Annotated in this window: 112 protein-coding genes and 1 pseudogene (2 of these 113 only partly in view); 64 read left to right on the plus strand and 49 right to left on the minus strand. The window is 31.0% G+C overall.

The window, feature by feature from the left end; all coding sequences use genetic code 11:
• The 4 genes from N456_RS18465 to N456_RS18480 form a co-directional block, all read left to right on the plus strand.
• A protein-coding gene (locus N456_RS18465; RefSeq protein ID WP_062060358.1) for a peptidase domain-containing ABC transporter crosses the window boundary here: on the plus strand, positions 1-998 show its final stretch. Its footprint begins 1,207 nt before the window's first position; 998 of the gene's 2,205 nt are visible here — the last part of the coding sequence; its start codon lies beyond the left edge, outside the window; the stop codon is at positions 996-998.
• Between the two features lie 12 nt (positions 999-1,010).
• On the plus strand, positions 1,011-2,303 hold the full coding sequence (locus tag N456_RS18470) for an HlyD family secretion protein (RefSeq protein ID WP_062060360.1): 1,293 nt from the start codon (positions 1,011-1,013) through the stop codon (positions 2,301-2,303).
• A gap of 173 nt (positions 2,304-2,476) precedes the next feature.
• The gene (locus tag N456_RS18475; RefSeq protein ID WP_062060362.1) at positions 2,477-3,619 is read left to right on the plus strand and encodes a glycoside hydrolase family protein; all 1,143 of its coding nucleotides are present in this window, start codon (positions 2,477-2,479) and stop codon (positions 3,617-3,619) included.
• A 37-nt stretch (positions 3,620-3,656) separates the two neighbouring features.
• The gene (locus N456_RS18480; protein WP_062060364.1) at positions 3,657-4,832 is read left to right on the plus strand and encodes a DUF5009 domain-containing protein; all 1,176 of its coding nucleotides are present in this window, start codon (positions 3,657-3,659) and stop codon (positions 4,830-4,832) included.
• A 927-nt stretch (positions 4,833-5,759) separates the two neighbouring features.
• Here the strand turns inward: N456_RS18480 and N456_RS18485 are convergent.
• From N456_RS18485 to tilS, 5 genes are all read right to left on the minus strand, one after another.
• Positions 5,760-6,506, minus strand: a complete 747-nt coding sequence (locus N456_RS18485; RefSeq protein ID WP_062060366.1) for a carbohydrate-binding family 9-like protein — start codon at positions 6,504-6,506, stop codon at positions 5,760-5,762.
• A 163-nt stretch (positions 6,507-6,669) separates the two neighbouring features.
• On the minus strand, positions 6,670-8,541 hold the full coding sequence (locus N456_RS18490) for a DUF885 domain-containing protein (RefSeq protein ID WP_062060368.1): 1,872 nt from the start codon (positions 8,539-8,541) through the stop codon (positions 6,670-6,672).
• Between the two features lie 31 nt (positions 8,542-8,572).
• Positions 8,573-10,423, minus strand: coding sequence for a CocE/NonD family hydrolase (locus N456_RS18495; RefSeq protein ID WP_062060370.1), 1,851 nt, complete (start codon positions 10,421-10,423; stop codon positions 8,573-8,575).
• 216 nt (positions 10,424-10,639) lie between these two features.
• Positions 10,640-12,619: a protein-disulfide reductase DsbD family protein gene (locus tag N456_RS18500; protein ID WP_062060372.1), complete on the minus strand. Its 1,980-nt coding sequence runs from the start codon at positions 12,617-12,619 to the stop codon at positions 10,640-10,642.
• Complete coding sequence (gene tilS, locus N456_RS18505; RefSeq protein ID WP_062060374.1) at positions 12,619-13,935, minus strand: tRNA lysidine(34) synthetase TilS; 1,317 nt, start codon at positions 13,933-13,935, stop codon at positions 12,619-12,621. The genes N456_RS18500 and tilS overlap by 1 nt, the downstream gene beginning before the upstream one ends.
• A gap of 170 nt (positions 13,936-14,105) precedes the next feature.
• On the opposite strand from tilS, the gene N456_RS18510 reads away from it, so the two are divergent.
• Positions 14,106-14,798, plus strand: a complete 693-nt coding sequence (locus tag N456_RS18510; RefSeq protein ID WP_062060376.1) for a hypothetical protein — start codon at positions 14,106-14,108, stop codon at positions 14,796-14,798.
• 162 nt (positions 14,799-14,960) lie between these two features.
• Here N456_RS18510 and pabB read toward each other — a convergent pair whose 3' ends face one another.
• The 9 genes from pabB to N456_RS18555 form a co-directional block, all read right to left on the minus strand.
• Positions 14,961-16,283, minus strand: coding sequence for an aminodeoxychorismate synthase component I (pabB, locus tag N456_RS18515; RefSeq protein ID WP_062060377.1), 1,323 nt, complete (start codon positions 16,281-16,283; stop codon positions 14,961-14,963).
• A 7-nt stretch (positions 16,284-16,290) separates the two neighbouring features.
• Positions 16,291-16,827 (minus strand): NADPH-dependent FMN reductase, encoded by a 537-nt coding sequence (locus N456_RS18520; RefSeq protein WP_062060379.1) that lies wholly within the window; start codon positions 16,825-16,827, stop codon positions 16,291-16,293.
• Between the two features lie 91 nt (positions 16,828-16,918).
• Positions 16,919-17,503 carry a hypothetical protein gene (locus N456_RS18525; RefSeq protein WP_148639377.1) on the minus strand — a complete coding sequence of 195 codons (585 nt, stop codon included), beginning with the start codon at positions 17,501-17,503 and terminating at the stop codon, positions 16,919-16,921.
• A 165-nt stretch (positions 17,504-17,668) separates the two neighbouring features.
• Entirely contained in the window at positions 17,669-17,884 is a 216-nt protein-coding gene (locus tag N456_RS18530; protein WP_062060383.1) for a hypothetical protein, read from the minus strand.
• Between the two features lie 89 nt (positions 17,885-17,973).
• On the minus strand, positions 17,974-18,663 hold the full coding sequence (locus N456_RS18535) for a hypothetical protein (RefSeq protein ID WP_062060385.1): 690 nt from the start codon (positions 18,661-18,663) through the stop codon (positions 17,974-17,976).
• A gap of 16 nt (positions 18,664-18,679) precedes the next feature.
• Positions 18,680-19,465, minus strand: a complete 786-nt coding sequence (locus N456_RS18540) for a polymorphic toxin-type HINT domain-containing protein (protein WP_082422590.1) — start codon at positions 19,463-19,465, stop codon at positions 18,680-18,682.
• A 94-nt stretch (positions 19,466-19,559) separates the two neighbouring features.
• Positions 19,560-19,922 (minus strand): hypothetical protein, encoded by a 363-nt coding sequence (locus N456_RS18545; RefSeq protein WP_062060388.1) that lies wholly within the window; start codon positions 19,920-19,922, stop codon positions 19,560-19,562.
• Positions 19,923-19,924: 2 nt separating this feature from the next.
• Positions 19,925-21,493, minus strand: coding sequence for a polymorphic toxin-type HINT domain-containing protein (locus tag N456_RS18550; RefSeq protein WP_062060390.1), 1,569 nt, complete (start codon positions 21,491-21,493; stop codon positions 19,925-19,927).
• Between the two features lie 29 nt (positions 21,494-21,522).
• Positions 21,523-23,355 (minus strand): phage baseplate assembly protein V, encoded by a 1,833-nt coding sequence (locus N456_RS18555; protein WP_062060392.1) that lies wholly within the window; start codon positions 23,353-23,355, stop codon positions 21,523-21,525.
• Positions 23,356-23,993: 638 nt separating this feature from the next.
• On the opposite strand from N456_RS18555, the gene N456_RS18560 reads away from it, so the two are divergent.
• From N456_RS18560 to N456_RS18590, 8 genes are all read left to right on the plus strand, one after another.
• Positions 23,994-25,352 carry a DEAD/DEAH box helicase gene (locus N456_RS18560; protein ID WP_062060394.1) on the plus strand — a complete coding sequence of 453 codons (1,359 nt, stop codon included), beginning with the start codon at positions 23,994-23,996 and terminating at the stop codon, positions 25,350-25,352.
• Positions 25,353-25,383: 31 nt separating this feature from the next.
• Complete coding sequence (locus N456_RS18565) at positions 25,384-26,133, plus strand: NYN domain-containing protein (RefSeq protein ID WP_062060396.1); 750 nt, start codon at positions 25,384-25,386, stop codon at positions 26,131-26,133.
• A 157-nt stretch (positions 26,134-26,290) separates the two neighbouring features.
• Positions 26,291-26,452 carry an IS3 family transposase gene (locus N456_RS24620; RefSeq protein ID WP_158447933.1) on the plus strand — a complete coding sequence of 54 codons (162 nt, stop codon included), beginning with the start codon at positions 26,291-26,293 and terminating at the stop codon, positions 26,450-26,452.
• A 95-nt stretch (positions 26,453-26,547) separates the two neighbouring features.
• Positions 26,548-27,297: a subclass B1 metallo-beta-lactamase gene (gene bla / locus N456_RS18570; protein ID WP_338021436.1), complete on the plus strand. Its 750-nt coding sequence runs from the start codon at positions 26,548-26,550 to the stop codon at positions 27,295-27,297.
• Between the two features lie 2 nt (positions 27,298-27,299).
• A complete protein-coding gene (locus tag N456_RS18575) occupies positions 27,300-29,075 on the plus strand; it encodes an ABC transporter ATP-binding protein (RefSeq protein ID WP_062060399.1) in 1,776 nt (591 codons plus the stop codon).
• A gap of 498 nt (positions 29,076-29,573) precedes the next feature.
• A complete protein-coding gene (locus N456_RS18580; protein WP_082422591.1) occupies positions 29,574-30,350 on the plus strand; it encodes a DUF1573 domain-containing protein in 777 nt (258 codons plus the stop codon).
• Positions 30,351-30,486: 136 nt separating this feature from the next.
• Complete coding sequence (locus N456_RS18585) at positions 30,487-31,089, plus strand: hypothetical protein (protein WP_062060404.1); 603 nt, start codon at positions 30,487-30,489, stop codon at positions 31,087-31,089.
• Between the two features lie 135 nt (positions 31,090-31,224).
• Complete coding sequence (locus N456_RS18590) at positions 31,225-31,827, plus strand: hypothetical protein (protein ID WP_062060406.1); 603 nt, start codon at positions 31,225-31,227, stop codon at positions 31,825-31,827.
• Between the two features lie 470 nt (positions 31,828-32,297).
• Here the strand turns inward: N456_RS18590 and lpdA are convergent, their stop codons facing one another.
• Complete coding sequence (gene lpdA / locus N456_RS18595) at positions 32,298-33,704, minus strand: dihydrolipoyl dehydrogenase (RefSeq protein WP_062060408.1); 1,407 nt, start codon at positions 33,702-33,704, stop codon at positions 32,298-32,300.
• A gap of 248 nt (positions 33,705-33,952) precedes the next feature.
• On the opposite strand from lpdA, the gene N456_RS18600 reads away from it, so the two are divergent.
• Both N456_RS18600 and N456_RS18605 read left to right on the plus strand, forming a co-directional pair.
• A complete protein-coding gene (locus N456_RS18600; RefSeq protein WP_062060410.1) occupies positions 33,953-35,509 on the plus strand; it encodes a cupin domain-containing protein in 1,557 nt (518 codons plus the stop codon).
• A gap of 22 nt (positions 35,510-35,531) precedes the next feature.
• Positions 35,532-36,065 (plus strand): GNAT family N-acetyltransferase, encoded by a 534-nt coding sequence (locus N456_RS18605; RefSeq protein WP_062060412.1) that lies wholly within the window; start codon positions 35,532-35,534, stop codon positions 36,063-36,065.
• A 24-nt stretch (positions 36,066-36,089) separates the two neighbouring features.
• Here the strand turns inward: N456_RS18605 and N456_RS18610 are convergent, their stop codons facing one another.
• On the minus strand, positions 36,090-36,632 hold the full coding sequence (locus N456_RS18610; RefSeq protein WP_062060414.1) for a pyridoxamine 5'-phosphate oxidase family protein: 543 nt from the start codon (positions 36,630-36,632) through the stop codon (positions 36,090-36,092).
• 371 nt (positions 36,633-37,003) lie between these two features.
• Between N456_RS18610 and lspA the strand changes: the two genes are divergently transcribed.
• Both lspA and N456_RS18620 read left to right on the plus strand, forming a co-directional pair.
• A complete protein-coding gene (lspA, locus tag N456_RS18615) occupies positions 37,004-37,516 on the plus strand; it encodes a signal peptidase II (protein ID WP_240315554.1) in 513 nt (170 codons plus the stop codon).
• Positions 37,513-38,118, plus strand: coding sequence for a carboxymuconolactone decarboxylase family protein (locus N456_RS18620; protein WP_062060416.1), 606 nt, complete (start codon positions 37,513-37,515; stop codon positions 38,116-38,118). Before lspA ends, N456_RS18620 begins: the two co-directional genes overlap by 4 nt.
• A 185-nt stretch (positions 38,119-38,303) precedes the next feature.
• Here the strand turns inward: N456_RS18620 and glyA are convergent, their stop codons facing one another.
• Positions 38,304-39,578, minus strand: coding sequence for a serine hydroxymethyltransferase (gene glyA / locus N456_RS18625; RefSeq protein ID WP_062060418.1), 1,275 nt, complete (start codon positions 39,576-39,578; stop codon positions 38,304-38,306).
• A 300-nt stretch (positions 39,579-39,878) separates the two neighbouring features.
• On the opposite strand from glyA, the gene fahA reads away from it, so the two are divergent.
• The 4 genes from fahA (at position 39,879) to N456_RS18645 (ending at position 42,929) form a co-directional block, all read left to right on the plus strand.
• A complete protein-coding gene (gene fahA, locus N456_RS18630) occupies positions 39,879-41,159 on the plus strand; it encodes a fumarylacetoacetase (protein ID WP_062060419.1) in 1,281 nt (426 codons plus the stop codon).
• A gap of 276 nt (positions 41,160-41,435) precedes the next feature.
• Complete coding sequence (locus tag N456_RS18635; protein WP_062060421.1) at positions 41,436-42,035, plus strand: Crp/Fnr family transcriptional regulator; 600 nt, start codon at positions 41,436-41,438, stop codon at positions 42,033-42,035.
• A 149-nt stretch (positions 42,036-42,184) separates the two neighbouring features.
• Positions 42,185-42,466: a hypothetical protein gene (locus tag N456_RS18640; RefSeq protein WP_062060423.1), complete on the plus strand. Its 282-nt coding sequence runs from the start codon at positions 42,185-42,187 to the stop codon at positions 42,464-42,466.
• Positions 42,467-42,557: 91 nt separating this feature from the next.
• Positions 42,558-42,929, plus strand: a complete 372-nt coding sequence (locus N456_RS18645; protein WP_338021434.1) for a group III truncated hemoglobin — start codon at positions 42,558-42,560, stop codon at positions 42,927-42,929.
• Here the strand turns inward: N456_RS18645 and ytxJ are convergent.
• Positions 42,926-43,321 carry a bacillithiol system redox-active protein YtxJ gene (gene ytxJ, locus N456_RS18650; RefSeq protein WP_062060427.1) on the minus strand — a complete coding sequence of 132 codons (396 nt, stop codon included), beginning with the start codon at positions 43,319-43,321 and terminating at the stop codon, positions 42,926-42,928. The two genes, N456_RS18645 and ytxJ, sit on opposite strands and share 4 nt — an antisense overlap.
• A 205-nt stretch (positions 43,322-43,526) precedes the next feature.
• On the opposite strand from ytxJ, the gene clpB reads away from it, so the two are divergent.
• From clpB to N456_RS18675, 6 genes are all read left to right on the plus strand, one after another.
• Positions 43,527-46,127: an ATP-dependent chaperone ClpB gene (gene clpB / locus N456_RS18655; RefSeq protein WP_062060429.1), complete on the plus strand. Its 2,601-nt coding sequence runs from the start codon at positions 43,527-43,529 to the stop codon at positions 46,125-46,127.
• Positions 46,128-46,364: 237 nt separating this feature from the next.
• Positions 46,365-46,994, plus strand: a complete 630-nt coding sequence (locus N456_RS18660) for a hypothetical protein (protein WP_062060431.1) — start codon at positions 46,365-46,367, stop codon at positions 46,992-46,994.
• Between the two features lie 188 nt (positions 46,995-47,182).
• Positions 47,183-47,779: a TetR/AcrR family transcriptional regulator gene (locus N456_RS18665; protein ID WP_062060433.1), complete on the plus strand. Its 597-nt coding sequence runs from the start codon at positions 47,183-47,185 to the stop codon at positions 47,777-47,779.
• 56 nt (positions 47,780-47,835) lie between these two features.
• A complete protein-coding gene (locus N456_RS18670) occupies positions 47,836-48,318 on the plus strand; it encodes an acyl-CoA thioesterase (protein ID WP_062060435.1) in 483 nt (160 codons plus the stop codon).
• Between the two features lie 56 nt (positions 48,319-48,374).
• The gene (locus N456_RS25195; protein WP_262482857.1) at positions 48,375-48,500 is read left to right on the plus strand and encodes a hypothetical protein; all 126 of its coding nucleotides are present in this window, start codon (positions 48,375-48,377) and stop codon (positions 48,498-48,500) included.
• 59 nt (positions 48,501-48,559) lie between these two features.
• The gene (locus N456_RS18675; protein ID WP_062060437.1) at positions 48,560-49,069 is read left to right on the plus strand and encodes a SixA phosphatase family protein; all 510 of its coding nucleotides are present in this window, start codon (positions 48,560-48,562) and stop codon (positions 49,067-49,069) included.
• On the opposite strand, the gene N456_RS18680 is transcribed toward N456_RS18675, so the two are convergent.
• The gene (locus N456_RS18680) at positions 49,066-49,818 is read right to left on the minus strand and encodes a DUF6503 family protein (RefSeq protein ID WP_062060439.1); all 753 of its coding nucleotides are present in this window, start codon (positions 49,816-49,818) and stop codon (positions 49,066-49,068) included. The genes N456_RS18675 and N456_RS18680 overlap by 4 nt on opposite strands.
• A 260-nt stretch (positions 49,819-50,078) precedes the next feature.
• Between N456_RS18680 and N456_RS18685 the strand changes: the two genes are divergently transcribed.
• Both N456_RS18685 and smpB read left to right on the plus strand, forming a co-directional pair.
• On the plus strand, positions 50,079-50,429 hold the full coding sequence (locus tag N456_RS18685) for a DUF3887 domain-containing protein (RefSeq protein WP_062060441.1): 351 nt from the start codon (positions 50,079-50,081) through the stop codon (positions 50,427-50,429).
• Between the two features lie 102 nt (positions 50,430-50,531).
• Entirely contained in the window at positions 50,532-50,990 is a 459-nt protein-coding gene (gene smpB, locus N456_RS18690) for an SsrA-binding protein SmpB (protein ID WP_062060443.1), read from the plus strand.
• A gap of 15 nt (positions 50,991-51,005) precedes the next feature.
• Here the strand turns inward: smpB and N456_RS18695 are convergent, their stop codons facing one another.
• Entirely contained in the window at positions 51,006-51,647 is a 642-nt protein-coding gene (locus N456_RS18695; protein ID WP_062060445.1) for a protein-L-isoaspartate(D-aspartate) O-methyltransferase, read from the minus strand.
• 367 nt (positions 51,648-52,014) lie between these two features.
• Between N456_RS18695 and N456_RS25060 the strand changes: the two are divergent.
• The 19 genes and pseudogenes from N456_RS25060 to miaA all read left to right on the plus strand — a co-directional run.
• A pseudogene (locus N456_RS25060) lies at positions 52,015-52,107 on the plus strand (endonuclease/exonuclease/phosphatase family protein); the annotation flags it as partial.
• A 344-nt stretch (positions 52,108-52,451) separates the two neighbouring features.
• Entirely contained in the window at positions 52,452-52,925 is a 474-nt protein-coding gene (locus N456_RS18700; RefSeq protein WP_062060447.1) for a hypothetical protein, read from the plus strand.
• A gap of 351 nt (positions 52,926-53,276) precedes the next feature.
• Positions 53,277-55,112, plus strand: coding sequence for a type VI secretion system tube protein TssD (gene tssD / locus N456_RS18705; RefSeq protein ID WP_062060449.1), 1,836 nt, complete (start codon positions 53,277-53,279; stop codon positions 55,110-55,112).
• Positions 55,105-55,674 carry a hypothetical protein gene (locus N456_RS18710; protein ID WP_062060452.1) on the plus strand — a complete coding sequence of 190 codons (570 nt, stop codon included), beginning with the start codon at positions 55,105-55,107 and terminating at the stop codon, positions 55,672-55,674. The genes tssD and N456_RS18710 overlap by 8 nt, the downstream gene beginning before the upstream one ends.
• A 106-nt stretch (positions 55,675-55,780) precedes the next feature.
• Positions 55,781-56,077, plus strand: coding sequence for a hypothetical protein (locus N456_RS18715; RefSeq protein ID WP_062060453.1), 297 nt, complete (start codon positions 55,781-55,783; stop codon positions 56,075-56,077).
• A complete protein-coding gene (locus tag N456_RS18720; RefSeq protein ID WP_062060455.1) occupies positions 56,070-56,657 on the plus strand; it encodes a hypothetical protein in 588 nt (195 codons plus the stop codon). Before N456_RS18715 ends, N456_RS18720 begins: the two co-directional genes overlap by 8 nt.
• Positions 56,658-57,037: 380 nt before the next feature.
• Positions 57,038-57,619: a hypothetical protein gene (locus N456_RS18730; RefSeq protein WP_062060459.1), complete on the plus strand. Its 582-nt coding sequence runs from the start codon at positions 57,038-57,040 to the stop codon at positions 57,617-57,619.
• Between the two features lie 69 nt (positions 57,620-57,688).
• Positions 57,689-57,988, plus strand: coding sequence for a hypothetical protein (locus N456_RS18735; RefSeq protein WP_062060461.1), 300 nt, complete (start codon positions 57,689-57,691; stop codon positions 57,986-57,988).
• Positions 57,981-58,553: a hypothetical protein gene (locus tag N456_RS18740; protein ID WP_148639378.1), complete on the plus strand. Its 573-nt coding sequence runs from the start codon at positions 57,981-57,983 to the stop codon at positions 58,551-58,553. Before N456_RS18735 ends, N456_RS18740 begins: the two co-directional genes overlap by 8 nt.
• Before the next feature lie 305 nt (positions 58,554-58,858).
• Positions 58,859-58,993 carry a hypothetical protein gene (locus tag N456_RS25200; RefSeq protein WP_262482858.1) on the plus strand — a complete coding sequence of 45 codons (135 nt, stop codon included), beginning with the start codon at positions 58,859-58,861 and terminating at the stop codon, positions 58,991-58,993.
• A 354-nt stretch (positions 58,994-59,347) separates the two neighbouring features.
• Positions 59,348-60,313, plus strand: coding sequence for a Gfo/Idh/MocA family protein (locus N456_RS18745; RefSeq protein ID WP_062060465.1), 966 nt, complete (start codon positions 59,348-59,350; stop codon positions 60,311-60,313).
• Between the two features lie 50 nt (positions 60,314-60,363).
• On the plus strand, positions 60,364-61,251 hold the full coding sequence (locus tag N456_RS18750) for a 3-hydroxybutyryl-CoA dehydrogenase (protein ID WP_062060467.1): 888 nt from the start codon (positions 60,364-60,366) through the stop codon (positions 61,249-61,251).
• A gap of 32 nt (positions 61,252-61,283) precedes the next feature.
• Positions 61,284-61,910, plus strand: coding sequence for a M23 family metallopeptidase (locus tag N456_RS18755; RefSeq protein WP_062060469.1), 627 nt, complete (start codon positions 61,284-61,286; stop codon positions 61,908-61,910).
• Positions 61,910-63,148: a DUF1015 domain-containing protein gene (locus N456_RS18760; RefSeq protein WP_062060471.1), complete on the plus strand. Its 1,239-nt coding sequence runs from the start codon at positions 61,910-61,912 to the stop codon at positions 63,146-63,148. Before N456_RS18755 ends, N456_RS18760 begins: the two co-directional genes overlap by 1 nt.
• Before the next feature lie 64 nt (positions 63,149-63,212).
• The gene (locus N456_RS18765) at positions 63,213-63,875 is read left to right on the plus strand and encodes a YggS family pyridoxal phosphate-dependent enzyme (RefSeq protein WP_062060472.1); all 663 of its coding nucleotides are present in this window, start codon (positions 63,213-63,215) and stop codon (positions 63,873-63,875) included.
• 160 nt (positions 63,876-64,035) lie between these two features.
• Positions 64,036-65,409 (plus strand): exonuclease domain-containing protein, encoded by a 1,374-nt coding sequence (locus N456_RS18770; RefSeq protein ID WP_062060474.1) that lies wholly within the window; start codon positions 64,036-64,038, stop codon positions 65,407-65,409.
• On the plus strand, positions 65,402-67,366 hold the full coding sequence (locus N456_RS18775) for a DUF3857 domain-containing protein (RefSeq protein ID WP_062060476.1): 1,965 nt from the start codon (positions 65,402-65,404) through the stop codon (positions 67,364-67,366). The genes N456_RS18770 and N456_RS18775 overlap by 8 nt, the downstream gene beginning before the upstream one ends.
• A gap of 37 nt (positions 67,367-67,403) precedes the next feature.
• Positions 67,404-68,237 carry an ion transporter gene (locus N456_RS18780; RefSeq protein ID WP_062060478.1) on the plus strand — a complete coding sequence of 278 codons (834 nt, stop codon included), beginning with the start codon at positions 67,404-67,406 and terminating at the stop codon, positions 68,235-68,237.
• Entirely contained in the window at positions 68,230-69,135 is a 906-nt protein-coding gene (gene miaA, locus N456_RS18785) for a tRNA (adenosine(37)-N6)-dimethylallyltransferase MiaA (RefSeq protein WP_062060480.1), read from the plus strand. Before N456_RS18780 ends, miaA begins: the two co-directional genes overlap by 8 nt.
• A gap of 75 nt (positions 69,136-69,210) precedes the next feature.
• Here miaA and N456_RS18790 read toward each other — a convergent pair whose 3' ends face one another.
• The 7 genes from N456_RS18790 to N456_RS18820 all read right to left on the minus strand — a co-directional run bounded on the left by N456_RS18790 (position 69,211) and on the right by N456_RS18820 (position 77,236).
• On the minus strand, positions 69,211-69,921 hold the full coding sequence (locus tag N456_RS18790; protein ID WP_062060483.1) for a response regulator transcription factor: 711 nt from the start codon (positions 69,919-69,921) through the stop codon (positions 69,211-69,213).
• Between the two features lie 4 nt (positions 69,922-69,925).
• A complete protein-coding gene (locus tag N456_RS18795) occupies positions 69,926-71,494 on the minus strand; it encodes a sensor histidine kinase (protein WP_062060485.1) in 1,569 nt (522 codons plus the stop codon).
• Positions 71,495-71,578: 84 nt separating this feature from the next.
• Positions 71,579-72,157, minus strand: a complete 579-nt coding sequence (gene coaE, locus N456_RS18800) for a dephospho-CoA kinase (RefSeq protein WP_062060487.1) — start codon at positions 72,155-72,157, stop codon at positions 71,579-71,581.
• 7 nt (positions 72,158-72,164) lie between these two features.
• Positions 72,165-73,124 (minus strand): CdaR family protein, encoded by a 960-nt coding sequence (locus tag N456_RS18805; protein WP_062060489.1) that lies wholly within the window; start codon positions 73,122-73,124, stop codon positions 72,165-72,167.
• Between the two features lie 9 nt (positions 73,125-73,133).
• Positions 73,134-74,138: a glycosyltransferase family 2 protein gene (locus tag N456_RS18810; protein ID WP_062060491.1), complete on the minus strand. Its 1,005-nt coding sequence runs from the start codon at positions 74,136-74,138 to the stop codon at positions 73,134-73,136.
• Positions 74,139-74,295: 157 nt separating this feature from the next.
• The gene (locus N456_RS18815; RefSeq protein ID WP_062060493.1) at positions 74,296-76,221 is read right to left on the minus strand and encodes a M61 family metallopeptidase; all 1,926 of its coding nucleotides are present in this window, start codon (positions 76,219-76,221) and stop codon (positions 74,296-74,298) included.
• A gap of 199 nt (positions 76,222-76,420) precedes the next feature.
• Positions 76,421-77,236, minus strand: coding sequence for an enoyl-ACP reductase FabI (locus tag N456_RS18820; protein WP_062060495.1), 816 nt, complete (start codon positions 77,234-77,236; stop codon positions 76,421-76,423).
• Positions 77,237-77,875: 639 nt separating this feature from the next.
• Here N456_RS18820 and N456_RS18825 point away from each other — a divergent pair.
• The 3 genes from N456_RS18825 to N456_RS18835 are packed head-to-tail and all read left to right on the plus strand — an operon-like array spanning position 77,876 to position 83,681.
• The gene (locus N456_RS18825; RefSeq protein ID WP_082422592.1) at positions 77,876-80,767 is read left to right on the plus strand and encodes an Ig-like domain-containing protein; all 2,892 of its coding nucleotides are present in this window, start codon (positions 77,876-77,878) and stop codon (positions 80,765-80,767) included.
• Positions 80,768-80,778: 11 nt separating this feature from the next.
• Positions 80,779-81,720, plus strand: a complete 942-nt coding sequence (locus N456_RS18830) for a PorP/SprF family type IX secretion system membrane protein (protein WP_062060500.1) — start codon at positions 80,779-80,781, stop codon at positions 81,718-81,720.
• 14 nt (positions 81,721-81,734) lie between these two features.
• Positions 81,735-83,681 carry an OmpA family protein gene (locus N456_RS18835; RefSeq protein ID WP_062060502.1) on the plus strand — a complete coding sequence of 649 codons (1,947 nt, stop codon included), beginning with the start codon at positions 81,735-81,737 and terminating at the stop codon, positions 83,679-83,681.
• Between the two features lie 77 nt (positions 83,682-83,758).
• Here N456_RS18835 and N456_RS18840 read toward each other — a convergent pair whose 3' ends face one another.
• The 16 genes from N456_RS18840 to N456_RS18915 all read right to left on the minus strand — a co-directional run bounded on the left by N456_RS18840 (position 83,759) and on the right by N456_RS18915 (position 99,035).
• The gene (locus tag N456_RS18840) at positions 83,759-84,253 is read right to left on the minus strand and encodes a CAP domain-containing protein (protein ID WP_062060504.1); all 495 of its coding nucleotides are present in this window, start codon (positions 84,251-84,253) and stop codon (positions 83,759-83,761) included.
• A gap of 195 nt (positions 84,254-84,448) precedes the next feature.
• A complete protein-coding gene (locus tag N456_RS18845; protein WP_062060616.1) occupies positions 84,449-84,991 on the minus strand; it encodes an HD domain-containing protein in 543 nt (180 codons plus the stop codon).
• A 103-nt stretch (positions 84,992-85,094) separates the two neighbouring features.
• Complete coding sequence (locus N456_RS18850) at positions 85,095-85,883, minus strand: hypothetical protein (RefSeq protein ID WP_062060506.1); 789 nt, start codon at positions 85,881-85,883, stop codon at positions 85,095-85,097.
• Positions 85,884-86,042: 159 nt separating this feature from the next.
• A complete protein-coding gene (gene recN, locus N456_RS18855) occupies positions 86,043-87,707 on the minus strand; it encodes a DNA repair protein RecN (RefSeq protein WP_062060508.1) in 1,665 nt (554 codons plus the stop codon).
• A gap of 90 nt (positions 87,708-87,797) precedes the next feature.
• The gene (gene porD / locus N456_RS18860) at positions 87,798-88,682 is read right to left on the minus strand and encodes a type IX secretion system protein PorD (protein WP_062060510.1); all 885 of its coding nucleotides are present in this window, start codon (positions 88,680-88,682) and stop codon (positions 87,798-87,800) included.
• Positions 88,675-89,886, minus strand: coding sequence for a bifunctional phosphopantothenoylcysteine decarboxylase/phosphopantothenate--cysteine ligase CoaBC (gene coaBC / locus N456_RS18865; protein WP_062060512.1), 1,212 nt, complete (start codon positions 89,884-89,886; stop codon positions 88,675-88,677). Before coaBC ends, porD begins: the two co-directional genes overlap by 8 nt.
• 4 nt (positions 89,887-89,890) lie before the next feature.
• On the minus strand, positions 89,891-90,223 hold the full coding sequence (locus tag N456_RS18870) for a DNA-directed RNA polymerase subunit omega (protein ID WP_062060514.1): 333 nt from the start codon (positions 90,221-90,223) through the stop codon (positions 89,891-89,893).
• 15 nt (positions 90,224-90,238) lie between these two features.
• Positions 90,239-91,033, minus strand: a complete 795-nt coding sequence (locus N456_RS18875) for an outer membrane protein assembly factor BamD (RefSeq protein ID WP_240315555.1) — start codon at positions 91,031-91,033, stop codon at positions 90,239-90,241.
• 220 nt (positions 91,034-91,253) lie between these two features.
• Positions 91,254-92,180, minus strand: a complete 927-nt coding sequence (locus N456_RS18880; protein WP_062060517.1) for an ion channel — start codon at positions 92,178-92,180, stop codon at positions 91,254-91,256.
• A 12-nt stretch (positions 92,181-92,192) separates the two neighbouring features.
• Positions 92,193-93,068, minus strand: coding sequence for a 4-hydroxy-tetrahydrodipicolinate synthase (gene dapA, locus N456_RS18885; RefSeq protein ID WP_062060518.1), 876 nt, complete (start codon positions 93,066-93,068; stop codon positions 92,193-92,195).
• A gap of 1 nt (position 93,069) precedes the next feature.
• The gene (locus tag N456_RS18890) at positions 93,070-93,594 is read right to left on the minus strand and encodes a DUF6913 domain-containing protein (protein ID WP_148639379.1); all 525 of its coding nucleotides are present in this window, start codon (positions 93,592-93,594) and stop codon (positions 93,070-93,072) included.
• Positions 93,595-93,711: 117 nt separating this feature from the next.
• On the minus strand, positions 93,712-94,413 hold the full coding sequence (locus tag N456_RS18895) for a hypothetical protein (RefSeq protein ID WP_148639380.1): 702 nt from the start codon (positions 94,411-94,413) through the stop codon (positions 93,712-93,714).
• A 149-nt stretch (positions 94,414-94,562) separates the two neighbouring features.
• Complete coding sequence (locus N456_RS18900; protein ID WP_062060520.1) at positions 94,563-95,249, minus strand: lysoplasmalogenase family protein; 687 nt, start codon at positions 95,247-95,249, stop codon at positions 94,563-94,565.
• Positions 95,246-97,240, minus strand: coding sequence for an NAD-dependent DNA ligase LigA (gene ligA / locus N456_RS18905; RefSeq protein ID WP_062060521.1), 1,995 nt, complete (start codon positions 97,238-97,240; stop codon positions 95,246-95,248). Before ligA ends, N456_RS18900 begins: the two co-directional genes overlap by 4 nt.
• 432 nt (positions 97,241-97,672) lie before the next feature.
• Entirely contained in the window at positions 97,673-98,524 is an 852-nt protein-coding gene (gene prmC / locus N456_RS18910) for a peptide chain release factor N(5)-glutamine methyltransferase (protein ID WP_062060522.1), read from the minus strand.
• Between the two features lie 22 nt (positions 98,525-98,546).
• The gene (locus tag N456_RS18915) at positions 98,547-99,035 is read right to left on the minus strand and encodes a GNAT family N-acetyltransferase (RefSeq protein ID WP_062060523.1); all 489 of its coding nucleotides are present in this window, start codon (positions 99,033-99,035) and stop codon (positions 98,547-98,549) included.
• A 130-nt stretch (positions 99,036-99,165) separates the two neighbouring features.
• On the opposite strand from N456_RS18915, the gene N456_RS18920 reads away from it, so the two are divergent.
• The 6 genes from N456_RS18920 to N456_RS18945 all read left to right on the plus strand — a co-directional run bounded on the left by N456_RS18920 (position 99,166) and on the right by N456_RS18945 (position 103,452).
• Positions 99,166-99,633, plus strand: a complete 468-nt coding sequence (locus N456_RS18920) for a hypothetical protein (RefSeq protein WP_062060525.1) — start codon at positions 99,166-99,168, stop codon at positions 99,631-99,633.
• A 120-nt stretch (positions 99,634-99,753) separates the two neighbouring features.
• Positions 99,754-100,221, plus strand: coding sequence for a hypothetical protein (locus N456_RS18925; protein ID WP_062060527.1), 468 nt, complete (start codon positions 99,754-99,756; stop codon positions 100,219-100,221).
• Between the two features lie 78 nt (positions 100,222-100,299).
• Positions 100,300-101,352 carry a bifunctional diaminohydroxyphosphoribosylaminopyrimidine deaminase/5-amino-6-(5-phosphoribosylamino)uracil reductase RibD gene (gene ribD, locus N456_RS18930; RefSeq protein WP_062060529.1) on the plus strand — a complete coding sequence of 351 codons (1,053 nt, stop codon included), beginning with the start codon at positions 100,300-100,302 and terminating at the stop codon, positions 101,350-101,352.
• A complete protein-coding gene (locus tag N456_RS18935; protein ID WP_062060531.1) occupies positions 101,352-101,960 on the plus strand; it encodes an HAD family hydrolase in 609 nt (202 codons plus the stop codon). The genes ribD and N456_RS18935 overlap by 1 nt, the downstream gene beginning before the upstream one ends.
• Positions 101,957-102,841, plus strand: coding sequence for an EamA family transporter (locus tag N456_RS18940; RefSeq protein WP_062060533.1), 885 nt, complete (start codon positions 101,957-101,959; stop codon positions 102,839-102,841). Before N456_RS18935 ends, N456_RS18940 begins: the two co-directional genes overlap by 4 nt.
• Complete coding sequence (locus N456_RS18945; protein WP_062060535.1) at positions 102,838-103,452, plus strand: IMPACT family protein; 615 nt, start codon at positions 102,838-102,840, stop codon at positions 103,450-103,452. The genes N456_RS18940 and N456_RS18945 overlap by 4 nt, the downstream gene beginning before the upstream one ends.
• On the opposite strand, the gene N456_RS18950 is transcribed toward N456_RS18945, so the two are convergent.
• Positions 103,446-103,853 (minus strand): acyl-CoA thioesterase, encoded by a 408-nt coding sequence (locus N456_RS18950; RefSeq protein WP_062060542.1) that lies wholly within the window; start codon positions 103,851-103,853, stop codon positions 103,446-103,448. The genes N456_RS18945 and N456_RS18950 overlap by 7 nt on opposite strands.
• A 205-nt stretch (positions 103,854-104,058) precedes the next feature.
• Here N456_RS18950 and dnaA point away from each other — a divergent pair, with 205 nt between their 5' ends.
• From dnaA to N456_RS18965, 3 genes are all read left to right on the plus strand, one after another.
• On the plus strand, positions 104,059-105,486 hold the full coding sequence (dnaA, locus tag N456_RS18955) for a chromosomal replication initiator protein DnaA (RefSeq protein ID WP_062060544.1): 1,428 nt from the start codon (positions 104,059-104,061) through the stop codon (positions 105,484-105,486).
• 90 nt (positions 105,487-105,576) lie between these two features.
• Positions 105,577-106,035 (plus strand): low molecular weight protein-tyrosine-phosphatase, encoded by a 459-nt coding sequence (locus N456_RS18960; protein ID WP_062060546.1) that lies wholly within the window; start codon positions 105,577-105,579, stop codon positions 106,033-106,035.
• Positions 106,036-106,210: 175 nt separating this feature from the next.
• Positions 106,211-106,939 (plus strand): SAM-dependent methyltransferase, encoded by a 729-nt coding sequence (locus N456_RS18965; protein WP_062060548.1) that lies wholly within the window; start codon positions 106,211-106,213, stop codon positions 106,937-106,939.
• A gap of 4 nt (positions 106,940-106,943) precedes the next feature.
• Here the strand turns inward: N456_RS18965 and N456_RS18970 are convergent, their stop codons facing one another.
• The 4 genes from N456_RS18970 to dapF all read right to left on the minus strand — a co-directional run bounded on the left by N456_RS18970 (position 106,944) and on the right by dapF (position 110,267).
• Positions 106,944-107,588, minus strand: a complete 645-nt coding sequence (locus N456_RS18970) for a hypothetical protein (RefSeq protein ID WP_062060550.1) — start codon at positions 107,586-107,588, stop codon at positions 106,944-106,946.
• Between the two features lie 339 nt (positions 107,589-107,927).
• Positions 107,928-108,971, minus strand: coding sequence for an endolytic transglycosylase MltG (mltG, locus tag N456_RS18975; protein WP_062060551.1), 1,044 nt, complete (start codon positions 108,969-108,971; stop codon positions 107,928-107,930).
• Positions 108,961-109,488, minus strand: coding sequence for a GNAT family N-acetyltransferase (locus N456_RS18980; protein WP_062060554.1), 528 nt, complete (start codon positions 109,486-109,488; stop codon positions 108,961-108,963). Before N456_RS18980 ends, mltG begins: the two co-directional genes overlap by 11 nt.
• Positions 109,482-110,267: a diaminopimelate epimerase gene (gene dapF, locus N456_RS18985; protein ID WP_062060555.1), complete on the minus strand. Its 786-nt coding sequence runs from the start codon at positions 110,265-110,267 to the stop codon at positions 109,482-109,484. The genes N456_RS18980 and dapF overlap by 7 nt, the downstream gene beginning before the upstream one ends.
• 166 nt (positions 110,268-110,433) lie before the next feature.
• Between dapF and N456_RS18990 the strand changes: the two genes are divergently transcribed.
• The 4 genes from N456_RS18990 (at position 110,434) to trmD (ending at position 115,162) form a co-directional block, all read left to right on the plus strand.
• Positions 110,434-111,852, plus strand: coding sequence for a trypsin-like peptidase domain-containing protein (locus N456_RS18990; RefSeq protein ID WP_062060558.1), 1,419 nt, complete (start codon positions 110,434-110,436; stop codon positions 111,850-111,852).
• 139 nt (positions 111,853-111,991) lie between these two features.
• Positions 111,992-113,440: a glyceraldehyde-3-phosphate dehydrogenase gene (locus tag N456_RS18995; RefSeq protein ID WP_062060560.1), complete on the plus strand. Its 1,449-nt coding sequence runs from the start codon at positions 111,992-111,994 to the stop codon at positions 113,438-113,440.
• Between the two features lie 360 nt (positions 113,441-113,800).
• Positions 113,801-114,418: a hypothetical protein gene (locus N456_RS19000; protein ID WP_062060562.1), complete on the plus strand. Its 618-nt coding sequence runs from the start codon at positions 113,801-113,803 to the stop codon at positions 114,416-114,418.
• A 66-nt stretch (positions 114,419-114,484) separates the two neighbouring features.
• Positions 114,485-115,162 carry a tRNA (guanosine(37)-N1)-methyltransferase TrmD gene (gene trmD, locus N456_RS19005; protein ID WP_062060622.1) on the plus strand — a complete coding sequence of 226 codons (678 nt, stop codon included), beginning with the start codon at positions 114,485-114,487 and terminating at the stop codon, positions 115,160-115,162.
• Between the two features lie 113 nt (positions 115,163-115,275).
• Here the strand turns inward: trmD and N456_RS19010 are convergent, their stop codons facing one another.
• Positions 115,276-115,343, minus strand: partial view of an SLC13 family permease gene (locus tag N456_RS19010; RefSeq protein ID WP_062060564.1) — the end only. Its footprint extends 1,429 nt past the window's final position; 68 of the gene's 1,497 nt are visible here — the last part of the coding sequence; its start codon lies off the right edge, out of view; the stop codon is at positions 115,276-115,278.

Genomic DNA, 115,343 nt, shown 5'->3' on the forward strand with positions numbered 1-115,343 from the left:
GGTCTGCTTTTATAAATGAGTTAAAAAACATTTTGATTACTGTTTTCTCTGCAAAACTAGTTATCGATGGAGATATTACATTAGGGATGATGCTTGCCATAACAGCTATTGTAGGGCAATTAAATGCTCCTATTGCTCAGTTAATTAATTTTCTTAGAGAACTCCAAGATGCGCAAATCTCACTAGAACGCCTTGGAGAAATTCATAATAAAGAAAATGAAGAAGAAATAGGAGAAGAAAAAATAACAGAAATTCCGGATAATTCAGACTTCGAAATTAAAGATTTATCTTTTAGATACGTTGGATCCGACATACATGTTTTAGAAAACCTAAACCTATCAATTCCTGCAAATAAAATAACAGCAGTTGTAGGTGTAAGTGGTAGTGGTAAAACTACATTAATGAAATTATTACTTAAGTTTTATGAACCTAATGAAGGGCAAATTTTTATCGGATCTCATGATCTAAAAAATGTTTCTCAAAAATCTTGGAGAGATCATTTTGGAGTAGTTATGCAAGAAGGATATATATTTAATGATACCATAGCTAATAATATTGCTGTAGGAGAAGATTATGTAGATAAGAAAAAATTAGCACATGCTGTTGATGTTGCAAATATAAAAGAGTTTATAGAAAATCTACCACTGTCTTATAATACCAAAATCGGTATGGAAGGTGTCGGATTAAGTACTGGTCAAAAACAACGATTATTTATTGCTCGTTCTGTATATAAGAATCCAAAATACCTATTCTTTGATGAAGCAACATCTGCATTAGATGCCAATAATGAGAAAGTAATCATGGAAAAATTAGATGTTTTTTTTAAAGATAAAACGGTTATGGTTATAGCTCACCGACTAAGTACGGTAAAAAACGCACATCAAATTGTAGTTTTAGACAAAGGTAAAATCGTAGAAGTAGGAAATCATGAAGCATTAATTAAAAAAAGAGGAAATTATTATAACCTTGTTAAAAACCAACTTGAGTTGGGTAAATAAGAATTAGACACTATGCCAGACACATTAGACGACATACAATTACGTAGTGAAGAAGTACAAGAAATTTTGACCAGAGTACCTCATTGGATGATTAGATGGGGGAATCTTTTAATTTTAGTATTAATACTATTATTATTATTTCTTTCTTGGTTAATTAAATATCCAGATGTGATCCCCGCAGAAGCTATTATAACTACACGCATACCTCCACAAAAAGAGTATGCAAAAGTGAGTGAAAAGATTGAGTCATTACTAGTAAAAGACAATCAAATTGTTCCTAAGAATACTCCATTAGCAATATTAAAAAGTAATGCTAATTATAAAGATGTATTTCTACTAAAATCAATTATAGATACTATACAGATTAATAAAAAATCTTTTTCTTTTCCTATAGAAGAATTACCAGTACTTTTTTTAGGAGATATGGAAACAAGTTTTGCGTTATTTGAAAATAGCTATTCTGAGTATATTCTAAATAAGGAGCTACAACCTTTTTCTAATGAGGCTATCGCTAATCAAATTTCTTTATCAGAACTTTATCGAAGACTACAAAGTTTAAAGGCTCAAAAAAGACTTGCCAAAGCAGAACTAGAATTTAAAAGAAAAGAGTTGCAACGCCAGAAAAACTTATTCGAAAAAGGAGTCATCTCTGCTCAGGAATATGAAGGAAAAGAACTTGATTATTTGCAAGCCAAACGTAATTATGAAAATAATGACTTGCAGATATCTCAAATTAACGAAAGTATAAGTAATGCTAATAAAACATCTAAAGGCACTGAAATTAATAAACGAAAAGAGGAAATCAACTTATTTAAAAAAGTATTACAATCTTTTGATCAGTTAAAAAAGAGTATTAGAGACTGGGAATTACAGTATGTACTAAAATCAGATATAGAAGGACGTGTTTCTTTTCTTAACTTTTGGACCGAAAATCAAACAGTTGCTTCTGGAGATCTCGTATTTATCATTATTCCTTCAGAATATTCTTCCTATTTAGCAAAAATTAAAGCTCCTTCCCAAAATTCTGGAAAAATAAAAATAGGTCAAACAGCTAATATTAGATTAGAAAATTTCCCTGATGATGAGTTTGGAACACTTAAAGGGACTGTAAAACATATCTCTCTTTTACCGAATAAAGATGGTTTATATTTGATAGATGTAACTCTTCCCGAAAAATTAATCACTACATATAATAAAGAAATTCCTTTTAAACAAGAAATGAGAGGTATTGTAGAAATTATTACCGAGGATTTACGCCTTATAGAACGCTTCTTCTACCAGTTTAAGAAATTAACTGATGAATAATAAATAGAAATATCTTATAAAACTGTAGAAAAAAAAATGATTGTAACTATAATTGCTTTTATTTCACATATCATCAAAAACAGGTTACATTTCGACTAAATAGTGTTCTTTGTAGAAAAAAATTTAAATCATTGATTATTTTTAATTTCTTATAAATTATTAATATAAAATATATGAAACAAATAGCTTCTACTATTCTTTCCCTTATTTTTTTACTGATTTCTTGCAAAAATAACACTACAGAAAATACTACAGACACTTATAAAATCCCTCTTTATGTTTGGGCTCAGCTACCACAACATACTATTACTGATAAAGAATTATTAAATCAATTCCAAAAATTAAAAAATAAAGGAGTGGATGGAGTTATGTATGCTGCTGGTCATGATCCATTAACTTATAAGCGAGTAGGTAAAATTATAAAACAAGTAGGAATGGAGTTTCATGCATGGATTCCTACTATGGTACAAAATAACAATCCAAAATTACAACCAGAATGGTATGCTGTAAATGGTAAAGGAGAGTCTGCATTTGATAAACCTGCTTATGTACCTCACTACCAATTTTTATGTCCTAATAAAGATGAGGTCTATCATTTTTTAGAAAATTTATATCGTAACATTGCTGACATTAATGAAGTCGATGGAATCCATCTAGATTATATTCGTTTTCCTGATGTAATTTTGGCTAAAGGATTATGGAACAAGTATGATTTAGTAATGGATAAAGAATATCCTCAATTCGACTATTGCTACTGTGATAAATGTGTTCATGATTTTAAATCAGTATCAGGTATTGATATAAAAACTGTAGAAGACCCCTCCAAAGTAGAAGAATGGAAACAATTTCGTTATGATTTAATAACCAAAATCGTAAATCGATTAGCAGATGTAGTACATGATAAGAACAAAGTAATTAATGCAGCCGTTTTTCCTGGTCCAAATTCTATTGCTAAAAAATTAGTTCGACAAGAATGGAATAAATGGAATTTGGATGCTTTCTATCCTATGAACTATAATGATTTTTATATAGAAGGAACTGAGTGGATTGGACAACTGACAAAAGAAGAGGTTAATGCTGTAAGTACTAAAAAGCCTATTTACAGTGGCTTATTTATTTGTCCAAAACCAGAAAATAAAACTAATGAAGCAGATCCAGAAAATCATGGTTTATTACCCAGTGAATTAGAAGCAGCAATTAATGAATCTATGCGAAACGGAGCTACAGGTATTTGTTTATTTACACCCGATAGAATGACTTCTGCCCATTGGCAAGTTTTAGAAAAAGCAATTACTACAGATTATACTAAAAAATAGATTTTATATACCCCTAATTAGATAAAATAAAATATAAATGAGGAGAATAGCATCAATAGATATTTTTAGAGCTTTAACCATGGTATTAATGATTTGGGTCAATGATTTTCCTTCACTTTCAAACATCCCTAAATGGTTGAAACACGCAGCAGGTAATGAGGATTATATGGGGTTTTCTGATATTATTTTTCCACTATTTTTATTTATCGTAGGACTTAGTATCCCTTACGCTATCGAAAACAGATTATCAAAAAATGATAGTCCACTTATGATTGCCAAGCATATACTTATAAGATCACTTTCTTTAATACTTATAGGTGTTTTTATGGTAAACTATGAGAGTGCTCATCATGAGAGCATACTTATAGGCAAACATTTATGGGGTTTATTTATGGCTTTAGCCGTAGTCTTAATTTGGATGAACTGGAAAAGAAGCCCCATTTCTAAAAAATGGCATATCTATTTTCAAGTTTTTGGTTTTATCATACTTCTTTTTTTAGCAATTATATATAAAGGAGGCGCTCTAGGAGAAAACTGGATGAAAACCCAATGGTGGGGAATTCTAGGACTCATTGGTTGGGCATATGCTATAAATGCATTAATTTATCTCTATAGCAAACAAAGAATAGCCGTTATGATTATACTATGGATTGGTTTTAATATACTTTCTGTAGTACATCAAACTCATGGGATCGTATTCGAAAACGATTTTATCTCCATATTTTCTACACTATACACAGGTACAATACCTGCGTTTACAACTGCTGGTATTGTAGCAACATTAGTATTTAAAGAGTTGTCAAGAATTGATATTAAATGGTGTTATATAAGTTTTATTGCATTAGGTGTACTTCATATTATCTATGGATTAGCGACAAGATCTTATTGGGGCATTTCTAAAATACAGGCAACACCATCGTGGTTAGGAATATGTACAGGACTAGGGTTCCTTATATTTATACTATTATACTATATTACTGATGTCAAAAAACAAGTCGGTTGGGCAAAAATAATTACAGCAGCAGGTACCGCCACACTAACGTGTTATATGATTCCTTATTTTATATATCCGATTCGTGAAATAACAGGCATTAAACTTCCTGATTTTTTAAACTCATCAATAATCGGTTTATGCGTTTCTTTTGGCTTCTCTTTAGTAGTCGTTATCTTCACAGGTTGGTTAGAGCGTAAAAAATATAAATTAAAGCTATAATACAGAAGATCTATACTTAACCGTAAGTTTGATGTAAGTGACTCACACCAATTCGATCCAATAAAGGGAGGATTGTATTAACCCGTATTCTATGATTAAAGCAAGTAAATTTTCTTTGAGCACTGCGAATATATACGTTATACTTGATTTTTTAATTTAACCATAACGATGCTACGCTAAAACTAAGAAAATCACTGTATTTATGGCATCTTAAAACTTCATAACGAAGTCCTAATGCATAAAACGGGATAAAGAATAGTCATTCCTCAATCAAAAGTTTTGGCATCTTATGTTTATCAAAAAAACAGATACAATTCTCTCTACATTATATCGAAACTTTCGACTTAGCGTTAGACAAACTAAAATCGAGAGAGTATTATGAAAAATCACTTCTTGACGCTTTTTAAAATAGTATAGAAAAAAACAGTATCATATAAAAGCGTATTACAAATCATTCATAACACGTTACATTCTTACAATAGCAGATTACATTCCTACAATAACACGTTACATTCTTACAATAGCAGATTACATTCCTACAATAACACGTTACATTCTTACAATAGCAGATTACATTCTTACAATAACACGTTACATTCTTACAATAGCAGATTACATTCCTACAATAACACGTTACATACTTACAATAGCAAGTTGCATTCCTACAATAGCAGATTACAAATTACCTATAACAGATTACATTCTTACAATAGCACGTTACACTCCTACAATAGCAGATTACAAACCTTTATATTAAGTTAAACCTCATCAAAATCAGGTTAAAAATCATGTATATCGAATTATATTATAAGATATACATACTCAAAAATCTATCAACAAAATATACTCTAAAAGCATAGTTAAACACTTATATACAGACAATCTCTAAGCTTTATAGTTCCTTAAAAATCAAAAAAACTTAGCTTTCTATTCTAAAACTAGAAAACCAAAATACTCTGGGGCATGAAACTGAGGTTTGGTAGTCATAGGACTACTCCAACATGCAAAGGTTGCGCTCTCTACAGTAGCTATCCAATCTTTATCAATATGATCCACATTAGAAATTACTCTAAACATATTTAGTCTAAAAATGTTGTTTACAGTAGTTTTGGGATAATCTAAAAGTTTAAGCGGGATTTTTAGATATCCTTTCCAAAGGTTATTTTCAATATCTTTTTCAGCTGTATGTGCTATACCAGATTCGTGTACATCTATCAACTGTAGTTTATAAGCGTTATCACTTTTATATCTCTTGTTTACTTTACCTATAAACAATGCATTATTAGGGTTTAATTGGATCTCTATATAATGCTCCTGAGCTTCTTTTCCTTTACTTATAAAAAGCTCAAATACTTCTTGCCTAAACATCCAAGAATTATCTTTTGTGTAATAGTTTTGATCTAACCTTGGATTATTTCTACACTCGAATTTTATTTCTAAAAAATCATCATCATACTTCATAGAAACCAAAGTTTCTTCTTGTATAGGCATTCCGCCTACAGCGTGATTAAAATATAAATTATCAATTTCGCTAAATTCTTTCTTATTAATTTTTAGAACAGGAAGCTCAGTTGTACTATCTGTATCTGTCAATTTTATCTGATCTTTATCTTTATTGTCTTTTTTACAGGATAAGGATGATAGAATGAGTAGTATTACTATTATTTTTTTCATGATACACTATTTATTACACTCTAAACTACAATAATATATTTAAAATTAGAATACCTCTCTAGTTTCATTATTGTTAGATTTAAAAATAATGAAACTAGAGAGGTATATGATCTTACCTGATATTATATTACTAATATATAATACCCGTTTAATATATTATAAACTATGAGTCAACTTCTTTTTTAGTACTATCAGATTTTTTACTAGCTATCCAATCAGATACTAATTCTTCTAGGACTGTAAGTGGTACTGCTCCATCGGTTAATACTACATCATGAAATTCTCTAATATCAAATTGGTCACCAAGTTTTTTCTTTGCATTTTCGCGTAATTCGAGAATCTTAATCATTCCAACCTTATAAGCCGTTGCTTGGCTTGGCATTACAATATGTCGTTCTACCATTTTTATAGCATCAATCTCTGCATTAGGAGTATTATCAGTATAATACTTAATCCCTTCTTCTCTTGTCCATTTTTTACTATGGATTCCTGTATCTACCACTAATCTACAGGCTCTCCATAACTCCATTGCTAGTCTACCAAAATCAGAATATGGATCACTATACATTCCTATTTCTTTAGGTAAGAACTCTGTATACAATCCCCAACCTTCTGTATAGGCTGTGTATCCTCCAAATTTTCTAAACTTAGGGACACCTTCTAATTCTTGTGCTATAGATCGTTGCATGTGGTGACCTGGTATCCCTTCATGATATGCTAATGCTTCCATTTGATATTTTGGCATTGCTTTCATATCATATAGATTCGCATAATAGGTTCCTGGTCTTGATCCATCTGGAGTACCGCTTTGATAGAAAGCTTTTCCTGCACTTTTTTCTCTAAAAGACTCCACTGCTTTTACTACAATACCTGCTTTAGGTTTAGTAATAAAAAGTTCATCTAGTTTAGATTTCATAGTATCAATCAATCCTACAGCCTCCTTAAGATACGCTGCTTTTCCTTCTTCATTATTATCAAAATAGAACTTTTTATCTTTCTTCATATAGGTAAAAAAATCTTGCAACGTTCCTTCGTACTCAACTTGTTTCATGATACCACGCATTTCGTTATGAATTCGTTCTACTTCTTTTAATCCAAGGTCATGGATTTCTACCGCAGTCATATCTGTAGTTGTAGTACGTTTTAATGCATTGTCATAAAACTTATCTCCTTTAGGAAATTTCCAAGCACCATCTTCTGTTGTTGCTCTTTGTTGTTGTTGTTCTAATAATGCAATAAGTTTCTGAAAAGCTGGTTTTACACTATCAACGAGTCCTTTTCTTGCTTTGGATATTAATTCATTATGTTCTACCTCAGAAAGCTCTAATACTGAGATCTTATTTTTAAAATCAGCTAGCAATGTACTTTCTTGATTAGAGTTATCAAATGGTTGTCCTGTAATAATATTATGACTATCATCCAGAACTTTAGCAAATACGAACTTTGGAGGAAGAACTCCGTTCTTTTCTCTAATCTTCATGTTTTCTATCCCTTGAATAAATAGTGCATTTACTCCATTTAATCTAGAGATATATGCTTCTGCATCACTTTTATCCTTTATTCTATGCATATTAATCAAAAAAGCCGGTATTGATGATTGCATGCCTCGCATTTGATTTACAGGATAGTTATAAAATCGATATTGAAAATCTTCAATCTTATTTTCAAGACTTTTTTTCATCAACTTATAACTCAATGCAGTCGTTTTATCTAATTTAGATACTTCTATAGATTTTTTTAAATATGTAAGACGTTTCTTTGCTTTTTCTAGATCTTCTACTTCTTTTTTAGAAGATATATCGTCCCACTTACCATAATCTTCTGTTTTTATTCCTAAATAAGTTTGTCGCATAGGAGAATTGGCTACATCTTCCTGAAATTGTACTTCGAACCAATTGTTTAATTGTTTAGAATATTCTTCTATGACTTTTTCTGAAGAAACAGTATCTTTTTCGACTTCTTTTGCTTCTTGCTTACAGGCAATCACTGTAAAAAAAGAAGAAAACAAGGCTATACCAATTTTTATTTTATTCATTATATGTATGTTTGTTAGTTATTAGTAAAAGCTATTTTAAAATTAAAACTTCTATTGCAGAATCATAGTACACCTTATGTGTTTGTTTCTTAAAATCAGATGATTTTGCTTTAAATATGTTAGGGACATAGGTTTGTGGATTCAGATCTATTAAAGGAAACCATGTACTCTGTACTTGTATTTGTATTTTATGTCCTTTTCTAAAAGTATGGTGTATATCTTGTAGTTTTATAGAGACTCCTGTTTTTTGATGTGCTATAAAAGGTTCTGGTGTACTAAAATCATTTCTAAAACGTCCTCTCATCACCTCACTACGAACCATCATATGATAATTAGCCATTTTTAAATACTCTTGTGTTTCTTCTGTATCTATAGCATCATTAGGATAAACATCTATTAATTTTACAATCCAATCTGCATCAGTACCTGTTGTCGCAACGTTTAATTTTGCTAAAACCTCCCCTGATAAAGTCATATCTTCGGTAAGTATTGGGGTTTCAAAAACTAATACATCAGGTCGGCGTGCTGCAAATCGTTGATCATCTGTCATATATTTTCTAGGAGTAAATACCATTTTAACATCTTCAGAATATGGAACGGGTTTTTTTGGATCACTTATAAATTCTGAAAAACCATCTTTAGTTTTATCCGACAATACTTCATTTTCTGAAAGGTAAAACGTTTTTTTCTTTGCATTTTTTGGAGGCCAAGTTTCATAAGAATCCCATTCTTTCTTACCTGTATCAAAAATCTGGATTTCGGGTAATTTCGTTTTTCCATTAGCTTCTTCTTTTAAGAAGTGGTTAAAAAACGGAGTTTCTATATTTTTTTGAAAATGTAATGAAATATCATCTCCAAAATATACATTACCTATCGCTTGTCGTTTTTTAGTTCTCGACCAATCTCCGTGGCTCCAAGGACCAAAAACCATAATATTATAGTTTTCACTTTTCTTTTCTATATTCTCATAGGTTTCAAAAGGACCATATAAATCTTCGGCATCAAACAATCCTCCTACTGTCATCACAGCAGGTTTGATATTTTTTAAATGCTGAATGATTCCTCTTTTCTGCCAGAATTCATCATAATTAGGATGCTCTTTTAATTGCGTCCAGAATACATTATCTTCTTTATAGTACGTATCTAAATTAGATAATGGTCCTACGTCCAAAAAGAAGTCATACTGATCTTTACTTGGTAGATCTGTAAACGTATACCATGCTTCTGATACTGGTTTTGTTTTTTCATAACCAAATAATGCCGTTACTCTCCAATAACTTAATAAGTATGCCCCATTATGATGAAAGTCATCAAAAAAGAAGTCTCCTATACAGGCTTGTGGAGATACTGCTTTTAAGGCAGGATGTGCATCTAATAAGGAATACGTAGCATAAAAACCTGGATATGAAATACCCCAAATCCCTACTTTTCCATTCGTATTCTTCACATTCTTTACTAACCAATCTATAGTATCATAAGTATCACTAGCCTCATCAAATTGTTTACCTGTCTTATTAGGAATATACGCTCGCATATTATCATACACTCCTTCACTCATCCATCGACCTCTAACATCTTGATAAACGATAATGTTACCTTCTTTCATTAAAAATTCATTAGGTCCTATCTTTGATTTAAACGCTCCTTCTCCATAAGGAATTGAACTATATGGAGTTCTTTGCATTAAAATAGGATGTTTTTTTGATGTATCCTTAGGGGAATAAATTGTAGTATGTAGTTTAATACCGTCTCTCATAACGATATCTACTTCTTGCTTGGTATAATGCTCCTTTACATCATATAAAGAAGTTGCTTGAGAAAATGTAGGAGTAGTATAAAAAAACACTATACTCCATATTAGAATTAGCCTAAATGATTGCATTTATATAAATTTAGTTTGCCGATGAAGATAAAAAAACCGAACTTCTAGCAATACATTTTTAAGGAGAATTTAACACCTCAAAACAGCTAAAAATCATACACAAAAATATTTTTTATTTTAATTCTTGTAAGAAACAAAACTATTTTTAAGTGCTATTAATTATGATAAGTTTACTCTATACGATGTTTTTTTAGACAGGGTGTACTAATAGTATTTCTATTTATTAAAATTCTGTAAACCAGTTTTTAGCCACATTAGGTATTCATTAGTATCCGGAGTATAAGCTGTCGTGTAATTAAGCAACTCCATATCAGCATTTAATAACACATAATAGGGCTGAGAGTTATTTTTAAAGTTTACTGTTTGAAAAGTAGCCCATTTATCTCCAATCGTTTCAATATCCTTTACACGTTTATCGGGTTTTAAAAATTTAAACTGATCATCTTTTGATAGTTTCTTTCGATCATCTACATATAAAGAAATGAGAATATATTTATTTTTAAGTATATCCGTAACTTCTGGGTAACTCCATACTTGTTCTTCCATTTTGCGGCAATTAACACAAGCCCATCCCGTAAAATCCAGTATAATTGGTTTATTTTGAGTTTTGGCTGCTTTCACTCCTTCTTCAAAATCTGTATAGGCATTAAGCCCTAATGGACCATGTGATTCTTTTTCATATATACTATAAAATAACGGTGGAGGGAAACCACTTAATAATTTTAAGTTAGCTGCAACGGTATTAGTAAGTCCAGGGATTAAGTAAATCACAAATGCTAAGGTTATAATACCTAACGCTTTTCTTCCTTTACTCAATTTTTGTATCGGGCTATCATGCGGAAAACGTATTTTTCCAAAAAGATATAGCACCATACCTAAACCAATTAATATCCATATCCCTATAAATAATTCTCGTTTTAGAATTCCCCAATGTTCTACAAGATCTGCATTGGATAAAAACTTAAATGCTAATGCTACTTCAATAAACCCTAGCACTACTTTTACTGCATTTAACCACCCTCCACTCTTAGGTAAAGAGTTTAACCAATTAGGGAATAGTGCAAATAATGCAAATGGTAAAGCTAAGGCTAATCCAAAACCTCCCATACCAAAACTTAACTGCATTGCTCCACCATCACTACTAAGAGAGCCTCCTAAGAGTGAGCCTAAAATTGGACCGGTACATGAGAATGATACTAATGCTAGTGTTAACGCCATAAAAAACACTCCTATCACACCTCCTATACTTGTTGCTTTACTATCTAGCTTAGTACTCCATGATGCTGGCAATGTTATTTCGAAATATCCAAAAAATGATATTGCAAATACAATAAAAATGATAAAAAAGATAATATTAAGTGTCACATTAGTAGAAATATTATTCAATATTTCTGGATCTAATGAATCTAATACATGAAAAGGAAGACTTAATAAAACGTATATGATAAAAATGAAGAATCCATATAAAATTGCATTAAACAATCCTTTTTTACGATCCTTAGCACTTTTTGTAAAAAAGGAAACAGTAAGCGGAATCATAGGAAACACGCATGGAGTTAATAAGGCTATCAATCCTCCTAAAAATCCTAGTATAAATATCTTAAAATAACTTTTTTCGTCTACATGCTCTGCCGGAAAAACATCCCACCCTGTTACACCAATATGCAATGCTTCGGATTTATTTTTATCTTCTGCTGTGATACTTGATACATCTCCTTTGTTTTCGGATGCTCCTCCTAAAAGGTTTATATCAAATTTTATTACCTGTGGTGCTAAACATCGCTCATCATCACATATAGAAAAAAACACCTCTGCACTAATGGTTTTAATACTCTTATCTAGGAGTTTAATTTTTTGAGAAAATATAGCTTTCTTTTCGAAATATTTCACATCCATCTCAAATATGTTATCATATTTCTCTATGCCTTTAGGTTCTATAGTTTTTCCTATAAGCTCATACGTATCAGGAGCATTAGCATAGGTAAACTCTGTAGGTGTAGGAGCAATCTCATCACTTTCTATTACATTCTGAGAATACAAGTGCCATCCTTTATCCAATGTAGCTTTAAAACATAAAATATAAGTATCTTCCGTTTCTTTTTTAACACTAGCATCCCATTTTATAGGATCCAATGCTTGCGAAAAAAGTGTCGTTGAAAATAATATTGTTGTTAGTAATAAAAAAAAGTAACGCATCAGGTTATTGTAATTTTTAATATTTGTTTGGTTTGGGGCATTATTTTATATCTATTATCTGCTCTATAATTAATAATCCAGATAATTTCTTTTCCGGAGCATAGCAACCATACTCTTTCTTTGGCTAATAAAGATAGTTTTTCATCTTTAAAATATTTACTCAGCTTCTTTTTTCCACTCATTCCCAATGGGTAAAAATAGTCGCCTTCTTTCCATTTTCTTACAGTTAGCGGATATTTTAACTTTTCTTTATCAACATATATCGTTTTAAGATCTGCGTTGGATAGTTCTGATACGCTTCTAAACTTAAGAGTTCCAGAAGGAATCATCAACATACTCTCGGCTTCGGGTATCGTATACTCACGATCAGAAGTTTCTTCTGCCAGAGAGCTTATTAATAAACATTCTCGATCTTTTACTAATCGATGCGTTTCTGAAAAAATTTGTTTTCCTGATTGTGCTGTAACCATCTGAGCAATATCATCCCATGGTTTAAAACCATAATCATCCTTTAATAAAAAATATAAATATATTCTAGGATTCCCATACTCCTGTAATTTAGGAATTGATATTTTTATAGTAATATCATCTAGGGGTTCCAATAATTCTTTTCTTATTTGAGCCACTTCCATTTTTATAAACTCATTACTTTCTTTAAGATATTCTAAAGTAGTTTGAAAGTTTTTTAAAAACTGTGGGGTTGTCTGTTTTAATTCAGGGATTACAGTATGTCTAAGTCTATTTCTTAAATATTTAGTTTCTCTATTACTGCTATCCTCTCGCCATTGAATATTATTTTTATGAGCAAATTTTAAAATCATCTCTCGCGAGAAAGGTAACAATGGACGAACAAACATTTCATTCTCTTCTGGTATTCCTATTAATCCTTCAATACCTGTACCTCTTGATAGGTTTATTAAAAAAGTTTCGAGATTATCATCTGCATGATGTGCTGTAAGAACATAATTAAATTGATAATCTGATACTAAATTTCTAAACCAATTATACCTCAGTTCTCTTGCTGCCATCTGGATAGAAAGACGGCGTTCTTTTGCATATTGTTCTGTATTAAAATGGGTGATATATATCTGAGAATTGATCTTACCAGCTAATGCTTCTATAAATTTTTCATCACCATCACTTTCTGTTCCTCTTAGATTAAAATTACAATGTGCTATTGAAAATTTTATATTCAGTAGTTTACAAAGATTAACTAATACAACACTATCCAATCCTCCACTACAGGCAATTAATATGTTACTTTCTAAAAGAAAAGGAAGTGTATTAGTTATATGGTTTTTAAATTCGTGTAACAATTAGATTCTGTTTTATATAATTGATTTTAGTTTTTTTCAAATATACGATTTTGAATTGCGATAACAATTCTTCATAAGAACCACAATAAATGCTGATTATCAAGTTTTTAACATTAAAATTAGTTTGTTTTTCTTATTTTGTAGGAAACAATTCTTAAAATCAGTAACTAATGAACACGACACAGACATTTTATGAGGCAGATGATCAAAAAGAATTTTGTAAGAAATTGTTATCTATTGTACCACATTTACACCCTTATGTAAAACACCGATTATATATCGCAGAAAGCGTAGGTATTTTACCCCAGAATATGTATTGTTCTAATGGGATTATTGATGATGCCATTATAAAGCTATATCATGATGATCTCGATGTAGAAATAGATACATTATCTCTAGAGCTTAAACTATTTAAGATAGCAGATGAACATATTGATGAACTGTACATTAAAGAAGGCTGGCATCAACAAAATATCAGCACGAATACTTTTCTAAAAGAAGAACTCAAAAAACTAGAAGAAAACTATACTGTAGAGGCAAACAACGAACTCATTATGCAGGAAGAATTAGATGATATTTGTTATCATCAAAATTTTGAAGAAAAACAAAACTTTATTTATAACGACAGAGATTCTGCCATTCTTAAGGTTATTGAATCAGAGCCTTTTCCGGATTACAGAAAACAAAAGTTATTAGGTAAGTTTTATAGCTGGCTTCCTATCGAAACTTCTAAAATTATTGATTTGTTTGTTTTTGGGAAATTAAATTTTGAAGAAATTGCAACTATCAAAAACATTACTGCTCAAGAAGTTAAAGAAACTATTATTGATGTAAGAAAAAGTTTTAGAAAAAACCTTATTTAATAATGCTTTATATATAGATTAATCTATGTGTGTATTATTTATATTCTATAGTTAGGTATTATAAAGAATCAACAATCTCGGATCAAGCTCATGAGGTATGCTTCCGAAAAAAATACTTTGATGTCGAGGCAAGTTTCGGGAATTTAATCCCTCAATGAGGGATTAAATTCCTTCTAATACTTCTCTCATTGCTTTTGCCTTTAATAAACACTCTTCATATTCTTTATCAGGATCAGATTTAGCAGTGATAGCTCCGCCTACTGTGTAGGATATGTATTGTTTTATTTCATTATAAAGAATACTTCTGATCACTACATTAAAATCAAAATCCCCATCAGGTGTAAAATATCCTACTGCTCCGCTATATAAACCTCGTTTTGATTCCTCTAAGTTTTCTATAATCTGCATTGCAGAGATTTTAGGAGCTCCTGTCATACTTCCCATAGGGAAAGTAGTTCTAATAATATCTACGGCAGAGGTTGTTTTAGCAACCTCAGAAACCACTGTAGAAATCATCTGATGTACCTGATCAAATGAATATATTTTACACAATTCTTCTACGATAACAGACCCTTTTGTAGCAGTTCTAGAGAGATCATTTCTTACCAAATCTACGATCATTATATTCTCGGATCGTTCTTTAGGATCATTCATTAAAGTTGTTACTAATTTATTATCTTCTTCGGTATTCTTTGCTCTTTTTGCTGTTCCTTTTATGGGTTGAGTAATTATTTTTTGCCCTTTTTTTCGCAAATATCGCTCTGGAGAAGCTGATAATAAATAATGTTTATTCATTTTAAAGAAAGTAGCAAAAGGGGGATTAGAAATTGTATTTAATTGATAATATGTCTGTAAAGGATCGATACAACTATTCTTTGCAAAGAACTCTTGGCAGAAGTTAGCCTCATAAACATCTCCTCTATGAATATGAGCTAATAATTGCTGTATCTTTTCTTTATACTCATCCTTAGTCATCCTAAGGCTTATTTTTATCTTACCACAGGGGCGGTGCGTATTATCATCTTTGGGTGGTGCGGTTACTGTGTTTATTAAAGTAGTAGAGATCGTATCAAAATCGCCTGTCATCTCATCATCGACCATTTTTAGATACTGCACCTCTAGTATATTTTCTTTAAGGAGAAAGACTTTTTTTGGTTGAAAAAAATATAAATCCGGAAATCCTAGCTCATCATTATTTCTAGACTCCAAATGCTCTACATCATTTTTTAGATCATACGAGAGGTATCCAAAAATCCAATCTAATGCTAACTCTTGATATTCCTTTAATTGGTCAAATGCATTATGATAATCTGTTTTAATAGCTGTAAAAGCATCTACTGCCAATACTGCATCATAACTAGAGTAATGTTGTACATATTCATTAGAATCTAACCAAACTACTTCATCAAACTGTTGAGACCAGATTAGTAATTTGGTTTTAAATTCTAAACTATTTTCTATCGTATACTGTTTACTGCTTCGCACGTATTCCCTAAATTTGGTGCGCAAAAGTACTGAGAACTTCGTTTAATCCCAATAAAAGTGTTTCATCTGTTACTGTATTTGATGTTACAGAAAAATTATCATGAAAAGATGGAAAACTAAAGCTATCAACAATCTCTGCACCAAACCTTGGCAATACATTCTTAGCAAATTCTAATGAACTCACTCCTCCTCGTTTACCGGGCGAAGTACTCATTAATAAAATTTTCTTTCCTTCTAAAAAATTACGATCCAATCGGGATAACCAATCTATTATATTTTTAAAAAAAGCGCTCCAACTACCATTATGTTCATTAACAGAGATCAATAAAGCATCTACTTCAGAGATCTCTTGCTTTAGCCCTAGTGCCATCCCAGGGAAACCATTATCCTTCTCTTCATCTTCACTATACAATACCATCGGGTAATTAATCAGGTTAATCACTCTTACCTGATGACTATCCATTTTAGAAGCTACATATTCTACTAATTTTTGATTGATGGAATTTTTACTATTAGAACCTGCAAAGGCTAGAATTTTTTTCATACATCTTTTTTGTTAAGAAATTAAAAACAATCTCATTCAATATCTATACATAGACACTGTTTTATTGTTATAAAAATCTCTAACAAATATATCAATTTTTAACGATCAATATCCAGTCTGATTTAGAAAGGTCTTCAATACCAACTGCTGGTTTATATAACATCAAATGTATTTTTGCATTAGGATTATTAATTCGATATTCTTTAAATACTAATAAATTGCTAACAGCACTCCATATTTGTTGATGATCAATACCATCCATAACAGTATGAGGCTCTACATCATAAGCAATCGTTTCGAATATAGTACCATCTGGCATGACTACAGGAGTATCGATCTTTGTAAAATCATCTGGTTTTGTTAAGTTCTCTGGATAGGTTATAGCTCCTACACCATTCCATATTATAGATCCCGAAAACAGTTTTTTATCTAGATTTTTGTAGAGCAATGTTATACTCCCAAAATCCCCAGGAGCAACATATTTTGTTTCGAGATCAAAATCTACAGTAGTATCAAAAACTAATTCTTTTCCTCCTTCAAACGCCTTTGTTTCATAATCAACTTTTAGGATCAAAACTTTGTTTTGATTTGCAGGAGTAATTGTTGTATCATCATCACTTGTACAACTAATAATCAATCCTATTACTAATAACAATACTAATCTTACGTATCTCATAACTATTACCTTTATATGTTTACTAGATAGATTCAACATATGGATATCGGTTGCGTTTATGTATACATTATATTTCATACTCGATAATATTAAAATATTAAAAGAGTAAAACCAATCTTTTTACTGGATCTGGTTTTTTAATCTTATTTTGGATTATCATTTGTATTATAAACATAATACACTAACCATTGGAATGTCTACTTTTATCAGGACAAAAAAATCCGCATATTCTTTTTTTTGTTCTGCGGTATCATTCTCCTTTATTAGTTTACCATAAAAGGGAGGAAAGAATATAGTGCCTATTTCTGATGCTCGGAATGTGGTTGTAAACTCTGTATTGTTATCTAGATTAAAAGTTACGTCTGATAGTTGGGTATACACCTACTAATACTAGCAAGATACTTGTGTCTTTAAACCAAAAGAGATAACAGTAGTCGTGTTATCTCTTTTATTATATTCTTGATTTATGCTTAATTATCTTCGATCAGGTTACCATCTTCATCTTTATAGAATCTGCTACCATCTTTATAGATATATTTTTTAATATATTTTTCTACCCATGGTTGTGCTAGCTCATTATCTTCCCAGCGTTCTAATCGTATAATACTCTGATAATCCCCTAATTGTGGATAAGGTTCCCAGTTAGAAGCTACATTAACAGGCTCTTCTGCTTCTTTAGCTTCTTCATACCATTTACCCTTCTCTAGATATCGATCCCAGATTGTTAATTTACCCTCTGGGGTAAAAATATATTGTACATCTCTGATATCATCATTAGTAAATTCTTTAATACTATCGGGGTATATAAAATAGTGTAGACTACTCATAAAAACCTGATCCGTACCCTCTTGTTTGCTAAATGTATAGGTCATGTAAAAACGATTATACTCATCTATAAAATGTATAAGTATGTTACCATCATTAAACAAAATATCGGCATAGGGTTGGTCATTCTCCATTATTGCGGTTACATGAAACAACAATTTGTTTTTATACGCATACTTAGACCAAGACTCTAATGAAGATAGTGCTTCTTCTAAGATTGTCTTATCAATCTCATCCTCATAGGTTGTTCTATAGAAATCTAAGGTGTCTTCATCATTTTGTAACTCTCCATAGGCATCATTCCAGCCCTCTAATATATATTTTAAATTTTTCATAGTTTCGTATTATTTGTTACCACCATTTTAGCATATCCATAGTCACATCTTTTATTTCATCAATTTCAACCCTTTTCTTTTTAGCATAGTCTACTATCTTTTTTGGGATATCTTTATTCTGTTTAGGGATTTGTAAAACATATTTTCCATCTAATTCCTTTGCACCTGCCCGTTTGGTATTTTGTATTGCTTTACCTTTTTTATATTTTTTTGCGGTATTAAAAGTTACTTCTGATAACTGTGTTGCCTTACGAGATATAATGGCTTTACCTGGGATTAAAGTATCTAATCGGGTTTTCATCCCCTTAGTCCATAACTCATGTACTCCATTAACAATACGTTTTTGCATAATCTGATTAAAACGAATTCCTCTTAGGATATTCTGAGCATATTTTACTCCTGTCTTTGCTAGAGCGTGTAAACACACCTTTGCATTATGTACCAACCACTCCCATGCCCCTACAAAATAGGTATGCCAATCAGCTACCTCAAAGTTATAGACTTTCTTTTTGCTATACAAAAAATTAGTGGCTTCGATACGTTGCCAATTGCCATTCTTGGTTTTTACCTGATCGGTAGTGGTAAGGTCTGCGGCATCTTTCCATCCGTTTTGGGTATAGAATGGATGTTCTGCGGTGGTCTCTATCACTTCATTACCTAAAGTAAGTTGTATGGTAGCATCAATTTCTTTTTCTATAATGGTAACTACAGGCTTTAGGTCACTTTCTCCTGTTTCTTCATTATATGCCCATACGAGATCTCCTATTCGTATATCTTCTATGTTTTTATGCCCTTCTTTTATCGCAACTTTTGTACCCGAGGTAAAACAAGCAAAGACTTAAAACCAAAAAATCCCTACACAATGTAGAGATTTTTTTATGACTATATTTTATGTATTAGTCTTCATCATCTTCATACCAAAGTGTTAATAAATCATCCTCCTCATCTTTATTATTTATTAAACGAGGTTCTTTTCCTTCCTCTTCATAGTATAATTTAAATTCTCCTTTCTGACCTATGTCTGATGTATTATCAATTAAACCTAAAACTATTAAAATCCCATTAGATATAATATCTTCGATATAACCAATAGTTTTTTCTTTTTCTATTATATCAGCATCCTTATAATACTCTTTTAAATTTTTTAATAATAAATTATCAGTAGGTTGAACTTTCTCTTGAATCTGCTCTTTATAATCTTTAACCACTTGATTTAATCCATATTTTTTTAAGTTCTCGATAAATAATTCGTTATCCATTTTTAAATATTTTTAGGGTTTTTAAATAATTCAGGAAACTTTTCCTTATTTAATTTAATTAATTCTTGTAATTTCTCATTAGGTACATCTTTATATACTCTACGCATCTCTTTAATATCTTTTGCTAATAAATCCCTACCTATTTGATATATTTCTTTTCCTTCTTCTAAAACATCATCAATATATTTGTTTATTTTTTTTCCATTCCATCTACTAATAACTTTTTCATCACTAAGAAGTTTCTTATGCCTATGCCCACGAAAAGGTACAAGTATACTAATACCTCCCTCATGGTCAAAGACTTTTCCTAACCTTTCTAACAGAACTTTCATTTTTTTGGATTGCACCAAATGATGAGAATCTAAGCCTGTACTTTTAGCTAGTTTATGTAAATCATCATATCTACCAATAGTCCATTTTATTAAATCATCACAAGGACCGTTATGGACTAAAACACCATCTTCTCCTACATAAAAATTATGTAGATCATTAACTTCTAAATTGTAAACTATAGTGTTTATTTGTTCTATTCTTTCAATAGAAAGGATTTTTTTTAATCTTCCTTTTGCAGTAGTTACCATAGTACCTATCTGCAATTTTTCTGCAAGTATCCAATTCCCATCAACATAAAAAGGATGGATATCAGTAGTAGTTATTTCTTCATTATGAAATTTTAATTTAAGTATGTAGTCTACTTTGTTAACTACTGTATTAGTAACTTTCTGATATTCATTTTTACCTTTTTCAGAATTAAAAGCTAAAACTTCATCTCCTACAGCTATTTGTTCAATTTTAACTTTTCCTGTTTTTGTTGTAACATACGTACCTTCTATAAAACAAGCAGTTACACATTCTTTAAGACCTTTTAGTTTATTAACTTTTTTAGCAGCAGCTTTGGCAAAACCTTTTCCTACTTGTTTTAGACCTTGTTTAGTGCCTAATTTTACAGCTCCTTGTAATGCTTTTTGAGCTGTTTTTTTAGCGGCTACTTTTATACCTCCTTTTATTGCTCCTTTTGCAGCAGCTGTACCAATGGAGGCTGTACCCAATGTAACAATGTCTAAGACCAAAAACCCTGCATTAAGGGCAACCATACCCCAATTGCCTTTTGCTCCCTCGCGCACCATACCGATAATATTACCTACTACGGGTATTAACTCTGCGGTATCCCACCAACCCCAACCACTATCATCATCTTCTCCATGTTCTTCCATGAGTTTGTCGTACTCTTCTGGGGGTATGGGTACTTGTCCACTGGTAATAAATTCTATTTTACCACCTGTACTACAGGGCATTTTACTTTTAAAAAGTATGGTTTCTTGCCCTTTTACTTTTACCTTATAGGTATCTGTCCAATCTATTGGGGCAGGTGTGCAAGGGTTCCCGTTTTTTACAGCGCATGCGCCAAAAGAAGGGATATTAGTCATGGGGGCTTTATCGGCTTTGGTGGTGACTAAGCAGCTATTGATCTTTATATGGGTATTAGATGTGGGAGTAAATGGACCGGGTAGTGCTCCTTTATCACACATCATTAATGCGTCTTTTACGATATATTCTAAATCATGTGGCATACCAATCTTCTTTTCTTTTTTTTAGAATATTATAAGATGTCTGTATCAGAGGATTCTATCTTTATCATACTACCACCATTGATGGTTAAGGCATCGCCATCCATGTTTACTGAGGTTTCTCCTTTTATATTGGTATCGGTCTTAGCATTAAGATTAGCGCTTGCTGTGGTACTGGTAATGGTAATATCGGTATTGGCTTTTATGCCTATAGATTCATCGGCAGTTTCTATTCCTAGATCTCTTTTTGCATAGATACTCATTGTACCGTCTCCTCCTTGGTCGTTAGGTAGTGCATGGATGTTTATACTATTAGATCCTATGATATTAATATCTGTAGCTGCTAATGTCATAGTATTCGGGGCATGGATACGAATATTACCGTCTTGCTGTAATATGATTTTGCTACCACTGGGATTGATTGCAGTAATACTACCATCGGCGTCATTAGAGATTAGGGTATTGCCACTCTTGGTTTTTACTGCTTTAGTGGTATTGTCTGCGGTATAGAATTCGCTTTTGGCGGTTTTATTAAATCCTGATCCGATGACTAGTGGTCGCTCTGGATTATCTCCTTGGAAACTGCACCATACCTCATCTCCACGCTCGGCTACTATATAACTGCCGTGTGCGGCTCCGGCGTGGGTGTTCATACAGCGTACCCAACCTGTGGTGGTATTGGTTTTTTGCTGCCATGGGAATTGTACTTTTAATCGGTTTAGTCCTTCTGTATCGTTATTATCTTTTACGGTAGCAGACATGGCTTCGATCTTAGGGATGGCATAGATATCACTATAAGGTGGATGATCTAATCCGGTGATAACGCCTTCGATCTCATTATGGTAATAGCCTTTGCTATTAAAATTATGGATTACTTTAGTCAGCTCATAACTTCCATAGGAGTGTTCTGATAAGATACTACTATAGTTATGCCCTGTTACCTGTAGGTGATCACAGGGTTTTAGCCCTAAGATCTCAGTTCTACCGATAGCAGTAACCATACGGGATAGTTTACTCTGCGCTTGTACCTTAATCATATAATCTAGCATTTGCTGTCCGCTATGATCGTCTTGCAGGTGTGGGTAGTAGTAGTTGCCTTGTTTGGTAAATGCTTGCCTAGAGCGATCAGTACTGGGGGTTACTAGATCTGGGATGCTACTATTGGCTTGGGAGGCATCCGAGGTATGGGCTTGCTGGGTCGTCCAATCGTGGGTCTGTAGGGTAAATAGTTGTTCCTCTAAATCATCATTGATCATAAATTCTTTGATGTCTTGCCCATAGGTGCCTTGCCATTGTACTACTTTATCTGGGTTTCTACCAATACTTAGGGCTTCTCCATCGTAATAGGTAAACATGCCATAGCGCCGACTCATACGGGTAATAAAATCCCAGTCGGACTCATTATATTGTACGGTATAGCCTAGTGATATACTGGTCTCTGATCCATAATTGGTCTGTAGAATATTAGCGGGATATCCCCGAGTGACTTCTGCCATGATGTCTCTAAAACTGGTGGCTTCATCAAAACTCTGGCATTGTACTGTTTTCTGTAATAAAATCGTGGGACTGGCTCCTCTAAAGAGCATCCCGCCATCTTTGCCATCAGTTTTTTTGAGGTGTTGTACACTAAGAATAATCCCTACAAACTGTAATGCTCCATCGGTGGAGAAGATAGAGATTTTTTGATTCTGATACTGCTCATGATTCATAAAGGGAATCCCCTCTATGGAGTTATCTAAGAAAGAGGAAAATTCTATCGAAAAAAAATGATGTTTCCCAATCTCTTGTGTAATACTACCTTTAAAATTGGTGTACCCTAATAGTGGTTTCCCGCCTATGTAAACACTTATATTATGTAATGTCATCCTTTATTCTTTGATTAGTTTATGGTTTTTAGTTTATGATTATATCTAACTACTATTCTTTATGTTAACTAAAATTGTAAAGGGGTAACGGGGTCGGTAAATATATCATAAAAACATGGTTTAATCGATGATCAATAACCACACAACTTATGTGGTTTTTGCGTATCATTTTTGAGTTATTAGTTTCTGGTTGTTTATAGTTTTATCTTTTATTCTAATGCTATCTAGTATAGATTTTGATGCACTATGAAAAGGATCATCCATTTTTATCACAAAACACTAATTATCAACAATGTAAATAACTCTCGCAGGGGTGCGAGAGCTCTTCGCAAAAATGTAAATAGCTGTTACAGGGGTGCGAGAGCTCTTCACAAAAATGTAAATAGCTGTTGCAGGGGTGCGAGAGTTCTTCGCAAAAATGTAAATAGCTCCTGCAGGGGTGCAAGAGTTCTTCGCAAAAATGTAAATAGCTATATTGGTATGTAAGTGATATTTTTATAAATTAAGGTCTAAGCTCTACAACTTATATATATATTAATAAGTTGTAGCCTAATAAATCATTCTTTAAAATCGAATTAGTTGCATAATTCTTATATTGGATCAGCAAATACATCTATTTTTGCATAAAAACAAATCAATTGACTTTTAGAGATTTAAATTTAAGCACGCAATTATTTAATGCCCTTGATGACTTGGGGTTTATAACCCCTACTCCTATACAAGAACAAGCATTTTCTTCGGTAATGTCTGGTAGTGATGTTGTCGGTATTGCACAGACTGGTACTGGTAAGACCTACGCATATATGCTACCTATCCTTAGAATGCTAAACTATTCTGTTCAGGATAACCCAAGAGTATTAGTATTAGTCCCTACAAGAGAGCTAGTGGTACAAGTGGTCGATGAAATCGAAAAACTAACGACATACATCAATATTCGTATCACAGGAGTGTATGGAGGTACTAACATCAATACCCAAAAACAGGCTGTAGCCAAGGGGTTAGATATTATTGTGGCAACCCCAGGACGTTTATATGATCTGGCAGTAAGTAGAGTTTTACAACTAAAATCTATACAAAAATTGGTTATTGATGAGGTAGATGTAATGCTAGATCTAGGGTTTAGACATCAATTGATGAATATTTTTGATATCCTACCACAACAACGACAAAATATTATGTTTTCTGCTACCATGACTGATGAGGTAGATCAGATGATCTCTGAAACATTTGTAAAACCTAAAAAAATATCGGTTGCCAAAAGTGGAACTCCACTAGAGAACATCAAACAATATGGGTATAAGGTTCCTAATTTTTATACTAAAGTAAACCTATTAGAGCATTTGCTTTCTGATAAAGAAACCTATCATAAAACATTAATTTTTGTTGGCTATAAAAAAATTGCAGATCGACTATTCGAGCAATTAGAGAAAATATATGCTGATGAGATTTGTATTATCCACTCTAATAAAACACAAAACTATAGATTACGAAGTATCGAGCAGTTTAGAAAAGGAGAAAATCGTATCCTTATTGCTACTGATGTTATGGCACGAGGGCTAGATATAGAAAATGTAAGTCAGGTAATTAACCTAGATACCCCAGAGTATCCAGAGAATTATATGCACCGTATTGGTCGAACGGGACGTGCAGAAAAAAAAGGAGTTTCTTTTGTACTCTCTACAATAAAAGAAGAAGAGTACTTAGAGCGGATTGAAACATTGATGGAAATGACAATAGCTCAACTCGATATCCCCGATAGTGTACAAATCTCTGATCAGCTTACGCCAGAAGAACAACCAAAAGTTAAAGAAATTAATAATCCTCATAAACGCCCTAATGACGAAGAGGTAGGGGCTGCTTTTCATGAAAAAAAAGAAAAAAACAGAAAGGTAAATCTCGGAGGGTCTTATCAGAGAGAAATTAAGAAGAAATATAAAAAACCTAAAACCAAAGGGGATAAAACATATAATCTAAAGAATAAAAGAAAGAAACGATAACTATAATATTAAAAAAATCTAACCTCTATTTATGGAGTTAAATCTTGCAGTACTTATTGATGGAGATAATATCCCTGCTACTTATATAAAAGAAATGATGGAGGAAATTGCTAAATATGGCAATCCTACGATCAAAAGAATTTATGGAGATTGGACTAAACCAGATCTTACCAAGTGGAAAAAAATTCTTTTAGAAAATGCCATTACTCCTATCCAGCAATATGGATATACTAGAGGAAAAAATGCTACAGACTCTGCTATGATTATTGATGCTATGGATATTCTATACTCAGAGAAAGTAAATGGTTTTTGCCTAGTGTCTAGTGATAGTGATTTTACACGACTAGCAACACGGTTAAGAGAAGCCGGTATGAAAGTTTTTGGTATCGGAGAGAAAAAAACGCCAAACCCGTTTATTGTAGCCTGTGATAAATTTATTTATCTCGAAATCCTGAAACATGAAAATGAAGAAAATGGAACAGAAACTACGAATACTACATCTAGCAAAAAAAATACTGTAGATAGAATCACAACAAAAGATATTAGACTTATCTCTAATACTATATCAGATATTGCAGATGATGAGGGATGGGCTTTTCTGGGAGATGTAGGAAGTCTTTTGCAAAAAAAACAACCTAACTTTGATTCTAGAAACTATGGTTTCCAAAAATTAACTCCATTGATTCAATCGATTAAAAATTTTGAGGTAGAACAACGAGAAGCCTCAAAGGGTAGATCTAAACTAGTTTTTGTGCGTAATAAAATCAAAAGAAAAAAATAAGTAGCCATCATAAAAATAGCTCTATGAAATTAATACTATCACAGCTAATTATTATTTTTTTGTACTCCTAATTATACTCCATAATATGCAAGCACAACAGCAAATTGTTAGGGTAATACAGTGGCAGAATCTTTTTTAAAAACATTAAAAACATAGCTTGTTTACCATCATAATTTTAAAACAATACAAGAAGCTAAAAACAGCTGTATTTGATTATAAAGAGGTGTGGTATAACAGAAAAAGATTACATTCTTCTTTGGGGTATAAAACTCCCTTAGAAGTCGAAATAGAATTTTATAAACTTAAAAATGCAGCATAGGTCTTAGAAAAATTGTCCGAATTTCTCTTACAAGTCCAATCTATATCTTAGCCGTTCGCTATGCCAGAAAACGTAAAATTTAATCTATGAATGGTATTAAAAATAGAGTTCAATTATTTTCTTTTTTAATAGGACTCTTATGTTTTGTTTCTTGTAAAAATACTTCTCATGCAGAAAAAATTAAGGTGTCAGAAGAACTTCTGATCACAAAAATTAATGAATCTAGTTATATTCATACCTCATCCTTAGTATTAAAAAATGGCGCAACATTCCCTTGTAATGGTTTTATATACATAGAAGGGACAGAAGCCTATATATTTGATAGCCCTGCTAATAATCAGGCAACATCAGAATTGATTGATTGGCTTAATAATGATCTAAAAATAAGTATACAAGGTGTTGTTTTTAATCATTTTCATGATGATTGCATAAAGGGAATAGCTATTTTTAAAGAAAAAGGAATTCCTACTATTGCTAGTCAAAAAACAGCAGAATTAATGCTTACAGAAAATAATAACAAACCTGATCTGGTTTTTGATAAATATTTAGAATTAAAATTAGGTCACAAAACAATCATCAATACATTTTTTGGTGAAGCACATACTGTAGATAATATTACATCATATTTCCCAGATGAAAAGATTATTTTTGGAGGATGTATGATCAAAAGCCTAAGTGCTAAGAAAGGCAATCTGGTTGATGCAAATCTTCATCAATGGTCTGGTACTGTTTCTAAAATTAAAGAAGCATATCCTAAAGTAAAAATTATTATCCCAGGACATGGAAACTATGGAGATATTAGCCTACTAGATTATACTATTTCTCTATTTAAAACCGAACAATAAGCATGAGAGAATTTCAAAATACTACTACAGCAAAAGATAAAAAGAAATCGAAAGTTTCTATGTCTAAAGCTTTTAAGACTATTATTTGGCCTAGAAGAAATCTAGTTTTTATTGGTCTTATTTTGATTATTTTTAATCGAGTTTCTGGACTTATACTACCCTGGAAAAGTAAAACATTATTAGATGATGTAGTCCCTAGTAAAGATATGGGGCAATTATATGAATTATTAATCATTGTAGGGGCGGCAATTCTTGTACAAGCAACGACTTCTTTTTTATTAACCAGAATATTAAGTGTTCAGGCGCAGTATTTAATTTCAGAACTCAGAGCACAAGTACAAAAAAAGGTGCTCTCATTACCTATCAGTTTTTTTGATAATACAAAATCAGGAGCTCTAGTCTCTAGAATTATGAGTGATGTAGAGGGGGTTCGAAATCTAATAGGTACTGGATTAGTACAGATGGTAGGGGGTATTTTTACGGCAATTATCTCAGTTGGTATTCTAATCAGTATCAATCCATGGATGACATTATTTGTACTGCTTCCTGTAATCTTATTTGGATTAGTCGCTTTAAAAGCTTTTAAATACATCCGCCCTATTTTTAGAGTTAGAGGAGAGATTAATGCCCAAGTAAAAGGAAGATTGACAGAAACACTAGCAGGTGTTCGTGTCATTAAAGGGTTTGGAGCTGAAGAACAAGAAAATAAAATCTTCGAAAAAGGAGTTGATCGTTTATTTCAGAATGTTAAAAAGAGCCTTACTGCTACTGCATTAATGACCAGTTCTTCTACATTTTTATTAGCAGGGATGGCCTCTACGGGAATCATGGGAATTGGTGGTTATTATATGATGCAAGGTGATATGACTCCTGGAGAGTTTTTATCGTTTACCATGTACTTAGCTTTTATGATTGCTCCAATTGTGCAAATGAGTAATATCGGAAGTCAATTAACCGAAGCTCTTGCTGGTCTAGATCGTACAGAAGAGTTGATGAATATGACGCCCGAAGAAGAAATTGAAGATCGGACTATAGAGCTTAGAGATATCAAAGGAGATATTGCTTTCAATAATGTTTCTTTTGCATATGAAGAAGGAAAAGATGTACTACATAATATAAGCTTTAAAGCTCCCTCTGGTTCTGTAACAGCATTAGTTGGTAGTTCTGGATCAGGAAAATCTACCATTGCGGGATTATCAGCTACCTTTTTAAACCCTAAATCTGGGCTCATTACTATAGATGACCATAATATCTCTAAGGTTAAATTAAGTAGTTTTCGCCGTAATCTTGGAGTAGTGTTACAGGATGAATTCTTGTTCGAAGGTAGTATCCGACAAAACATACTATTCCCTAGACCAGATGCCACAGAAAAACAGCTACAACAAGCTGTTAAAGCGGCCTATGTAAACGAATTTACTGATCGTTTTGATGATGGATTAGATACGCTAATTGGAGAACGAGGGGTAAAACTCTCTGGGGGACAACGACAACGAATTGCTATTGCTAGGGCTATACTCGCAGACCCACAAATCATCATTCTGGATGAAGCAACCTCTAACCTAGATACAGAAAGTGAAGCCCTGATCCAAAAAAGTCTTAATGAACTAATGAAAGGAAGAACCACTTTTGTTATCGCACATCGATTAAGTACTATCAAAAAAGCAGATCAAATCCTAGTTATAGAATCAGGAACTATTGTAGAACGAGGTACACATGAAGAACTCATTACAACAAAAGGTAGATATTTCGAACTATACACCTATCAATCAAGAATTTAAAAACTAATATTCTCTCTTATAGTATAAATATACTGTAGTAACCTTCAATATTTTTATGTATCATAACTAGTAGTATAATAATATAACCTATTAGTTAAACTACTTTTTAATTCCCATCATAGAATTAGAATACGATTAACTTTCTTTTATTATAAATTTAAAAAGCAGTTAGTACAAAAGCATAAATTAAACTTAAGAAATATATTTTAAGATCATTACAAAGTCGTAAGTAAAGAGGTTAAGTTCTTCTTTAATATTTTAAAAAATATGTGAAATACTGAAACCCAAAACTTAATTATATAATAAATTTTATAATAGCATTTTAAAAATCATAATCCCTTTTTTTTCAATTAGTTAAAATCAATTCGATCTTAATTTTTTCATATAAGTGTTAAAAAAAATTAAAACAAATAGGGTTATTCCATAGTTTACTGTTATGAGTATAAAGAAATCAATTTCTAAAAAATTAGTAAAAACATTTATACAAACATTACACCTATGAAATTATTGAAAAAGAATTGGATGGTAACCTTATTAATTACAGTATTTACCTTAACTATAATTAGCTGTAAATCTGATGACAACAATGTACCTCCTAGTAGTATCCAAGTAATAAAAGCCAATAAAAGAAGTATTGATTTTGGAAAAGTAGTACAAGGTAAAAAAGCCGAAAGTACTAAAGAAGTTATCATTAAAGTAACGAATACTTCTAAAAAAACTATAAAAGGTATGCTATCTAAAACTACCATGTCCGGAGGTTCTTTAGACGTTTCTTTTAAGTTTTCTCCATTAGCTCCTGGAAAATCTATAAACATCCCTGTTAAATTTTCTGCAGGAACTACAAAACCTGGTACGTATAAAGGTAAAGTAACATTAACTCCTTCTGGAGGGAAATCCATAGTGATTAATCTTTCTGCTATTGTAATTGCAGCTCCTAGTACTGATTCTAAAAAGCTAATCTCATTAGATAAGTACGCAGTAGATTTTGGAAAAGTAGCTCAGAGTAAAAACTCTAAAGCTGGAACTAAAGAAGTAATCATTAAGCTAACTAATAATTCTAAAAAGACACTAACAGGTTTATCTTCTAAGGCTACGTTCCCTGGGTCTTTAGAAGTAGTTATTAATTTTTCTCCACTAGCTCCAGGAAAGTCTATGAATATCCCTTTTAAATTCGCTCCAGGAAGTACTAAACCGGGAGATTATAAAGGTAAAGCAATCATAACTCCTTCTATTGGAGAACCTATCGAAGTTGTGTTATCTGCGACTGTTATCTAAAAAAATAAAAATAATATATAAAACTATAGTAATAGTATTCGATACTATTCTAAAAAAACTAAAAAGGAGGTGTACCTTAATTATACCTCCTTTTATTATAAATAACAATCAAACATTTATTTTAAATAAAAAAACAATGAAAAAAATACAGATTATTGCTTTAGGATTTTTCTTTTTAGGAATCTTTACTAGTTCATTAAACGCTCAGGATAAAGGTACCAGTCAGATTAGTATAGGATATGGAACGGCAACTACCAATCAATTAGTAAGCCTACTTAGTGATATTATAATTACAGCAGGTACACTTGGGAATGCTACATTTGATAACAATAAAAGTATTGGGGCTATAAACCTAAATTATAAGTATGCCATAATCGATAAATTAATGATCGGAGGATCACTAGTATATGAAAAAATCGAAGATGATGCATTAATCCAAAACAAGAAAATTGGAGAACGAGATAACACTTTTTATACGGTCGGACTCGAAGCTGATTACCGTTATATTTCAAAAGATGTATTTCAGATGTACTCTGGATTAGGAGTAGCATATACTAATAGTCATCAAAAATTTACATCTAGTTCACCTACTTATAAAAACGATACCTATACAATTAATTACTTTAATTATCAATTAACAGCTATAGGTATCAGAGTAGGTAAATCTATTGCAGGTTTTGCTGAGTTAGGGTTTGGTTATAAAGGTATTTTAAATTTTGGAGTTTCCTATCAATTTTAATAATTGATAAGTATTAATAATATCAATATTCATACGCATTATTCATTCGATTATAAAAATGAAATATAATTAATTTGGATTCGTAAAAAAAATAGTCTAAAACATCTAATTTCAAAATCGATATTGTCAAATTTTATGATAAATAAAATAGTAATTATTGTTTGGGGAATCATTTTTAATGGAATCATTCCCTATTCAATACATGCTCAGTTCAAAAATACCAATCAAATTAGTTTAGGATATGGAGATGGTGATACAAATCAAACTTTTATTCTTTTTGATGATGTACTTCCTAATATGGTTACAGATATAGAATATGGTAATTATAAAACTACTGGAGCTATAAACCTAAGATATAAACATGCTATTAGAGATCAACTTACTGTTAGTGGTATTTTGGTCTACGAATCAATTTCGGAAATTGTAATCTCTAATAAAAATAAGATCGGAAGCAAAAAACACTCTATGTATACTATAGGTATTGAAACTGATTATTATTATATCTTAAAAAAATGGTTTCAGATGTATACTGGGCTTGGAGTAGCATATAGTACAAATAACCAAAAATTTGAATCTTACACGACTTCTTATTCTAATGATAAAAGAAATAATAGTATCATCAATTATCAATTAATTGCTGCAGGGATCAGAGTAGGTACCTCTATTGCTGGATATGCAGAATTGGGGTTTGGGTATAAGGGTATTATAAATTTTGGAGTATCATATCAGTTTATGTAAAAAAATCAAATTTTAGAGTATTCAAAAAAATAGCTGTTCTAAACACCACAATCTATTTTATTTAAAATCAATCTTAACTTAGGATTTGATATTTTTAGATTACAAAAAATAAGTGTTTAAAAAATAATAAAAGAGGTGGTGATGCCCCAATTGCATGTCAATTAGAGGCTGGTAAAAACTACGCTTGGTGTACCTATGGTCATAGTGACAATCAACCTTTCTGTAATGATAGTCATAAGCAAGAAGGAGGTATAAGTCCGGTAATCTTTACTGTTAAATAAGCTAATGAAGTATGTTTATGTACCTGTAAACAAACTAACAATCCCTCCGTATTGTGATGGATCACATAAGAATTAGCACAATCAAAAAAACCGATTAAGATAAGATATCTTAATCGGTTTTTAAATTCTTTATTATTTAAAAAATTAATACTACTATTTCTATTTTAATAGAAATGATACACTAATTCTTTAAATATGCAACGGTCTATTATCCGTAGCTGCTAATGCTGCTTCTTTTATAGCTTCTGTAAAAGTTGGATGTGCATGAGACATACGAGAGATATCCTCTGCTGATGCTCTAAACTCCATTGCAGTTACTGCTTCGGCAATAAGATCTGCACAACGTGCTCCAATCATATGTACTCCAAGTACCTCATCTGTAGCTTCATCAGCTAATATCTTCACAAAACCATCTAAATCTCCACTAGCGCGTGATCTACCTAATGCTCTAAATGGAAATTGTCCTGATTTATATTTTATTCCTGCTTCTTTTAACTCTTCTTCTGTTTTTCCTACTGCAGCAACCTCTGGCCATGTATATACGACTCCTGGTATTAAATTATAATCGATATGAGGTTTTTGTCCCGCTAAGACTTCTGCTACAAAAGTTCCTTCTTCTTCAGCTTTATGCGCTAACATAGCTCCTTTAATTACATCTCCTATTGCATAAATATTAGAAGTACTAGTTTGTAAATGGTCATTCACTTCTACTTGTCCTCTATCATTTAGTTTCACTCCAGCAGCAGTAGCATTTAATCCATCTGTGTATGGTCGGCGACCTACAGATACTAAACAGTAATCGCTTTTAAACTCAACAGGGTTTCCTTTTTTATCATCTGCAGTAATAGTAACCTCTTTATCAGCTGCTGATACATTAGTTACCTTATGAGAAGTATAAAACTTAACTCCCTGTTTTTTCATTACTTTTTGTAATTCTCTGGATAATGATTTATCCATTCCTGGGATAATTCTATCCATATATTCTACCACAGAAACCTCTGCTCCTAGACGGCGATATACTTGTCCTAATTCTAATCCAATGACTCCTCCTCCAATAATAACAAGATGCTTTGGTACTTCTTGTAGTTTTAAAGCTTCAGTAGACGTAATTACTCTCTTTTTATCAATTTTGATAAATGGTAGTGTAGAGGGTTTAGAACCTGTAGCAATAATACTATGTTTTGCTTCGATAGTTTCTATAACACCATCGTTTTTTGTTATATCAATATGAGTAGCATCTTTAAAAGCTCCTACGCCTTCAAAGACATCTATTTTGTTTTTCTTCATTAAAAAACTCACACCATCGCAAGTCTGATTTACTACAGCTTGTTTACGAGCAAACATTTTTTCGAGGTTAATTTTTACCTCTCCTGGAATTTCAATCCCATGATCTGCAAAATGCTTTACAGCATGCTCATAATTATGTGAAGAATCTAATAATGCTTTACTAGGAACACACCCTACATTAAGACAAGTTCCACCCAGTGTTGAATATTTTTCGATTATTGCGGTTTTCATACCTAGCTGTGCGCATCGAATAGCGGCCACATATCCGCCAGGTCCAGAGCCAATTACGGCTACATCATATGTACTCATAATAGATTATTATGTTGTGCGTATTAATTACGAATAGCAAATGTACAAATGTTTTATGTCTTACAGAAGTTCTGATCTTATCAAATTTTTATTAAAAAGCAATATTAAAACAATCAAAAAGTTATACTTTAATCAAGACATCAAAGAATAAGATTAGGAAAGTGTTAAAAACAAAAATCTTTGCTATTTTGCAGTTTTGATATTTTACCTTTTTGTGTTTTAATTATAAAAAACTATTTGATATAAACATGCGTTACTTATCAGCCTTTCTTTTATTTACTGTAATCCTTCTATGGAGTTCTTGTCGTAATGATTTTGAATCAAGCCCCAGTACCGGTAATATAAACTTCTCTACAGATACTCTTTTTCTAGATACTATTTTTACTAATATAGGATCCAGTACGTATCGTTTTAAAGTCTATAATCGTACTAATGATGACTTTACTATTCCTACCATTAGCTTAGAAAAAGGAGAAAGTTCTACCTATAGGCTCAATGTAGATGGGATATCGGGTAAGTCTTTTGAAAATATTCAGGTACTAGCTAAAGATAGTATTTTTATCTTTGTAGAAACTACAACTACGATTAGCGACCAAACTACAAATCCTGAGTTTTTGTATACTGATCGAATATTATTTGACAAAAATGGAAATCAACAAGATGTAGACTTAGTAACGCTAGTAAAAGATGCTATATTTATGTTCCCTTCTCGAAATACAATGACTGGTGAAATAGGATCTCTATCTTTAGGAGTTGATAGCCAGAATAAAGAAATAAAAATAGAAGGCTTCTTTCTAAACGATGATCAATTACATTTTACCAATGAAAAACCCTATGTAATTTATGGATATGCAGGCGTACCTAGTGGAAAAACACTAACCATAGACCCCGGCGCCAGAATACATTTTCATGCTAGTTCTGGTATTATAGTTGCCAAAGACGCTACTCTAACTGTAAATGGTAGCATCAGTGCTGATCCAAAACTATTAGAGAATGAAGTGATTTTTCAAGGAGATCGTTTAGAGTCTCGTTTCAGTAATACCCCCGGACAATGGGGAACAATATGGCTCACTGCTGGAAGTACAGGACATACAATAAACCATGCAACTATAAAAAATGCAACAGTAGGTGTGCTTATGGATTCTAATGATGGCAGTACATCACCAACTCTTACTATTACGAATACGCAAATTTATAACAGTTCTAATGTCGGACTTTTGGCTCGTACAGGGAACGTATTAGGAGAGAATCTAGTGATCAATAATGCAGGGCAAGTAGCCCTCAATTGCTCTCTAGGTGGAACATATAATTTTAATCACTGTACATTTACGAATTATTCCAGAATCGGAAATGGTTTTAGAGAACTCCCAACAGTATTGATTGACAACAATCTACAGGCTAATGAAACAGATATTGTTATTGCTGATTTACGCGAAGCGAATTTTAAAAATTGTATCATTTATGGTAATCAAGAACTAGAATTACTATTTAACAAAATAGAAGGAACTACTTTTAATTATAATTTCAAAAATTGCTTAATTAAATTTAATGATTCTGGAAATAAGTTTGAAAATGATCCTCTATATGATTTTTCTAATACTCTATTATTTGAAAATAACATAACTAATGAAGACCCTAATTTTAAATCTCCTTTTAAGAACATGCTAAATATTAGTGAGGATTCTGCTGCAAATGGTAAAGCTTCTACCCCAACTACAGGAACTGATATTTTAGGTATTTCTCGTAGTACAACTGCTCCTGATATTGGAGCCTATGAAAGTGCTACTTTAGAACAAAAAAACTAAACGATTATTATAAAAAACACAAATGCACCAATATCTATTTAAATCCGAGCGTTTAGGCTTCCGTAATTGGGTACTAGATGATCTAGAATCATTAACTGAGATTAATAATGATGATGATGTAATGGAGTTCTTTCCTTCTAAGCTATCAAAAAAAGATACTAAAGAGTTTATTATAAGAATGCAAAATATGTTTGATAAAAAAGGGTTCTGCTATTTTGCTGTTGATCTATTAGAAAGTACTGATTTTATAGGTTTTATAGGAATCTGTGAACAAACGTATCTAGAGGAATTAGGCGCTTTTATAGATATCGGATGGAGGCTTCAAAAAAATAGTTGGGGAAAAGGATATGCTACAGAAGGTGCTAAAGCATGTGTAGAGTTTGGTTTTAAACATATTGGGATAACAGAAATTTATGCTGTAGCCCCACAAATTAATAAAAAATCAGAAGCAGTTATGAAAAAAATTGGATTGCAATACATCAAAACTTTCGAACATCCTAAATTATTAAATAATCAACGATTAAAACATTGTCTACTATATAAAAACTCTCATTAATTCTATAATTTACAGTCTCAATTATTATTCTAATAGCCCTGTTTCAAAACCATCAATACTTTTTATATTCTTTTCTTTTCTATAATTTTCTAACCGTTCTTCTCCTTGTTTTTGTGCCCACGAATTAAGCTGCCCTCTTTCTTCCTTAAAATCCATAAATGGTACAGCATACCCACAAGAAGTCTGCACCAGATCTACTTCCATTTCGATTATCTGCCTGGAGCCAATAATTTTAGGAAATAAATCGATATACTGATAATATCCTTGATCTCGTTTATGATGTATTTTTGAACTCCCGTACAATCTTAGAATCAACGGCTTGCCTTCAAAAGAGCAGAACATAATAGTCATTCTGTTAGTTTTCATCAAATGAGCAGCAGTTTCATTACCACTTCCTGTTAGATTCAACCACACAATTTTGTTTGGTCCAATAACTCTAAATGTATCCATCCCTTTAGGAGAAACATTTACTCTTCCTTCACTAGCTGCAGTACCTACAAAAAATAATTTTTGATCAAGTATGAATTTTTCTAATTCTGGTGTTATCTCAGTTAACTGTTTTGCCATGTTTCCTTGATTTTTAAAATAACATATATTGATAAATCACTTGGTTTTCGGAAAAATCAACAACCTCGGAACAAGCTCAAGAGGTATGTTTCTGAAAAAAATATTTTGATGTCGAGGCAAGCCTCAGAAATTAAACCCTCAATGAGAGATTAAAACCTATTTAATTGCTCTAATGTAAGTATATCTCAACTATGTAACAAATTATATAGCTGTCGAGTTATTAAAAATACCTCGTACTGACTAGTTTTAAAAATATCATAATAAGATCTTATCTTTTATAAACATATCTCTAAAAAATATCTAAATTATTAAGGTTTTAAAAAGTTCCTATTATATTTGAAAAATACTGTATCATTAATTTAAAATTTAAAATGAAGGTTACACAAAAAATAAAATTCATATTCTTACTATTTTTGATTTCACTAAATAGTAGTTGTGATCAGGTTTCAAAAAATATCGTGCGACAACACATTGAACCGAATGGATATATAGAAGTCATTAAAAACAAGCTTATACTTACTAAAGTAGAAAATACCGGAGCAGCATATAGTCTAGGTAGTAACTTAACTCCATTTCTAAAAATACTTTTATTACAGATATTTCCTATCATCATTTTAGGAGTCTTATTAAGACAATTATTCATCAAAACTGATTATTCTAAAGAAACCAACATCGGTTTTGCTTTTATTATTGGTGGCGGTATTGGAAACCTTTTTGATCGTATTATGTATGGGTCTGTTACCGATTTTTTAATTTTAGATCTAGGAATCATAAAAACTGAAATATTTAATCTTGCTGATGTTTCCATTATGCTCGGAACTATCTTAATATTATTTAGTACTTTATTGCATCACAAAAAATCTTTATTTAAATACAAAAAATGAGTTGGATAAAAAAAATAGCATACACAGAAGCAACTGGTCGATTAAAGAAAATATATGATCGTGTTAAAGGCCCTAATAATACAATCGATAATGTATTATCCATACATAGTCTACGCCCCCACACACTTATAGGGCATATGGGACTGTATAAAAATGTATTACACAACTCTAACAATACATTACCAAAATGGTATCTCGAAACTCTTGGTGTTTATGTTAGTAACTTAAATCAGTGTAGCTATTGTGTAGACCATCATTCTATGGGATTAAAACGCTTATTAAATGATGACACTAAATTTCAGGAAATTATGTCTAGCATCTCTAATGACAAAACCTCTCAGTATTTTACGGATCAATACCTATCGGGATTACAATATGCTAAGCAACTAACCCTATCCCATCACACAATAACAGAATCGGATATTCATAAACTTAGAGAACAACAATTATCTGATGGGGAAATATTAGAAATCAATCAGGTAGTTAGTTATTTTAATTATGTAAACAGAACTGTAGTTGGTTTAGGAGTTAATACTGATGGTGATATCATTGGTCTATCACCAAATAATAGTGATGATGCGGAGAATTGGAGTCATTCATAAGAGATCTAATCATTAGAAAAGTGAAAAACTTCAGTCGGTTAAGAAATAGTGTATAAATCTAAAACGTAAATAATACAAAGACCGCCTAACTATTTTTTTTTCTACACATATATAAAAATTAAAAACCATCTAAAATAAATTATTATTAGATGGTCTTTTTTTTATTAGTATTTTAAAGAATAGGGTTATCCTACAAACAACGGTTTATCAGCCATCATTGCATTAACCTCATTAGCAATATTATGTAATGCTTCTTCATTTTCTACATTAAGAATTACTTTATCTATTAATTCTACAATTGTTAGCATATCACCTTCTTTTAAACCTCTGGTTGTTACCGCAGAAACTCCAATACGAATTCCTGAGGTTACAAATGGAGACTTATCATCAAATGGTACCATGTTCTTATTTACAGTAATCTCAGCAACACCTAAAGCTTCTTCTGCTTGTTTACCTGTTACTCCTTTGCTTCGTAAATCAATTAACATCATATGATTATCCGTTCCTCCAGAGATCACATCATATCCTTTTTTTACAAATGCTTCTGCCATAACTGCTGCATTTTTCTTTACCTGCACAATATAATGTAAAAATTCATCTGTCAATGCTTCTCCAAATGCGATTGCTTTAGCTGCAATAATATGCTCTAAAGGCCCTCCTTGATTACCAGGAAATACAGCACTATCAAATATAGAAGACATCATACGTTTTTTACCACTCTTTAGAGTAATCCCAAAAGGGTTTTCAAAATCTTCGCCCATTAATATCAGACCACCTCTTGGTCCTCGTAATGTTTTATGAGTCGTAGTAGTCACTACATGACAATGTGGTACAGGGTCAGAAATCACGCCTTTTGCGATCAAACCAGCTGGGTGAGCTATATCTGCAAAAAGAATTGCTCCTACACTATCTGCTATCTCTCTAAATTTCTTATAATCAATCTCTCTAGAATATGCTGATGCACCCGCAATAATCATTTGTGGTTTTTCTGCCGTAGCTATTTCTTGAATCTTATCATAATTTAATTTTCCGGTCTCTTTCTCTACTCCATAAAAAACAGGATTATATAATTTTCCTGAAAAATTAACAGGGGATCCATGAGTTAGATGTCCTCCATGAGAAAGATCAAAACCTAATATTTTATCTCCTGGTTTAAGACAAGCATGATATACTGCTGTATTAGCTTGTGAACCAGAGTGAGGTTGTACATTAGCATATCCTGCTCCAAATAATTCTTTAGCTCGATCTATAGCAATTTGCTCAATCACATCTACTACAGCACACCCCCCGTAATAGCGTTTACCAGGATATCCTTCGGCATATTTATTCGTTAATACAGATCCAGCAGCTTCCATTACTTGTTCACTCACAAAGTTTTCTGAAGCAATAAGTTCTAATCCGTTTATTTGACGTTCTTTTTCGTCCTGAATTAAATCAAAAATTTGTTCGTCGCGTTGCATGAATTGATAATTTATTTAATAAGGACGTAAAAATAGGAAATCCATTCTTTAAATTAGCTCAAATAGCAAGTAATAAATTAAGAATATTATACTTTATAATAAACACACCTATACGTCTCTCTATAAAGTTATTGTCATAAAACATATTCTTAGAAACAGCATATTTATACTTGATTACGTAATAGGAATACCGTATATTAAGGTTATTTAAAATATTTTTCACATAATTAAAAACCATTAACCATTCGAAAATTATATATTTGATTATAAAAATTGTCTAAAACACATAAATTAATAATAATGCCCATAACTGCAAACTACCCAGATAGAAAAACATGGATTGAAACCCCTCTCAATACAGATTTCCCTATACAGAATATTCCTTTTGGAGTATTTCTAACAAGAGATGATATCATAACTATAGGTACTAGAATAGGTAATACAGCTATTGATCTTGGTGCCCTACACCAATTAGGTTATTTTGAAGGAATCCCATTAACCGATGACATCTTTTTACAAGATTCTTTGAATGATTTTATTTCTGATGGAAAAAAAACATGGAGATTGGTTCGTAATAGAATTGCTGATATTTTTGATGCAAAAAATAATACGCTAAAAAATAATGAAAAACACAGGCAAGAAGTTTTATTTGCTCTTAATGAAATAGAAATGCAACTTCCTGTTAATGTGGGTGATTATACCGATTTTTATAGCAGTATAGAACATGCTACAAATGTAGGAACCATGTTTAGAGGTAAAGAAAATGCTTTAATGCCTAATTGGTTACATATGCCTGTTGGGTATCATGGGCGAAGTAGTTCAATTATCCCATCAGACATTCCTATACATCGACCACAGGGTCAAAAATTAATTAATGGTGCTACAGAACCTATATTTGGTCCTTCAAGATTAGTTGATTTCGAACTTGAAATGGCATTTATAACTACAGATGCTAATCATTTAGGAGAATCTATACCAATAGAAGAAGCAGAAGATTATATATTCGGTTTAGTTTTATTTAATGACTGGAGTGCTAGAGATATTCAAAAATGGGAATACGTCCCTCTTGGTCCATTTTTAGGTAAAAACTTTGCGTCATCTATATCACCTTGGATTGTAACTCTTGATGCTTTAGAACCCTATAGAACAGAAAGTCCAAAACCATTAAAAAAGCAACTTCCGTACTTACAATATAAAGGAAAGAAAAGTTTTGATATAAATCTAGAAGTCGCTATTCAACCAGAAAAAGCAATAGAAACTATAGTTTCTAAAAGTAATTTCAAATATATGTATTGGAATATGGCGCAACAACTTACCCACCATACCGTAAATGGGTGTCCTGTTAACTCTGGAGATTTAATGGGTAGTGGAACATTATCTGGTCCCACACCAAGTTCTTATGGGTCAATGTTAGAACTAAGCTGGCGTGGAGAAAAACCGGTACAACTTAATGAAGGTGGTAATCGTAAGTTTATTGAAGATAACGATACTGTAATCATGAGAGGGTATTGTGAAAAATCAGGAGTCCGAATTGGATTTGGAGAAGTTTCTACCAAATTACTACCTGTTTTTAAAAAATAACTATACAAAAAAAGCCTTGAAATTAATTTTTTGAGGCTTTTTTATATAAAAGTACTCAGATATAAAATCAACAATTCCAGATCAACCCCACAAGAGTAGGTTTCTAAAAAATATTTTAATTTAGAAACAAGCTTTAGGGAACTAATTCCCCCAATGAGCAATTAAAATAATGAAAGGCAATACGTTTTCATTAGAGACTTACCAAAATATTCAATCTTGTAGTAATACAAAACGCTTATACTACTATATCTATTAATCCTATATCATATCCATAATATGATCGATCATCAAAAATTACTCGATTCAGGAGCAGTGCTTAAAAAATATAAACGAGGAGAATTTCTATTTCAAGAAGGTACTATTGCCCGTTATTATTATCAGGTTTATTTTGGTGAAATTAAAATGAATAATTATAATCAAGAAGGGAAAGAATATATACAAGGTATTTTTACTAAAGAAAAAAGTTTTGGAGAACCTCCTTTATTTGCAGATTTTAAATATCCTGCTAATGCAGAGGCTATTACTGATTCTGAGGTTTGGCAATTACCTAAAGAACAGTTTTTAAAACTTCTGGAAAAAAACCCCGAAATTCATCATAAATTTACTAGTACTCTCGCTTTGCGTCTATATTATAAAGCAATTATGGTTTCAGAAATATCTACTCAAGAACCAGAACATCGTATTCTCAGAATTCTCGATTATCTAAAAAACAATAGCACTACTACTATAGAAGTAGATACCACCTATAAAGTAGAACTTACACGACAACAACTTGCAGATCTTACAGGATTACGAGTAGAAACCGTGATTAGGAGTATCAAAAAGTTAGAACAAAAAGGTGAGCTTTTTATTAAAGATAGAAAAGTATATCGATAACTGCCTTTTTTATACACCTTACACATATAGATCTTAAATTAAATAACAACTATATTCCACAACTTAAATAAGTATGACTCTTATGATTAAGATCATAAAATAATACCCTCTTCTTAAAATATCTTTGAACAACATTAAAATTTTATACTATGTATTCAAAGTTATTAAACGATTTTAAAGAAATGTACATGGCATACATTCCATTGATGATTATTCTATCCAGTTGTTTAGGGTCTATTGCTGCAATGTACATTTTAATGCAAGAAAGGTCTTTTTCACAAGTTATAGAACTATCTCTCTGCGTAATTATATGTATGGTATTTAATGCTTCAATTCTTGCTCAGATGAAAGCAAAATTTATATTTAATCTACTAATTGCTAGTTTAGGAATAAACAGTGTTTTAATCCTTATCAATATGATTTTTCACTAATTTTATTATCTATTCTATGGAAACTGCTGTAAAAAATGACATTCAAAATAGAAATGACATATATATCCTAATCACTACCTTTTATAAAAAAGTGAGAACAGAAAAAAAACTCGGACCAATCTTTAATCATATGATTAAAGATTGGGACAAACATATCAATAAACTGACTGATTTTTGGGAAACTAACCTTCTATTTACTGCAAAGTATAAAGGTAACCCTATCAAAGTCCATCAAGAAGTAGATATTGCTTTTAACGGCTCTATAAATGAAATACATTTTGGTATATGGCTCAATCTATGGACTCAGACGCTAAATCAATTATATAGTGGACAAAATGTAGAACTTGCAAAAAGAAGAGCTCGAAAAATGGCTACTCATTTACACATAAAAATGTTTGAATCCAGAGCTACAGAAAAAATATCATGTCCCTTTCTTAAAGAAAAAGATAATACTATTTTCTAAATAAACTCATGTAATACCTGTGGTGTAATCGCACTATGCGAAGAATGATGTACTGCAATTCCATTTTTAATAATTATAAACTGCGGAGACTCATGAAATACCTGAAATTTAGCAGCAACCTCAGACGATACATCACGATAATTTAATAAATCAAGATAGTGTAAATCTAGTTGATCTTCTGTAAGATCAAAACTATTTTCAAAATTACGAATCACCATTCTACTAATACCACAACGTGTAGAATGCTTAAAAATAGCCTGTATTTTTGTTTTTGAAGCCTTAGCAATACCATCTAATTGACTAACCTCAGTAAGCCCTTGCCAAGGCAATGCTTTCTTTTCTTCTTTAGATTCTTTTTCTTCTGATCCAAATATTTTATTAAAAATTCCCATCTTTTTACCTTATGCTATATTGATTACAAACTTAATCAAATGATTTTTAAAATTAACTATAATCATGTATTGGTCGTGATAAATTCTTTAACTTTACATTAAGCCAAAAAGTCAGTAAAACAAAGCGTTTTCAAGACATTTTGACACACAACTATACTCGGAATATTATTTGATTTATCTAGTATGAAACTCAAAATAAAAAATTATGAATTTGAATAATTTCACTATAAAATCCCAAGAAGCTATACAACAAGCACAACAACTTGCACAAAGTTTCGGGCATCAACAAATAGAAAATGAGCATATTTTTAAAGCTATTTTTAATGTAGATGAAAATGTCTTACCATTTTTATTAAAAAAGCTAAATGTAAATATCAATCTTTTACAACAAGTTCTAGATAGTACTTTAGAAAGTTTTCCTAAAGTTAGCGGTGGAGAAATTCAACTATCAAGAGAAGCAGGAAAATCCTTAAATGAGGCAAATACTATTGCCAAAAAGATGAATGATGAATATGTCTCTATTGAACATCTCGCAATCGCTATCTTTAAATCCAAAAGTAAGATATCACAGATACTAAAAGATCAAGGAGTTACAGAAAAACATCTAATAGAAGCTATTAATGAAATCAGAAAAGGAGAACGAGTAACATCACAAAATGCAGAAGAAACCTATCAAGCATTAAGTAAATACGCAAAAAACCTTAATGAAATGGCCGAAAACGGAAAATTAGACCCCGTTATTGGTCGAGATGAAGAAATTCGAAGAATCTTACAGATCCTTTCTCGTCGTACCAAAAATAACCCAATGCTTGTCGGTGAACCAGGAGTTGGTAAAACTGCTATAGCAGAAGGATTAGCACACCGAATTATTGCTGGTGATATCCCAGAAAATCTAAAAAACAAACAGATTTTCTCTTTAGACATGGGGGCACTGATAGCAGGCGCCAAATTTAAAGGAGAGTTTGAAGAACGCCTTAAATCAGTAGTCAAAGAAGTTACAACGAGTGATGGAGATATTGTACTGTTTATTGATGAAATCCATACTCTAGTAGGTGCAGGAGGTGGTCAGGGAGCAATGGATGCTGCCAATATATTAAAACCAGCATTGGCAAGAGGTGAACTTCGTGCTATTGGAGCCACAACATTAGATGAATATCAAAAGTATTTTGAAAAAGATAAAGCACTAGAAAGGCGTTTTCAGAAAGTAATCGTTGATGAACCCGATACAGAAAGTGCTATATCAATACTTAGAGGGATTAAAGAAAAATATGAAACGCATCATAAAGTACGTATCAAAGATGAAGCTATCATTGCTGCTGTAGAATTATCCCAACGTTATATTACCAATAGATTTTTACCCGACAAAGCAATTGATTTAATGGACGAAGCTGCTTCTAAATTAAGAATGGAAATTAATTCTAAACCTGAAGAACTTGACGTACTGGATCGAAAAATCATGCAACTAGAAATTGAAATCGAGGCCATAAAACGAGAAAATGATGAAACTAAACTAAAGACTCTGAATAATGATCTTGCCAATATTAAAGAAGAACGTAATGAGATCTTTTCTAAATGGCAAAGTGAAAAACAAGTGGTTGACGCCATACAAAATGCAAAAACTGATATCGAAGAATATAAACTTGAAGCAGAACGAGCTGAGCGTAATGGAGATTATGGAAAAGTTGCAGAACTACGATACGGAAAAATAAAAGAAGGACAAGAAAAGTTAGATGCATTACAAAAACAATTAAACGAGCAACAAAGTAAATCTTCTCTTATCAAAGAAGAAGTTACTAATGATGATATTGCAGAAGTAGTCGCTAAATGGACTGGTGTACCTGTAACAAAAATGTTGCAGAGTGATCGCGAAAAACTATTAGTATTAGAAAAAGAATTACAAAAACGTGTCGTCGGACAAACCGAAGCAATACAAGCCGTTAGTGATGCTGTACGAAGAAGTAGAGCTGGTTTACAAGATCAAAAAAAACCAATAGGATCATTTTTATTTCTTGGTACTACTGGAGTAGGAAAAACAGAACTAGCAAAAGCTCTGGCTGATTATCTTTTTAATGACGAAAATGCTATGACCAGAATAGATATGAGCGAATATCAAGAACGTCATGCAGTAAGTAGATTAGTGGGAGCACCTCCTGGATATGTCGGATATGATGAAGGAGGGCAATTAACTGAAGCTGTTCGAAGAAAACCATACTCTGTAGTACTATTAGATGAAATCGAAAAAGCACATCCAGATACATTTAATATCTTATTACAAGTACTAGATGAAGGTCGATTGACCGATAATAAAGGTAGAACTGCTGATTTTAGAAATACAATTATTATTATGACCAGTAATATAGGAAGTCATATCATACAAGAAAAATTCAAAACCATAATAGATATGGATACCGCTATGGAAACTGCAAAAATTGAAGTTTTGAATACCTTAAAACAAGCTGTTCGACCTGAATTTCTAAACAGAATAGATGATGTTATTATGTTTTCTCCTCTTACCAAAAACAATATAAAAGAAATTGTAAAACTTCAATTAAAACAAGTTTCTAAAATGTTAACAGAACAACATATTGTACTTGATGCTACAGAACAAGCTATAATATATCTTTCTGAAAAAGGTTTTCAACCAGAATTTGGAGCAAGACCAGTAAAACGTACTATCCAAAAAGAAGTATTAAATAAACTCTCAAAGGAAATCATAGCAGGAAAAATTTCTACCAAAAGTATCATTCTACTAGATGAGTTTGATAATAGTTTAGTTTTTAGAAATCAAGCTGATTTAGTTTCTTAACTAAAAACTAAAACACATAACTAAACTCAAAAAAATATTACCTCATAATCATCATGCAAGACAATCAGTTTGAAAAATAAATTGATTGTCTTATTTTTTTAAACAAAAATTAATAGCCAAAAATTTTGCAAAAAAACAGAGGTTACGGTTTTACCGTAAATATTAACAAAATAATTCTTATATAGTTAATAACTAAATAAAGAAAGAAATCAGGTTTTTAAGTACATTGCCATCATAATGAAACTATTAACTGTATTATTGTTTATTTTAATCTCTTGTACCTCTTTGGCTCAAAGCCAAAAAAGTACCCTATATGATATTAAAAATAAATATCAACTAATCAAAGAGTTGATAAATACAAATACACTTAGACAATATTACACTGACTATCAGCACGATAAATCTGTAAAAAACGGATCACTTACTTTTTATTTTAATAGTAGCGAATTAAAACATATCATTCATAAATATACTCAGGGGAATACACAATATAAAGATGAATACTATATATGGGATGATCAGTTATTTTTTCAATATTCTACAACTAAAATAAAGTATACTGATTATGAAAAAAAAACATATCAGAAAAAACGTAAATTAATAAACATAACATTAACTATTGAAGAACGTTTTTATTTTAAAAATAGAAATACGATAAAGTGTCAGTTTAAAAGTTTTGAAAACAGAAGTAATAACCCTAACAAAATCAAAACAAATTATGTTTCAAACATTGACATTGAATGCAATCAAGCACAAAATGTTTTGAAAAAATTTGATTTATTATTTGAGTTTCAAAAAACAGAAATTGGGGATCCTTGTAATCTCCCAAAAAGTATTACAATCACTTCACCTTTAGATCAGAACTAAATTCTCTTTACTAATTTTTTTTTGTTTTATAGTAAAGCTTTTTTTTAGAAACATCCCAAGATTTCTTATATAAAAACAAATTAAGAAGTATACTCACTTCTCCTCTTTAGAAAAAAACAATATAAAAACACAATTAAATAATATACCAATTGGTATATTATTTAATATATTATACTTAATTTAGTAAAATGCTTACAAAATCTGAACAAACAACAGAGTTTATTATCCAAACGGTAGCACCAATATTTAATAAGAATGGATATGCTGCAACAAGCCTTAGTGATATAACCAAAGCTACTGGACTTACAAAGGGAGCTATTTATGGAAATTTTAAAAACAAAGAAGAACTTTCTATTGCAGCATTTGATACCACCGTTAAGAACATGCTTAGACGTATTAATACGCATCAATCCACAAGCGATTCCCCTTTAGAAAAACTACTCCTAATCACTGATTTTTATAGAAACTATTATAATTATAGTCAAGAATTAGGAGGTTGTCCTGTTTTAAATATGGGAGTAGATGCTAAACATCAAAATCCCTTACTACTAGAGCGAGTAAAATATACAATAACAAAAGTTCAGAATAATCTGGCAAAGATTATTGAAGCTGGTCAAGAACTCCAAGAAATACATACTAAAATAGCTCCTTTACTGTATGCAAAAAGAGTATATACTATGATAATTGGCGCTATTTTTATGACACATACTATGGAAGATAACAATTATCTTCTCGAAACAATGAATCAAATTGATATTATAATTTATAAAGAATTAAAGCGATAATCTTTTTTTTAACTAAAAATATACCAAACGGTATATTAAAAAACAATACCTATATTATGGAACTACCTAAAGTACTAGAAAGTAAAGCTAAGATACGATTTCAGGATTGCGACCCTTTTAATCATCTTAATAATGCTGCTTATATTAATTATATGATTAATGCTCGTGAAGATCAAATTGAAAAACACTACAATCTTGATATTTTTAAACTAGCAAAAACTAAAGGTGTAAGCTGGGTCGTTGGTACAAACCAGATTGCATACCTAAAACCTGTTTTGTTAATGGAAAATATTACTATTGATTCACAACTCATAAAATATCATGAAAACCAACTTCATGTAGAAATTAGAATGTGGAACCATGATAAAACGGAACTCAAAGCTGTATTGTGGAGCTCTTTTGTCCACTTTAATTTACTAAAACAAAAACGCTGGAATCATGACCAACAACTTATGGAATTATTTAAAAAAATAGTCAATCCTGTTACAGCAAATAATTTTGAAGAAAGAATTTTACAACTAAAACCACAAAAAGTGTAACATTTACTGTTTTCTATCGTCTTATATTTTTACATTAATCATTTAAACTAAGCCATATGAAATCTTCTGACGATTTAGACTCTTCTAATAAAAATAGAAGTCTCTATATTTATATAGGTTTTTTTATCATAGCAATACTATCTATGGGTATCGTTGCTTGGCAAATGGGAATGTTAGAATAATGTAATCAGGTATAAAAACAGAACTAGTGTTTTTATACCTGATATTATAAAATTAATTAATGAAACTCTTAGTAACTGTATTCATTTTTCTTTTTTCTCTACCTAGTAGTTCACAGAACAATACACTATCCGAAGCAACAACAACTTATTTTTTTATAAGACATGCTGAAAAAGAATTAAGTGATCCAAATAATAAAGATCCTAACCTTACTAAACAAGGAAAGATCCGTGCAGAAAACTGGGCAAAAATACTAACAGATACCAAAGTTGACCTTGTATATACTACTGATTATAATAGAACGCAAGAAACTGCAAAACCTATCGCAAAAAGTAAAAATCTATCCCTAAGTTTTTACAATCCTCGGAATCTAAATGATCTACAATTTCAGAAAGCAACTAAAGGAAAAACTGTAGTAATTGTAGGACATAGCAATACAACTCCATCCTTTGTAAATAAAATTATTGGTAAAGAAAAATATATGCCTATTAACGAAAAAAATTATAGTAAGTTATTTATTATAAAAATCACAGGTAATATAATTACCGATACAGTACTTATCATAAATTAACAACAATCTTTATATACATAAACATAGATATCCTCCAATAGTATTTCTGAGAGTAGTTTCAACTGATTTTTTTCATACAATTTATCTAACTGTTTTAACGGCAATGCCAGATTATCTGTTTTATAATTTTTATAATCCACAAAACGTATCCCATTTACAACCCTTGGGTTGTACGCCTTTCTAAAACGTATTCCGCCTCCATTTACGGCATATTTATAAGCTAAATAATCTACTGTAAAATCTTCTTTATGTATCCAATATAAAAATTCATCTTCAAAATCAGTTCCCCCTCCTTCTTGATCGAAAATTACTTTAATTTTATAGTATCCTTTCCCCTCTATTATAGACTCCCCTACCAATTCTTTATGCACCGCAGAAGCATTAAGTCCATAAGGCAAATTAGCAAAATAATGTACTGAGTTAACACCATCACTAATTTTGGTCACCATAGAATCCACTACTTTTACAGAACAATTATCAAGAGTACGAATCAAACCAGAATTACTTACCACATCATTAATTACACCATTAGGAGTATCTATAAACCGCTCTAGTGTATATCTCCCATCCTTTTTTCTATTACTACTATACTGTTTTTTTCTAAAAGTAAAATGTATTACCGAATTATCATACCTAGATCCGCCTGCCACTTCTATTGTCTTTTCTACAATCTCCTGAGCAGAAAATTCAGTAAAAGCCATCGTAAATAAACAAAAAACAAATAATAACACTATATAGTAACGTTGCATAAAATTCTTTTTTAGTCTAATTAATCTTTCTTTTGTGATAATATATAACAGTTTTAATCAATAACTTCAGAGAACTTTCTCCTCAATAAGAGATTAAACTTAATCGATAGATTATCTACATATAGACGAAAAATAAGTCTCATACTTACTTATTAAGTATATAATTTTCGAAATATTTTTTATAGGAATCATTACTATTTTTTTTAAGTTTAAAAAAAGATAATTAATTTGCGGCTCTTAATCCCCTTAATAAAAATATTATGAAATTCATACTACTACTTGTAATCTGCTTTACAGCACAATCGATCTTAGCTCAGGACGCAACAGCATATGAAAATATAACAAAAAAATTTCAGGAGAATTATAATGCTCAAGATGTAGAAGCTATTTTTAATATGTATACTACTGAATTGCAAGAATCTATGACTAAAGAAGGTGTTAATCAGTTTGTAAAAGGGTGCTACGAACAATTTGGGAATCTAAAAAATATAATTTTTATAGAAACTACAGAAGGTGTATATAGTTATACTGCAGAATTTGATAAATCAAAATTATCAATGGATCTACAACTCGATACAAATCATAAGATATCAACCATACAGTTTTTATAGTCATACCGATAAAAAAATAATCAATACTAATACAAAGCTTTCTTTTCGAGAAAGCTTTGTATTTTTGTAGTTATTTATAAAAAGTACTTCGAACACCGATACATGAATCCAAATAAAATTAATATACAAAATCGTAAAGCTAAATTCGAATACGAATTTCTTGATAACTATACTGCAGGGATTAAACTAGCCGGTACCGAGATAAAAGCCATACGAGAAGGAAAAGCTAGTATTGCAGAAAGTTTTTGTGAATTTAATAATAGCGAGCTTTTTGTTATTAATATGCATATCGAAGAGTATTCTCATGCAACTTACTTTAACCATAACCCAAAAAGTGAGCGAAAACTATTACTCAATAAGAAAGAACTAAAAAAACTTGAGAAAGAAGTAAAAAACTCTGGATTAACCATTATTCCCACACGATTATTTATAAATGATCGTGGATTAGCTAAACTTAATATTGTTCTTGCTCGTGGTAAGAAAATGTATGATAAAAGAGAAACAATCAAAGATCGCGATAATAAAAGAGCGCTTGATCGTATTAAAAAAGATTACAAGTAAATACTGCTATACATTTTAATTTTTATTCTCTAATAAGGGTACGAATCTAAACTCTCCGAATTCATGTTTTTCAAATGCTGTTTCACTTTTACGTATAAACAATGTCATGATTTGCTTATCATTACCTACAGGGATTACTAAACGCCCATTGATTTTTAATTGACTTAATAATGGCTTAGGAACATAAGGCGCTCCTGCAGTAACAATAATAGCAGCATAGGGAGCATGTTCTATCAATCCTTTATATCCATCACCAAAAGACAACCGTTTAGGTCTATACCCTAACTTAGATAAAAATAGTTTTGTCTTTTTAAATAACTCTTGTTGTCTTTCTATACTATAGACTTTAAGCCCTAGTTCGCATAAAACTGCGGTTTGATATCCAGACCCTGTACCTATCTCTAATACAGTATCCCCTCTACTTACCTGTAATAATTCACTCTGAAACGCAACCGTATACGGCTGAGAAATCGTTTGATCCGCAGCAATCGGAAAAGCTTTATCCTGATATGCATGATCTTCGAAACCAGAATCGATAAATAAGTGCCTAGGAATTTTATCTATTGCAGCTAATACATTTTTATCTTTAATTCCTTTTTTGATTAAAACATCTACTAATTGCTTTCTCTTTCCGGCATGTCTAAGGGTATCTTTCACTATTCTATAGGTTATTTAGCAGGCTAAAATTACATAAACATTTCATTGGTTTAATTTTTTTATCCCGAAAATATCACAAAAATATACCGAATTACTCATAACTACCACATTATAAAATCATGATCTAATATTATAACAATAGAAGTATTGGTTTCTTTTAGGATTTTATAGACAGCCATACCAATAATCTCTAGCAAAAATCTCAAGAAGAACCCGAAAAACCATCCCACCAGTTAGAACTCTTCTAAGTTATACTTTTTTTAAACCCTAAAAACAACATAAAATACAGTATACCAATATCATAAAATAAATATACTGTAAATCCTAGATAAAAATATAATTTTGAAAAGCAATTCACAACGGAGAGTATCCATTTCGTAGTTTTGCTAATGGTACTTTTACAGGTGGGTATAGTGATCATTTTCCTGTATACCTATATCTTATCAAAGAAAAAAGGTGATCAGAAGATCACCTTTTTTCTTTAACATGATATATTTTATATTAATTTGCTCCTATCTGAGGGTATGCTACATTAAATTGATTTTCAAAAGTTGATCCTTCTGGGATTTTCTGAGCTGTACCTCCTTCTACACTAAACGCTCCATCTCCATTATCACATACTTCAATACGCTACACAACCATTTTTATCTAATAGAAAATCAGCATATTCCGTTTAAGGGAATTTTCCCCATAGTGTAAAAAAGATTTTCTATTCTAGTATAATCCCTTATTTTTGAGGTAGAATATACATAGTAATAACCACTTAATACAATCATTACTAATTTACACAAAAATCAATATTACATGAGAAATGTTATCGAAGACTTACTAACTCAAGAAGAAAGACAAAAAGCAGAACATCTAGTAACACAGCTAGAGTCCATTTTTATAGACAAGCTATCTGCCCTAACCGAAAAACAACGTAGTAGCTATAAAGCCATTAACGAAACCAATAAACTATTTGTTAACAAAGTATGGGATTACAGACAGCGCAGTAGTACACTAAGTTCCCCCGATGTAGACTGGCAAGAGTTTGAAAAAGATTATAACGCCAGAATCTATGCAGAGAATCTCTTAGGGCGTTTACATAGTATTACCTATCGCTTAGAGAGCACCAAGATACTACACGATTACGACAATTACCAAGATGCATTAAATGACTACGCTTACTCACAGTATAGCAGAGGTGCAGGTAAGGCAGGATTTACAGAAAAAGTAGCAGAACTTAAGCAGTTCTTTGCCCGTACCAAAAAAATCAATACCGAACCAGAGGAGTAACCCTCCATTTAGCAAGATATACGCTCTGCTGCGTCAAAAAGACGTTCCGTTTAGCAAAAAAGACGAAGTTTTTAGCTTACTGTATTAAAAAATTAACCTTTGTCGTTAAAATTTCAACACATTTAGTCAAAATTTTAACTCAAAGGGTTAAAAAATAAGCAAACCCAGCCAAACACTTCGTCAAAAAGACGCTCAGGAACGTCAAAAAGACGCACCACATCCTCCCCATGGTTAAACAGTGCATAGAATTGTCTAAAAATAAAGTCATGATCATTAAAAATCCCCACCCTAATGATTAAAGCTTTATAAACCAATACCAATATCTCTTATAAACCTAATCAAAAAACAGCAATGTCTACACAGCACACTACTAGATTCTATATAGACGGTCATAGCCTACCCGTACTAGCATATAGAGAAATCATACAACAACAAACCAATTATAACGGCATGCCCTCTAGTATACCATACGGCAGTGGCATCTATCAATTAGTAGTCCCCGATATAGGCAGATGGACACACCTACTCGACAATTGGGCACTATCCCCCACCATGCGAAAAGAATGTAAGATAGAAACCCAATCCATACAAGGCACTACAATGTTTAAAACCCTAGAGCTATGGGATACCTACTGTACTCGCCTAGAGTATCAAGATGGTGGATACGATGGAGCAATCTATACTCTAACACTATCAGCTGCCACCGTAATCCGTAATGGAGAGGTCATCACCTCTAAGTGGTGGCGTATAAAAGATCCTAATACAAGAAATGAACCTATACAGCAAGCAGAAGAGCTAAATCCACAGATCGTTAGAGGATGGTGGAGCTATGATCAGCAAGGAGAAGAAGTGTATAATTTTGCCGATAAAACTACAGATGTCATCCCACTAGGAGATACTATGTATTTTAATGTACAAACAGACGATATCCCTGTAGGAGAAACTATAGAACTACAATTATTTGATTATGATCATTTTTTTTGGGTAGATAGACTTAATGCAGATACCTCCAAATTTCCTAATGACCCTGTCACAAAAACCGCTACCGTAGACAGTCGTGGCATCGCATCTGTAGCATTGGTACTTAATGAAAAATGGGAACCAGTAATAGATGACGACCATGATGATGTTATCGATCTAGACCATACCATAGAACTCTACTGGCAGGTACGCTACGATAATCCCTCTAACAATCCCATAAAAAGAGAACTTCCAGCAGGTAAAAGTGATTACCTACGGGTAGGATATAGTGATAGAACATTATATTTTAAACCAGCTGTTATAGGGCACAATCTACCAGAATTTATTGCACACGATGGCAGCCCACTACTATTTATGAAATCGGCAACACAGCAAATTGTAAAAGGAAGAATAAAGGCTAAAACAGCCGTAAAAGATAAAATAGTAACAGGTATAAACAAGGCTATAGACAAGCGTATAAGTAACATTGCACTGGCAAAACTAGAAAGAGGAAATATGGTGGTCAATACCGGAAAAGTATACACCAATCCTAAAGCAGGTATTTATAATAAAAACCTTTATACCAATGATGGAAAGCTTCTTACAGATATAAAAATTCGAAAAAACTTTGGGTTTAGACAAGGTGACAACCTTACAACTACCAAAGGATTAAGCCAGTACGATTATTTTTCTCAATCAGGAGCAAGAGTAAAAATATTAGGGCTTTTAAAACAAATAGGAAGTACGATAAGTTTCTTTGATTTGTTTAAATTTGGGATGGATGAAGAAGAAGCAGGTACAAACCCCTTAGCCATACAAGGTATAGCAGGATTAGGAGGATTAGGAGCAACAATAGCATTAGCCTTTGATGTTGCAGGGATACTGATACAACCTATAAAAGCAGAATGGGATGAGGCATTGGATATGGCAATAGAAGAAGAACTAGAGATTGCAAAAACTAAAGGATTAAATGCGGTACGACAATTTGTAAATGCGTATAGCCATACCAAAGCCCATAAATGGGAACTTATGGCTCTCTCTAAAGAAACCGCTAATAAAATGCTAAAAGGGGAATTTAGAACGTTTGAGGAATTAGAGAATTTTGAGTCTAATTTGGAATCTTACGATAATTCAAGAACAAGAGTAGAAATACTTTATAGAATATCGAAAAAGACTAATAGGAATATCAACAATTATATAATAGAAACCATTTTTATAGATGAATAAACTAGTTGTATTAGTTATAGTTCTAATTTTTACTACAATCGGGTGCAGGAATAAAAAAGAAATTCTTTATTATTTCGAACAATCAAATCCTGTTATTATAAAACTAGGGAGAAAACACAATAAGATATTTAGAGTGAATATTCCTGTAGGATTAACTGTTTCGAATAAATCTATTAGTAAAAAATCTTTTATTACAATAGATTATAAGTATAGCCCATATAAAAAAGGTATTGGAGAAGATATCTACAAATATTCTGATGGAAAAAGTATCAAAATAAAAAATAACGAAGAGAAAATTATTTCTTCATACTCATCAAATAAGTATATTATCTATTCTAGGTATAGATTAGATTCAACAAAGGTAACCCAAGATCAGTTTAAGCCTTATATAGAAAAAATGTTATCAGAAAACAAAGACACGTTACATATCGGTACAGTAACTGAGTTTAAGCAAAAGCATAAAGTATTATTTGAGAAACTAACCAAAAACGATAGTATTTCTATACAGTTTTTAGATGGTAAAAAACTAGGAGAACGAATAACAGTGCCTGTAGAATGGTAGTACATTTTTACACTTATAATTTCTGTCTAAGAGTATTGGTGTTATAATTGATATCGCAGGGATACTGATACAACCTATAAAAGCAGAATGGGACGAGGCGTTGGATATGGCAATAGAAGAAGAACTGGAGATTGCAAAAACTAAAGGATTAAATGCGGTACGACAATTTGTAAATGCCTATAACCATACCAAAGCCCATAAATGGGAACTTATGGCTGTTTCTAAAGAAACCGCTAATAAAATCCTAAAAGGAGAATTTAGAACGTTTGAAGAATTCAAAAGATTTGAAGATCAATTAGAATTTTCTAATGATACAAGGATTCAAATATTATATCGAAAAATTTATAATAAGAATAGAGAACAACAAGTTTATATAATCGAAACAATTTTTGTAGATGAGTAAAGGAAAAGTAAAAAAAATTAGTTGCTTTATAGTATCAGTATTTATCTTTTTTATAGCTTGTAATGGAAGTAAAAAAGTAATAAGCATAAAACAAAATACAAATAACTATCCTCTAATAATTAAATTGAGTAAAAAACATGAAAAAATATTTAGAATTAAAATACCTATTGAACTTGAATTAAAAAACAATTCAACTCGAAAAAAAGATTTTGTTACTATCAATTATGAGTATGGTTCTAATAAGGGAATAATGGAGTATTTATATAAGAAAACCAATAAAAAATTGATTGAAATAAAAAACAATAAAAAAAAATCAATTCGGTCAGGTAGTTTTGATAACTATATAATGTATTCCAGTCATAAATTAGATTCTACAAAATCTACTCAACAACAATTTAAACCTTATGTAGAAAAAATGCTATTAGAAAACAAAGACACGTTACATATCGGTACGGTAACTGTGTTTAAGCAAAAACATGCAGAATTATTTGAAAAACTAACGAAAAACGATAGTATTTCTATACAGTTTTTAGATGGTAAAAAACTAGGAGAACGAATAACAGTGCCTGTAGAATGGTAGTACATTTTTACACTTATAATTTCTACCTAAGAGTATTGGTGTTATAATTGATATCGCAGGGATACTGATACAACCTATAAAAGCAGAATGGGATGAGGCGTTAGAAACTTCATTAGAACATGATCTCGAAATAGCAAAAACTAAAGGGTTACAAGCTGTAAAGAATTGGGTGTTTGCGTATGGAAAAAAATCAAGACATGAAATAATAGAATTGTCTGATGACACTATAAACTTAATGCTCCAAGGTAAATTTGAAAATTTTAAGCAAGTTGACGATTTTCAAAGAGAAAAATCTGAACAAAATGTATTTCTACATGTACTCTGTAAAACTGTACAAAAAGAAAATAAAAGAGTCTATATAATTGAAACCATTTTTCATAATGAAAATTAAAAATATTTTTATACTATTAATAAGTAGTATATTCATTTTAAATTGTCAAGGAACTAAAAGCCCTATCGAAATAACACAAACAAGTGTTGATTATCCTGTTAAACTAAGGTTTAATCAAAAAACAAAACAATTAAGGTATTTATTTCTTCCTGTTGAAGTAAAGATTTTTAATAATTCCTATTTAAGTAAACAAAAATTAGAATCAGTAAGATATAAATATAGCAACACTACACATGGCGGAGGAGTAAGTTTATATAAAAAAGAAAAACAGACTCTTATAAGTGTGGGTAATGAAATTATACCTATTACAAAGGGTAAACCCATTAATTTTGTTATATCCTCTGCTCATTATATAGAACAGACTCAATGGATTCAGGATTCATTACAATCATATTTAGATGAATTATTAATTTCTAATGAAAATATAATAGAGATTGGTTCACTCGATGAGTTTAAGTCTAAATATCCCAAGGTACTTAAAGAACTTACTAAAAATGATACTATAAAATTTAATTTTGATAATCCAAAAGGTCAAGGATGGGAAGTAATTAAAATACCCGTTAAGTTTTAAGCATTAGCCTTTGATGTTGCAGGAATACTGATACAACCTATAAAAGCAGAATGGGACGAGGCGTTGGATATGGCAATAGAAGAAGAACTGGAGATTGCAAAAACTAAAGGGTTAAATGCGGTACGACAATTTGTAAATGCGTATAGCCATACCAAAGCCCGTAAATGGGAACTTATGGCTCTCTCTAAAGAAACCGCTAATAAAATCCTAAAAGGAGAATTTAGAACGTTTGAGGAACTTGAAAAATTTGAACGAAATAACGTAGAAGATACTGGTTTTTCCGAGATAGAAGTTCTTTACAGAAAAATACCTAACAAAAACAAAGATGGATATAAATATACTATTGAAACAATATTTGTTAATGAGTAAAAGGAATAAGCTTATCTTTTCTTTTAGTATAGTTTTTATGATGAGTTGCAACAGTAGCAAAGAGGTTATAAAAGTATCTGATACCAACCATCCTGTGATTCTCAGACTTAATAAAAAATACAGAAGAATATTTAGAATTAATTTACCTATAGAAGTAACACTAAATAATAACTCATTCAGAAAAAAAATCTTCATTAATATTGATTACAGTTATCATCCTTATAGAGAAGGGGTTGGGGAGGATATATATGTTTTGGATAAAGAAAAATTGATTAAGCTAAAAAACAATAAAACCAAAATACTTGAATCTTCAGAAACCACTAATTATGTGATTTATTCATGGTATAGATTAGATTCAACAAAGGTAACCCAAGATCAGTTTAAGTCTTATATAGAAAAAATGCTATCAGAAAACAAAGACACGTTACATATCGGTACGGTAACTGAGTTTAAGCAAAAACATGCAGAATTATTTGAAAAACTAACGAAAAACGATAGTATTTCTATACAGTTTTTAGATGGTAAAAAACTAGGAGAACGAATAACAGTACCTGTAGAATGGTAAAAAAGTAATAATGTATAAGCAAAAATAGGAAGTAGAGAAAAAGCACTTGCCTATGTACAAAACTCACAAGAAGTGAAGATGATTAAATCTATTAAATCAGGATTTTTCCTTATAAAAAAAGCTATTATCAATACAGTTCTTCTTTATTTTATTCTAAAAAATCACTCGAATTAACACTTTAATAAACAGTATAGCTTACCTACAACTAAGATTTAAAAAATTAGGCTAGATAACAAAAAAGACGAGATGAGGTACAAAATAAGCAAGATGACATAGTACTACAGTAGGTCATACAACACTACCAAGTGGGTAAACTGATAAACTTACGCCAATCCCCTAGTAATGAAGTACCCCAACTGACAAACGTGCAGCAAGCTTTAACAGTTGGAGTACCCAGTGGTATTTCTTTAGTAGGTAAGGGTACTTATAGAAGTGGGTAGCAATAAAAAATTTGGCAGACAAAAGCAGTACAATTGATACATCAAAGAAGGTAACATTATCAAAACATAACTAGAATAGTTGTATAACTACAATAATTTGGTTTTGATCCAAATATTTACCACTTAGAATATTATAATTAAGGTGCTCAGATAAAAACTTGTTATCCTTAATTATGCATATATCTAAATCAGCAGCATACACCATATACGTATAAAAAAAACAGGATTTAGAATTCGTTTTTATATCCTATCGATAAAAAGTCGAAACAAGTTCTACAGTAAAGTTTTACTTTTTAATATTAATTAAGATTTAAAATTTATAAATAATACTATTTTTGTGTAAAATCATAAACTATGCTCAAAGCTGGAGTAATCGGTGCGGGACACCTTGGTAAAATCCATTTACGCCTTCTACAACAATCAGAAAACTATGACCTTATTGGGTTCTACGATACGAATACTGATCAAGCAGCCTCTATAGTCAAAGAATTTGGATACCAACTATTCAACTCTATCGAAGAATTAATAGATGCCGTAGACGTTGTAGATATTGTTACGCCAACCTTTGCACATTTTGAAGTTGCAAAACAAGCGATACAAGCGGGTAAACATATATTTATAGAAAAACCTATTACCAATACTGTAGCAGAAGCCAAAGAGCTTATCGAGTTGGCAAACACCTATAAGGTAAAGGGGCAGGTGGGTCATGTAGAGCGTTTTAACCCTGCCTATACTGCTGTAGCAAGTAAGATTGAAACCCCTATGTTTATAGAAGCCCATAGACTAGCAGAGTTTAATCCCAGAGGTACAGATGTTCCTGTAGTACTAGATCTTATGATCCATGATATCGATGCTATATTAAGTGTTGTACACTCAGAGGTAAAACACATTAGTGCTAGTGGTGTTTCTGTAATTAGCGAAACTCCTGATATTGCCAATGCAAGAATAGAGTTCGAGAATGGATGTGTAGCAAATCTTACAGCAAGTAGGATCTCGCTTAAAAATATGAGAAAATCTAGATTTTTTCAGCGAGATGCATATATCTCTATTGATTTTTTCGAAAAAAAATGTGAAGTTGTCAAAATGAAAGACGCTCCAGAAACTCCCGATGATTTTGCCATGATTTTGCAAAATGCTGAAGGGATTAAAAAACAAATCTATTTTGATAATCCCGATGTACCATCTAATAATGCTATACTAGATGAATTAGATACATTTGCTATAGCAATACAGAATGACACCACCCCTATTGTATCATTAGAACAAGGAAAAAAAGCATTAGAAGTCGCATTAAAAATCATTGACTGTTTTACACATTAATACGAAGAATTCGCACACTACATTAAACAAACAAAACATATCTAATCATTATGAAAAACATTGCAGTAATCGGTGCAGGAACCATGGGTAATGGTATTGCACATACTTTTGCTCAAAAAGGTTTTAAAGTACAACTTATAGATATTTCTCAGCAATCCTTAGATAAAGGTATTGCTACAATCACCAAGAACCTGGATCGGATGATTGCTAAAGAGAAAATATCCGAAGCTGATAAAGAGGCTACACTGGGTAATATCTCTACTTTTACAACGATTAAAGAAGGTGTTGAATATGCTGAGCTTGTAGTCGAAGCTGCTACCGAAAATGTAGCACTAAAGCTTAATATATTTAAAGAGCTTAGTGAATTATGCGCTGATCATACCATTTTAGCCTCTAACACCTCATCAATATCTATTACTCAGATAGCCGCAGTGACCAATCGCCCTGAGATGGTGATAGGAATGCACTTTATGAACCCTGTACCAATCATGAAATTGGTAGAAATTATAAGAGGGTACACTACCAGTGATGAAGTTACCAATACCATCATGGAGTTGTCTAAAACATTAGGTAAAGTACCTGTAGAAGTTAACGATTACCCTGGATTTGTAGCCAATCGTATTCTAATGCCCATGATCAATGAATCTATAGAAACATTATACAATGGCGTAGCAGGGGTATCAGAAATAGATACGGTTATGAAACTAGGAATGGCACACCCTATGGGACCATTACAATTAGCAGATTTTATCGGTCTCGATGTTTGTTTATCTATTCTTAATGTAATGTATGAAGGATTTAAAAACCAAAAATATGCTCCTTGCCCTCTATTAGTAAATATGGTAATGGCAGGTAAACTAGGTGTAAAAAGTGGTGAAGGATTCTATGACTACTCAGAGAACAGAAAAGCTGAGATTGTATCAAAACAATTTCAATAGGCAACATAATTATAATATAGCTACGCAATAATATGTCTAAACTTCTGATACTAATCTTGTTTTTTGTATGTATTTCTTGTAAAAAAGACCAGCAAAAAGGTGCTTTAAGAATAAATCACCCAAAAACTGTCATACAAGATACCACTACTACTCAGGATCAGTATCAGAAGTACCCTACACTATTTACAAAAAATCCTGATTTTATAGCCTATGAGTTTGATTACCCCGTAGGAAAACCCAATGGAAAAGGATATTATAACGCACAGAAGTTTACAGAAAATAACCATTTAGGAGATGATTGGAATGGTGTTGGAGGTGGTAATACCGATCTAAGAGATCCCATCTACGCTATTGCTAATGGATATATTTTTTTTGCCAAAGATATCAAAGGAGGCTGGGGTAATGTGATAAGAATTATACATCAATATAAAGGGCAATACTATGAATCTGTATATGCACATTGTGATACTATACTGGTAGCAGAAAATACTTTTATAAAAAAAGGAGCTCAGATAGGTACCATCGGCAATGCTAATGGTATATATTATGCTCATTTACATCTAGAGATAAGAGATCATATCCTTATGGATATTGGTGGAGGATACTCAGAGAACACATCGGGATATGTAAACCCTACTGAATTTATAAATAATAATTAATGGCTAAGATTAATCCATTTAAAGCAATCCGACCAACACGAGATAAAGTCAGTTTAGTAGCCTCTAGATCCTATCAGAGCTACACTCCTTTTGAGAGAGACTCACGTATGGATTACAACCCCTACTCTTTCTTACATATTGTAAACCCAGGATATAAATATCAAAAAGAAATATCAGGAGTAGAACGCTATAAGTTGGTTCGGAATCGGTACTTAGAGTTTAAAGAAGACGAAATCTTTATGCAGGATGATAGTGCTTGTTATTATATTTACAAGATTGTAAATCGCGAACAAGAATCATTTTGTGGAATTATAGCAGCTGCTAGTGCAGAAGATTATAAAAATGATGTGATCAAAAAACATGAAGATACGATACGATATCGCGAAAACACATTTAAAGAATACCTAAAAACAGTAGGTTTTAATGCCGAACCTGTATTGCTTACCTACCCTGATAATGATACGATCACAAAAATTGTTTCGGATACGATCAAAATGAGAGCAGAATATGAGTTTACAACAACCAATCGAGACACACATTACCTTTGGAAAATAGCTAATAAAGAATCTATTACTGAAATTCAGAAAACTTTTGCTTCCATACAGACCATATATATTGCAGATGGACATCATCGTTCTGCATCGTCATACCTTTTATACGAAGATTTAAAAGCTAATAACACTAAACATAACGATAGTGAAGCCTACAATTTTTTTATGAGTTATCTGATTCCCGAATCTGATTTAAAAATTTATGAGTTCAATCGATTAATTAAAAACCTTAGTGGGTTAACCAAAGAAGAATTTTTAATTCAGTTAGATGAATGGTTTCGTATCGAAAACAGAGGAATTGAAGCCTATACCCCATCTAAAAAACATCATTTTAGTATGTACCTCGATGGAGAGTTTTATTCATTATATCTTAGAAAAACTATATATAAATTTACAGATGCGCTTGATGAACTAGATGCGCAAATTCTATATAAAACAGTCTTAAACCCTATCTTAAATATAGAAGATCTACGTACAGATACTCGTATCGACTACTCTCATGGCAAAAATGGTATTGCACATGTAAAAAGTCTAGTAGATAGTCAGGAATATAAAGTAGGCTTTGGTCTTTTTCCTGCATCTGTAGAACAAATCAAAAAAATTGCAGATGAAGGATTAACCATGCCTCCAAAAAGTACCTATATCGAACCTAAACTAAGAAGCGGAATCACGATTTATGAGTTTTGAGACGTAAGCCCTTAATCCCCGTTCTTTAACCTGAATACTAATTTTTTAAATATCTTTATATCTTATGAATGATATAAAAAGAAATCTTCACCATATACAAACAACAATTCCTGAAGGAGTTACCCTAGTAGCCGTATCCAAAACCAAGCCTATTGCCGACCTCATGGACGCTTATGAAGCTGGTCAACGTATTTTTGGAGAAAATAAAATTCAGGAAATGAGTGAAAAATGGGACACCATGCCAAAAGATATTAGTTGGCACATGATTGGACATGTGCAAACCAATAAGGTAAAATATATGGCTCCTTTTGTAGATCTAATCCATGCAGTAGATAGTTACAAATTACTTAAAGAAATTGATAAACAAGCTAAAAAACACACCAGAACTATTAATTGTTTATTGCAAATCAAAATTGCTGAAGAAGAGAGCAAGTTTGGACTAACAGAACAAGATGCACTTACTTTATTAAATAGTGAAGAAGTTAAAAATTTAACTAATATACACATACAAGGGGTAATGGGTATGGCTACTTTTACCAATGATCAACAACAAATACAAAATGAGTTTCATAAAATTGCAGCTTTCTCCGAAAAACTAAAATTAAAATATCCGCAGTTAACAACCCTATCAATAGGTATGAGTGGTGATTATAAAATGGCTATTGAATGTGGCAGTACAATGATTAGAGTAGGAAGTGCTATCTTTGGAGCTAGAAATTATGGATAGCCATAACCTTATGTCAGAGTTCTATTATAAAGCTTAAAAAAATGTAGGCACTAAAATCTATGGTTTTAAATTATTTTAAAACCATAATAGGTTCTCTAACACATAATTATTGGGAATAAACTAATAAAATTAAAAACATAATAGCTACACAGATTAATATATGTATGCAATTTTAGATATTGAAACTACTGGAGGTAAATATAATGAAGAAGGAATTACTGAAATTGCTATATATAGATTTGATGGACATAATGTAGTAGATCAATTTATAAGTCTTATTAATCCCGAAAAACCCATACAACCATTTGTTGTTAATCTTACCGGAATAAACAATCAAATGCTTCGTAATGCTCCTAAGTTTTATGAAGTAGCTAAAAGAATTGTAGAAATCACAACGGATTGCGTGATAGTAGCACACAATGCTAGCTTTGACTATCGAATTTTAAGAACAGAATTCTCTCGATTAGGGTTTGAGTTTAAGCGACAATCCTTATGTACTGTAGAGCTTTCTAAGAAATTGATCCCAGATCAACAATCGTATAGCTTAGGTAAATTAGTGCGTGCACTTGGTATTCCTCTTTCTGATAGGCATAGAGCTAATGGCGATGCCCTAGCAACTGTAAAGTTATTTAAACTCTTACTGTCAAAAGATGTAGAAAAAACAATCATTACTGATACTGTACGTACAGAAGTTAAACGGCAAATTGATAGTAAACTTCTTAGCATGATCGAGAGTGCGCCTATAGCAACTGGAGTATACTATATGCATCGCGAGGATGGAGCAATCATATATATTGGAAAAAGTAAAAACATAAAAAAACGACTCAATCAACATTTCACTAGTGATAACAGAAAATCCAAAAGAATACAAGAAGAAGTTGCTAGTGTAACCTATGAGATTACAGGAAGCGAGCTTTTAGCATTATTAAAAGAAAGTGAAGAAATAAAACTCCATAAGCCAAAATATAATAGAGCTTTACGCAAAACAAAATTTGATCAAGCCTTATACCAATTCACAGATGATAATGGGTACATTAATTTTAAAGTTGAAAAAGCTGATCACAGAAAGAAAAATATTACCACCTTTACAAACAGACAACAAGCCAAATCTTTTATGTACCGGTGGACAGAAAAGTATCAGTTGTGTCAAAAGTTAATGGGATTAGATAACGGAAAAAGTAATTGTTTCAATTATACTTTAAAACAGTGTTCTGGGGCATGCATCAACATAGAATCTATAGAAGAGTATAATACTCGTGCACAAAAATTGATCTCTAATGCTTCTTTTCAAAATCAAGATATGATCATCGTAGACCAAGGAAGGACAATTGATGAACACAGTGTTATACTCGTAGAAAATGGGATCTTTATCGGTATAGGATATTTTAATCTAAATCATCAAATTAGTAACATAGATATTTTACATTCTATCATTACTCCTATGACACATAATAGAGATGCGAAACATATTATACAAAGCTATCTTCGCACACACAAAAAATTAAAAATTATCAAACCTTCAAAAAATGAATAACTTTATATTCTTATTATTATTTTTAATATTAACTATACATATTACTGCTCAGGAAACTTATAATAGCAAAAATATGATTGTTAGTATTGCTGACTTAAAAGGTTCAACTTATAAGAAAGACACTACCGCTAATGCATTTTTCATATATGAAAAAGGATATAGCAGAGTACAAAATGGAGGAAACTACAATCTATTAACAGATTACGAGGCTAAAATAAAAATATTAAACGAGCAAGGGTACAACAAAGCAGTTGTCAAAATCTTTTTGTACAAAAATAAAGGTAATAAAGAATTACTTAAAAAACTTGTTGCACATACTTATACAATAGAAAATGGAGAAATCATAAAAAACAAAGTAAATGATGACCAAATATATAAAGAGAAGTATGATGAAAATTATACCCTTATAAAATTCACATTCCCTAATTTAAAACCAGGTTCGGTACTTACCTATAAATATCAAACAGAATCTCCTTTTATGTATAATTTTAATGGCTGGGATTTTCAGGACGATATTCCAAAAATGTATAGTGAATTTACGGCAGATCTTCCTGGTAACTATATATATAATACAAGACTAATAGGAACTTTAAAGCTAGAAACTAATGAATCATCTATTAAAAAAAATTGCTTAGAAATATCTAGCTTGGGGTATGCTGATTGTGCACATGGTGTATATACGATGAGAAACATACCTGCTTTTAAAAAAGAAAAATACATGACTACTAAAGGTAATTATTTTTCTCGTATAAAATATGAACTCAAAGAGTTTACGGGGTTCGATGGTAAGAAAAAAAAGTATACAAAAACTTGGAAAAATGTTGATTATAAATTAGAAAAAGAAATAACTATTGGAGTTCAGTTAAAAAAAATAAACCTTACTAAAAAAGTTCTTCCTGATAGTATAAAATTAATGCCTAATAACATTTCTAAAGCCAAAGCTATTTACCGATATATTACTAACAATTATAGTTGGAATAAAAAAAATCAGATTTTTAAAGAAGGTAATATAAATAAGGTAATTGAAAACAAAACAGGCAATTCCTCTGAAATAAATATACTATTACATAATGTACTAAAGCAACAAAAATTTAATGTTCACCCTGTAATATTATCAACTAGAGATAATGGCTATATTACAAAGATTCACCCCATAATCTCTGATTTTAATTATTTAATTGTACAGCTATCTATAGACAAAAAACCTTTTTTATTAGATGCTACAGAAAAAAACCTAAAATTTGGTGATATTCCTTTTAGGTGTTTAAATCAAGATGGTAGATTATTAGATTTTAAAAATGGTAGTTCGTGGATTAGTATTACTCCTAGAGAAAGTTCTTCTTTTTTTTATAAAGAAAAATTAAAACTTACTAAAAATCTAAAATTAAATGGATATGCAAAACATATACTAACAGGTTATCATAGCTATTTTAAACGAAAAGAATTAGATCAATTCAATAAAAAAAAGTTTTTAGATCAAATAAAAAAACAAAGTGAAGATATTAGTATAACAGACATCGCTATTAAAAATGAAAATGATCCCAATAAGAATTATGAAGAAGAATTTGATTTTATCAAATCTCCTGAAGTAATCGATGATCTTATATATATAAAACCATTTACTAAACCTTTTTTTAAAGAAAACCCTTTCAAGTTAAATGAAAGAACCTACCCTGTAGATTTTGGTTATAAAGATTCGTATACCTATTATATTTCTATCGAATTACCCTTAGATTATAATTTTGTAGATATTCCAAAAAATTCAAACTATACGATTCCTAATAATTTAGGAAGTGTAAGCACTAAATTTAGCAGAAACAAAAATAAACTTACTATATCTCATAGAATAGCATTCAATTCTTCATATTATCCAACAGAATACTATAGTACGTTAAAAGAATTATTAAACCTTGTTGTAGAGATCGAGAACAATACAATTATAACTGTAAAAAGATAATGTGTTTTTTTAGTATTTTTATTCAAAATCAAGAAGTGTGAGCAATAATTCAACCTATAAAACCTGGAAAGAGAGATTACATAGTATTATTTATGAGGCAGATACTCCAGCAGGGAAGCTATTTGATATCATCTTACTTATTCTTATTGTATTAAGTATTGTTTGTGTAATGATAGAAAGCGTAAAAGGATTACCTACAAACATATATGTATTATTGTATTATGCAGAATGGATCATTACCATATTTTTTACTTTAGAATATATCACTCGAATTATCTCTATAAAAAAATCTTCTTCTTATATATTTAGTTTTTATGGATTAATTGATCTTTTATCTACTTTGCCACTATATTTATCATTCTTTATAACAGGTACAAGTGCATTACTTGCTGTCAGAGCATTACGATTACTTCGTGTATTTAGAATTTTAAAAATCTCTCGTTATATTGGCGAATCCAATAAATTGACTAAAGCAATAAAAGATAGTAGAGCAAAAATACTAGTATTTCTATTTGCTGTATTGGTTTTATGTATAATCATGGGTACTGTTATGTATATTATAGAAGGTGAAAATAGTGGATTTAAAAGCATACCCATAAGTGTATATTGGTGTATTGTAACGCTAACTACTGTAGGGTATGGAGATATTGCACCAGTCACCCCATTAGGTCAGTTTATTGCTGCAATTATTATGATTATGGGATATGGTATTATTGCTGTACCTACCGGTATTGTTAGTGCAGAATATGCACACCATGAGGATAAAAAAATTCATTTAAATACCCAGGCATGTAGTCATTGTAATGAGACCATGCATCCTGATGATGCTAAATTCTGTCATAAATGTGGTGAAGACTTGCGCAATGAATAAAAATTTAATCGTAATTATAGGACCAACTGCGATTGGTAAAACTAGCTTAAGTATTCAGCTTGCAAAACATTTTGACTGTGAAATAGTTTCTGCAGATAGTAGACAATTTTATAAAGAAATGAGTATTGGTACTGCTGCCCCTTCTATCGATGAGCTATCAGAAGCCCAACATCATTTTATCCAGCATATAAGTGTTAAAGAAGAGTATACTGTAGGAAATTTTGAAAAAGATGCTTTGGATAAATTAAATGTGTTATTTAAAAATAATAATTATGCTATTCTTGTTGGAGGTTCTGGATTGTATATAGATGCCATTACCAAAGGATTAGATCATTTTCCAGAAATTGATATACAGATCAGAAAACAACTTCAGGAGGAGTATACCAATAATGGGATTGAGCAGCTACAATTACAGTTAAAAAAAGTAGATCCTATATATTATCAAAAAGTAGATCTGAATAACCCTCATAGAGTAATGAGAGCTATCGAAGTATCTATTGGAACTGGAATGCCTTATTCATCTTTTTTAAATAGACCTCAAAAACAACGACCATTTAATAGTATTAAAATTGGGATGACTGCAGAAAGAGCGATTATTTATGATAGGATAAATAGAAGGGTAGACATAATGATTCAACAAGGTTTGATAGATGAGGTAGAAAGTCTATATATGTATAAGTCACTAAATGCACTAAATACGGTAGGGTACAAAGAAATATTTAAATCCCTAGATAAGGAATGGGATTTAGATTTTGCAATCTCTGAAATCAAAAAAAATACCAGACGTTTTGCAAAAAGGCAACTTACTTGGTTTAGAAAAGATAAGGAGGTTCAATGGTTTGATTATAAAGAAACCATTGATCCGATCATTACATATATTAGAAAAAACTCACTATAATACGGTGTATAGCTGTATTACAATGAGTTTTTACAAGAATCAGTAGTTACCGTTATACTATTTTATCTTTAGTTTTTAGTCCTCACTCCTTACAACCAACCTAAAACCTTCTCCATGAATGTTTAAAATTTCAACACTCTCATCTTTTTTAAGATACTTTCTAAGCTTAGCGATATAAACATCCATACTACGTGATGTAAAATAGTTATCATCTCTCCATATCTTTGTCAAAGCCAGTTCTCTTGGCATTAAATCATTAAGATGTAATGCTAGTAAACGAAGGAGTTCATTTTCTTTTGGAGATAATTTAATTGCTTCTTCGTCTTTATATGTTAAAAAACGAAGTTTTGAATTTAAATGAAAACCTCCAATTCTAAACTCAAATTGTTTACTATCTGCAACTGATTCTGTATTCTTTCGCTGCATAATAGCTTGAATTTTCATCAGTAACACTTCACTATCAAAAGGTTTATTAAGATAATCATCTGCTCCTACTTTATAACCTTTCAGTACATCTTCTTTCATTGCTTTTGCAGTTAAAAAGATAATTGGTATTTCTTCATTTTTTTCCCTTATCTCTTTTGCTAGTGTAAATCCATCTTTATAAGGCATCATGACATCAAGAATACACATATCATAGTCATCTTTTTTGAATTTCTCGAAGCCTTCCATGCCATTCTTAGCATGAACAACATTATAATCGTTCATTATTAGATAATCTTTTAAAACTGTTCCAAAGTTCGGATCATCTTCTACTAGCAAAATCTTTTTGTTTTCTGTTTCCATATTTTTAAGATATTAACGGTAATTTAATTATAAATGTAGAGCCTTTTCCCCTTTCACTCTCCACCCAAATTTGACCATGATGGTCATCAATAATTCTTTTTACATATGTAAGTCCTAATCCGTGTCCTTTTACATTATGAAGATCCCCTGTATGTTCTCTAAAGAACTTTTCAAAAATCTTTTTCTGTGCCACTTTACTCATTCCAATCCCTTGGTCACGAATTTTAAGAACAATACTATTTTTCACATTTTCTGTGTACACATCTATCTTAGGTTCTTCTTCTGAATATTTTATAGCATTATCCAAAATATTCACTATTACATTAGTCAGATGACTATCATTAGCTAATATAGTAGCCTTAAGTGCTCCTAAGTGCATTTTTACATATCCATCTCTATTTTCTACAATCAGAGAGATGTGTGTTATTGCATCTTCAATAATATCATGCAATTCTTGTTTTTCTTTTTTAATATTGAGCTCATTTTTTTCTAACTGAGATATTCTCAGTACATTTTCTACCTGAGCATGCATTCTCTTATTCTCTTCTCTTATCATCTTCATATAACGTTGCACTTTCTCTGGATCATTCCCTATTTTAGGGTTTTTAATTGAGTCTAACGCCAAATTGATAGTTGCAATAGGCGTTTTAAGCTCATGTGTCATATTATTAATAAAGTCCGTTTTAATTTGTGATATCTGGCGTTGTTGCATCAACTGTGATAATGCACTAGAATAAGCAACTACAATAATTAATGTAAATATTATAGATAATATGGCCATTCCTTTAATAGAAGAAAGTACATATTGTTTTTTTCCTGTAAAATTAACATACAACTGATACTCGCTCACTCCCTCTTCATTTACAAATAACGGTATTGCATATGTTGTTGTAGGATAATCTAAACTAAAATCATCAGAACGTACTTTGGTTGCCAATGCATTACTATATATAGCATACTCAAAGTTTACTTTTATATCTCTCTCTTCCAGCTCTTTTTTAAGTAAATATTCTATTTCTTTTTTCTGAACTCTTCTATGAATTGGTATAAAACTAGCTATTTCTCCTATAACTATCTCATAATCTATTCTTTGAAGATCTGTCAACCTCCTTATTCTCTCTAGTTTAGATTTAGAACTCTGTTTTGTAAAATCATTTGTCCCTTTTTGAATCGCTAAATCTGTATTACGATCTAAAATATTTTTTAATCGAACTGTATCTATATTAAACTTTATAAAAGATGAAAATAATTTATAATCCTCTTCTAAAATATCATCTGCATAAGCAAATGATTTTGTTGTATTATCTATACTAATATTTAAAAGCTGACGTATTGTTTTATTATCAGGTTCTTCTATACTATCTAAAATTTGTTGAAATGGTAAAAACATCTCTTCAAATTCTCTATATTGAATTTTATTAGATATTGATATCAGTATTTGTTTCGCATTAAAAGAAAATTGTTCTTCATTATTTTCTACTGTATTGTTAATCCAATATCCCTGAACAAAAATAATACCAATTAATGATAAGCTCATTAAAATTATCAGTATTACGAATAATCTTTTATTCATAAATCAAAAATAAGACTTTAACATTTAGCTACTTTAGGGTTTAACCAAATGTTAACAAAATGAAAGATTCGGTTTGTAACAGTCTTATAAAGACAATTCTTTATGTATTTCATATACTTGATTTTCAGTGTTTTCTATATTCTCATTATATATTACAAAATCTGCCAACGGAATCTTTTTATCATCGTTCCATTGATTATTCATTCTAGATTGTATATTTTCCTTAGTTGTAGTATCTCTTTTTAAAATTCTTTGAATCCTTACTGGTGTTGGTGCTGATACAAGAATAGTATAATCACAATGTTTATACCCTTCATTTTCAAAAAGTATAGCCGCTTCTTTTATCACATAAATTCCATTTTGTCGTTCTTTCCATTCATTAAAATGATTCGCTACCACAGGATGTACTATTGCATTTAATCGAAGAAGTTTTGAGGCATCATTAAATACTATATTGGCAATATATGATCTGTTTAATTTATCACTCACATAAGAATCCTCTCCTAATAATTCTATAATTCGTTTTTTTAATAGTTCATCTTTATTCATAAGCAGCTTGGCTTCATCATCAGATATGTATACTGCAATACCTAGTTTTTTAAACATTTTTGCTACTGTAGATTTCCCACTACCTATACCCCCTGTTAAACCTACAACTTTCATAATATGATTATTTTAAAACTACAAATTGAATTTGTTTGACTTGCAAACGTACATCATGGATAGATTTTGGTTTAGTAACCAGTTCTAGTGTTAAAAATGAACTTTCTTCTGATACCTTAGCATAATCAGCTGCAACTATAAAATCTCTAGGACTTATTCCATTATATTTATCTAACCCTACCCTGTAAACAACAGAAATTTCTTTAGGAAAAATCTTAACTTCTATTCCTTCTGGCACATTTTTTAGTGTCACAGGAATTTTCTGACTTCCTTCTGTGAATTTACTTACTAAAATACTAGCTTCTACAGCTGGTGGAACAATAGTCATAGTAGATAAAACTTTATGACCATCTATAGCTAATGGCGAAGTATAGTCAACATTTAAGCCTTCTAAACTCAAACGCTCTGTATATACAGACTTTATAGTGTCTATATGTTCTGAAGGACCACTAATTACTACTGAGTCTGGAGAAATCACTACTCCTCTATCACTACCATAACCTATCGCATATTGAATATCTTTAACGATTTTTACAGGAATCTTTTTCTTAAGGTTATGATACAACCTTAAAATCAAAGTATCTCTTTGTATTGATAAAACCCGACCTTTAAAGTCTAAATTATTCTTAAATAGTACAGATTCCTTATCAATATAAAAATGATATTGATCATCATTACTAATATATGCATCTTCAACATTAAGTTTTAATACTGGTTTAGTCCAATTATAATTCATAAGTCTAAAACCGTTTCCATTAAGCACCATTCTTACTGTCTGATCGCTTCTCTCGCTAAATATTTTATCTTTTGGAATGTTAACATATTGTATTGCCACTTCTACTTCCTCTGTATAGTTTTTAGAAAATTGTATAAATAACCATAAGAGTGAAGTGAATAAAAGGAAAAACAAAAAAGTTTTTACAGTACTTCTTTTAATAAAAAGTCTAGTCTTTTTTCTGTAGGGCATATCAATAAATTACTTAGAAAAAAACAATTTTTTAAATTGTTCTTCAGGCACTTTTTTAATTATATGAATATAATAATAAGATTTAAGGAATCCTTTCCCATATCCATAAAATTGTATTAAAACTGCCAAAATTGATTGAAATCCTATAAGAATATTCTTATATTCTAAAGTAGCTCCTATAAAAACAAAACCAAAATAAATCCCCAAAAGCCCTAAAAAATACCACCATCCAAAAAATGCAGTACATAAAGAAAATCCGATGTACAATAAAAATAATGTAGGAAACCAATAAGTAAGTTTGGCTGTCTGTGGGTGCCATTGATTCAGAATAGGTCTAACTAATCCAAATTTATGAACCTGAAAGTAAAATTTCTTCCAAGAAATTCTTCTTTTATGAAACACTTTAGCATCATCAATTAATGCCGTGTTATAACCTAATTCCCATAGTCTTATGGTAAGATCTGGATCTTCTCCAGGGTGTATATTACCAAATCCTCCAGAGGTTTTAAAAGCCTCCTTAGATAATCCCATATTAAAACTACGAGGCTGAAATTTACCCACTGTATTTTTTCTACCTCTAATTCCTCCTGTAGTCAAATATGACGTCATACTGTAACTTATCGCTTTTTGAAGATCCGAAAAACTATGATGCGCATCATCAGGTCCTCCGTAGCAATGCACAAAGGTATTTGATAAAAACTGTTCTACTTTAGATAAGTATTCTTTGGGCAACAATACATCACTATCTAAGATAATAAAATAGTTTCCTTTTGCCTTCTGCATACCATAATTACGAGAATCTCCTGGACCAGTATTCGGTTTTTGATAATAGCTTATAGACAACCTATTTATAAAATCATTAATAACTATTTCTGAGGTTTCTGATGAGCCATCTTCAATAATAACTATTTCATAGGGTTTAGCATACTCAATAGCTAACATACTATCTAATAATTCTCTAATCTCATTTGGTCTATTATATACAGGTATAATAAAGGAGAAGTATATTTCCATATCTACAAAGTTAAATAAACAAAAAACGTTTACTCATCTTAAGTTTCTTTTTTAAGCTGTTTTTTTTATATTTTCATAAAAAAGGTGCTTAAGAAACTAAAGCACCTTTTTTGTGAAGAACCAAAAGTAATAAATTATACTCCTATTTCTATTGATTTTATTGATTTACCGATCCTCCTAACCAATTTTCTCTTAATTTCATTCGTTCATCTTCTTTATCTAAATCTAAAAACACTAATGTTTTAACAATACCTTTAGGCTGTATTGCTTTTCCTTTTAAAGTCATTTTTTCACCATCTCGGATAATCTCAAAAACCAAATCCTTTTTTTCTTCAACCCATTTCCATGATGAGAATAAAATCGTTTGATTCTCTAAATTTACTTTAACCCCATTAATTACGTCAATAATATCTCCTCCTTTTAAACCTAATTTTAGTAATCCTGTATTGAGTTTTCTTGATTTTTTTAATACGATTTGTTTTGCTTCATTTACCTTATAATAGGTATCCCCGTTACTATCATGAAAATAAGTTAATCCATTTTTTTCCAATTCTTTAAATCCAACACCTACAGCATAAAAATAATCTATGATTTCTTTATCTTCTAATAACTCTGAACCAGAAACATATAACTCAAAAAAATCTTTCATCTCTGGGGTTGTTAGATCTGTTATAATAGAAAATAGTTCATCATCTTTAAATGGTTTATTAGGTCCATAGGTATCTGACATTCTTTTTACTAACTCTAAAACATTATTTTTACCTTTCGATTTAGATCTAGTAATAATATCCATAAACATCGAAACCAGTGCTCCTCTTGTATAAAACACATAGCTTTCTTTTACAAACATAGAATTGTTTAATATTTCTTTACTTCTAACTGTTAAAGGAATGTTCTCATAAAATTTACTATACTGTATGTATTGCTTAAAAACTATATCTTCTAAAAATTCTTTTTGAGTTATAATTCCTTGTTGTACTCTAAAAAGTCCTGAAAAATATTCTACTAACCCTTCATAAAACCATAAATGTTTAGACATTTTAGGGTTATTAAAATCAAAATCATGTATCTCTTCTGAATGTATTGATATTGGAATTAAAATATGAAAAAATTCATGAGAAATAAAATGATCTAATTGCTTAATCAACTCATCCGAAGAAAAATTTTCTTTAACTGTTAATAATGTTGAGTTACGATGTTCTAATCCTGCATCATTACCTTTTAAAGGTTTATCTTCTGGAAATAAGTATAATAATATTTTATACTTATTAGATGTTTTTATATCTCCTAAAAATTCCTTCTGCGCACGTATCAATTTTTCTATTGAAGGTCTCAACTCTGTAGAAGAATGTAACTTATTAGGAGAATAAACACTTAAAGTAACTTCTAAATCATCTACCATAAAAGATACATGATCTGGTTTAGAATATAAAATAGGGTTATCTACCAATTCTCTATAATCAGAAACTATAAAAATATCTTTATTATTATCTCCTTCTTCTTGTTTTTCTATCTTATCCAATGAAGTTATTCCATCTAAACCAGAAGGGTATAAAATTTCTATTTTATACTTACTATTTTCTGCTCCTTCAAAATATCCTAAAAACCCATTAAAATTAATTAGGTAATTTTCATTTTTTTCGATATTTGTTCCTGATGAATTTCCATATGTTTCGCTATCTGGAGCATCAAAAGAATCATTCACTAAATATTCTATTTTATACAATTGGCCTGCATTAAATATTTTCCAGGAATTATCATTTATCCTTTCATATCGCAATACTTCCCCTTTTTGATCTAAAGGTTTAAAATCTTCTACCAGTCGCCCATAATTGCTTTCTTCATAGATTCCTGGCACAATCTTAGGCATATAATATACGATCTCATTAGTAGTAATATTTTTAGGAAAAACCTGAATTACCGCTTTATCATCATTAATAGCAACAAGGTCAATAGAAGCAGTGATACTAACTTTATCTTTTATGGGAACTGTTGAAGGGTCATCATCCTTGGTACAGGATATAAAAAAAACATAAATACAAATGATTTGTATTAACTTAACTATTTTAAATTGAGGTTTCATAGAGTAATGATTTATAGATTTATGAATCACTAGAAACTATCAAATTAATTTTTTATTTTATAATTAACATAGCATTATAAACTAATTAGCTTTTTTTAAGTGTACTAATATCAACATAAAAAAAATCCTGAAAATGTAGTACATTTTCAGGATTTTTTATACTCGAGCTAAAAGCTATTTTTTAGTAAATAATACCTTATTATTCTTCCATAAACTTTTCCATAACGAACTGACTTACCCCCATATTAGAAAAACCACCATCATGGTATAGATTCTGTAGTGTTACTTTTTTGGTTAAATCAGAGAATAATGTTATGGTATAATCTGCACATTCTGCAGCAGTAGCATTACCTAGTGGAGACATTTTATCTGCATAGTCTATGAATCCATCAAAACCTTTTACTCCTTTTCCTGCTGTTGTAGGAGTTGGAGATTGAGAAATTGTATTCACCCTTACTTTATGATCTTTACCAAAGAAATACCCAAAACTACGAGCTATTGATTCTAGATACGCTTTATTATCAGCCATATCATTATAATCAGGAAATACTCGCTGAGCTGCCATATATGTCAAGGCAACTACACTTCCCCACTCATTCATTGCACCTTTTTTATATAAAACCTGCATTGTTTTATGAAAAGAAAGTGCTGATACATCCCAACCTTTTTGGCTCCAATCATAATTAAGATCTGTATAATGACGTCCTTTTCGAACATTTACCGACATTCCTATAGAGTGTAAAACAAAATCTAGTTTTCCTCCTAAAATCTCTGTTGCTTTTTCTACAAGGTTTTCTAAATCTTCTAACGAAGTTGCATCTGCTGGTATAACTTGAGAATTAGTTTTTTCTGCAAGAGTATTTATAGCACCCATACGCATTGCAACAGGGGCATTAGTAAGTACAAAACTTCCTCCTTCTTCAAAAACACGCTCTGCAGTTTTCCAAGCAATAGAGTTTTCATCAAGTGCTCCAAAAATAATACCTCTTTTTCCTTTTAATAAATTGTATGACATTTAATTATAAATTAAAGTATGGTTATACGAGCGGTAAAGATAATAAAACCCCCCAAACCACAACTAATCGAAAGAGAATTTACTTAAGCATAAGAGAAAAATATCATGTTTTTTAAAGATATAAATACATTAATAAACAAATATCAATAAACTGATCATCGAATAAAATTAGCCTCTAAAAGTTAATTTAAATTCAAATTACCTCCTTAATTAGTTGATTTTTACCAATATATAACATATATTTGATACTATGTTTACACTGTTTTTGTGTACAAAATAAATCTCCCCAAAAAGATATACTATATTATTTCTCCCCTTAGAAAAATATGATATCACAACGTCCCCCGCTAGAGTTTTTTAAGTAATTATGAAATTATTTCTATGGAATTTTTAATTATATATAAGCAATATATCCGCTTCTAAAAGCTTCTTATTTTTATTAATGTAAATAAGATTAGTGATTTTTTAACTGTATGTATAATTGAAATTTATGCATTAAAATAATTTTACTAAATAAGATTCACCATTATTAATAATATTATGAAAAACAACTACACAAATCACTTATCATCATTGTCCTATGTTTTCATGTTTTTAAAATAAAAAAACAAGTTTCTAATTAATAAAAAAACAGGGCATATGAAAACGATTACTTTACTATTTTTACGTAAGAGAATTAGTATACTTTCTTGCATTTTCATATTATTTTTCTCTTCAACATCTATGTATAGTTATTCTGTACCTATAAAAAACACCACAAGAGAAACTAACTCTAAATCTTCTTCTCCCCTACGTCTTACTATTATTAAGATACAGGATGCTACAACTACAGGGATATGTTGTAATGGAAAAGCTGAAGCTATAGTATCTGGCGGAAAACCGCCATACACATACCAATGGAGTGCTTCTACCAATAATCAAACAACTGCTATTGCAAAAAATCTTACTAATAAGCTACATCATGTAACAGTTACTGATGCTCTGGGGGCTAAATTAACAGCATGTATAACGATTCTGTGTATAAATCCATGCACTATCGAGGTCTCTAATGAAGTGACAAATATCTTATGTGCTGATGAGTTGACCGGAAAAATTGATATAACTGTCTCGGGAGGTACACCTCCATACATATATGAATGGAGTAATGGATCCTCTGATGAAGACCTTATAAATATAGCTACTGGTAATTATACCGTTACCATTACTGACGCTAAAAATTGTACTATAACAAACTCTGCTACTATAATTCAGCCTAATAAGCTTACGGCCATTGGAAATACAAAAAAAGATATTCTATGCGAAAGCTTAGGTGCAATTACTGTAAACGCATCTGGTGGTTTACCTCCATACAGATACACTATAGATAACGGTGCTACTTTTCAGAATAATGGAACATTTGAAAATCTTACTTCAGGAATCTATAGAGTTACTATAACTGACAATAATGATTGTGAAATTACGATTTGTAAGCACATATTATCTAACTGTACATATGCTATAACAGATATTAACAATACTTTTGTTGATACTCCAGTAAACGGAAATGTATTAACCAATGATATAGATCTCGAAGGAAATACGCAAACGGTAATGACAACAACTGTTACAACTAAAGAAGGCGTTATCGTTACTATAGAACCTCATACAGGAATGTACACCTATACTCCACCTATAGGGTTTATTGGTGAAGATTCTTTTGAATACACTATTTGTGACAATGGTAATCCTGTTGCTTGTGATACCGCTAGTGTATATATTGAAGTATTTCTGGACAAAAACCCTAAAAACAATCCGCCCATTGCTAATCCAGATACTGCCATCACTGAAGTAAATACTCCCGTAAATGGTATTGTACTTGTTAATGATTTTGATCCCGATGGAGACACTATTGCCGTTACAACAACTACAGTTACGACTACAGAAGGAGTTGATGTAACCATAGATGTAAACACAGGTACATATATCTATACTCCTCCTAATGGATTTACAGGTAATGATACCTTTGAGTATACTATTTGTGATAATGGTAATCCTATTTTATGTGATACTACTCTTGTAACAATTACTATTTTAAATAATCAAAGTAACAGCACTTTTGCTAATGATGATGCATACTTTACCACATGTGCCAGCATTCTAGGAAATATATCTGATAATGATTTTGATCCAGAAGGAGATCTACAAATCGTGAATATACTTCCTGTAGATAATGTAGATAATGGGATTCTGAAACTTAACATTAATGGTTCCTTTACGTACACTCCCAATTCTGGATATACTGGTATAGATAGTTTTATATATACCATATGCGATACTAACTCCCCTATTGCTGCTTGTGATCAAGCAACTGTTTATATTACTATCTCAGACGTTATATCTCCTGATATAACTAATTGTAAGGTTATAGATAAAACAATCGAATGTAATGGAACAGATAATGAAACTATAGCAAATATCTGGAATGCCAATAATATTACCGAATTAGAATCCTGCATTTCAGACACCTGTAACACCAATTTTGAAGGTAAGATAACCTCTTCTTATGATTTTAAAAATTTGGTAAGTTCTTGCGGTTCGGGAGGAACCATAGAAGCTATATATACTATAACAAATAAAAATGGAGGTACAACAACTCATACAGCAACACTTACTCTCAATGATTCAATCCCGCCAGATCTAACAAACTGTATAATTGCTGACATAACTTTAGAATGTTCTAATCCTATTATTAAAGAAATTGCTAGTCAATGGAATACTGATAATATCGCTATATTAAAAACTTGTGCTACCGATAATTGTAATATAAGTACAGCTCCTTTAGTTACTTCGGATTATAACTTTGATACGATAATAGATGGAGTATTAGTTACCGAATATATAATCACAGATGATTGTAATAATACAACCAAACTACAGGCAAGAATAATACTTGAAAATAACTCTGAGGTTTTCGATATCACGCGTTTATGTATTGCTGATGATACAGAATCACAAATCTTTGACTTATTCAATTTGTTAGAGAAAGATTATGATCTGAATGGGGTCTGGGAGGTTGTATCCGGAAATGCTAGTGTAATTGATAATCATTTTTTTGATCCATTAAGCATAGAATTAGCAACTGAATCCTCTACTGAAATGATCACATTTAGTTATACAAATAATGATTCTCCTTGCTCAATATACCTCGAAACAACAATAGAGGTACACAATAGATGCGCTGTATTCTCTTGTGGAGAAGATCGTATTAAAATTTCGAAAGTAATGACACCTAATGGGGATTCATATAATGAATACTTTTCAATTAATGGTGTAGAAAATTGTGGTTATGTCATAGACCTTAAAATTATTAATCGTTGGGGAGCGATTGTATATAGATCAAACGATTATCAAAATGATTGGAATGGCACAGCTCATCAATCTTCTGTAGGGTCTGCGAACCAAGTACCTAGTGGCACCTATTATAGTATTGTTACTATAAAAAACAGTGGTTTAAAACCGTTTAGCGCCCCATTATATATTGGAACAAAATAAAATAAGTACTGATGGGAGGTGTAAAAAACATAATAATAATAGTAGTAATACTATGTATTAACTCGGTTGGATTAGCACAACAATTACCGCAGTTTACACAATACATGTTTAATACTATTTCTATAAATCCAGCCTATGCTGGTAGTAGAGAAACACTAAGCATTGTCGGTTTACATAGAACACAATGGACAGGGATACAAGGTGGTCCAAAAACTCAAACGCTATCCGTTCATTCTCCTTTGCAGAATCAAAAAATAGGAATTGGGTTATCAGTAATACACGATACTCCCGGTTTTGAAAACTATCTATATCTATATGGAGATTTTTCTTATTCGATTTCTATTACAGAAAATTCCAAATTAGCTTTTGGACTAAAAGGAGGAGTTACTAATTATAATCTAGATCAGGAATTTTTAAATGATCCAGAAGTAGCGGCAGATCCTTTCTTCGGAAATTACACGAATCACTGGAACCCTAATATTGGCGCAGGATTATATATACATTCTAATAAGTGGTACTTAGGGTTATCAGCTCCCAGAATACTAAATATAGATCATAATAAAACTCCTGAAAACTCTACCGTAGAATATATCGCATTAGAACGTGTCAGTTATTATTTTACAGGAGGGTATGTATTTGACCTCTCTATAAATACAAAACTAAAGCCATCGGCTCTTTTTAAAGCCACCAATGGCGCACCTATTTCTATGGACTTAAATGCAAATTTCTTATTCTATAATAAATTCTGGCTCGGAGGTTCATATAGATATAATCAATATACCGCATCAATTGGAGCTTTAGTAGATTTTCAGGTAACAAAACAATTTAGAATTGGCTATGCTTATGAACATTTTATTTCTAATATAAAACCATATATAGGAAGTACTCATGAGGTTTTACTTATGTATGAATTGTTTAATGAAAAACGGGTTAGATCTCCTAGATATTTTTAACGCTCTATAGATATATGAAAAATAAAATATGGTTAGTTATACTACTTCTATTTAGTATTTTTATTCATGCTCAAAAAGTAAAGGTTGCGGATAAATACTTTAGAGATTTTGCATACCTAAATGCTATTGAATTATATAAAGAAGCATTAAAGAAGGGAGATAGCACTAAACATATTTTATCTAGGATTGGAGATTGTTATTATAATAACTCTGACTCAGAACAAGCTTATTTTTGGTATAATAAAGCAGTTCATAAATACAAGAAAATACATCCAGAATATATTTATAAATACATACAAACTTTAATAAGTCTTGGTAAATATGATAAAGCAAATACATGGCTTAAAAAGCTTAAGATTCTTCAACAAAATAGTAAATATACAAGGGGTATTGAAAATATAAACCTTGAGAAATTTCAAGAATTATCCACTCCTAAAGATATCCATGTTCGTATCATAAATTTAGAATCTAATAGTAAGTACTCTGATTTTGGGGGATTTGAACAAAATGGAAATTTATATTTTTCATCATCAAGAACAGATGATCGTATTAAAAATAAAAAGAAGGTTTATAAATGGAATGGAGAACCTTATTTAAACATTTATCAATCTATAATTGATCGAATTGATGCTACTATTGTTGTAAAAAATATTACCCCTATTACATCTGATCAAATAAACTTAAAAAATGAACATGAAGGAACATTAACAATCACCAACGATGGAAAAACATTATTTTTTACCAGAAATAATATTAATAAAAGAAAAAAAACATCGTACGATAAAGAAGGGAATTCTAATCTAATGTTATATCGAGCGAAGCTCCAAAATGGTCAATGGACAGCTATTGAAGAATTACCATTTAATGGTAAAACATTCTCTACCGGACATCCTGCATTGAGCCCTGATGAAAAAACTTTATATTTTGTATCCGATAGAAAAGGAGGTTATGGGCAATCAGATATCTATAAAGTAGCGATTAATGACGATGGTACTTTTGGAACTATAAAAAACCTAGGAAATCAGATTAATACTGAAGGACGAGAAGTATTTCCTTTTGTAGCCAAAGATACTACGCTATACTTTTCTTCTGACAGTCATATCAACTTAGGGCTTCTAGATATTTACAAGTCTAATATACTACATAAGAAAGCTCATGAAGATGTCGAAATTAAAAACCTAGGAGCTCCTTATAATAGTGGTTATGATGATTTTGCGTTCTTTGTAAACCCTGCTAATGATTCTGGTTATTTTTCATCTAACAGAATTGGAGGAACAGGAAGCGATGATATATATGCATTTGATAGCTACAAGTGTAAACAAATCTTAACAGGTATAACATATAATAAACATACTTCTGAACCACTTGCTGGGGTTACCGTAAAAATTATCGATGAAACAGGCAAAATCATTAACACTACGCTATCTAATAAAAACGGGAGGTATATATTCAGAGAAATACCCTGCGCAAAAACATATTCTATTCTTGCGACTAAAACGAATTACAGGCTCGATTCTAAAAAATTCTCAACAACAACAATTAATGAAAATGAAATCAAACTAGATTTATTTCTAATGCCATTAATTATAAAGAAAGAAATCGTTGTTAATCCTATTTTCTTTGACTTTGACAAATCTGATATCCGAGCAGACGCAGCGTATGAATTAGAAAATATTGTTAGTGTAATGCGGAGCAACCCCAAAATGGTTATCAAAATTGAATCTCATACAGACAGTCGTGGTAGTCATAGATATAATATGAAACTTTCGCATAAACGTGCAAATGCTACCAGAGATTATATTTTATCCAGAGGAATTACTACAGATAGAGTTCCAAGTGCCATTGGTTATGGCGAATCACAACTAGCAACTCAATGTGGTGATCTAAAAGAACATTCCTGTACTGAAAAAGAACATGAAGAGAATAGACGTTCCGTTTTTTTAATTATTACTGACGATTAATAAAAAATTATCTACCTCAGTTTAAAACAGCAAAATCCTAGTTTATAGTAGCGCTGATTAATGAACTACTCTAGGGCTTACTTCTTAATAAAAATGTTAGTATAATATAACACTCCATTTTTATTCTGTTCTACAGAAATATCAAAATCTGTATAATCGCCTTCTATTGTCTCTCTATGACTATCACTTTTAATCCATGCATTGACGACAGATTTTGCTGAGGAATAACCATACCCTACATTTTCTGCAACTTTATTTGCTCCTGTATTAGCTATAAGATATGATTTACGCCTATGAAAGTAATCATGAGACATCTGATTTTGCTTAATCATATAATCTGTATGACTATATGCTTGTGACTTTACAATATCTGAAGTACCTAAAATGCGTAAACCTATAGAGTTTCGATAGTTATTTATAAGTTCTAAAATCTCTAGTTCTATTGATTTTACTTCAGGAATTATTAATTCTTTATGTATAGTATTTAAATCATCTTCAACATTCTCTGATGAACATGCAAACAATAATGTTACTGTATAAGCAATACAGAGCATTCTAATAAGTAATTTCATAAATTTGGAGCGTAGGTTTGGGACTACTAATGCAAACTACAAAATATAGGCTAACAAACTATAAATCAAATGTTAAAATTAACAAAGGACATTAATTTTATCGAACTATTTAGCAGATAATCGGTAAAACATATTATTTTCAAAACCAAAAGCTTGTTTTTTTCAGGTTTTTCAATTAGATCATCATAGTAATGATTATAGTTGTTTTATTTTTTGATTATACTCGGATATTTTTGTTTTTAATCGTTGACTTAGATACTCGTTCTTATTACTAAGGGTATCTAAAATTAGCTTAGCCTCTTCACAATATGCTATCACTTTATCCTTATTCCAATGTTTAGGAGGAGTTTGTAAATTAGTTATTCTATCAGCGATTTTAACTAATCCAACTTCTTTTTGCAATTTATTTATTCGATTTAAGCTATCCATCATCCTTTCTTTTTTGGTTTGTAGCTTTTCATCTTTGGTCAACGCTTCTACTGCTTGGGCTATTGGTTCTCCAAATTTTCTTTTAATTTCTTCAAAATCAGTATTTGTATCTTCAATAGTATCATGTAATATTGCTACCTGAATCGCAAAGTCAATATTAAATTTAGCGCCTAGGTTATAAGCAACTAGCACTTCCATAGCTACATTAGAGATATGTAATAGGTAATTAGAATTTGTTCCGGGCACTTTCTGCTCACTATGCTTTTCTCCTGCAAACTTGATTGCTTCTTGATATAATTCTTGCGTCATTTTCGTTGTTTCTTTTACCAATTTATAATATCGTTTTATGATTCAAAATAACAACGTTCACGTTTCTTTGTATACTAGTGCAGAAATTTGATTGAGATATATTTTATTCTAAATCTTCTTTCATTTTTTTCTCATCTAAATACCCCCAATCATGGATTACTTTAAATTCTGCTTTTAATAAGAATTTTTTCTTTGTACTAATCTCCATTAGGTTAAGAACAAAACTCCCTTTTACCTTCTGTTGTCCGGTTACCATATACTTACTTATAGAAGACATCTCATTTTCTTTTTTAGACACTGTATCTTCTGCTGAGTCTATTTCAAAAATATTTTCTTGCTCTTCCATTAGCACGAAACGATCCGGAATATTATCTAACAAGCCCTTTTCTAATCCTAGCTCATAGCTTTTTTGGTCTATTACTCCCGTTATATAAAATTTATTTTTTCCTAAAGCATCTTTTTGACTAGCACTTATAAAAGACTCTATTTCAAACCGATTAGGAAGTATTTTCATCTCATCTTTTTCTGGATAAAACACAAAACCAAAACTACTATAAACCTCATTTCTAGGTTCATAAAATTCAAAACTAATAGTTCGACTATTACCTAGATCACTACTCTGAATAGTAGTAAACTTGACCTTTTCTACTTCGAAGTTTTCATCAAAAACCCCTCTTTCAATAAATTTAAACTCATAGAATTTTTCCTCTTTATATACCTCTACATTATCTTCTTCGATATGTTCTTCTTCAATTGAGGGATTTACATCATATTCTGTTGTTGTATCCTGTATATTATTGTTTGAAGAATTTTCTTTATTATTTTTCCCTCCACAAGACCATAATATAGCTGTTAGAAGTAAAGCTGAAATAAAATTTATAGGATTTTTCATCTAATTATTGAGTATGTTTTTCATAAATTCAATCCGAAAATACAAAAATTATATATTGAAATTATGTATAGTTGTTTATTAAATAATAATCTGCTATCAATTATAGCAACTACTACATAAGGTTTAGATAGAAATACTACTAAAGATTATAAACTTTTTTTAATTTAATGCTGAGTCTAATAACGATTTTGCGTGAGTTAATGCAGAATCAGAACTATTTTTACCTCCTATCATTTCTGCAATCTCTCTGATTCGTTCTTCTTCGTTTAACAACTTAAGTTGCGTAACGGTGGTATTTTTTATATCTTCTTTAAAAACCTTATAATGACTCTGCCCTTTTGCTGCAATCTGCGGTAAGTGTGTAATGCTAAAAACTTGTAAATTCTGACTCATACTCATCATTACATCTGCCATCTTATGGGCTACTTCACCTGATACTCCTGTATCTATTTCATCAAAAATAATTGTAGGTAATTGAGCATATCTAGAAAGAATAGATTTAATAGCCAGCATAATTCTAGACAATTCTCCTCCTGATGCTACTTTTTTAAGCTCTCCATAAGTACCTCCTTTATTGGCAGAAAATAAAAATGTAAGAGTCTCTTTTCCATTAGAAAAATATTTTTCCTGTAAGATCAATGATGCCTGAAATGTAGCGTTTGGCATCCCTAATGCTTTAAGAATACCTTCTAATTCTTTTATCAGCTTGGGTAATGCTTTATTGCGTTTTTTATGAATTTTTTCTGAAACCTCATCTAATTGAGATTGAATTTTCTCTATTTCGTTTTTCAGTACTTCTATATCTTCTGTAAGAGATTCTGTTTTAGAAACTTTTGCTCGCAATGCATCTGTTAAAGTAAGTAGTCCTTCTACACTTGATACATTATGCTTTACTTGCAAGGTATTCAATAACTGAATACGCTGATTTGCTCGTTCCAATTGCTCGGGATCGGCTTCTAGCTTTTCTAATTCATTCAGCAATGATACATTAATATCTTCTAATTCTATATAAACACTTTGGATTCGTTCAGATAACTCATTTAACTGACCTGAATAAGACTCAATTTTAGAAAGATTATTTTTAATTGTATTTAATTGATCTGATACTCCTATTTCTTCGGAAGTAGCTATTGCTATTGATCCCGACAATCTTTCCTGAATTTCTTCTATATTATTAAGTCGTTCATATTCCTCTTCTACTTCTTGTAATTCTCCTGATTTTAATTTTGCATCTTCTAATTCTTTTAAAAGAAAAGCATTATAATCGTATTCTTTTGTAAAATCTTCTTGATTGGCTATAAGTGCATGCAACTCTTTTTCTTTCTTCTTTAAAAGAATAAGTCCTCGTTTATACGATTTAATTTCGCGATCTGCACCAGCTAATGCATCTAATACTTCAAACTGAAAATCATTAGTAGTAACTTCTAAAGTTTGATGTTGACTATGAATATCGATCAACTTTACTCCTAGAGATCCTAAGGATTGTAATGTGACTGGTGTATCATTTATAAAAGCTCTAGATTTACCTGATGGTAAGATCTCTCGTCTAATTATAGTCTGGTCTTCATAATCAAGTCCTTCTTCTTTAAAAAAAGAATCGAGGTCGTATTTTTCTATATTAAATACTCCTTCTATAACGCATTTCTGAGAACTATCTTTAACATTACTAAGGTCTGCTCTTTTACCTAGCAATAGCCCCAGAGCGCCAAGTAGTAAAGATTTACCTGCTCCTGTTTCTCCTGTAATTGTTATTAAACCCGAATCAAACGCTACTTGTAGCTGTTCTATTAATGCGAAGTTTTTTATAGAAAGACCTCTTAACAAAGGATAGAAAAATTTTATTGTTTTTAAAAGACAAAGATACTACAGTTCTAAAAAAAATCACTCGTTTATTTTCAGAATAAAGTACTTTTTTTAAAACTTAATATCTTTCCAGTTTTCTGAATAGGTAGGTGCCACCCTATTAAGTATACCTATAGTTTCTGCAATATTTACTGAAGGACCTCCAGAAAGGATACTAGATATTTCATCTGCTTTAGCATCAAAAAACACTCTCATAATATAAGAATTAGGTCTTGTATTATTCATTTCTAGAAGGGATTCCATTGATTTGGTAATAGTTTCTTTACCTTTCTTTATATTATTATACATTGTATCTAATCCTTCTCTATGATAGGTATACATAGTTTTTCTATATCCTTCATATGTTGGTGATAACAAATCATCATTGAGTCTAAATCTGTTAGGTTTTTGCTCTCTAGTCCACCCCTTAGTATTACTACCTTGAGCATTATTTACTATATTCCTAGCTTCTTGATAGTACTTCGTTCCTTTGTTTAATTCAAAAGTATCTGCATCGATTCCTAAAATAGTATACAAATAAAATGCTACTACAGAAATTAAATTCGATTCGTAATTATTAGGGTTATAATTTAATGGCTGAAACTCTAAATAATTAAAATTAAACTTCTTATCAATAATATTAAATATAGTAGTGTTATAACTAGATCCATATATCGGTCGAGAAGCTTGTACTTGTATCGTTGCCGAAAAAGCATCATTTTCATAACTGACTATCGTAATAAAAAAACTACAATTAATTCGTTCTTCTGTACGATACGATACATCTGTCCATTTTGTATCGTTAATAAACTCTGTTAATGAGCGCTCTAAAGTTTTAAAGACTTGTAGATTAGGGTTACCTGTTTGCTCTGCATTAACAGTCACTCTAGCATTAAATTCCTGAGCGGTAAGGTTTATACTGATACTAAATAGTATAACAAAAAATAACTTATTCATTCTTTAGTATATTAATTTCATTAAATATATCTTTTGCCACTTCTGACTTTGTTTTTAAGTCAAACGCTTTAATATCTAATTTATGATTAATCAAAGTCACTTTATTCGTCTTCCCTTTAAAGCCTGCTCCTTTATCATTAAGAGAGTTTAGAACAATTAAGTTTAAATTTTTACTTTTCAATTTATTCTTTGCATTCTCTTCTTCATTTTGCGTTTCTAGAGCAAACCCAACAAGAAATTGATGTTTCTTATGTTCCCCCATCCATTTAAGGATATCATTTGTTCTTTCTAATGCAATAGAAAATTCTGTAGTTGATTTCTTTATTTTTTGTTTTGATATCAATTTAGGTCGGTAATCCGCAACTGCAGCAGCTGCAATTACAATATCACAATTATCATATAATGATACTACTGCTTCATACATGTCTTTTGCACTAACTACATTAATTACACGTATAAGACTATGCTTAATATTTATAGCAGATGGTCCCAAAACAAGATAAACCTGAGCGCCAAGGTTTGCGGCAACTTTAGCTAACTCAACTCCCATTCTACCACTAGAATGGTTACCTATAAATCGTACAGGATCAATTGCTTCATAGGTAGGTCCTGCCGTTATCATTACATGTTTCCCTTTTAAGGGAAGCTTTTCTAAAATATCTTTTTTTATAAATTCTATAATAGTTTCTGGCTCTGCCATACGTCCTTGTCCCACCAAACCACTAGCTAATTCTCCTGATTCTGCAGGAATCATTATATTACCAAATTCTTGTAATTTTTTGAATGTATTTGAGGTAGAAGGATGTTGATACATATCCAAATCCATTGCGGGAGCAAAATACACTGGGCATTTTGCTGATAAATAGATTGCCAACAACAGATTATCACTAGCACCTATTGCCATTTTTGACAATGTATTGGCTGTAGCTGGTGCTATAATCATTACATCTGCCCATAATCCTATATCTACATGATTATTCCATAATGCATTTTCATCTTCTTCATCAAAGAAAGAAGAGTGAACAGGGTTTTTGGATAATGTCGATAATGTAAGTGGCGTTACAAATTCTTTAGCAGCAGGAGTCATTACAACCTTAACCTCTGCTCCTGATTTTATAAATAAACGAACTAGCCCTGCAGTTTTATATGCAGCAATGCCAGCAGTAACTCCAATTAAAATCTTTTTGCCGCTTAAAACAGACATAGATTTATAAAGATTCTGTATCTATTTTTGTATTCCTGTGATAAATTTTACCTTCCAACCACTCTTGTACGGCTAAAGAGTGTGGTTTAGGCAATCTTTCATAAAATTTAGAAACTTCGATTTGTTCTTTATTTTCAAAAACTTCTTCTAAACTATCATTATAAGTAGCAAATTCGTCTAATTTTTCAAGAAGTTCTTTCTTAATATCTGTATTAATCTGAGTTGCTCTTTTTGATATTATCGAAATTGCTTCGTAGATATTATCTGTTGGTTGATCTATACGATTTTTATCAATAGTAGTTGTATTTACTGGCGCATTACTTTTTTTCAAATCCATCTTCTACTTTATTTTCTATTTATATTGTTCTAATCTTTTCTTTATATCTTCTCCTACTTCATTTGCTTCTTCTAAGTGTTCTCCTTTAGTTTTATAATATTTTTTATAATTATTATAATATCCTTGAGCAACTTCTAAGCGTTCTTTAACTAAACTCTCATAACTTCCTATAGCTAAAAGATACTCAGATTCTAATTTATAATATAACACTTTTTCTCTAAATGGTGATCCTGGATAATCTATCAGATAGTTATCAAATGCTGAAATAGCAACCTTATAATCTTCTCTATGATGGTATTGTTTAGCTACTTCATAAGCTTTTTTCTCTTTCTTATATCTAAGTTCTGCAACTAAGCTATTTGCCTCTTTCAATTTTTCACTTTCAGGATATGTATTAATAAATATCTGAAGTTTTTCAATTGCTTTTGTAGTTTCCTCTTGATCTAAACTATACCTAGGTGATAAATAATAATAACTTTTTGCACCTTTATATAATGCTTCTTCTGCTTTTTGACTCTTAGGGTAAGATTTAGCAAACCTTTCAAATTGATATCCAGACAGATAAAAATCTTCTAACTGATAATAAGTATCAGCGTAATAATACATTACTCGTTCTGCCTGAGGTTTTCCTCTATATTGAGGAACTACTTGCTCAAAAAGACGTAAAGCTTTTTTGTATTTCCCTGCTTTGTATAAATTCTCAGCTAATTTATATTTAGCATTTAAATCATCACCTCTAACTACTCTTTGATATTGACTACAAGACCCTAAAAGTAGTACAAAAACAAGCAAATACAATAATCTCTTCATATCTAAAAAAAACATCTGGCAAAAGTATATATTTCTACCGTATTAGAAAAACTTTAATTCATCTATTAACCTATCATCACATATAATTCTTATACTTACAAGTAAAATCGACTTGTAAACATTTGAAAAATCTATTGATTTGGTCATTTTACTATACCTCAATAACTACACAAGTATAAGTATGTTGCATAATTGTATTGTATTTTAGCATTTTTAAAACCTAAGTAGGTTTATTCATCGTAGTTCTATCCAGATTATTATGATCTAGAACTGTATATCCATCATGATCATAATAAAATGCAGGTACAAAACGTTGATTCTCTTTTAAATTTTTTAAAACATAAGAATGAACCTGATGTACTTCTTGTGCAAAAGACTCATCATAATAACTTACTAATATGAGTATCTCTCCATTCAGTTGTTTTAAACTTTTTTCATCAAAATCTTTCAACGGACTTGATTCATTTATCGGATGCACTATAGTCCAAGTAGTTGGCAAATAAGTTATTGAACTTCTCTCTAACTTAAGGTTATAAAAATTGTTTACATATTTATGCTCTTCATCCTCTAAAGATAATGCTAATGTAGCTTCTATCTTGGGTCTAATCATTACGTTTGCTGTCCGACTCATTAGTCTAAACATAATACGATTGATATCTTCATGTTTATGTAAAATAATACTTTTACTAAACCGAATATTTGCTCTTGGTTTAGAAAACCTTCCATACAAAAGCCCTGTAATAAATGAAAAGCTTAACAATCCTATTAATGCTTCAAATGAGGATATAATACCAAATAAAAGCCCTTTTGGTGACATTGTTCCATACCCTACTGTGGTTATTGTCTGTGCAGAAAAAAAGAATGCATTAAGAAAATCTTTAAAAACATTTCCTGTAGGAGTTATGATATTCGATACTCCCAAAAACGTATAAATGATTCCAAAAAAAGCATTTATTATAATATATCCGAGCAGTACTAATACAAAAAACTTAAACCAACTAATACTTATCAAATAATTATAACTCTCTGATAAAGATCTTGGTCTATTAATATGCTTTATATTAAAAGATCCATCTGGGTTAATAAATCGCTTAGCAAATCGATTTGAGGTTTTACCTATTCCTGGATCTTTTATCTTTTTAGCCATAGATTTTGAAAATTAATAATTTTCAACAAACCCTCTTATTTTAGTTTCTAAATCTGATGAAATGGGTACTAATGGTAAACGAATAGCATCCTCACACACCCCTTTTTGTTTTAATATATTTTTAATCCCTGCAGGGTTACCTTCTTCAAAAGCATATCCAATAACTGGCAAAAGTTTATATAGAATATCAAATGCTTTTTTTGTTTCTCCTAACAATCCTAATCGGATCATCTCTGAAAATGCTACAGGAAATCCTTGACCTATAACACTTATCACTCCATCTCCTCCAGCTGCTACTGCTGGTAAAGCTAATGAATCATCGCCTGAAATCATTAAAAAATCAGCAGGTTTATCTTTAATAATTTTTAATATCTGAGAAAAATCCCCTACGGCTTCTTTAATCCCTATTATTTTATCTAATTGAGCAAGACGCAATGTTGTTTCTGCAGTCATATTAATTGCTGTCCGAGATGGGACATTATACAATATAATTGGTAATTCAGTATTATCATTTATGCTTTTATAATGCTCATAAATACCTCTTTGACAAGGTTTATTATACATAGGAACTACAGAAAGTATCGCATCAAAATCAGATGAATTTACCTCTTTAATCTCTTCTATAACTGCTGCTGTATTATTTCCTCCTATTCCAATAACTATAGGGAGCCTTTTATCGTTAACCTTTACTATGTGTGCTACTAAATTCTTCTTCTCTTCTTTAGAAAGCGTAACCGACTCTGCTGTAGTTCCTAACACTACAAGATAATCTATATTACCTTCTATACAAAAATTAACTAATGCTGTAACTCCATCATAATCTATCACTCCATCTTTATCAAAAGGAGTAACTAATGCTACACCTGTTCCCTTGAGAAATTCACTCATACTATATAATCTGTAAAATTTTTAAATACTTTCTTAGTTCTGAGATAAAAAGATTTGTATCATTTGTTGTTGCCCCAATAATCAAATCATTAATCCTATTATCTACTGCAGTACAGCCAACTTTAAATTTAGCTTTGGAAGCTGCTGCTACATAATTAAGTTCTATAATATCTTTTTCATAAAAATTAATCAAAACATCATAATCTTTATTCACAAAATCCTGTAATGACTTACTTTTGATAGCTCCACTTATCCCAAAATTCTTTTCATTATAATAGGCTGCATCTTTATCATCTATGATTTCTTTTTGATCTTCTTTATACCCCATCACTGTAAGATTATCTGATTTCACGCCTAATTCATTAGCGAGTTTTAATATTGAGACAATATTTACAGATTGAGATGCATCAATAAGAACTGCTAGCGTCTGAAGTCTAGAAATGCCCTGAGATATATGATCTCTTTTATCTAGATATGTTTCAAAACTTTTTCTTAATGCATTCCTTTTAAGACCTTTTAAAATCATTTATTAAAAAAATTAATAAGCCACAAATGTAGCTATTTTACAAATTAAAATCATCTCGCCTTTCTTAAGAATAAGGAAAAGCTATATTATTAAACAACATTGCTATTTTTGTTAAATTTAGAAATATTTATCTTCTACTATTTTTCCATTTATAGGTTTTGCTGTCATAAAAAATATCGTAAGCGAATATACACCTCCTATCTCTGTAATAGTTAAAAGAGGTACAAACATCTTATTATAATAATACAATTCATTTATCGGCACAATAGCATCAACAAACAGAGTACAACAAGCCGCAACAAAAAGACAGATCGCCTTTTCATATCGCTCAGTAATATAGATAAAGAAACAAACTGTAACAAACTGAAGAAGACTTATTAATATAAGTAGCATAAACCCTATTTGATCAATTAACTTTGGTAATACTAACTCCGAAATTGAATAAACAAGATACCCTACCAAAATACCTCCTACCATAACAGATGGAGTCACTTTATTTATTTTAAAATCTTGTTTATGAACAAAATGACGCAATAAGAAAGTACCGATAGCATAATATAATGCAAGCAAAATAGCAATAATAGTATAATATTTTACAAACCCCATACATACAAAGACATCAATCATGATAACGATAAGAATACTTAATAAATATAAATACTTATTGTTTTTTATTCTTTTTAGGCATAAAAAAAGTAATAGCAATAGAGTTATTGATTTACCATATAACAATAACCATTGATCACCAAAAAAAGAAATACATATAGTGACCAAAAAAGAAAAACCGAAAAATAAATGTGTTGTCTTTATTCTTTTCAAGGAATTATCTATAAAGTTTTGTTAAATACAATACAAAATACAGGTTTAAAAACAAAAAACAATCTTTTTTATTGAGAAATCATACCTATCAATAATCAATAAATACTTTTTCTATCTTTTTTAGATTTACTAAAAAAGATCATTTCTCATCAAAACTGCTTTAACCTTAAAGAAGTTGGACTGGAAATCTTAAATTTTACAAGAAAAAAAACAGCTAACAACTGGTAAATTGAATTAATAATTTCAAACTCAATTGAAGGAACGTAATACTTATTTAATGCATAACAAGAATCACTAATAACGAAATTAAGGATCGCAATTAAAAACCATAAAGACTTAGTTGACCTACTATTTATATACTGAAAAACTGCTCCTATAAACAAAAAATATAGTATCAATAAATATAATAATCCTAAACATCGAATATCCCCCATTGCCTCATATACTACATCATAAATTTTATACGAAATAAAAGACCATGATATCAGAAAAATTATTAAGTATATAACATCTGTAGTATCATAATTGAGAGGTCGATAATTTTTATATAAAAAATAAAATAATAATAAATAAGATACACTATAACTAGATAAAACATACATAAAACTATTCTGAATATCAGCTAACAAGAATACATCTCCTAAAAAACAAAGAAACAAAACAAGTAAAAAGATTAAATCTATTTTTTTTACATTAAACCAGTATAACATAAAAAACAAAGGTACAGTAGTAGGCTTTATATAAAACTCTAGAGTTGGCCAATTCATTATTTTACTCATCACACAAAGTCCTCCTGTAATAAGTAACAATACCTTTATCAAAGTTCTTATTTTCATTTCACTTTACTAAGAAATTCATCTTCATTAATGATAGAAATCTCTAAAGCTTTTGCTTTTTCCAATTTACTTGGTCCCATATTAGCACCTGCAATAACAAAAGAAGTTTTAGAAGAAATCGAACTAGAAACCTTACCTCCATTATCTTCGATCATTTTCTTAAGTTCATTACGTGATACTTTTTCAAAAACCCCAGAAATCACAAAAACCTGACCTTGCAATGTATCTGTTTGATTTGCTAATTTTTCTGCAGAAACCTCTAATTGAACCCCATAGTCTTGCAATCGCTTAATCAAAGCTTTGTTTTTCTCTGAACTAAAAAATTCTACAACACTTTTTGCTATTTTTATCCCTATCTCATCTACATTTACCAATTCTTCTTCTGATGCCTCAATTATAGCATCAATAAACTTATAATGTTTTGCTAATTTCTTCGCTACTGTTTCTCCTACATACCGAATCCCCAACCCAAATAAAACACGTTCAAAAGGTATTTCTTTAGATTTTTCAATTCCTACTATAAGGTTACCCGCACTTTTATCTGCCATTCTTTCTAAAGGAACAACTTGCTCTTTTTTTAATTCATAAAGATCTGCATAGTTTACAATCAGACCTTCATTTACTAATAGTGCTACAGTTTCTCCTCCTAATCCTTCTATATCCATAGCTTTACGGGATATATAATGTTGTATCCTACCTATTATTTGTGGCGGACAGCCGTCATAATTTGGACAATAATGCTGTGCTTCTCCCTCCTTACGAATCAATGGTGTTTGACACTCAGGACATTGAGTAATATATTGTGTCGGCTGTGAATCAAGATCTCTTTTTTGAAAATCAACAGCTATTATTTTAGGAATAATCTCTCCTCCTTTTTCTACAAAAACAGTATCTCCAACTCGTATATCTAATTTTTCTATCTGATCTGCGTTATGCAATGAAGCTCTCTTTACTGTAGTTCCTGCAAGTAGAACTGGTTCTAGATTCGCCACTGGAGTAATTGCCCCTGTTCTTCCTACTTGATAGGTGATTTCATGAAGTATTGAAGAAACCTGCTCTGCTTTAAACTTATACGCCATTGCCCATCTAGGAGCTTTAGAAGTAAAACCTAACTCCTCTTGTTGTTGAAGATCATTCACTTTTATGACAACTCCATCTGTTTCATATGGAAGATTATGTCGATGTTCATCCCAATACGCTATAAAATCTAATACTTCTTCAATCGAATTTGCTGATTTAGATTCTATCGGCACTTTAAACCCCCAAGCTCTTGCTTTTCTTAAACTCTCTAACTGAGATGTTATCCCTAATTTATCACCTGTAATAGCATATAATAAACAATCTAATGGTCGTTTTGCTGTTTCACTACTATCTTGTAGTTTTAAACTTCCTGAAGCTGTATTTCTTGGATTTGCATAAGGCTCCTCCCCTGCTGCTATTCGCTCTTGATTCATTTTAGCAAAACCATCATAAGGCAAAACAATCTCTCCTCTTATATCAAATTTTGGAGGAAAATCTCCTTTTAATTTTAGTGGTACCGAATTAATTGTCTTTACATTGGTAGTAACATTATCTCCTTGTATACCGTCTCCTCTTGTTACCGCTCTTATCAGCACTCCTTCTTCATATGTAAGACTTATTGATGCTCCATCATATTTAAGCTCACAAGTATAACTGATTTCCCCATCTACTAATTTCTTAATACGCTTTTCCCAATCTAATAAGTCTTCTCTAGAATATGAGTTATCCAAAGAATACATTCTATGCTCATGCACTATTGTTTCAAAATTCTTAGTTATCTCTCCTCCTACTCTAAGTGTTGGTGAATTAGGATCATAAAACTCTGGATATTTTTTCTCTAATTCCTGTAGTTGTTTAAGCTTCATATCAAATTCATAATCACTTATTACAGTTGTATCCAATATATAATAATTGTAATTATGCCCTCTCAACTCTTCCCTTAACTCATTGATCTGATTCTCTATACTCATTTAATTCACTATATTTTTTTAGATTTCATCTATTTTAATCATTTTACACTTGTACTGGTTTGTAGTTTCTCACCCCTTCTAATAGTCTATCAATACTATGCGCTACCTATGACAGCCTAATACCTTCCATTTACCCTATAGAAATTAACTCAATCCATCTTATGTGCAAAATCTTTTTTTGTTTTAAATGTTGGCATCCTCTTATGTCACGCAAGAACTCCTTCTGTAACTTTTTATATGATTCCGATTTTGATTATTACATTCGCTTCAAAAATTTATTAATCACGAGTTTTCTCTTAATATAAATATCTTTGAAACATCACTACTATCAACCCCCTATTACTTCCACAAAATACATAAATTGATTTGAGTTCATTCATTTTTAAGTCTCTTAATCAATCTTTTTAGTATTACTATAGTTTTATCATCATTTTAACCAAAATAAGCACAGATCATTCGTTCATTACCATACAGATCTTTACGCACCTCTACAATATTAAATCCTATATCCAAAATCATATTTTTAGTCTCTAAAGCTAAATACTGGTTTATTTCAAAATATAGTTTCCCTTTTTGTTTTAACTTTCTTTTAGCTAATCCTGTAATTTTCTCATAAAAAATCAAAGGATTATTATCTTGTACAAATAACGCCAATGATGGCTCATTATCAAGTACATTCGGCTTCATTTCTTGCTTCTCTAATTCTCTCACATAGGGAGGGTTAGATACGATAATATCAAAATTTTCAGGTAGCTCTTTTACTTCCAAGATATCTAAATGAATAAATGTAATGGATACTTGATTTTTCTTAGCATTTTTTTTAGCTATTTTTATAGCCTCTTCAGAAACATCAATAGCATACACGATAGCTTTAGTTAAGTTTTTTGCTAAAGAAATTGCAATACAACCACTACCAGTACCAATATCTAATATGGTAATAGAATCTAGTATCCCCTCCTGGTCTTTTATAATCCAATTTACTAATTCTTCCGTCTCTGGTCTAGGAATTAATACTTGCTTATCTACATGAAATGATAGTCCATAAAAATTAGTATTTCCAATTATATATTGAATGGGCTCTTGGTTTTGCAACTTCTTTATTGCATCACCAAAAACAAAAAGCTCATTATCAGAAAGTTTTTTATCTAAATTGATTGCAATAGCCACTCTAGTAAGCCCTAAAATATCTTCTGATAGTATATAAAAAAAAGATAAGATTTCATCGGAATCATAAATTTCTGATAAAGAATTTACAAAATTAGTTCTAAGGTTTTTTATCTTCAATTGTTGAAGTTTTTTAAAAAATTTATAATTCTTTTATCATCCATGCCTGACAATTATAATGTCCTGTATCTCCAATAGGACCATCCAGAGGTACAAAACCAACTTTTTTATATAAACTTCTGGCTGCTTCCATATAAGGCATTGTTTCTAAGTAACATTTAATATATCCCTGTTTCTTAGCAAAACTAAGACACCTTTGTATCATTTCATACCCAATACCTCTACCTCTTGCCTGTGGTAAAAAATACATTTTTTGTAACTCACAGATACCAGTAGGTATTTTTCCTGCCAAAGGAGCAATACCAGCTCCTCCTATAATAACACCATTTTCTACTATTACATAATAATCCATTTTTGGATAATCATAGGTTTGGTACATCATATCAAGGGAAGCATCTTCATAAGCTGTACCTACTTTAGGCACCCCCATCTCCACCAACACTTTACGTATTAATGAAGCTATCGACTCATTATCTTCAAATTCTATGGAGCGAATTTTTATATCATTCATTCTATATAAAATACTATTTTTGTGATATCACAAAAACGTGAACCAGAAAAGACTTCTGATCTTCGTTTAGGTAAAAATTAAAATTTTAAAATAAGGTATTTAAATATACATCAAATCTAAGCAGAAATCAATGAAGAAGTTTTTTTTATTATTAACAATATTTATACTCCTTATAAGCTGTTCTATTCCTAAAAAATTAGAGTTAGAATATATTGACTCTATAGAAGTTAGAAATATCGGCTTTCAATCTATAACACTTAATACTAATGCTGTTTTTAACAACCCTAACAATATAAAAGGGAAACTGTCTATTGACAGTATTCATGTTTTTATAGACAATATAGATGTAGGAACACTTTCTTCTAAAGAATTTGATGTTCCTAAAAAAAATAATTTCTCTATTCCTCTTGAAGGCACTTTTTCACTTTCTAAAGTCTATAAAGAGAATAAAAACAGTATTCTTGGTAGTGTACTAAAAGCAATCCAAACAGATTCACTCAGCATACATTACAAAGGCATTATAAGATACCATTTAGGAAATTTTTCATACCCTTATACTGTGGAGAAAGACCAAATGGTTAGTCTAAAAAAAAATTAGACTATTATTTTTATCGAAGACAGTGGAGCAATACTTATATTTAATAACAATATCAACAACTTTCCTAATGAACTGAAATAAGAACACTCTAAAATTATACTAATTAAATCCAAAAACAGGATGCTCGAATTTATTAAAACCTTTATTTTGATTACGATTATTCTTCCTATCACAACAGCTTTTAACCCAATTCAAGATATATCCAAAACTATAGAGATAGAAGCGCTAGAAACCAAACCTTTTAAATATTACCAACTTGAAATTAAAACTACTAAAGGAACAGAAGGAGAAATTTATCTAAATGATAATAAACTACATGAATTCAAAAAATTGAGAAGTCAAATAACTAACAATAATGCTCTAGATCTTATAAAGAATGGTCTCAATGAAATTACACTTAAAATATCATCAATTGATGATGATGTAGAAAAGGATTATTTTTCTAATTCTGTTATTTTTATAGCCATACATGGTCTAAATGAAAAAACATTCACCTCTAAAGAAACTCAGATAGTTCGTATCAAATGGAATCCTGAAAAAAACCAAAACAAAACTACTATAAAATATCTATTTAATTTAAAGAGATAACACTAGACACTACAGGTCTTAAAAATCATACCCTATTTATAAAATGAGTAGTTTTACTTATTTTTATAATCGATACAAGTGACTATACATCAGAAATACATAAAAAGGTGCATCCAATTAGCCAAAAATGGATTAGGCACAACATACACTAACCCATTAGTTGGCAGTGTTATTGTGTACAATAACACAATCATTGGAGAAGGGTGGCATTATCAATCTGGAGGCGCACATGCAGAAGTCAATGCTATTGCCGCTGTAAAAGACACATCTCTTTTAAAGCATGCAACCATATATGTTAGTCTAGAACCTTGTAGTCATCATGGAAAAACCCCTCCTTGTAGTGATTTAATTATTAGAAAAGGCATTAAAAAAGTCGTTATTGGTACAGTAGATACTTTTGCTAAAGTATCAGGAACAGGAATCCAAAAGCTAATGAATGCAGGTTGCGATGTAATAGTAGGTGTATTAGAAAAAGAATGTATAGAACTTAATAAACGTTTTTTTACTTTTCATAATAAAAAACGCCCCTATATTATCCTAAAATGGGCAGAAACTTATGATGGTTATATTGCCCCAGATGTATCAGAAAAACGAGAACCTATATGGATTACAAACACCTACTCTAGACAATTAGTTCATCGATGGAGAGCAGAAGAGCAAGCGATTTTAGTCGGCAACCAAACTGTCATAAAAGATAACCCAAAACTTACTATAAGAGATTGGTCAGGAACAAATCCTATTAGAATTATAATCGATAAATCTGGTAAAATTCTTCAGAACTCTGCTATATTAGACCAAACAGTAAAAACTATAGTAATTACTTCAAAAAAACATAAACCAGTTAACAATGACTTTCTTATTTATAAAGACATAGACTCTTGGAGTAATTCTACAGAAGAGATTTGTAATCTTCTTTATAAATATAATATTCAATCAGTGATTATCGAAGGAGGAACCCACACCATCCAATCATTTATTAACAATAATCTCTGGGATGAAGCTCGAATTTTTAAAGGTACATCTATGTTTAAATCAGGAATAAAAGCCCCCATATATAAAGGAGCTATGATTTCTAAAAAAACAATACTAAATGACACTTTAACAATAATTAAAAATAATACTATAAAATAATGATCAAAACTATAATTTTTGACTTTGGAGATGTTTTCATTAATTTAGACAAACCAGCTACAGAAAGAGAATTTTTAAAGCTTGGAAAGATCCCATCGGTTTCTATAATACATGAGATTAATAAACGTTATGAAGTAGGAGAAATTTCTACTCCTGAATTTATAACTATTTTTAAAAAGATGCTTCCAAAAGCTTCAGAAAAACAAATTATTGATGCGTGGAACGCTATCTTAATCGATTTCCCTAAACATCGCTTAAAATTTATTAAAAACTTAGCTTTAGAAAAACGGTATAAGCTATTATTATTAAGCAACACAAATGAACTACACATCAATTGGATGAAGAAACATCTCCCTTTTTTTAATGAATTCAGATCTTGTTTTGACTCCTTTTATCTTTCACATGAAATTAATTTAAGAAAACCAGGGATGTCTATTTTTGAATTTGTTTTAGAACAACATCAATTAACCCCTAATGAAACACTTTTTATTGATGACACAAAAGAAAATACGGATACAGCTCACTCGCTAGGAATTCATACTTGGAATAACAATCCAAAAACAGATGATATTATGAATTTATTTACAGTAAAATCTGACTTATTTTGATCTATTTAATCTTAAGTGTCTTAGCATCCAGTTTAATATTTGTTATCTTTAAAGTATTCCCTAAGTATAATATAGACACACTGCAAGCTATTATCATAAATTATGTAGTTGCTTCGATTTCTGGAATTATAGCCTATTCAGAACCAATAGACATTACCTATATATCAAAAAAAGATTGGTTTTACGGCACAATGATCTTAGGTATTATCTTTATATCTGTGTTTAACTTAATGGCTATTACCACACAAAAAAATGGACTTTCGGTTGCTGCTGTAGCTACAAAAATGAGCTTAGTCATCCCTATTATATTTGGAATTATTGCCTATCAAGAAAGTACAGGCATACTAAAAATAATAGGCGTTTTAATAGCTTTAATTGCAGTATACCTTGCTGCAATAAAAACCACAGAAAACTCTTCGATGCTAAAAGGAAATTTAATTTTTCCTATACTTGTTTTTATTGGTAGTGGAGTTATTGATACTAGTATTAAATTTTTAGAAACACATTATGTCACTAAAAATGATATTCCAATTTTTTCGGCAACTATTTTTGGATTTGCTGCATTTACAGGAACTGCTATCCTAATATATAAAGCAAGTATAGGAAACTTAAAGATATCTTTAAAAAATATCATTGCTGGAATTATATTAGGAGTGCCTAATTATTTTTCTATTTATTTTTTAATAAAAGCATTACGTCATGATAATATGGATAGCTCTGCTGTATTCACTATTAACAATGTAGCCATATTACTTGTATCAACTACTTTAGGAATTCTTTTTTTTAAAGAAAAATTAACTCTTAAAAACTGGACAGGTATTATTCTTGCAATAGTAAGTATTATTTTAGTAGCCCTTTCCATACAACAAACTCACTTTTGAACACTAAAGACACATACAAAACGATTACTACACCAGGCAAAGAAGTTCTTTTTAAAGATCGGAATAGTAAATTTTTTGGATACACATTTCCTGTTACTACAGAAGAAGAAATCAAGTTAATCATAGAACATCTAAAAAAACAAAATCACTCTGCCAGACATTGGTGTTATGCATGGCAAATAGGAACTGAGAGTTTTAGATATCGTAGTAATGATGATGGAGAACCATCTAATTCTGCGGGGCAACCAATCTATGGGCAAATTCAATCTTTTGAAGTTACCAATATATTAATCGTTGTAGTACGTTATTTTGGAGGTGTTAAATTGGGGGTAGGCGGATTAATCAATGCCTATCGAACAACAGCCCAATTAGCACTTAAAGAATCCAATATAATTGAAAAAACAATTAATGTTAATTTCGTCATTACTTTTGAATACAAAAACATGAATAAAGTAATGAGAATTATCAAAGAAAATAATCTAAATATTCTAAAGCAAGAACTCGAGCTAAGTTGTAAAATTTATATTTCGGTAAGAAAAAAGATTGCAGATAAAATAAAAGTAGTTTTCTCTTCGTTGTATGAAGTAGGGATTAAAAGATTAGATTATTGATAGTTTTTTATTTTTTCCATTAAATAAGGAGGGCACTGAATAGGCTTTTTTGTTTCGTTATCAACAAAAACCAAAGTTGATGTTGCAATTGTTAATAAATCTAAGTTTTTATTAAAAATTTCAACATCAAAAGTAATTCTAAATGTAGGAATTTTCCTTAATGAAGTTTTAACAGTTAATTCATCGTCAAAGAAAGCAGATTTCTTAAATTTAAAGTCTAAAGTATATACAGGAAGTATAACGCCACTTTCTTCCATGGATTTATAAGAAACCCCTAATCGGGATAACCAATCAATTCGTGCTAATTCTAAATATTGCGCATAATTACTATGATGTACCACACCCATTTGGTCTGTTTCAGAATATCGCACTTTTAGTAAAGTTTCGGAAGTGATAACCATATTTTTTTGAATAAAAAGTTAATTAGTTTATTGGGTAAATAAAAGAGCAGTCAAATTATGCGAAAAAAATAATTAATATTCAACACCCAAATAGTTTTTTTTTTACATTTTTTGTTCACATATTTGTCATGCAAAATTAGTAAGGAGTTTTTCAACAATTTCCTTTTAGTACCTTAAACAAAATAAAGCAAATTTAATTATAGGAATGAATGTAACCGCGCAATCAGTTTGGGATAGTTGTCTGTCATTTATAGAAGACAATATTACACCTCAAGCTTTTAAAACTTGGTTTGAACCAATAAAAGCTGTAAAACTTACAGATAGCGCCTTAAGCATACAGGTTCCCAGCAAATTCTTTTATGAATGGCTAGAAGAACACTATGTTAACTTACTAAAAGTATCCTTAACACGAGAATTAGGAGAAAGCGCAAAATTAGTATATGTAATTAGAATGGAGAATACTTACGGTAACAAGAAACCATTTACCGAAAAAATCCCTAGCTCTAATCGCACACCTGTTAATTCACAAGAGGTTGACGTACCCATAAAAAGCAAAAACCCAGAATTAAAAAACCCATTCGTTATTCCAGGAATACGAAATGTAAAAATAGAGTCTCAATTAAATCCTAGTTATAATTTCGAAAATTTCCTAGAAGGAGATTCAAACAGGCTTGCCCGTTCTGCTGGTATGGCTGTAGCAAACAAACCTGGAGGAACTTCTTTTAACCCTCTTTTAATTTTTGGAGGAGTAGGACTAGGAAAAACACACTTAGCCCATGCAATAGGTGTGAATATAAAAGATAACTATCCCGAAAAAACAGTTTTATATATTTCTGCAGAGAAATTTACTCAACAATACATTGAATCTGTAAAAAAGAATAATCGAAATGATTTTATTCATTTTTACCAAATTATCGATGTTCTTATCGTTGACGACATCCAACTTTTATCAGGTAAAGCAGGAACTCAAGATGTATTTTTTCATATTTTTAATCACCTACATCAAAATGGAAAACAAGTAATTTTAACAAGTGATAAAGCTCCTGTTGATATGCAGGATATAGAACAAAGATTACTATCTCGTTTTAAATGGGGATTATCAGCCGAATTACATCAACCAGATTTTGAAACCAGAATATCTATTATTAAGAACAAACTATATCGTGATGGAGTAGAAATGCCTGAAGAAATAGTTGAGTTTCTAGCAAATAATATTAAAACTAACATCAGGGAACTAGAAGGTGCAATTATATCATTAATCGCTCATTCCTCTTTCAACAAAAAAGATATCACAATAGATCTCGCCAAAACGATAGTAGACAACTACGTAAAAAACACAAAACGCGAGGTATCCATTGATTATATCCAAAAAGTCGTTAGTGATTATTTTCAGATGGATGTAGAAACACTACAATCCAAAACACGAAAGAGACATATTGTCCAAGCACGCCAATTAGCTATGTTTTTTGCAAAAAAACTAACAAAAGCTTCATTAGCAAGCATTGGAACACAAATAGGAAAAAGAGACCACGCTACTGTTCTACATGCCTGTAAAACAGTAGACAACCTATCCTCTACAGATAAGCAATTTAGAAAATATGTAGAAGATTTAAGAAAAAAACTCACATTATAACAATATTACATAATAATAGGATTACAACTCTAGTTACACAATAGTGATAATACCACAACCAAGAACAAAGTAACTCTTTAAAACAAGTACATGAAAATTAAAATTTTAATGGTATGTCTTGGTAACATCTGTAGATCACCATTGGCAGAAGGTATTTTAAAATCTAAACTAGACTCTAATAACTATATCATTGAATCCTGCGGAACCAGCAGTTATCATATTGGAAGTAAACCTGATCGTCGCTCCATTAATATTGCTAAAAAATATGGAATAGACATCGCAAAACAAAAAGCTGCTCAGTTTAAAAATGATGATTTCAAAACCTATGACCATATCTACACTATGGACAACTCTAACTATCAAGACATCATTAAATTAGCTAAGAACAACCAAGAAAAAGATAAAGTAAAATGTATCCTAAATGAGATTTACCCCGGTAGCAACTTAGATGTTCCTGATCCATATTACGGTGGAGACCAAGGTTTTGAAGACGTATTTAAGATACTTAACAAAGCCTGCGATACTATTGCTTTAAAACTCAAAGCATAAACCCTGCGCTTTTTTTTATTTTCACAACACACATGTACCATAAAAAATAGCACCACGATAGATTACAATAAAAAAAATAATACTATTTTAGTCATTAAACCTAAAAAAAGGTCAACACCAGTAATACGTGTTTTATAAAAAAAACACAAGCTATAAATAGATATAAAAACACCCTATGGAACCTACCCCTCTAAACCCAAAAGGAAAACTATACCTAATCCCAACTAGATTAGGAGATGATATGCCCTTAGAAGTACTCCCTATATCCATTAAAAAGGTATTAGAACAAGTAAATCATTATATCGTAGAAAATGAAAAACCCGCGAGAAGATTTATAAAAAAAGTAAGTCCTAGTAAATCGCAACGCGCTATCACTATAAATACCGTTAACAAATACACTGATACCTCCGAAATACCAGACTACCTCATCCCTTGTCTAAACGGAGAACCTATTGGATTGCTATCCGATGCTGGATGCCCTGGAATTGCAGATCCAGGAGCTGAAGTTATTAAAATAGCTCATGAAAAAGGCATTACCGTAACACCCCTTGTTGGTCCCTCATCAATAGTATTAGCTATGATGAGTAGTGGAATGAATGGTCAGAATTTTACATTCAATGGCTATCTACCAATTGATAAAAACGAAAGAAAGTCAACAATTAAATATTTAGAAAAAATATCTTTAGAAAAAAATCAATCACAAATTTTTATTGAAACACCATATAGAAATGACAAAATGTTTGCAGATCTCACTACAATATTACACCCTAGTACACGCTTATGTATTGCTTGTGATATCACATTAACTACAGAATTTATTGCAACTAAAACCATAGAGAAATGGAAAAAAGAAATAGTAAACCTTCACAAAAGACCTACTATATACATTATTCAAAGAGACTAAAGAATTAAATTGCTTTTGCTTTTCTATCAGAAACCACAAAAGAAAGATCATATCCTCCAAATCGTTTCATATAATACCGTATTGTTGTCCCAAAAGCATCAGAAAAACCTTCTACTCCACCGCTACGTAAATATTTTTTCACAGCCCCTGGTCCAGACAGATGAGCTGCAGCGAGGATACCAGACTCCGTAACCTCTACTCCATTAATCCACTTACCTTCACACCTCTTAATATCTCTACGTAAAATCCATTTATTCCTAGACAAATTTGCATAAAATGCTTTTTCCTGAAGCTCTGGATTAGAAAGGAATTCACTCTTCTTCATTCCTTTAATTCCGATCAAAGCAAGAGTACCTTTTCCAAACTGATATTTCCCCAAATACCCAAACTGGTTCACCACTCCATAATCACCTCTTGATTCCTTAAAAGCAACAGCTTCTTTAAACCCTATGTAAGATTTTCCGAGTACTAAAGCAACAAACTCTTCTTCTTCATCTTCAATCTCATTAAAATTAGGTGCGACATAATACAAATCTAACCCCGCAGTACTATAAGAACTAAAATCTATACTCTTTTTTACTGTAAAACTTAATAAAAGCCCCCCTACAATTGTAAGTAATATAGACAATCCAATTATCTTCTTTATCATATAAAAATTTTCTAAGTAGCCATCAAAAAGATGCTCCCATCTACTTAAATTTTTGCGGTGCAAATATACGTTTTTTTTTTACACTCATATAAAATATAACAAAATTTTACATTTAACTGAAAAACAGTGATTTACAGGAATAAAATCACTCAAAAAGTCTTAAAAAAGGTTAAAAATCAGCACTTAAACGTCAAATCAAGTATTTTAGTCGGTAAAAAATAAATATTGCACTACTACTAATTTTCAAAAAAGAATTATTTTTTTATAGAAAAATTCATATCATTTACTATTCTATAAAAAAGAGAAAAGCATTTTTTTCTTACAAAAAAAGTATGATTTTTATCGTCTCAATCCTTGTTTATTAATCCAATTGATATACTGTTTCTTATTACGATTATGCTGACTTAAAGTTTTAGCAAACTTATGATATCCGAAATTCTCTACATCAGCAACAAAAAAGTAATACTCATGCTTTTCGTAATTAAGAACAGCATCAATTGATGAAATATCTGGCATAGCTATTGGTCCTGGCGGTAATGTTGCATATTTATAAGTATTATATGGGCTATCCAACTCCAAATCTTTATATAGAACTCTTTTTATAATAGTATTCCAATCATTACGATGCCTTTTGATTGCATAGATTACAGTTGGATCTGCATCTAGTTTCCAACCATTAGTATACCTATTCATATACACACCAGCAACCTTTGGTCGCTCATCGACTTTTGCTGTTTCCTTTTGCACAATCGAAGCAATCGTAATAACTTGATTTTTAGTTAAACCAATCTTTTTTGCCTTTGATTTACGAGATTCATTCCAAAAGCGATTATACTCTTTAAACATTCTATCTCTAAATTGCTCTGCAGATGTATTCCAAAAGAATTCATATTTATTAGGAATATACATCGCTATAGCCGTTTCTACAGAAAAATCTTTTTCATTCAAAAAAGATTCTTCTTTAAATGCTCTCAACAAAGAAACACTGTCTGCTTCAATCTGCATTGCGATTCTTCCTGCAAGATTCTCTAATCTTTCTTGGTTATTAAAACTAATATGAATAGGTGAGTTTTTACTCCTCAAGGTATTTATAATCTGATTATTATTCTCCTCTTTTTGTATAATATATCGTCCTGCTTTAATATTATCTATATACCCTTTTCTCCTCGCAATTCTATCAAAACTGTAAATATCTTTAACTACAGGGCTAATCACTTCGATAAGTTCTGTATAAGTAGTTCCTGTAGGTATATAGAGAGTAACCGTTTTAGTTTCAAAACTAGTATTAGGAGAAAAAACAGCCTGATAAACATAATATGCAAAAATTCCTCCTGCAATCATTCCCAATAATGCAATAATTAATAGTATCTTTTTAATGTACATATACTAATTGATATAAAAATTCGTCTTTATAAACATCTTTTACTAAATTCCATTCTTTCTTTACTCCTACCCTAATAAATCCTTTATTTTCAAACAACCTAATACTCACTGAATTATCTTCAGAGATATTTGCATATAGTTGATGAAGATGAAGATGAGTAAAGCTATACTCCTTAACAAGCCCTAAAGCTTCTGCTCCATACCCTTTACCTCTATTACTCTTTTCTACTATCAAAATACCAACCCCAGCTCTATTATGAGTAGGGTTAAAATCAAATAAATCTATCAAACCTAAAATAACATCATCATTAGAGCAAATAACTAATCGTAATTGTTTAACTTCATAAATATCTTTATGTGCATGTTCTAAATATTGCTTAATCAAAAACCTAGAGTATGGAGTCTGAGTAGAACTCACCTCCCATATTTGCTCATCATTTTCTATGCTGTAAATAAACTCAAGATCTTCTGGTTCAAGAGCTCGTAAATAGATATTTTCTCCTCTTAATGTCACCATATAAATTCTCCCTTAAAAACCTGCTCTGCCGGACCTATCAAAAATATATTTTCATATCCATTTTGTGTTTTTCGAAAAGTAACCCTTAATTCTCCTCCTTGCACAATAACAATCACCTCCTCTTTATCAGTTAATCTAGTTTCATGCATAGAGAGTGCTACCGCCGTAACTCCTGTCCCACAAGATAACGTTTCGTCTTCTACTCCTCTTTCATATGTTCGTACCGAAAATACGTTTCCGTTTTTTTGCTCTACAAAGTTCACATTACTTCCTGCTTTAAAATAAGGTGCTCCATTCCTAATCTCTCTTCCTTTATTTTTAACATCATAATCAGCTAACCCATCAACCATTGCTACATGATGAGGAGAACCTGTATCTAAAAAAAAATGAGTATCATACCTCTCTATCTTAGAAACATCTTGCATTTGTAAATGTACCAACCCATCTTTAATTTCTGCCTGATGCTTTCCATCAATCGCAGTAAAAGTCGCCGTATCTTTCACAATTCCTAAAAAAGCTGCAAATGCTACTAAGCATCTTCCACCATTACCACACATAGAACTCTCATTACCATCAGCATTAAAATACACCATAGTAAAGTCATCCTCCTTATTTTTAGGAAGTTCTAAAAGCATTAAACCATCAGCCCCTATACCAAATTTTCTATCGCAAAGTTTAGCAAACAATTTGGTATTATTTTTGGAGAGTATTGATTCTCTATTATCAATGATTACAAAATCATTACCTGTACCTTGATATTTATAAAAAGTAAGAACCATTATTAAATTAAATTATGAAAGACAAAGGTACAAAGAATGTAAACATAAAACCGTTGTTAATTGTAGGTTAAATATCATAAAAAAAGTATATGATAATTGTAATTTTAATAAATAACGACAGTCTATTAAAGTATTATTTAGTAAAACCAAATTAAAAAAGAAGAACATGAAAAGATTTTTGAGCTTATTGACAGTAGCTATTCTTGCTGGAATAATTACTCTTAGTGCTTACAAAATGTTTTTGGAGCAAGAAACTGTAATCACTAAAGAAAGTAAAATTCAACCAAACCTAATCCCTACGAATTACAAAGTCACCAATACCAATACTACAAATGCATCTATCGCTAGTATTGATTTTACATTAGCCGCAGAAAAAACTGTAAATGCAGTAGTACATGTTAAACAATATGGAATCTCAAGAACACCCAGAAATTTAATGGAATTCTTTCGAAATGGAGGAACTCAAGAAAGAAGAATTCAAGGTGCGGGGTCTGGAGTTATTATTACAGAAGATGGGTATATCGTAACCAACAACCATGTAATCGATGGAGCTTCTGACCTAGAAGTAACATTAAACAATAACAAAACTTACAAAGCAAAGATAATAGGTACTGCTCCACAATCTGATATAGCATTAATCAAGATTGATGCTAACGAGAAATTATCATACATCCCCTTTGGCGACTCTAACTCAGCTAAGATCGGAGAATGGGTACTTGCTGTAGGCAACCCTTTCAATCTTACCTCTACTGTTACTGCAGGAATTATAAGTGCAAAATCAAGAGACTTAGATGAGTCTGATGATAAAGTTCAATCCTTTATACAAACTGATGCTGCAATCAACCCCGGCAATAGTGGTGGAGCATTAGTAAACACAAAAGGAGAGCTAATTGGTATCAATACTGCCATAACCTCACAAACAGGAAGTTATGTCGGATATGCCTTTGCCGTACCTTCTAATAATGCAAAAAAAATCATAGATGATATTATAGAGTTTGGAGGGGTACAACGAGGTATATTAGGGATAATCGGAAGTTCAATAAATCCAACTACCATGGAAAAATATAACATCTCTACTTCACAAGGAGTACTTGTCGTATCTGTATCAGAAGAGAGCGGTGCAAGAAAAGCTGGTATTTTAGAAGGTGATGTTATCAGAGAAATAGACGGACTTCCTATACGGAAATTCGCAGATTTAACAGGATATGTAAATAGCAAAAGACCTAAAGATATAATCAACGTAAAAATATTACGTAAGAAAAAAGAACTAACATTACCAGTCACATTATCAAAATATGAAATCCAAAAATATAACTTAGATGATGTAGGCGTAGAAGTTATGAACCCCCCTAAAGGCTATTTAAAAAACTTTAACCTTGATCATGGAGTTGTAATAAGCAAAGCACTAAACTCTAGAATGAAGAGATACAACCTAAAAGGACTTATAATTAGCGAAATAGACGGAATAAAAGTTACTAATGTCCTCGAAGTAAAACAAATAATCGAAAGTAAATACAAAGATGATGACATTACTATTAGTCTAGTAGATCAAAATGGTAAGAAAAGGGAATTTGTATTTCAATAAGTAGAATAAAACACCTGTATATTGGACACTCCCATTACTTTTTTAAAGTAATGGGATTTTTTTTCATAAAAGGTTTCACGAAAACGTTTGAAATATATACTTTTGCACGAAATTTCAAGACTGTAAAACACAACACATTATGAGCTCTAACGAAGTTTATGAAAAAGAATTAGCCTTTCAGGCAGACAGACGTCGCGCAACAGTAGCATTTATAAAAACAGTAAGCGACTTATGGTACGACAACTCTATTGAGTTAGTCCTTTTCCGCAATCAATTAATTGATAAAAATGTAAGCGAAATTATCAATTTACATGAATACGCGGGTGAATTCGTACAAAAACCAATTTCAATTTTCGATTCTGCAGAAATTGCACAAGCTATAAAGTTGATGAATTTACCTCCATCAAAATTGGATATAGGTAAACTTACATATGAGTATCATTTAGCAAGTGATGAATACAGCTCTATAAATGGTTTTGTACAGGATAAACTAAAAGATGCTAAAAAGTTCCAACCAATTTCTCCAAAGAATGTAGTACTTTATGGTTTTGGCAGAATAGGTCGTTTAGTCGCAAGAGAATTAATGACTATTACTGGCAAAGGAAGTCAATTAAGACTTCGAGCAATTGTAACCAGAGGAGCTATAACACAAGATATATTAGAAAAAAGAGCCTCATTACTTCGTAGTGACTCTGTACATGGTGACTTTGCTGGTACTGTAGAAACAGATTTAGCAAATAGTTCTCTTATTATAAATGGAACTACAGTAAAAATTATCAGTGCTAACAAACCTGAAGATATCGACTACACTGCATATGGTATTGAAAATGCATTACTTATTGACAATACAGGAGCATTTAGAGATAAAGAAGCACTAAGCAGGCATCTTGCAGCTAAAGGAATTGATAAAGTACTACTTACAGCTCCAGGAAAAGGAATACCTAATATTGTACATGGTGTTAATCACAAAGAGCATGACCCTGACAAAGTGAACATCTTTTCTGCAGCATCGTGTACTACCAATGCTATTACTCCCATCCTACAAGCTGTAGATGAAAGTTTTGGAGTTATTAATGGACATCTCGAAACAATACATGCATATACTAATGACCAAAATTTGGTAGATAATATGCACAGCAAATATAGAAGAGGGCGTGCAGCAGCATTAAACATGGTCATTACAGAAACTGGAGCCGGAAAAGCTGTCTCTAAAGCATTACCCAGTTTTGAAGGAAAATTAACCTCTAATGCAATACGTGTTCCTGTTCCTAATGGATCATTGGCAATACTAAATCTTAATTTAGAGAAAAAAACCTCTAAAGAGAGTATGAATGCCGTACTTAAAAAATATGCCTTAGAAGGAAACCTAGTAGAGCAAATAAAATACTCTTTAGATAACGAGTTAGTATCTAGTGATATTATAGGTTCTTCTGCTCCATCAATATATGATAGTAATGCAACTATTGTAGATTCAAAAGGAGAAAATACTGTTTTATATGTATGGTATGATAATGAGTATGGATATAGTCATCAAGTAATTAGGTTATCAAAATACATCGCTAAAGTAAGGCGTTTTACATACTACTAACAAGTAGTTTTATACAAATTAGATAAGTCGTTACCTGTACAAGTAGCGACTTTTTTTTAAACCCAATATAACATATTGTAAACATCGCATTTTAAAACCTCTTACATACAGCATACAATTAACTAATTAACAAACAATTGACACTAAAATAAAGGGAGTTAATTTAATTCTAAAAAAAAAGTTTTTAATTACTTACAATATCGTACATTTATTACCGTTACAGAAGAAATTAATAACCAAAAGAAATAACATATAATACTACTCCCTATACCATAAGTAATCTAGTTATTTTTATCCTCATAACTACCACTACATTATTAGGGGCATATCTAACCATTAAAAAAATTTAACATCAATAATATGAAATTACCAAAGTATCTATTAGTTTTAACGCTACTTCTATCTTTTCTTGAAATCTCATATGCACAGGAAGATAACACAACTGTTACCCAAGCTTTAAAACAGGAAAAGATCGAAGGTCAATTTGATATAGTTATAAAAAAATCTGGAAAATATCAAGAATACAAAGTAGTAAAGCGTATTTGGTTAGATAAACTCAAAACTAATACTATAGACACTATAAAAACATTAGAATCAAAACTAAATACAACCAATACTAAAATCACGAAACAACAAGAAACGATAACTGGGCTTGAAGAATCTCTTGCCAAAACGAATGAGAATCTTTCTGGAGTAACTCTAGAGAAAGACAGCATGAGTTTTTTAGGGATTGCAGTAACCAAATCAAGTTACAATACTATCATGCTAGTTATTATAGGCATACTCATAGCACTACTCGCTTTTTTTATATATAAATTTAAAAATAGTAATGCCATAACAATAGCATCTCGAAAGGTATTAGCAGAAACCGAAGCTGAATTTGAAGATCATAGACGTAGAGCTCTAGAAAGAGAACAAAAAGTAATGAGAAAACTACAAGACGAAATCAATAAACAGCGTAAGACCGGTGCTAAATAGTCCATTTCTAAATTTTTATTATATACTTTTGCATTTTTACATTCAGTAATGAATTTGATGAAAAAAATGCGTATAGATATTATCACAGTAGTTCCCGAAATTCTAAAAAGTCCTTTTGAAGCCTCTATAATGAAGCGATCTATAGAAAAAGGATTAGTAGAAGTACATTTTCATAACCTTAGAGAATACACCAACAACAATTATAAACAAGTTGATGATTATCAATTTGGAGGTGGTGCCGGAATGGTAATGATGATAGAACCTATAGATAAGTGCATCTCCAAATTAAAATCAGAAAGAAAATACGATGAAGTCATATATATGACTCCGGATGGAAAAACTCTTCATCAGGGAATGGCCAATCAATTATCTTTAAAAGGTAACCTAATTATCCTTTGTGGTCATTATAAAGGTGTAGATCAACGTGTAAGAGATCATTTTATTACTAAAGAAATCTCTATAGGGGATTATGTACTATCAGGAGGAGAATTAGGAGCATTAATATTATGCGATGCAATCATTCGACTCATTCCTGGAGTTCTTGGTAATGAAACTTCGGCTCTTACAGATTCTTTTCAAGATAATTTATTAGCTCCCCCAATCTACACAAGACCTGCTGAGTATAATGGATGGAAAGTACCTGAAGTTCTTACCTCAGGTAATTTTCCTAAAATTGAAACTTGGCGAGAAGAACAAGCTTATCAAAGGACACAAAAATTAAGACCAGATTTATTAGACGAATAGTTTTTTATAATCATCATTAAAGCTTATTCATTATTAAATACCGATTATGTATAAAAACCTTCTCTAGAAAGGTTTTTATACACTTAAAACAATTAAACAAAACTTATAACCCATTATTTTACCCATTCTGGCAATTGCCCAAGATCAAGTAATGGTACTACTATCAAATATGATATCAGTG

The organism is Aquimarina longa SW024, from assembly GCF_001401755.1.
GTDB lineage: Bacteria > Bacteroidota > Bacteroidia > Flavobacteriales > Flavobacteriaceae > Aquimarina > Aquimarina longa.

Bases quoted from the DNA above. Each gene is read 5' to 3' on its own strand.
- N456_RS18875 (WP_240315555.1), bottom strand. From the start codon at position 91,033: ATGAAGAGATTATTGTATTTGCTTGTTTTTGTACTACTTTTAGGGTCT.
- N456_RS18740 (WP_148639378.1), top strand. From the start codon at position 57,981: ATGAGTAAAAGGAATAAGCTTATCTTTTCTTTTAGTATAGTTTTTATG.
- lspA (WP_240315554.1), top strand. From the start codon at position 37,004: ATGAAGGTTACACAAAAAATAAAATTCATATTCTTACTATTTTTGATT.
- miaA (WP_062060480.1), top strand. From the start codon at position 68,230: ATGAATAAAAATTTAATCGTAATTATAGGACCAACTGCGATTGGTAAA.
- N456_RS18510 (WP_062060376.1), top strand. From the start codon at position 14,106: ATGAACACGACACAGACATTTTATGAGGCAGATGATCAAAAAGAATTT.
- lpdA (WP_062060408.1), bottom strand. From the start codon at position 33,704: ATGAGTACATATGATGTAGCCGTAATTGGCTCTGGACCTGGCGGATAT.
- N456_RS18990 (WP_062060558.1), top strand. From the start codon at position 110,434: ATGAAAAGATTTTTGAGCTTATTGACAGTAGCTATTCTTGCTGGAATA.
- N456_RS18820 (WP_062060495.1), bottom strand. From the start codon at position 77,236: ATGTCATACAATTTATTAAAAGGAAAAAGAGGTATTATTTTTGGAGCA.
- N456_RS18965 (WP_062060548.1), top strand. From the start codon at position 106,211: ATGGAACCTACCCCTCTAAACCCAAAAGGAAAACTATACCTAATCCCA.
- N456_RS18715 (WP_062060453.1), top strand. From the start codon at position 55,781: ATGGCAATAGAAGAAGAACTGGAGATTGCAAAAACTAAAGGATTAAAT.
- N456_RS18760 (WP_062060471.1), top strand. From the start codon at position 61,910: ATGGCTAAGATTAATCCATTTAAAGCAATCCGACCAACACGAGATAAA.
- N456_RS18670 (WP_062060435.1), top strand. From the start codon at position 47,836: ATGGAACTACCTAAAGTACTAGAAAGTAAAGCTAAGATACGATTTCAG.
- N456_RS18525 (WP_148639377.1), bottom strand. From the start codon at position 17,503: ATGAGATACGTAAGATTAGTATTGTTATTAGTAATAGGATTGATTATT.
- N456_RS18825 (WP_082422592.1), top strand. From the start codon at position 77,876: ATGAAAACGATTACTTTACTATTTTTACGTAAGAGAATTAGTATACTT.
- N456_RS18610 (WP_062060414.1), bottom strand. From the start codon at position 36,632: ATGGCAAAACAGTTAACTGAGATAACACCAGAATTAGAAAAATTCATA.
- tssD (WP_062060449.1), top strand. From the start codon at position 53,277: ATGTCTACACAGCACACTACTAGATTCTATATAGACGGTCATAGCCTA.
- N456_RS18470 (WP_062060360.1), top strand. From the start codon at position 1,011: ATGCCAGACACATTAGACGACATACAATTACGTAGTGAAGAAGTACAA.
- N456_RS18750 (WP_062060467.1), top strand. From the start codon at position 60,364: ATGAAAAACATTGCAGTAATCGGTGCAGGAACCATGGGTAATGGTATT.
- N456_RS18920 (WP_062060525.1), top strand. From the start codon at position 99,166: ATGAAGAAGTTTTTTTTATTATTAACAATATTTATACTCCTTATAAGC.
- N456_RS18550 (WP_062060390.1), bottom strand. From the start codon at position 21,493: ATGCCACATGATTTAGAATATATCGTAAAAGACGCATTAATGATGTGT.
- N456_RS18775 (WP_062060476.1), top strand. From the start codon at position 65,402: ATGAATAACTTTATATTCTTATTATTATTTTTAATATTAACTATACAT.
- N456_RS18495 (WP_062060370.1), bottom strand. From the start codon at position 10,423: ATGCAATCATTTAGGCTAATTCTAATATGGAGTATAGTGTTTTTTTAT.
- N456_RS18635 (WP_062060421.1), top strand. From the start codon at position 41,436: ATGATCGATCATCAAAAATTACTCGATTCAGGAGCAGTGCTTAAAAAA.
- N456_RS18950 (WP_062060542.1), bottom strand. From the start codon at position 103,853: ATGGTTATCACTTCCGAAACTTTACTAAAAGTGCGATATTCTGAAACA.
- dapF (WP_062060555.1), bottom strand. From the start codon at position 110,267: ATGGTTCTTACTTTTTATAAATATCAAGGTACAGGTAATGATTTTGTA.
- clpB (WP_062060429.1), top strand. From the start codon at position 43,527: ATGAATTTGAATAATTTCACTATAAAATCCCAAGAAGCTATACAACAA.
- N456_RS18475 (WP_062060362.1), top strand. From the start codon at position 2,477: ATGAAACAAATAGCTTCTACTATTCTTTCCCTTATTTTTTTACTGATT.
- N456_RS18575 (WP_062060399.1), top strand. From the start codon at position 27,300: ATGAGAGAATTTCAAAATACTACTACAGCAAAAGATAAAAAGAAATCG.
- N456_RS18585 (WP_062060404.1), top strand. From the start codon at position 30,487: ATGAAAAAAATACAGATTATTGCTTTAGGATTTTTCTTTTTAGGAATC.
- dnaA (WP_062060544.1), top strand. From the start codon at position 104,059: ATGAATGTAACCGCGCAATCAGTTTGGGATAGTTGTCTGTCATTTATA.
- N456_RS25195 (WP_262482857.1), top strand. From the start codon at position 48,375: ATGAAATCTTCTGACGATTTAGACTCTTCTAATAAAAATAGAAGTCTC.
- N456_RS18880 (WP_062060517.1), bottom strand. From the start codon at position 92,180: ATGGCTAAAAAGATAAAAGATCCAGGAATAGGTAAAACCTCAAATCGA.
- coaE (WP_062060487.1), bottom strand. From the start codon at position 72,157: ATGAAAGTTGTAGGTTTAACAGGGGGTATAGGTAGTGGGAAATCTACA.
- dapA (WP_062060518.1), bottom strand. From the start codon at position 93,068: ATGAGTGAATTTCTCAAGGGAACAGGTGTAGCATTAGTTACTCCTTTT.
- coaBC (WP_062060512.1), bottom strand. From the start codon at position 89,886: ATGTCTGTTTTAAGCGGCAAAAAGATTTTAATTGGAGTTACTGCTGGC.
- N456_RS18960 (WP_062060546.1), top strand. From the start codon at position 105,577: ATGAAAATTAAAATTTTAATGGTATGTCTTGGTAACATCTGTAGATCA.
- N456_RS18730 (WP_062060459.1), top strand. From the start codon at position 57,038: ATGAAAATTAAAAATATTTTTATACTATTAATAAGTAGTATATTCATT.
- N456_RS18935 (WP_062060531.1), top strand. From the start codon at position 101,352: ATGATCAAAACTATAATTTTTGACTTTGGAGATGTTTTCATTAATTTA.
- N456_RS18840 (WP_062060504.1), bottom strand. From the start codon at position 84,253: ATGAAATTACTTATTAGAATGCTCTGTATTGCTTATACAGTAACATTA.
- N456_RS18720 (WP_062060455.1), top strand. From the start codon at position 56,070: ATGAGTAAAGGAAAAGTAAAAAAAATTAGTTGCTTTATAGTATCAGTA.
- N456_RS18810 (WP_062060491.1), bottom strand. From the start codon at position 74,138: ATGGAAATATACTTCTCCTTTATTATACCTGTATATAATAGACCAAAT.
- N456_RS18605 (WP_062060412.1), top strand. From the start codon at position 35,532: ATGCACCAATATCTATTTAAATCCGAGCGTTTAGGCTTCCGTAATTGG.
- mltG (WP_062060551.1), bottom strand. From the start codon at position 108,971: ATGTACATTAAAAAGATACTATTAATTATTGCATTATTGGGAATGATT.
- N456_RS18980 (WP_062060554.1), bottom strand. From the start codon at position 109,488: ATGGTGACATTAAGAGGAGAAAATATCTATTTACGAGCTCTTGAACCA.
- ytxJ (WP_062060427.1), bottom strand. From the start codon at position 43,321: ATGGGAATTTTTAATAAAATATTTGGATCAGAAGAAAAAGAATCTAAA.
- N456_RS18535 (WP_062060385.1), bottom strand. From the start codon at position 18,663: ATGAAAAATTTAAAATATATATTAGAGGGCTGGAATGATGCCTATGGA.
- N456_RS18925 (WP_062060527.1), top strand. From the start codon at position 99,754: ATGCTCGAATTTATTAAAACCTTTATTTTGATTACGATTATTCTTCCT.
- N456_RS18555 (WP_062060392.1), bottom strand. From the start codon at position 23,355: ATGACATTACATAATATAAGTGTTTACATAGGCGGGAAACCACTATTA.
- N456_RS18755 (WP_062060469.1), top strand. From the start codon at position 61,284: ATGTCTAAACTTCTGATACTAATCTTGTTTTTTGTATGTATTTCTTGT.
- N456_RS18790 (WP_062060483.1), bottom strand. From the start codon at position 69,921: ATGGAAACAGAAAACAAAAAGATTTTGCTAGTAGAAGATGATCCGAAC.
- N456_RS18490 (WP_062060368.1), bottom strand. From the start codon at position 8,541: ATGAATAAAATAAAAATTGGTATAGCCTTGTTTTCTTCTTTTTTTACA.
- N456_RS18565 (WP_062060396.1), top strand. From the start codon at position 25,384: ATGGAGTTAAATCTTGCAGTACTTATTGATGGAGATAATATCCCTGCT.
- N456_RS18590 (WP_062060406.1), top strand. From the start codon at position 31,225: ATGATAAATAAAATAGTAATTATTGTTTGGGGAATCATTTTTAATGGA.
- porD (WP_062060510.1), bottom strand. From the start codon at position 88,682: ATGAATAAGTTATTTTTTGTTATACTATTTAGTATCAGTATAAACCTT.
- N456_RS18520 (WP_062060379.1), bottom strand. From the start codon at position 16,827: ATGAAAAAAATTCTAGCCTTTGCAGGTTCTAATAGTAAAAATTCCATC.
- N456_RS18795 (WP_062060485.1), bottom strand. From the start codon at position 71,494: ATGAATAAAAGATTATTCGTAATACTGATAATTTTAATGAGCTTATCA.
- N456_RS18600 (WP_062060410.1), top strand. From the start codon at position 33,953: ATGCGTTACTTATCAGCCTTTCTTTTATTTACTGTAATCCTTCTATGG.
- N456_RS18900 (WP_062060520.1), bottom strand. From the start codon at position 95,249: ATGAAAATAAGAACTTTGATAAAGGTATTGTTACTTATTACAGGAGGA.
- N456_RS18620 (WP_062060416.1), top strand. From the start codon at position 37,513: ATGAGTTGGATAAAAAAAATAGCATACACAGAAGCAACTGGTCGATTA.
- N456_RS18680 (WP_062060439.1), bottom strand. From the start codon at position 49,818: ATGCAACGTTACTATATAGTGTTATTATTTGTTTTTTGTTTATTTACG.
- N456_RS18500 (WP_062060372.1), bottom strand. From the start codon at position 12,619: ATGCGTTACTTTTTTTTATTACTAACAACAATATTATTTTCAACGACA.
- N456_RS18710 (WP_062060452.1), top strand. From the start codon at position 55,105: ATGAATAAACTAGTTGTATTAGTTATAGTTCTAATTTTTACTACAATC.
- N456_RS18675 (WP_062060437.1), top strand. From the start codon at position 48,560: ATGAAACTCTTAGTAACTGTATTCATTTTTCTTTTTTCTCTACCTAGT.
- N456_RS18770 (WP_062060474.1), top strand. From the start codon at position 64,036: ATGTATGCAATTTTAGATATTGAAACTACTGGAGGTAAATATAATGAA.
- N456_RS18890 (WP_148639379.1), bottom strand. From the start codon at position 93,594: ATGATTTTAAAAGGTCTTAAAAGGAATGCATTAAGAAAAAGTTTTGAA.
- N456_RS18485 (WP_062060366.1), bottom strand. From the start codon at position 6,506: ATGAAAAAAATAATAGTAATACTACTCATTCTATCATCCTTATCCTGT.
- N456_RS18835 (WP_062060502.1), top strand. From the start codon at position 81,735: ATGAAAAATAAAATATGGTTAGTTATACTACTTCTATTTAGTATTTTT.
- N456_RS18830 (WP_062060500.1), top strand. From the start codon at position 80,779: ATGGGAGGTGTAAAAAACATAATAATAATAGTAGTAATACTATGTATT.
- N456_RS18765 (WP_062060472.1), top strand. From the start codon at position 63,213: ATGAATGATATAAAAAGAAATCTTCACCATATACAAACAACAATTCCT.
- trmD (WP_062060622.1), top strand. From the start codon at position 114,485: ATGCGTATAGATATTATCACAGTAGTTCCCGAAATTCTAAAAAGTCCT.
- N456_RS18845 (WP_062060616.1), bottom strand. From the start codon at position 84,991: ATGACGCAAGAATTATATCAAGAAGCAATCAAGTTTGCAGGAGAAAAG.
- N456_RS18700 (WP_062060447.1), top strand. From the start codon at position 52,452: ATGAGAAATGTTATCGAAGACTTACTAACTCAAGAAGAAAGACAAAAA.
- N456_RS18915 (WP_062060523.1), bottom strand. From the start codon at position 99,035: ATGAATGATATAAAAATTCGCTCCATAGAATTTGAAGATAATGAGTCG.
- N456_RS18815 (WP_062060493.1), bottom strand. From the start codon at position 76,221: ATGAAACCTCAATTTAAAATAGTTAAGTTAATACAAATCATTTGTATT.
- N456_RS18480 (WP_062060364.1), top strand. From the start codon at position 3,657: ATGAGGAGAATAGCATCAATAGATATTTTTAGAGCTTTAACCATGGTA.
- N456_RS18735 (WP_062060461.1), top strand. From the start codon at position 57,689: ATGGCAATAGAAGAAGAACTGGAGATTGCAAAAACTAAAGGGTTAAAT.
- N456_RS18745 (WP_062060465.1), top strand. From the start codon at position 59,348: ATGCTCAAAGCTGGAGTAATCGGTGCGGGACACCTTGGTAAAATCCAT.
- N456_RS18850 (WP_062060506.1), bottom strand. From the start codon at position 85,883: ATGAAAAATCCTATAAATTTTATTTCAGCTTTACTTCTAACAGCTATA.
- ligA (WP_062060521.1), bottom strand. From the start codon at position 97,240: ATGAGTATAGAGAATCAGATCAATGAGTTAAGGGAAGAGTTGAGAGGG.
- N456_RS18665 (WP_062060433.1), top strand. From the start codon at position 47,183: ATGCTTACAAAATCTGAACAAACAACAGAGTTTATTATCCAAACGGTA.
- N456_RS18805 (WP_062060489.1), bottom strand. From the start codon at position 73,124: ATGCCCTACAGAAAAAAGACTAGACTTTTTATTAAAAGAAGTACTGTA.
- N456_RS18580 (WP_082422591.1), top strand. From the start codon at position 29,574: ATGAAATTATTGAAAAAGAATTGGATGGTAACCTTATTAATTACAGTA.
- smpB (WP_062060443.1), top strand. From the start codon at position 50,532: ATGAATCCAAATAAAATTAATATACAAAATCGTAAAGCTAAATTCGAA.
- N456_RS18685 (WP_062060441.1), top strand. From the start codon at position 50,079: ATGAAATTCATACTACTACTTGTAATCTGCTTTACAGCACAATCGATC.
- fahA (WP_062060419.1), top strand. From the start codon at position 39,879: ATGCCCATAACTGCAAACTACCCAGATAGAAAAACATGGATTGAAACC.
- N456_RS18870 (WP_062060514.1), bottom strand. From the start codon at position 90,223: ATGGATTTGAAAAAAAGTAATGCGCCAGTAAATACAACTACTATTGAT.
- N456_RS18995 (WP_062060560.1), top strand. From the start codon at position 111,992: ATGAGCTCTAACGAAGTTTATGAAAAAGAATTAGCCTTTCAGGCAGAC.
- glyA (WP_062060418.1), bottom strand. From the start codon at position 39,578: ATGCAACGCGACGAACAAATTTTTGATTTAATTCAGGACGAAAAAGAA.
- N456_RS18545 (WP_062060388.1), bottom strand. From the start codon at position 19,922: ATGGATAACGAATTATTTATCGAGAACTTAAAAAAATATGGATTAAAT.
- N456_RS18640 (WP_062060423.1), top strand. From the start codon at position 42,185: ATGTATTCAAAGTTATTAAACGATTTTAAAGAAATGTACATGGCATAC.
- N456_RS18660 (WP_062060431.1), top strand. From the start codon at position 46,365: ATGAAACTATTAACTGTATTATTGTTTATTTTAATCTCTTGTACCTCT.
- N456_RS19000 (WP_062060562.1), top strand. From the start codon at position 113,801: ATGAAATTACCAAAGTATCTATTAGTTTTAACGCTACTTCTATCTTTT.
- N456_RS18970 (WP_062060550.1), bottom strand. From the start codon at position 107,588: ATGATAAAGAAGATAATTGGATTGTCTATATTACTTACAATTGTAGGG.